At 68.5% G+C, this 114,098-nt stretch carries 100 protein-coding genes, 2 tRNA genes, 1 other RNA gene, 1 pseudogene and 1 riboswitch (2 of these 105 running past the window's edge); of the genes and pseudogenes, 81 read left to right on the top strand and 23 right to left on the bottom strand.

Going from position 1 to position 114,098, the window contains the following annotated elements:
• Positions 1-1,260 carry the 3' portion of an ATP-binding protein gene (locus AC3A4E_RS15655; RefSeq protein ID WP_487632403.1) on the top strand. The gene continues 171 nt to the left of window position 1, outside the view, so 1,260 of the gene's 1,431 nt are visible here — the last part of the coding sequence; the start codon falls outside the window, past its left edge; the stop codon is at positions 1,258-1,260.
• Positions 1,261-1,450: 190 nt separating this feature from the next.
• On the opposite strand, the gene AC3A4E_RS15650 is transcribed toward AC3A4E_RS15655, so the two are convergent.
• Together AC3A4E_RS15650 and AC3A4E_RS15645 are read right to left on the bottom strand one after the other, a co-directional pair.
• Positions 1,451-2,095 carry an OmpW/AlkL family protein gene (locus tag AC3A4E_RS15650; protein WP_487632402.1) on the bottom strand — a complete coding sequence of 215 codons (645 nt, stop codon included), beginning with the start codon at positions 2,093-2,095 and terminating at the stop codon, positions 1,451-1,453.
• Positions 2,096-2,262: 167 nt separating this feature from the next.
• A complete protein-coding gene (locus tag AC3A4E_RS15645) occupies positions 2,263-2,499 on the bottom strand; it encodes a hypothetical protein (protein ID WP_487632401.1) in 237 nt (78 codons plus the stop codon).
• 72 nt (positions 2,500-2,571) lie between these two features.
• On the opposite strand from AC3A4E_RS15645, the gene aceF reads away from it, so the two are divergent.
• Genes aceF through lpdA form a run of 3 tightly spaced genes read left to right on the top strand, consistent with a single transcriptional unit; the run spans position 2,572 to position 7,764 of the window.
• A complete protein-coding gene (gene aceF, locus AC3A4E_RS15640) occupies positions 2,572-4,302 on the top strand; it encodes a dihydrolipoyllysine-residue acetyltransferase (RefSeq protein ID WP_487632400.1) in 1,731 nt (576 codons plus the stop codon).
• 16 nt (positions 4,303-4,318) lie between these two features.
• Positions 4,319-5,938, top strand: a complete 1,620-nt coding sequence (locus AC3A4E_RS15635; RefSeq protein ID WP_487632399.1) for a GNAT family N-acetyltransferase — start codon at positions 4,319-4,321, stop codon at positions 5,936-5,938.
• Positions 5,938-7,764, top strand: coding sequence for a dihydrolipoyl dehydrogenase (lpdA, locus tag AC3A4E_RS15630; RefSeq protein ID WP_487632398.1), 1,827 nt, complete (start codon positions 5,938-5,940; stop codon positions 7,762-7,764). The genes AC3A4E_RS15635 and lpdA overlap by 1 nt, the downstream gene beginning before the upstream one ends.
• A 101-nt stretch (positions 7,765-7,865) precedes the next feature.
• Here the strand turns inward: lpdA and AC3A4E_RS15625 are convergent, their stop codons facing one another.
• Positions 7,866-8,780, bottom strand: coding sequence for a TonB-dependent receptor (locus tag AC3A4E_RS15625; RefSeq protein WP_487632397.1), 915 nt, complete (start codon positions 8,778-8,780; stop codon positions 7,866-7,868).
• A gap of 451 nt (positions 8,781-9,231) precedes the next feature.
• Here AC3A4E_RS15625 and AC3A4E_RS15620 point away from each other — a divergent pair, with 451 nt between their 5' ends.
• From AC3A4E_RS15620 to AC3A4E_RS15580, 9 genes are all read left to right on the top strand, one after another.
• Positions 9,232-9,609 carry a hypothetical protein gene (locus AC3A4E_RS15620; protein ID WP_487632396.1) on the top strand — a complete coding sequence of 126 codons (378 nt, stop codon included), beginning with the start codon at positions 9,232-9,234 and terminating at the stop codon, positions 9,607-9,609.
• A gap of 28 nt (positions 9,610-9,637) precedes the next feature.
• The gene (gene atpB, locus AC3A4E_RS15615; RefSeq protein WP_465075578.1) at positions 9,638-10,435 is read left to right on the top strand and encodes a F0F1 ATP synthase subunit A; all 798 of its coding nucleotides are present in this window, start codon (positions 9,638-9,640) and stop codon (positions 10,433-10,435) included.
• Positions 10,436-10,518: 83 nt separating this feature from the next.
• Positions 10,519-10,809 (top strand): F0F1 ATP synthase subunit C, encoded by a 291-nt coding sequence (gene atpE / locus AC3A4E_RS15610; RefSeq protein WP_159681455.1) that lies wholly within the window; start codon positions 10,519-10,521, stop codon positions 10,807-10,809.
• A gap of 108 nt (positions 10,810-10,917) precedes the next feature.
• On the top strand, positions 10,918-11,388 hold the full coding sequence (locus tag AC3A4E_RS15605; RefSeq protein ID WP_232137414.1) for a F0F1 ATP synthase subunit B: 471 nt from the start codon (positions 10,918-10,920) through the stop codon (positions 11,386-11,388).
• 5 nt (positions 11,389-11,393) lie between these two features.
• Complete coding sequence (locus tag AC3A4E_RS15600; RefSeq protein WP_232116622.1) at positions 11,394-11,921, top strand: F0F1 ATP synthase subunit delta; 528 nt, start codon at positions 11,394-11,396, stop codon at positions 11,919-11,921.
• A 52-nt stretch (positions 11,922-11,973) separates the two neighbouring features.
• Positions 11,974-13,539 carry a F0F1 ATP synthase subunit alpha gene (gene atpA, locus AC3A4E_RS15595; protein WP_487632395.1) on the top strand — a complete coding sequence of 522 codons (1,566 nt, stop codon included), beginning with the start codon at positions 11,974-11,976 and terminating at the stop codon, positions 13,537-13,539.
• Positions 13,540-13,627: 88 nt separating this feature from the next.
• Positions 13,628-14,488 (top strand): F0F1 ATP synthase subunit gamma, encoded by an 861-nt coding sequence (atpG, locus tag AC3A4E_RS15590; RefSeq protein WP_159681459.1) that lies wholly within the window; start codon positions 13,628-13,630, stop codon positions 14,486-14,488.
• 39 nt (positions 14,489-14,527) lie between these two features.
• The gene (gene atpD, locus AC3A4E_RS15585; protein ID WP_232137408.1) at positions 14,528-15,928 is read left to right on the top strand and encodes a F0F1 ATP synthase subunit beta; all 1,401 of its coding nucleotides are present in this window, start codon (positions 14,528-14,530) and stop codon (positions 15,926-15,928) included.
• A gap of 125 nt (positions 15,929-16,053) precedes the next feature.
• A complete protein-coding gene (locus AC3A4E_RS15580) occupies positions 16,054-16,479 on the top strand; it encodes a F0F1 ATP synthase subunit epsilon (protein WP_232137407.1) in 426 nt (141 codons plus the stop codon).
• A 218-nt stretch (positions 16,480-16,697) separates the two neighbouring features.
• Here the strand turns inward: AC3A4E_RS15580 and AC3A4E_RS15575 are convergent, their stop codons facing one another.
• Together AC3A4E_RS15575 and AC3A4E_RS15570 are read right to left on the bottom strand one after the other, a co-directional pair.
• Complete coding sequence (locus AC3A4E_RS15575; protein WP_487632394.1) at positions 16,698-17,081, bottom strand: GtrA family protein; 384 nt, start codon at positions 17,079-17,081, stop codon at positions 16,698-16,700.
• The gene (locus AC3A4E_RS15570) at positions 17,078-19,090 is read right to left on the bottom strand and encodes a DUF2339 domain-containing protein (protein WP_487632393.1); all 2,013 of its coding nucleotides are present in this window, start codon (positions 19,088-19,090) and stop codon (positions 17,078-17,080) included. Before AC3A4E_RS15570 ends, AC3A4E_RS15575 begins: the two co-directional genes overlap by 4 nt.
• Before the next feature lie 61 nt (positions 19,091-19,151).
• On the opposite strand from AC3A4E_RS15570, the gene glmU reads away from it, so the two are divergent.
• Positions 19,152-20,516 carry a bifunctional UDP-N-acetylglucosamine diphosphorylase/glucosamine-1-phosphate N-acetyltransferase GlmU gene (glmU, locus tag AC3A4E_RS15565; RefSeq protein WP_487632392.1) on the top strand — a complete coding sequence of 455 codons (1,365 nt, stop codon included), beginning with the start codon at positions 19,152-19,154 and terminating at the stop codon, positions 20,514-20,516.
• On the opposite strand, the gene AC3A4E_RS15560 is transcribed toward glmU, so the two are convergent.
• The 8 genes from AC3A4E_RS15560 to AC3A4E_RS15525 form a co-directional block, all read right to left on the bottom strand.
• Positions 20,482-21,417, bottom strand: coding sequence for a hypothetical protein (locus tag AC3A4E_RS15560; RefSeq protein WP_487632391.1), 936 nt, complete (start codon positions 21,415-21,417; stop codon positions 20,482-20,484). The genes glmU and AC3A4E_RS15560 overlap by 35 nt on opposite strands.
• A 65-nt stretch (positions 21,418-21,482) precedes the next feature.
• Positions 21,483-22,796 (bottom strand): sensor histidine kinase, encoded by a 1,314-nt coding sequence (locus AC3A4E_RS15555; RefSeq protein ID WP_487632390.1) that lies wholly within the window; start codon positions 22,794-22,796, stop codon positions 21,483-21,485.
• Between the two features lies 1 nt (position 22,797).
• Positions 22,798-24,138, bottom strand: coding sequence for a sigma-54-dependent transcriptional regulator (locus AC3A4E_RS15550; protein ID WP_487632389.1), 1,341 nt, complete (start codon positions 24,136-24,138; stop codon positions 22,798-22,800).
• Positions 24,139-24,233: 95 nt separating this feature from the next.
• The gene (locus AC3A4E_RS15545; RefSeq protein ID WP_487632388.1) at positions 24,234-25,457 is read right to left on the bottom strand and encodes an ABC transporter permease; all 1,224 of its coding nucleotides are present in this window, start codon (positions 25,455-25,457) and stop codon (positions 24,234-24,236) included.
• An 86-nt stretch (positions 25,458-25,543) separates the two neighbouring features.
• Positions 25,544-26,845 carry an ABC transporter permease gene (locus tag AC3A4E_RS15540; RefSeq protein WP_487632387.1) on the bottom strand — a complete coding sequence of 434 codons (1,302 nt, stop codon included), beginning with the start codon at positions 26,843-26,845 and terminating at the stop codon, positions 25,544-25,546.
• 11 nt (positions 26,846-26,856) lie between these two features.
• Positions 26,857-27,579, bottom strand: coding sequence for an ABC transporter ATP-binding protein (locus AC3A4E_RS15535; protein ID WP_487632386.1), 723 nt, complete (start codon positions 27,577-27,579; stop codon positions 26,857-26,859).
• 49 nt (positions 27,580-27,628) lie between these two features.
• Positions 27,629-27,829: a hypothetical protein gene (locus AC3A4E_RS15530; protein WP_487632385.1), complete on the bottom strand. Its 201-nt coding sequence runs from the start codon at positions 27,827-27,829 to the stop codon at positions 27,629-27,631.
• Positions 27,830-27,831: 2 nt separating this feature from the next.
• Positions 27,832-29,145 (bottom strand): efflux RND transporter periplasmic adaptor subunit, encoded by a 1,314-nt coding sequence (locus tag AC3A4E_RS15525; protein ID WP_487632384.1) that lies wholly within the window; start codon positions 29,143-29,145, stop codon positions 27,832-27,834.
• Positions 29,146-29,538: 393 nt separating this feature from the next.
• On the opposite strand from AC3A4E_RS15525, the gene glmS reads away from it, so the two are divergent.
• The 7 genes from glmS (at position 29,539) to hemC (ending at position 37,652) form a co-directional block, all read left to right on the top strand.
• Complete coding sequence (gene glmS, locus AC3A4E_RS15520; RefSeq protein WP_487632383.1) at positions 29,539-31,371, top strand: glutamine--fructose-6-phosphate transaminase (isomerizing); 1,833 nt, start codon at positions 29,539-29,541, stop codon at positions 31,369-31,371.
• Between the two features lie 49 nt (positions 31,372-31,420).
• Positions 31,421-31,496 (top strand) — tRNA-Ile (locus tag AC3A4E_RS15515).
• A 170-nt stretch (positions 31,497-31,666) separates the two neighbouring features.
• Positions 31,667-33,166 carry an OpgD/OpgG family glucan biosynthesis protein gene (locus tag AC3A4E_RS15510; RefSeq protein ID WP_487632382.1) on the top strand — a complete coding sequence of 500 codons (1,500 nt, stop codon included), beginning with the start codon at positions 31,667-31,669 and terminating at the stop codon, positions 33,164-33,166.
• Positions 33,163-35,052, top strand: coding sequence for a glucans biosynthesis glucosyltransferase MdoH (gene mdoH, locus AC3A4E_RS15505; RefSeq protein ID WP_487632381.1), 1,890 nt, complete (start codon positions 33,163-33,165; stop codon positions 35,050-35,052). Before AC3A4E_RS15510 ends, mdoH begins: the two co-directional genes overlap by 4 nt.
• A 52-nt stretch (positions 35,053-35,104) precedes the next feature.
• Positions 35,105-35,791 carry an alpha/beta hydrolase gene (locus AC3A4E_RS15500; RefSeq protein WP_487632380.1) on the top strand — a complete coding sequence of 229 codons (687 nt, stop codon included), beginning with the start codon at positions 35,105-35,107 and terminating at the stop codon, positions 35,789-35,791.
• A 176-nt stretch (positions 35,792-35,967) separates the two neighbouring features.
• Complete coding sequence (locus AC3A4E_RS15495) at positions 35,968-36,696, top strand: LytR/AlgR family response regulator transcription factor (RefSeq protein WP_487632379.1); 729 nt, start codon at positions 35,968-35,970, stop codon at positions 36,694-36,696.
• Positions 36,697-36,740: 44 nt separating this feature from the next.
• Positions 36,741-37,652 (top strand): hydroxymethylbilane synthase, encoded by a 912-nt coding sequence (gene hemC / locus AC3A4E_RS15490; protein ID WP_487632378.1) that lies wholly within the window; start codon positions 36,741-36,743, stop codon positions 37,650-37,652.
• Between the two features lie 88 nt (positions 37,653-37,740).
• Here hemC and AC3A4E_RS15485 read toward each other — a convergent pair whose 3' ends face one another.
• Together AC3A4E_RS15485 and AC3A4E_RS15480 are read right to left on the bottom strand one after the other, a co-directional pair.
• The gene (locus AC3A4E_RS15485) at positions 37,741-38,433 is read right to left on the bottom strand and encodes a DUF481 domain-containing protein (RefSeq protein ID WP_487632377.1); all 693 of its coding nucleotides are present in this window, start codon (positions 38,431-38,433) and stop codon (positions 37,741-37,743) included.
• A 119-nt stretch (positions 38,434-38,552) separates the two neighbouring features.
• Positions 38,553-40,307, bottom strand: coding sequence for an SLC13 family permease (locus tag AC3A4E_RS15480; protein WP_487632376.1), 1,755 nt, complete (start codon positions 40,305-40,307; stop codon positions 38,553-38,555).
• Between the two features lie 165 nt (positions 40,308-40,472).
• Here AC3A4E_RS15480 and AC3A4E_RS15475 point away from each other — a divergent pair, with 165 nt between their 5' ends.
• Positions 40,473-41,858 (top strand): FAD/NAD(P)-binding protein, encoded by a 1,386-nt coding sequence (locus AC3A4E_RS15475; protein WP_487632375.1) that lies wholly within the window; start codon positions 40,473-40,475, stop codon positions 41,856-41,858.
• 3 nt (positions 41,859-41,861) lie between these two features.
• Here AC3A4E_RS15475 and AC3A4E_RS15470 read toward each other — a convergent pair whose 3' ends face one another.
• Entirely contained in the window at positions 41,862-42,458 is a 597-nt protein-coding gene (locus tag AC3A4E_RS15470; RefSeq protein WP_487632374.1) for a hypothetical protein, read from the bottom strand.
• A 121-nt stretch (positions 42,459-42,579) separates the two neighbouring features.
• Between AC3A4E_RS15470 and AC3A4E_RS15465 the strand changes: the two genes are divergently transcribed.
• From AC3A4E_RS15465 to AC3A4E_RS15335, 27 genes and pseudogenes are all read left to right on the top strand, one after another.
• The gene (locus AC3A4E_RS15465) at positions 42,580-43,548 is read left to right on the top strand and encodes a helix-turn-helix transcriptional regulator (RefSeq protein WP_487632373.1); all 969 of its coding nucleotides are present in this window, start codon (positions 42,580-42,582) and stop codon (positions 43,546-43,548) included.
• Positions 43,549-43,558: 10 nt separating this feature from the next.
• Complete coding sequence (locus tag AC3A4E_RS15460; RefSeq protein ID WP_487632372.1) at positions 43,559-44,380, top strand: patatin-like phospholipase family protein; 822 nt, start codon at positions 43,559-43,561, stop codon at positions 44,378-44,380.
• 236 nt (positions 44,381-44,616) lie between these two features.
• Positions 44,617-44,979 (top strand): hypothetical protein, encoded by a 363-nt coding sequence (locus AC3A4E_RS15455; RefSeq protein ID WP_487632371.1) that lies wholly within the window; start codon positions 44,617-44,619, stop codon positions 44,977-44,979.
• A 110-nt stretch (positions 44,980-45,089) separates the two neighbouring features.
• A complete protein-coding gene (locus AC3A4E_RS15450; RefSeq protein WP_487632370.1) occupies positions 45,090-47,198 on the top strand; it encodes a prolyl oligopeptidase family serine peptidase in 2,109 nt (702 codons plus the stop codon).
• Positions 47,199-47,271: 73 nt separating this feature from the next.
• Entirely contained in the window at positions 47,272-49,476 is a 2,205-nt protein-coding gene (locus tag AC3A4E_RS15445; protein WP_487632369.1) for a S9 family peptidase, read from the top strand.
• Positions 49,477-49,578: 102 nt separating this feature from the next.
• A tRNA-Met gene (locus tag AC3A4E_RS15440) sits at positions 49,579-49,655 on the top strand.
• A 212-nt stretch (positions 49,656-49,867) separates the two neighbouring features.
• Positions 49,868-50,509, top strand: coding sequence for a DUF2242 domain-containing protein (locus AC3A4E_RS15435; RefSeq protein ID WP_487632368.1), 642 nt, complete (start codon positions 49,868-49,870; stop codon positions 50,507-50,509).
• Positions 50,510-50,579: 70 nt separating this feature from the next.
• The gene (gene gspE / locus AC3A4E_RS15430) at positions 50,580-52,313 is read left to right on the top strand and encodes a type II secretion system ATPase GspE (RefSeq protein WP_487632367.1); all 1,734 of its coding nucleotides are present in this window, start codon (positions 50,580-50,582) and stop codon (positions 52,311-52,313) included.
• Positions 52,314-52,344: 31 nt separating this feature from the next.
• Positions 52,345-53,562, top strand: a complete 1,218-nt coding sequence (xpsF, locus tag AC3A4E_RS15425; protein WP_487632366.1) for a type II secretion system protein XpsF — start codon at positions 52,345-52,347, stop codon at positions 53,560-53,562.
• Positions 53,563-53,618: 56 nt separating this feature from the next.
• A complete protein-coding gene (gene gspG / locus AC3A4E_RS15420) occupies positions 53,619-54,056 on the top strand; it encodes a type II secretion system major pseudopilin GspG (RefSeq protein ID WP_487632365.1) in 438 nt (145 codons plus the stop codon).
• Between the two features lie 80 nt (positions 54,057-54,136).
• Positions 54,137-54,601, top strand: coding sequence for a type II secretion system protein XpsH (gene xpsH / locus AC3A4E_RS15415; RefSeq protein WP_487632364.1), 465 nt, complete (start codon positions 54,137-54,139; stop codon positions 54,599-54,601).
• Positions 54,598-55,023 carry a type II secretion system protein XpsI gene (xpsI, locus tag AC3A4E_RS15410; protein ID WP_487632363.1) on the top strand — a complete coding sequence of 142 codons (426 nt, stop codon included), beginning with the start codon at positions 54,598-54,600 and terminating at the stop codon, positions 55,021-55,023. Before xpsH ends, xpsI begins: the two co-directional genes overlap by 4 nt.
• Positions 55,020-55,655, top strand: coding sequence for a type II secretion system protein GspJ (locus AC3A4E_RS15405; protein WP_487632362.1), 636 nt, complete (start codon positions 55,020-55,022; stop codon positions 55,653-55,655). The genes xpsI and AC3A4E_RS15405 overlap by 4 nt, the downstream gene beginning before the upstream one ends.
• A complete protein-coding gene (locus tag AC3A4E_RS15400) occupies positions 55,652-56,509 on the top strand; it encodes a type II secretion system minor pseudopilin (RefSeq protein ID WP_487632361.1) in 858 nt (285 codons plus the stop codon). Before AC3A4E_RS15405 ends, AC3A4E_RS15400 begins: the two co-directional genes overlap by 4 nt.
• Entirely contained in the window at positions 56,509-57,696 is a 1,188-nt protein-coding gene (locus AC3A4E_RS15395; RefSeq protein ID WP_487632360.1) for a PilN domain-containing protein, read from the top strand. Before AC3A4E_RS15400 ends, AC3A4E_RS15395 begins: the two co-directional genes overlap by 1 nt.
• Complete coding sequence (gene gspM / locus AC3A4E_RS15390; protein WP_487632359.1) at positions 57,686-58,342, top strand: type II secretion system protein GspM; 657 nt, start codon at positions 57,686-57,688, stop codon at positions 58,340-58,342. The genes AC3A4E_RS15395 and gspM overlap by 11 nt, the downstream gene beginning before the upstream one ends.
• Positions 58,332-59,225: a hypothetical protein gene (locus tag AC3A4E_RS15385; protein WP_487632358.1), complete on the top strand. Its 894-nt coding sequence runs from the start codon at positions 58,332-58,334 to the stop codon at positions 59,223-59,225. The genes gspM and AC3A4E_RS15385 overlap by 11 nt, the downstream gene beginning before the upstream one ends.
• A gap of 10 nt (positions 59,226-59,235) precedes the next feature.
• On the top strand, positions 59,236-61,497 hold the full coding sequence (gene gspD, locus AC3A4E_RS15380) for a type II secretion system secretin GspD (protein ID WP_487632357.1): 2,262 nt from the start codon (positions 59,236-59,238) through the stop codon (positions 61,495-61,497).
• 27 nt (positions 61,498-61,524) lie between these two features.
• A pseudogene (locus tag AC3A4E_RS15375) lies at positions 61,525-62,358 on the top strand (glycosyltransferase family 2 protein); the annotation flags it as partial.
• Between the two features lie 128 nt (positions 62,359-62,486).
• Positions 62,487-63,347: a glycosyltransferase family 2 protein gene (locus AC3A4E_RS15370; protein WP_487632356.1), complete on the top strand. Its 861-nt coding sequence runs from the start codon at positions 62,487-62,489 to the stop codon at positions 63,345-63,347.
• Between the two features lie 3 nt (positions 63,348-63,350).
• Positions 63,351-64,538 (top strand): nicotinate phosphoribosyltransferase, encoded by a 1,188-nt coding sequence (gene pncB / locus AC3A4E_RS15365; RefSeq protein WP_487632355.1) that lies wholly within the window; start codon positions 63,351-63,353, stop codon positions 64,536-64,538.
• Positions 64,539-64,645: 107 nt separating this feature from the next.
• Complete coding sequence (locus tag AC3A4E_RS15360; RefSeq protein ID WP_487632354.1) at positions 64,646-66,046, top strand: CehA/McbA family metallohydrolase domain-containing protein; 1,401 nt, start codon at positions 64,646-64,648, stop codon at positions 66,044-66,046.
• Between the two features lie 275 nt (positions 66,047-66,321).
• Positions 66,322-69,327 carry a TonB-dependent receptor domain-containing protein gene (locus tag AC3A4E_RS15355; RefSeq protein WP_487632353.1) on the top strand — a complete coding sequence of 1,002 codons (3,006 nt, stop codon included), beginning with the start codon at positions 66,322-66,324 and terminating at the stop codon, positions 69,325-69,327.
• 95 nt (positions 69,328-69,422) lie between these two features.
• Complete coding sequence (locus AC3A4E_RS15350; protein WP_487632352.1) at positions 69,423-71,459, top strand: amidohydrolase family protein; 2,037 nt, start codon at positions 69,423-69,425, stop codon at positions 71,457-71,459.
• The gene (locus AC3A4E_RS15345) at positions 71,456-72,682 is read left to right on the top strand and encodes an amidohydrolase family protein (RefSeq protein WP_487632351.1); all 1,227 of its coding nucleotides are present in this window, start codon (positions 71,456-71,458) and stop codon (positions 72,680-72,682) included. Before AC3A4E_RS15350 ends, AC3A4E_RS15345 begins: the two co-directional genes overlap by 4 nt.
• Positions 72,679-73,965 (top strand): amidohydrolase family protein, encoded by a 1,287-nt coding sequence (locus AC3A4E_RS15340; protein ID WP_487632350.1) that lies wholly within the window; start codon positions 72,679-72,681, stop codon positions 73,963-73,965. Before AC3A4E_RS15345 ends, AC3A4E_RS15340 begins: the two co-directional genes overlap by 4 nt.
• Positions 73,965-75,458, top strand: coding sequence for a S10 family serine carboxypeptidase-like protein (locus AC3A4E_RS15335; RefSeq protein ID WP_487632349.1), 1,494 nt, complete (start codon positions 73,965-73,967; stop codon positions 75,456-75,458). The genes AC3A4E_RS15340 and AC3A4E_RS15335 overlap by 1 nt, the downstream gene beginning before the upstream one ends.
• A 20-nt stretch (positions 75,459-75,478) precedes the next feature.
• Here AC3A4E_RS15335 and AC3A4E_RS15330 read toward each other — a convergent pair whose 3' ends face one another.
• Positions 75,479-75,967 (bottom strand): Lrp/AsnC family transcriptional regulator, encoded by a 489-nt coding sequence (locus AC3A4E_RS15330; protein ID WP_487632348.1) that lies wholly within the window; start codon positions 75,965-75,967, stop codon positions 75,479-75,481.
• Between the two features lie 62 nt (positions 75,968-76,029).
• Between AC3A4E_RS15330 and AC3A4E_RS15325 the strand changes: the two genes are divergently transcribed.
• From AC3A4E_RS15325 to AC3A4E_RS15300, 6 genes are read left to right on the top strand one after another with little or no spacing between them, the layout of a single operon-like run.
• On the top strand, positions 76,030-77,166 hold the full coding sequence (locus tag AC3A4E_RS15325; RefSeq protein WP_487632347.1) for a pyridoxal phosphate-dependent aminotransferase: 1,137 nt from the start codon (positions 76,030-76,032) through the stop codon (positions 77,164-77,166).
• Positions 77,163-78,554 (top strand): MFS transporter, encoded by a 1,392-nt coding sequence (locus AC3A4E_RS15320; protein WP_487632346.1) that lies wholly within the window; start codon positions 77,163-77,165, stop codon positions 78,552-78,554. The genes AC3A4E_RS15325 and AC3A4E_RS15320 overlap by 4 nt, the downstream gene beginning before the upstream one ends.
• On the top strand, positions 78,551-80,005 hold the full coding sequence (locus AC3A4E_RS15315) for a S10 family peptidase (RefSeq protein ID WP_487632345.1): 1,455 nt from the start codon (positions 78,551-78,553) through the stop codon (positions 80,003-80,005). Before AC3A4E_RS15320 ends, AC3A4E_RS15315 begins: the two co-directional genes overlap by 4 nt.
• Positions 80,005-81,576, top strand: a complete 1,572-nt coding sequence (locus AC3A4E_RS15310) for a S10 family peptidase (protein ID WP_487632344.1) — start codon at positions 80,005-80,007, stop codon at positions 81,574-81,576. The genes AC3A4E_RS15315 and AC3A4E_RS15310 overlap by 1 nt, the downstream gene beginning before the upstream one ends.
• Before the next feature lie 24 nt (positions 81,577-81,600).
• A complete protein-coding gene (locus AC3A4E_RS15305; RefSeq protein WP_487632343.1) occupies positions 81,601-82,095 on the top strand; it encodes a RidA family protein in 495 nt (164 codons plus the stop codon).
• Positions 82,092-83,873 carry a M61 metallopeptidase family protein gene (locus AC3A4E_RS15300; protein WP_487632342.1) on the top strand — a complete coding sequence of 594 codons (1,782 nt, stop codon included), beginning with the start codon at positions 82,092-82,094 and terminating at the stop codon, positions 83,871-83,873. The genes AC3A4E_RS15305 and AC3A4E_RS15300 overlap by 4 nt, the downstream gene beginning before the upstream one ends.
• Positions 83,874-83,960: 87 nt before the next feature.
• Here AC3A4E_RS15300 and pyrF read toward each other — a convergent pair whose 3' ends face one another.
• The 3 genes from pyrF to ettA all read right to left on the bottom strand — a co-directional run bounded on the left by pyrF (position 83,961) and on the right by ettA (position 87,334).
• Positions 83,961-84,791, bottom strand: a complete 831-nt coding sequence (gene pyrF, locus AC3A4E_RS15295; protein ID WP_487632341.1) for an orotidine-5'-phosphate decarboxylase — start codon at positions 84,789-84,791, stop codon at positions 83,961-83,963.
• A 10-nt stretch (positions 84,792-84,801) separates the two neighbouring features.
• Positions 84,802-85,539 (bottom strand): type I methionyl aminopeptidase, encoded by a 738-nt coding sequence (gene map, locus AC3A4E_RS15290; protein ID WP_487632340.1) that lies wholly within the window; start codon positions 85,537-85,539, stop codon positions 84,802-84,804.
• Between the two features lie 133 nt (positions 85,540-85,672).
• Positions 85,673-87,334, bottom strand: coding sequence for an energy-dependent translational throttle protein EttA (gene ettA / locus AC3A4E_RS15285; protein ID WP_487632339.1), 1,662 nt, complete (start codon positions 87,332-87,334; stop codon positions 85,673-85,675).
• 161 nt (positions 87,335-87,495) lie between these two features.
• On the opposite strand from ettA, the gene glyA reads away from it, so the two are divergent.
• From glyA to thiL, 10 genes are all read left to right on the top strand, one after another.
• On the top strand, positions 87,496-88,764 hold the full coding sequence (gene glyA, locus AC3A4E_RS15280; protein ID WP_487632338.1) for a serine hydroxymethyltransferase: 1,269 nt from the start codon (positions 87,496-87,498) through the stop codon (positions 88,762-88,764).
• A complete protein-coding gene (locus tag AC3A4E_RS15275; RefSeq protein ID WP_487632337.1) occupies positions 88,737-89,261 on the top strand; it encodes an energy transducer TonB in 525 nt (174 codons plus the stop codon). The genes glyA and AC3A4E_RS15275 overlap by 28 nt, the downstream gene beginning before the upstream one ends.
• A gap of 18 nt (positions 89,262-89,279) precedes the next feature.
• A complete protein-coding gene (nrdR, locus tag AC3A4E_RS15270) occupies positions 89,280-89,801 on the top strand; it encodes a transcriptional regulator NrdR (protein ID WP_487632336.1) in 522 nt (173 codons plus the stop codon).
• A 34-nt stretch (positions 89,802-89,835) separates the two neighbouring features.
• Complete coding sequence (gene ribD, locus AC3A4E_RS15265; RefSeq protein ID WP_487632335.1) at positions 89,836-90,936, top strand: bifunctional diaminohydroxyphosphoribosylaminopyrimidine deaminase/5-amino-6-(5-phosphoribosylamino)uracil reductase RibD; 1,101 nt, start codon at positions 89,836-89,838, stop codon at positions 90,934-90,936.
• A 142-nt stretch (positions 90,937-91,078) separates the two neighbouring features.
• Positions 91,079-91,227: riboswitch (FMN riboswitch) on the top strand.
• Positions 91,228-91,325: 98 nt separating this feature from the next.
• A complete protein-coding gene (locus AC3A4E_RS15260) occupies positions 91,326-91,943 on the top strand; it encodes a riboflavin synthase (protein WP_487632334.1) in 618 nt (205 codons plus the stop codon).
• A complete protein-coding gene (gene ribB, locus AC3A4E_RS15255) occupies positions 91,940-93,052 on the top strand; it encodes a 3,4-dihydroxy-2-butanone-4-phosphate synthase (protein ID WP_487632333.1) in 1,113 nt (370 codons plus the stop codon). Before AC3A4E_RS15260 ends, ribB begins: the two co-directional genes overlap by 4 nt.
• Before the next feature lie 32 nt (positions 93,053-93,084).
• A complete protein-coding gene (locus tag AC3A4E_RS15250; protein WP_487632332.1) occupies positions 93,085-94,032 on the top strand; it encodes a phytanoyl-CoA dioxygenase family protein in 948 nt (315 codons plus the stop codon).
• Positions 94,029-94,496: a 6,7-dimethyl-8-ribityllumazine synthase gene (ribH, locus tag AC3A4E_RS15245; protein WP_232134287.1), complete on the top strand. Its 468-nt coding sequence runs from the start codon at positions 94,029-94,031 to the stop codon at positions 94,494-94,496. The genes AC3A4E_RS15250 and ribH overlap by 4 nt, the downstream gene beginning before the upstream one ends.
• The gene (nusB, locus tag AC3A4E_RS15240) at positions 94,493-94,957 is read left to right on the top strand and encodes a transcription antitermination factor NusB (protein WP_487632331.1); all 465 of its coding nucleotides are present in this window, start codon (positions 94,493-94,495) and stop codon (positions 94,955-94,957) included. The genes ribH and nusB overlap by 4 nt, the downstream gene beginning before the upstream one ends.
• A 16-nt stretch (positions 94,958-94,973) precedes the next feature.
• Positions 94,974-95,927, top strand: a complete 954-nt coding sequence (gene thiL, locus AC3A4E_RS15235) for a thiamine-phosphate kinase (protein WP_487632330.1) — start codon at positions 94,974-94,976, stop codon at positions 95,925-95,927.
• Positions 95,928-95,929: 2 nt separating this feature from the next.
• Here the strand turns inward: thiL and AC3A4E_RS15230 are convergent, their stop codons facing one another.
• Genes AC3A4E_RS15230 through AC3A4E_RS15220 form a run of 3 tightly spaced genes read right to left on the bottom strand, consistent with a single transcriptional unit; the run spans position 95,930 to position 98,162 of the window.
• Positions 95,930-96,487, bottom strand: coding sequence for a TlpA disulfide reductase family protein (locus AC3A4E_RS15230; RefSeq protein WP_487632329.1), 558 nt, complete (start codon positions 96,485-96,487; stop codon positions 95,930-95,932).
• A 59-nt stretch (positions 96,488-96,546) separates the two neighbouring features.
• Positions 96,547-96,927: a YraN family protein gene (locus AC3A4E_RS15225; RefSeq protein ID WP_487632328.1), complete on the bottom strand. Its 381-nt coding sequence runs from the start codon at positions 96,925-96,927 to the stop codon at positions 96,547-96,549.
• Positions 96,924-98,162 carry a penicillin-binding protein activator gene (locus AC3A4E_RS15220; protein ID WP_487632327.1) on the bottom strand — a complete coding sequence of 413 codons (1,239 nt, stop codon included), beginning with the start codon at positions 98,160-98,162 and terminating at the stop codon, positions 96,924-96,926. Before AC3A4E_RS15220 ends, AC3A4E_RS15225 begins: the two co-directional genes overlap by 4 nt.
• Before the next feature lie 56 nt (positions 98,163-98,218).
• On the opposite strand from AC3A4E_RS15220, the gene rsmI reads away from it, so the two are divergent.
• The 16 genes from rsmI to ftsA all read left to right on the top strand — a co-directional run.
• Positions 98,219-99,067: a 16S rRNA (cytidine(1402)-2'-O)-methyltransferase gene (rsmI, locus tag AC3A4E_RS15215; protein ID WP_487632326.1), complete on the top strand. Its 849-nt coding sequence runs from the start codon at positions 98,219-98,221 to the stop codon at positions 99,065-99,067.
• A gap of 38 nt (positions 99,068-99,105) precedes the next feature.
• Positions 99,106-99,972 (top strand): alpha/beta hydrolase, encoded by an 867-nt coding sequence (locus AC3A4E_RS15210; RefSeq protein ID WP_487632325.1) that lies wholly within the window; start codon positions 99,106-99,108, stop codon positions 99,970-99,972.
• Positions 99,973-100,022: 50 nt separating this feature from the next.
• Positions 100,023-100,386: RNase P RNA component class A (gene rnpB / locus AC3A4E_RS15205), an RNA gene on the top strand.
• Between the two features lie 61 nt (positions 100,387-100,447).
• Positions 100,448-100,855 (top strand): hypothetical protein, encoded by a 408-nt coding sequence (locus tag AC3A4E_RS15200; protein WP_487632324.1) that lies wholly within the window; start codon positions 100,448-100,450, stop codon positions 100,853-100,855.
• 536 nt (positions 100,856-101,391) lie between these two features.
• Positions 101,392-101,841 (top strand): division/cell wall cluster transcriptional repressor MraZ, encoded by a 450-nt coding sequence (mraZ, locus tag AC3A4E_RS15195; RefSeq protein ID WP_310150322.1) that lies wholly within the window; start codon positions 101,392-101,394, stop codon positions 101,839-101,841.
• Complete coding sequence (rsmH, locus tag AC3A4E_RS15190) at positions 101,838-102,887, top strand: 16S rRNA (cytosine(1402)-N(4))-methyltransferase RsmH (protein WP_487632323.1); 1,050 nt, start codon at positions 101,838-101,840, stop codon at positions 102,885-102,887. Before mraZ ends, rsmH begins: the two co-directional genes overlap by 4 nt.
• Positions 102,884-103,153, top strand: a complete 270-nt coding sequence (gene ftsL / locus AC3A4E_RS15185) for a cell division protein FtsL (RefSeq protein WP_487632322.1) — start codon at positions 102,884-102,886, stop codon at positions 103,151-103,153. Before rsmH ends, ftsL begins: the two co-directional genes overlap by 4 nt.
• A complete protein-coding gene (locus AC3A4E_RS15180; RefSeq protein WP_487632321.1) occupies positions 103,150-105,042 on the top strand; it encodes a peptidoglycan D,D-transpeptidase FtsI family protein in 1,893 nt (630 codons plus the stop codon). Before ftsL ends, AC3A4E_RS15180 begins: the two co-directional genes overlap by 4 nt.
• Positions 105,039-106,529, top strand: a complete 1,491-nt coding sequence (locus AC3A4E_RS15175) for a UDP-N-acetylmuramoyl-L-alanyl-D-glutamate--2,6-diaminopimelate ligase (RefSeq protein ID WP_487632320.1) — start codon at positions 105,039-105,041, stop codon at positions 106,527-106,529. Before AC3A4E_RS15180 ends, AC3A4E_RS15175 begins: the two co-directional genes overlap by 4 nt.
• Positions 106,526-107,908 carry a UDP-N-acetylmuramoyl-tripeptide--D-alanyl-D-alanine ligase gene (locus tag AC3A4E_RS15170; RefSeq protein ID WP_487632319.1) on the top strand — a complete coding sequence of 461 codons (1,383 nt, stop codon included), beginning with the start codon at positions 106,526-106,528 and terminating at the stop codon, positions 107,906-107,908. Before AC3A4E_RS15175 ends, AC3A4E_RS15170 begins: the two co-directional genes overlap by 4 nt.
• Positions 107,898-108,983, top strand: coding sequence for a phospho-N-acetylmuramoyl-pentapeptide-transferase (gene mraY, locus AC3A4E_RS15165; protein ID WP_487632318.1), 1,086 nt, complete (start codon positions 107,898-107,900; stop codon positions 108,981-108,983). Before AC3A4E_RS15170 ends, mraY begins: the two co-directional genes overlap by 11 nt.
• Complete coding sequence (gene ftsW / locus AC3A4E_RS15160; protein WP_487632317.1) at positions 108,983-110,317, top strand: putative lipid II flippase FtsW; 1,335 nt, start codon at positions 108,983-108,985, stop codon at positions 110,315-110,317. The genes mraY and ftsW overlap by 1 nt, the downstream gene beginning before the upstream one ends.
• The gene (murC, locus tag AC3A4E_RS15155; RefSeq protein WP_232134300.1) at positions 110,314-111,768 is read left to right on the top strand and encodes a UDP-N-acetylmuramate--L-alanine ligase; all 1,455 of its coding nucleotides are present in this window, start codon (positions 110,314-110,316) and stop codon (positions 111,766-111,768) included. The genes ftsW and murC overlap by 4 nt, the downstream gene beginning before the upstream one ends.
• A complete protein-coding gene (locus AC3A4E_RS15150; RefSeq protein WP_487632316.1) occupies positions 111,765-112,739 on the top strand; it encodes a D-alanine--D-alanine ligase in 975 nt (324 codons plus the stop codon). The genes murC and AC3A4E_RS15150 overlap by 4 nt, the downstream gene beginning before the upstream one ends.
• Positions 112,736-113,563 (top strand): cell division protein FtsQ/DivIB, encoded by an 828-nt coding sequence (locus AC3A4E_RS15145; RefSeq protein WP_487632315.1) that lies wholly within the window; start codon positions 112,736-112,738, stop codon positions 113,561-113,563. The genes AC3A4E_RS15150 and AC3A4E_RS15145 overlap by 4 nt, the downstream gene beginning before the upstream one ends.
• Positions 113,560-114,098, top strand: the 5' portion of a protein-coding gene (gene ftsA, locus AC3A4E_RS15140) for a cell division protein FtsA (protein WP_487632314.1). It continues 697 nt past the right edge of the window; only the first 539 of its 1,236 coding nucleotides appear in the window; the start codon lies at positions 113,560-113,562; the stop codon falls past the right edge of the window. Before AC3A4E_RS15145 ends, ftsA begins: the two co-directional genes overlap by 4 nt.

Below are 114,098 nucleotides of genomic sequence, written 5' to 3'. Positions count from 1 at the left end.
CTGGCTGGCGCGGAGATCGGGCGATGGCTGGCGGATGTCGAACGCGACGGCGCCGATGCCGCCATCGCGCGCGCCTCGCGCAACGGCTTCGAAGCCCGGGCGATCCCGGCGCCCGCGTCGAAACCGCTGGCCTTCCGTGACGCCACGATCGAGCGTCTGATCGCCGAAGGCGTGGTCGTGCACGTGGGCGAGGTCCGGCCTTTGCACCTGCTCGACGTCACGCTCTACGACGACCGCGGCCGTGCGGCGACCGGCACTGCGGTGCTGGGCGCGCGCACGCCGGAAGCGCGGTATCGCATCCAGGTGCCGGACGCGCAGGGGCGCTGGTGGCAGGCGTCGGTGCGCGCCGGGCAGGCCGGCATGACCCTGCAATCCACCCGGGCCACGTTCGAATACGTGCTGCGCATCTACGGCCTGCGCACCGGCTTGATCCTGCTGCTGTCGCTGCTGGTGGTGCACTGGCTGGTCCGGCCGCTCGGCCGGCTCTCGGAGGCGGCCGAGGCCCTGGGGCGCGACGTCAACAGCCCGCCGCTGGACATCGACGGCCCGCGCGAAGTCCAGCGCGCCGCCGATGCGTTCAACGGCATGCAGGCCCGAGTGCTGGCGGAATTCGAAAGCCGGGAGCAACTGCTGGCGGCGGTCTCGCACGATCTGCGCTCGCCACTGACGCGCCTGCGGCTGCGCGCCGAACGGATCGGGGACCCCGGATTGCGCAGCCGGTTCCAGGGCGACATCGCGCAGATGCAGGCGATCACCGATTCGATCCTCGACTACTTCCAGGGACGGGCGGGCGCGCCGCCGCTGGAGGCGCTCGATCTCGACGCGTTGATGTCGGCGATCGCGGCGGACCTGGCCGAGACCGGCGCCGAGGTGGTCGTGGCCGGCCATGTCGGCGCCCCTGTGCCGGCATGGCCGGCCAGCCTGCGGCGGGCGATGACCAATCTGGTCGAGAACGCGGTGCGGTATGGCCATCGGGCGCGGATCGAGCTGACCGCGGCGCGCACCGGCGTGCGGATCGACATCGACGACGATGGTCCCGGCATCCCCGCCGGGATGCTGACGCGCGTGCGCCAGCCCTTCGTGCGTCTGGATCCCGCCCGTGGGGGCAGTCACAGCATCGGCATGGGGCTGAGCATCGCCGACGCGGTGGTGCAGGCCCACGGCGGGCGGCTCGCACTTGAGAACCGGATCGACGCGACGGGTGCGATCGTCGGTCTGCGCGTGTCGATCGAACTGCCGACGGGCGCGCCGGCGTCCTGACGACGACGGTGGCGCGTGTTGTACGGTCGCCGGCACGGCGCATGCCGCGGGCGGCATGCAGTCGGCGCGCCGTGGTCGGCCCATCGCAGCCGCAACTGCGACATCGGCGGTGATGCCCCATACGAAAACGCCCGGCTGCCTGTGCGGGCAACCGGGCGTCGTCACGACTGGATGTCGCGGTGGCGCTGGATCAGAAGCGCGCGCCGATACCGAAACCGACGGTCCACGGGTCGAGCTTGAGCTCCTGCCCGGTGTTGACGCCGGCCTCGCGCACATCCGCGCGGCTGCGCAGGTAGCGTGCATCGGCGCGGGCGAACCAGGTCGGGGTGATGTTCATGTCCACACCCACCGTACCGATCGCGCCCTTGGGCGTGGTCAGCGAGATGTGGTTGCCACCCGGGTTCAGATCTTCATTGCTGATGTTGGAGTGGTGGTAACCCAGGCCCAGGAACGGGCGGAAGGTGTTGTCCACATCACCGAAGTGGTACTGGCCGCTCAGCGCGATGGGCTGCTGCTCGACCGTGCCGATCTTCGGGCCGTCCTGACGGACGCGGTGATCGAACGAATCCAGCGCACCCCACAGCTCGGCGCTGATGTTGTCGGTGAAGTTGTACGAGAACGACGCGGTCGGCGCCGGGCCACCATCGACCTTGATGCCGTCATTGCGGCTGGTGTCGTTGTTCGGCTGCAGCAGCGTGGCGCCGCCGACGACCGAGAAGCGCTTGCCGGCCGCCGTGTCGCTCTGGCCGAACGAATCCTGCGCGAACGCTGCCGGCGCGGCCGCAACGGCGGCGAGGGTGGCGAGGGCCAGGGCATGGGTACGGAACTTCAGCATGGGGGAACTCCTCTTTTTTGATCGTCACCCGCCACCTGATTGCGGCGGGTCTCTCTGTCGCGGGCCGGTGGACCGGTTCCACGACCTCCCTCTTCGGGAAGGCGGAGCCATGCTGACGATCAGGAACTGAATGCGCGATTGGCGAAATCTGAAGGGATCGCAACCCTTCACTGCACGTTCGGATCTCCATCCAGAGCGTTCAGTGCGAAGCCCTTGGTGATGCGATCGGTGGTGATCTGATCGCGGTTTCTTTCGTGAATCCCGATCGAATCGCGGCTGTGCGAAACAGCGTTCCACTGCCGCCGGTGGGCGCCGCGCGTCACGTTCGACGGTTGTCGCGGGCGACGCGATCCATGACCGATTCGCGCCACGAAGATGACACCGGGCGCAATCCCGCCCGCCATACGCCACACGACAGTTGGCGGGAAGCAAGGCTGGGGCCACAATAGTCGGTCACGACTTGCCCGGAGGGCCGCATGGCCGACCTGAAAGAAGCACGCGTTCCCGACATTGGCGGGTTTGACGATGTCCCGGTGATCGAGGTGCTGGTCGCCGTCGGCGATACGGTGTCGGTCGACCAGGGGCTGGTCACGCTCGAATCGGACAAGGCCACGATGGAAGTGCCGGCGCCGTTCGCGGGCGTGATCAAGGAACTGAAGGTCAAGGTCGGCGACACCCTGTCGGAAGGCGGCGTGGTCGCGATCATCGAAGCCGAGGGCGGTGACGCCCAGGCGGAGGCACCGGCGAAGGCCGAAGCGCCCGCGAAGACCGAAGCCCCGAAGGCTGCCGGCACGCCTGCCGCCGAGAAAGCCGCACCGGCCGCGAAGGCCGAGGCGCCGAAGGCGCAGTCCGGCGGTGGCGGGACGCAGGAATCCAAGGTGCCCGACATCGGCGGCTACGACGACGTGCCGGTGATCGAAGTGCTGGTCGCGGTCGGCGACACGGTCGAGAAGGACCAGGGCCTGATCACGCTGGAATCCGACAAGGCCACGATGGAAGTCCCGGCCGCGGTCGCCGGCGTCATCAAGGAGCTGAAGGTCAAGGTCGGCGACTCGCTGTCGGAAGGCGCCGTGGTCGCGATCATCGAAGCCGCGGGCGATGCACCTGCCGCGGCGTCCGAGCCGGCCGCCGCGCCGGCCAAGGGCACCGATGACAACAAGGTCGAGCCGGTCGCGACGCAGAGCAAACCCGACAAGATTGCCGAAGCTTCGATCGAACATCGCGCGCCGGGCGGCGGCAATCCGCCGGTGCGGTTCGACGCCGATGCGATCTTCCCCGACAAGGTGCCGTATGCCAGTCCCGCGGTGCGTCTGTTCGCACGCGAGCTCGGCGTCGATCTGACCCAGCTCAAGGGCAGCGCCAAGGGCGGCCGCATCATCCGCGAGGATGTGCAGTCCTTCGTCAAGAGTGCATTGCAGGGTGGCGGCGCGAAGGCCGCGTCCGGTGCGCCGGCAGCGGCGGGCGGCGGTCTCAACCTGCTTCCGTGGCCGAAGGTCGACTTCGCCAAGTTCGGCGAGATCGAGGTCCAGGAACTGGGCCGCATCCAGAAGATCTCGGCGGCCAACCTCGCGCGCAACTGGGCGATGATCCCGCACGTCACGCAGCACGACGATGCCGACATCACCGACCTCGAAGCGTTGCGCGTGCAGCTCAACAAGGAGAATGAGAAGGCGGGCGTCAAGCTGACCATGCTCGCGTTCCTGATCAAGGCCTCGGTTGCGGTGCTCAAGCAGTACCCGCGCTTCAACAGCTCGCTCGACGCGTCGGGCGAAAACCTGACGCTCAAGAAGTACTTCCATATCGGCTTCGCCGCCGACACCCCGAATGGTCTGGTCGTCCCGGTGATCCGCGACGCCGACAAGAAGGGCGTCATGGAGATCTCGCAGGAGATGTCCGCGCTGGCGAAGAAGGCGCGTGACGGCAAGCTCGGCCCGGCCGACATGCAGGGCGGCTGCTTCTCGATCAGCTCGCTCGGCGGCATCGGCGGCACCAGCTTCACCCCGATCGTCAACGCACCGGAAGTCGCGATCCTCGGCGTGTCGAAGTCGGCGATGAAGCCGGTCTGGGACGGCAAGGCCTTCCAGCCGCGCCTGACCCTGCCGCTGTCGCTGTCCTACGACCACCGCGTCATCGACGGCGCCGCGGCCGCGCGCTTCACCGCGACGCTGGCGCAGCTGCTCGGCGACATGCGCCGGGTGCTGCTGTAACCGGCCCGGGCCCGGCATGAGCGACACGTCCACGCGCGAGCGGGCGCGACTGACGTTGCGCCATGCCGGCATCGCCGACATCCCGGCGATCGTCGCGCTCAGCGAGCGCATCTACGGTCACGAGAACGGCTACACGGCCGAGATGCTCAACGGCCAGATCGCCCAGTTCCCGCAGGGCGTGTTCGTCGCGTACTACGACGATGTGGCGGTCGGCTATTGCGCGACCTTCCGCATCGACGAGCGCGCGGCGATGGCGCCGCATCGCTGGCAGGAGATTTCCGGCGGCGGCTACGCGTCGCGGCATCTGTCGACGGGCGACTGGCTCTACGGCATGGAGGTCTGCGTCGATCCGGCGCATCGCGGCCTGCGCATTGGCCGACGCATGTACGAACTGCGCAAGCGCCTGTGCCAGGACCTCGGTCTGAAGGGCATCGTGTTCGGCGGACGTCTGCCGGGCTTCTCGCGTCGCTCGCGCCGGTATCAGGGCGATGTGCGCGCCTACGTCGCCGACGTGGTCGCCGGCCGGGTGCGCGATCGCGCGCTGAGCTTCCAGTTGCGCAACGGCTTCGAACTGATCGGCGTGCTGCCCGGCTACCTGCCGCAGGATCTCGAATCGGCGGGCTATGCCGCGCATCTGCTCTGGCGCAATCCCAAGATCGATGCGAACGCGCCGACGCGCGGCACGCAGCGCCCGCTGCCGGATTCGGTGCGCGTGGCGACCGTGCAGTACCAGCAGCGCCGCGTCGCGTCGTTCGAGGAATTCGCCACGCAGGTGGAGTACTTCGTCGACATCGCCGCCGACTACCGCGCCGATTTCGTCGTGTTCCCCGAACTGTTCACGCTGCAGCTGCTGTCGGTCGAGAACAAGCCGCTGTCGCCGGTCGATTCGCTGCTGGCGCTGACCGGCTACACCGAACGGTTCGCGCAGCTGCTGTGCGAACTGGCGGTGCGCCACAACATCAACATCATCGGCGGCTCGCATCCCACGCGGACCAGCGACGGTGAAGACGGCAAGGTGCGCAACATCTGCTACGTCGCGCTGCGCGACGGCTCGCTGCACACGCGCGACAAGCTGCATCCCACGCCCAACGAGCGCACCTGGTGGGGCATCGGCGGCGGCGACAGCGCGCAGGCGATCATGACCGACTGCGGTCCGATCGGCGTCATGATCTGCTACGACAGCGAGTTCCCCGAACTCGGCCGCCACCTGGTCGACCAGGGCGCGATGATCCTGTTCGTGCCGTTCTGCACCGACACCCGCGAAGGCTATCTGCGCGTGCGCTACTGCTCGCAGGCGCGCGCGGTGGAGAACCAGTGCTACGTCGTGCTGTCGGGCAACGTCGGCAACCTGCCGGGCGTCAACAACTTCGACATCCAGTACGCGCAGAGCTGCATCCTGACGCCCTGCGATTTCCCGTTCGCGCGTGACGGCATCGCCGCCGACACCACGCCGAACGTCGAGCAGGTGGCCTTCGCCGACCTGCGCCTCAACGATCTCACCGTGGCCCGCAACGACGGCACGGTGCAGAACCTCAACGACCGCCGCCATGACCTGTACTCGCTGACCTGGGCACGACGCCCGGCGTCGCGCATGGCGCTGTCCGACCCCACGCAACAGACCCCGGAGAATTCCTGATGGCCAATACCCTCGAAGTGAAAGTGCCCGACATCGGTGGCTTCGACGATGTGCCGGTGATCGAGGTGCTGGTCGCGGTCGGCGAAACGGTCGCCAAGGACCAGAGCCTGGTCACGCTGGAATCGGACAAGGCGACGATGGAAGTGCCGTCCTCGCATGCCGGCGTGGTCAAGGAGCTGAAGGTCAAGGTCGGTGACACGCTGTCGGAAGGCAGTGTGGTCGCGGTGATCGAGGCCGAAGGCGAAGGCGATGCGCCTGCGGCCGAGGCCAAGCCTGCCGAGACCGAAAAAACGGCCGACGCGCCGGCGAAGAAGAGTGAAGCGCCCGGCAGCAATCCGCCGGTCGCGCGCTCGCATCGCGCGCCGGCCGAGCCGGAGGCGGTCAAGGCTGCGCCGTCGTCGGGCCGCACCGCGGATGTCGAATGCCGCGTCGTCGTGCTCGGCTCCGGTCCCGGTGGTTACACCGCCGCATTCCGCGCGGCCGATCTCGGCCTCGACACGGTGCTGATCGAGCGTTACGAGACACTCGGCGGCGTTTGCCTCAATGTCGGCTGCATTCCGTCGAAGGCGCTGCTGCACGCGGCCGAGGTCATCGACCAGGCCAAGCACGCCAGCGATTACGGCGTCGACTTCGGCGCACCGACGATCGCCCTCGACAAGCTGCGCGGCTACAAGGAAAAGGTCGTCGGTCAGCTGACCAAGGGCCTGACCGGCATGGCCAAGCAGCGCAAGGTGCGCGTGGTCACCGGCGAAGGCCTGTTCGTGTCGTCGAACGAGATCGAAGTCACCGGCAGCGACGGCAAGACCCAGCTCGTGCGCTTCGAGCAGTGCATCATCGCCGCCGGCTCGCAGGCGTTGAAATTGCCCGGTTTCCCGTGGGACGACCCGCGCGTCATGGATTCGACCGACGCACTGGAACTTGCGGAAACGCCGAAGAAGCTGCTCGTCGTCGGCGGCGGCATCATCGGCCTGGAGATGGCGACGGTCTATCACGCGCTCGGCTCGGAGGTGACCGTCGTCGAACTCGCCGATCAGCTGATGCCCGGCGCCGACAAGGATCTGGTCAAGCCGCTCGCCGATCGTCTGAAGAAGCAGGGCGTGTCCGCGCATCTCAAGACCAAGGTCGTCGAGGCGAAAGCCGCGAAGACCGGCATCGATGTCGTGTTCGAAGGCGAGAGCATTCCGGACACGAAGACCTTCGACCGCGTGCTGGTGGCCGTGGGTCGCACGCCGAACGGCGGCAAGATCGCCGCCGACAAGGCCGGCGTGCGCGTATCGGATCGCGGCTTCATCGCCGTCGATGCGCAGATGCGCACCAACGTGCCGCACATCTTCGCGATCGGCGATCTGGTCGGTCAGCCGATGCTGGCGCACAAGGCCACGCACGAAGGCAAGCTCGCGGCCGAAGTCGCCGCCGGCGAGAAGAAGGAATGGGTGGCGCGGGTGATTCCGTCGGTCGCCTACACCGATCCGGAAATCGCGTGGGTCGGCATCACCGAAACCGAAGCCAAGGCCAAGGGTCTCAAGGTCGGCGTCGGCAAGTTCCCGTGGGCGGCCAGCGGTCGCGCGATCGGCATCGGCCGCACCGAGGGCTTCACCAAGCTGATCTTCGACGAGGCCACGCATCGCATCGTCGGCGCCGGCATCGTCGGCGTACATGCGGGCGATCTGATCGCCGAAGCCGGTCTTGCGATCGAGATGGGCGCCGAAGTTGCCGACATCGGCCACACCATCCATCCGCATCCCACGCTCAGCGAATCGGTGGCGATGGCGGCGGAAGTGTTCGATGGCACGATCACCGATCTCTACATTCCGAAGAAGAAGTAAGCGCGCGGGACAGCACGTCCGCGCCCACGAAAAAGCCCCGGCATGCCGGGGCTTTTTCATTTCCGCGCGCCTGTCTCAGGCGCGCGGATCGATGTCTCGAATCAGAAGCGGAACGTCACACCGGCCATCGGGCCGTGGACCTTCAGGTCGCCGGTGACCTCGCCCGAGTACGGGAACGGACCCGCATCGATACCCGACGGCGCACGCGCGGTGCCACGGTACTGGTCCTTGAGCTTCAGACGGAACCAGTCGTAGCCGACGTGCAGGCCGACGCGCTCGCTGACCATGTACTCGACCAGCAGGCCGCCGCGCTCGAAGTGACCTTCCTCGTCGAGGATGTTGCCCCAGGTCGTATCGAGGTACTGCGCTTCCAGGCCCACGGTCCAGCGCTCGGCCGGGGTCCAGGTCAGGCGGGTGTGCAGGCCGGGGGAGAAGCCGTCGCGCTCCCAGCCGACGCTCTCGAACTCCGGATCCAGCAGGTCGGTACCGGTCGAGGCGCCGTTGGCGGTGGCTTCGAGCTTGGCGTAGGTCACGCCCAGGCCCAGGCCCCATTCGAAGCTGTCGTTCTTGACGACCGCGTACTCGTAGTTGAGGTTCGCCAGGCGGAACGACAGGCGTCCGTCGATGCGGGCGCCCGGAATCTCGATGGCGTCGCCGCCGGGGATGATCGTGCCGGTATCGAGCACGTTGCCGCCGTACTCCCAGGTCTCGTCGCGACGGTAGTCGTAGAAGTTGCCGACCAGTGCCTGGCGGTCACTGATGCGGAAGCCGATCGCGCCACGCGGACGCCATTCACGGCCGGTGTCGAAGCTTTCGTCGAAGCCGAAGGTCGCGGTGTCGCTGCCGTCGGTCACCACGCCGGTGCCGGAGAAGCCCAGTTCGGCCTCCGGATTGAACGCGCTGAGACGCAGGACGAAGCGGTCATCGCGGCTCTGCGCCTGCGCTGCGGTGGCAAGCGTGGCGAGGATGGCGGTCGAGAGCAGGGCAAGGGCGAAACGGGACGCGGGTCGTGACATCGGGGGAGTCTTCCTGAGGGAGGCGTGCGATGTTCGTTAACCGGCAGTCTTTCCGACGTGAAGTCGTCATGTGACCGACGTTCGCTTCTGTTGCCTGCGGAAGCCGCCCAGGCCGTGTCGATGATCCGGAGACGCGCCCAAAAAAAGAGCCCCGGCGGGCGGGCCGGGGCTCGGGGTGACGATCTGCAGACGGGACCGACGAGGAAGGACGGCAGATCGGACACATGCATAGGACTGGTCCGGCGCGCCGAAGTTCCGGGTGGACGCGACGAAATCCGCATAAAATTGTGAATACGCGGCTTCGGACAGTCTGACCCGCACGCCATGTGTCGATTGTTCCGAAACAGGACCTCCGCCGGTTGTGGGGGAAATGACGCCGCTGCTATACTTTTGCGGCTCGACGGGGCCGATTGCTGCGCCCCGTGTCCTCCAGACAGTGGAATCCTTTGAAGTGTTGACGTCCGTCGCAGTGGGTCGGCGGCTGGCACAGCGCGCAATCGCCTGGCAGGCGGTCGCAGTCGCGGTGACAGCGCTCGCCTTCCTCGCAAAGGGAGCCGACTGGGCGCTGGCGGCGGGTCTCGGCGGTGCGGCGATCGCACTCGGGGGCTGGCTGTCGAGCGTCATCGCGCTGGGGGGTGGGGTCAATCCGTCGACAGGTGCGCTTGCGCGGCTGTTGGCAGGGGTGGCGTTGAAGTGGGTCGTGGTGGTGGCGGTTCTGCTGCTGGGCGTGGGAATGGCGGGTTTGCCGCCGGTTCCGATGCTCGCCGGGGTCATCGTCGCGCTCTTCGCGCAGTTGCTCGCAATGGCCCGGCCTCTGGCCAGGCACTGAACCAATCACAGGCAGGGTTTTCGATCTTATGGCAGCTGATGCGGAACTGACCCCAACCAGCTACATCCAGCACCATCTGCAGAACCTGACCGCGTCGACCGGCGAAGGCGGCTTCTGGACGTTGCACGTGGACACGCTGATCACCGCCCTGCTGATGGGCGGCCTGATGGTGTTCGCATTCTGGATGGCGACCCGCAAGGCGACGGCCGGCGTGCCGGGCAAGTGGCAGGCGTTCGTCGAGATCTGCCTGGAGTTCGTCGACAAGCAGGCCCGCGACACGTACCACGGTTCCAGCAAGCTGGTGACGCCGATCGCGATCACGCTGTTCTTCTGGATCCTGCTGATGAATCTGCTGAAGATGATTCCGGCGGACTTCATCGCCAAGCCGCTCGAGCTGATGGGCGTGGCGTACTGGAAGCCGGTGCCGACCGCCGACGTCAACGCGACGCTGGGCCTGTCGATCAGCGTGTTCTTCCTGACGGTCTTCTTCGCCCTGCGCGCCAAGGGCGTCGGCGGCATGACCAAGGAATTCCTGTTCGCACCGTTCGGCAAGTGGATGGTGCCGTTCAACCTGATCCTCAACATCGTCGAGTGGCTGAGCAAGCCGATTTCGCTGGCGATGCGACTGTTCGGCAACATGTTCGGCGGCGAGATCGTGTTCCTGCTGATCTGGGTCCTCGGCGGCGCGAGCCTGCTGGGTGTGCTCGGCGGCGGCGTGCTCGGCCTGGGCTGGATGCTGTTCCACCTGCTGGTCATTCCGCTGCAGGCCTTCATTTTCATGATGTTGTCGATCGTCTACCTCAGCCTGGCCGAGGACGACCACTGATCGGCAGCGTCACGTGACACCGCTTTCGTAACACCCCAATCCCTGGTTCCACCCTTACCAAGCAATCCGCTCCGGAGAAAACAATGGAAATCGCACTGACCTCGTTCGCCCAGATCCAGGCTTCGACCGTTCTGGCCATCGGCATCATGATCGGCCTGGCTGCGCTGGGTGCGGGTCTGGGCCTGGCCATCATGGCCGGCAAGTTCCTCGAGTCGGCCGCGCGCCAGCCCGAGCTGATCCCGGTGCTGCAGGTCCGCATGTTCATCACCGCCGGCCTGATCGACGCCGCGTTCATCATCTCGGTCGCCGTCGGCCTGCTGTTCGCGTTCGCTTCGCCGTTCATCGGCCCGGTCGCCGCGCAGCTCGCGGGCTGATCCAGCTGACGCTTCCAGTGCGGTGCATGCCTCGCGCATGACCGCACCGGTGGATGACAGGGGGCGCGTCCGCGCGCCCAACCCTTCACGACAGGCAGTCACAAGCCCATGAATATCGGTCTGACCCTAATTGCCCAGGCACTGGCGTTCGCCGGTCTGATCTGGATCATCGCGACCAAGATCTGGCCGCCGCTGCTCAGTGCCATCGAGGAGCGCCAGAAGAAGATCGCCGAAGGTCTGGCCGCGGCGGACAACAGCCAGCGCGCCCTCGCGCAGGCCCAGGAAACCGCCAACGAAGAACTCAAGGCCGCGCGTGCGAAGGCCAACGAGATCATCGAGCAGGCCCACCAGCGTGGCACCCAGATCGTCGAGGCCGCCAAGGCCGAAGCGGTCACAGAGGGCCTGCGCCAGAAGGCGATGTTCGACGCCGAACTCCAGGCCTCGGCCACCCGTGCACGCGAAGAGCTGCGTCGTCAGGTCTCCAGCCTGGCGGTGACCGGCGCCGAGCGTCTGCTCAAGCGTGAGATCGACGCCAACGCCCACAAGGCGCTGCTCGACGAACTCGCCGCGGAGATCTGAGCCCGATGAGCCAGGCCATGACGATCGCCCGTCCGTATGCCCGCGCCGCGTTCGCGATCGCGCGTGACGGCGGCCAGTTCGCGCCGTGGTCGGACGCGCTCGCGTTCTCGGCCCGCGTCGCTGCCGATCCGCAGGCGGCCGCGCTGCTCGGCCACCCGGCGCTGTCGCACGACGATGCCGTCGCGCTGCTCGCACCGGAGGGCGCCGACGAGAAGTTCGCCGGCTTCCTCACGCTGCTGGCCAGCAACGGCCGTCTCGCACAGCTGCCGGAGATTGCCGGCCAGTACGAGGAGCTGCGCGCCGAAGCCGAGCACATCGTGCTGGCGACGGTGACGTCGGCAGCCGAACTGCCGGACGCAGAAGTGGAGCAGATCCGCGCCGCGCTCAAGCGTCGTTTCGGTCGCGAGGTCCAGGTCGAAACGGCCGTGGACGCATCGCTGATCGGCGGCGCGGTGATCTCGGCCGGTGACGTGGTGATCGACGGCTCGCTCAAGGGCAAGCTGGCGCGCCTGCAGTCCGCTCTGACGCACTGACACGATTTTCAATTGCAACGTCGGCGGCAACGCCGGCTCAAGGGAACCCCCGATGGCTACCACGCAACTCAATCCTTCCGAAATCAGCGAGCTGATCAAGTCCCGCATCGAGAAGGTCAAGCTGAGCGCCGAATCGCGCAACGAAGGCACCGTGACCTCGGTCGCCGACGGCATCGTGCGTCTGCACGGCCTGGCCGACGTGATGCAGGGCGAAATGATCGAACTGCCGAACGCGGCAGACGGTTCCGCCACGTACGCACTCGCCCTGAACCTGGAGCGCGACTCGGTCGGCGCCGTGGTGCTGGGTGACTACGAGCACCTGCGCGAAGGCGACGTGGCCAAGACCACCGGTCGCATCCTCGAAGTGCCGGTCGGTCCGGAAATGCTGGGCCGCGTCGTCAACGCGCTCGGCGAGCCGATCGACGGCAAGGGTCCGATCGACGCCAAGCTCAGCGCGCCGGTCGAGCGCGTCGCGCCGGGCGTGATCTGGCGCAAGTCGGTCGACCAGCCGGTGCAGACCGGCTACAAGTCGGTCGACTCGATGATCCCGATCGGCCGCGGCCAGCGCGAGCTGCTCATCGGCGACCGCCAGACCGGCAAGACCGCGATGGCGATCGACGCCGTGATCAACCAGAAGACCACCGGCATCAAGTGCGTCTACGTGGCGATCGGCCAGAAGGCCTCGACCGTCGCCAACATCGTGCGCAAGCTCGAAGAGAACGGCGCGCTCGCGCACACCGTCGTCGTTGCCGCCACCGCGTCCGAATCGGCCGCGATGCAGTACATCAGCGCCTACTCGGGCTGCACGATGGGTGAGTACTTCATGGACCGCGGCGAAGACGCGCTGATCGTGTACGACGATCTGTCCAAGCAGGCCGTCGCCTACCGCCAGATCTCGCTGCTGCTCAAGCGCCCGCCGGGCCGCGAAGCCTATCCGGGCGACGTGTTCTATCTGCACTCCCGTCTGCTCGAGCGCGCCGCGCGCGTGTCCGAGGAGTACGTCGAGAAGTTCACCGACGGCGCCGTGACCGGCAAGACCGGTTCGCTGACCGCACTGCCGATCATCGAAACGCAGGCCGGTGACGTCTCGGCGTTCGTGCCGACCAACGTGATCTCGATCACCGACGGCCAGATCTTCCTGGAAACCGACCTGTTCAATGCCGGCATCCGCCCGGCCGTGAACGCCGGTATTTCGGTGTCGCGCGTCGGTGGTTCGGCGCAGACCAAGATCATCAAGAAGCTCTCGGGCGGCATCCGCATCTCGCTCGCCCAGTACCGTGAGCTGGCCGCGTTCGCGCAGTTCGCCTCGGATCTCGACGAAGCCACCCGCAAGCAGCTCGAGCGCGGTCAGCGCGTCACCGAGCTGATGAAGCAGAAGCAGTACAAGCCGATGTCGATCGCGCACCAGGCGCTGACGATCTACGCCGTCAACGAGGGTTACCTCGACGACGTGCCGGTCGCCAAGCTGCTCGCGTTCGAAGAAGGCCTGCACGCGCACTTCGACAACACCGCAGGCGAACTGGTCGGCAAGATCAACCAGACCGGCGGCTGGAACGACGAGATCGAAGGCGCCTTCAAGCAGGGCATCTCCGACTTCAAGACCACCGGCAGCTGGTAAGCGATCGCGGCGGACGTTTCGTCCGCCCGATGCGGTGAGCACAGGTAAGCCAAGGCGGGTGCACACCCGCCCCAAGCAGGGATAAGAGATGGCCGGCGGCAGAGAAATCAAGACGAAGATCAAGAGCGTGCAGAACACCCGCAAGGTGACGCGCGCGCTCGAGATGGTCTCCGCGTCGAAGATCCGCAAGGCGCAGGATCGGATGAAGGCATCGCGCCCGTATGCGAACGCGATGAAGCAGCTGATCGGGCATCTCGCCCAGGCCAGCTCCGAGTTCCAGCATCCGTACCTGGTCGAGCGTGAGGTCAAGCGCGTCGGTTACATCGTCGCGTCCTCGGATCGCGGCCTGGCCGGCGGTCTGAACAACAACATGTTCCGCAAGCTGCTGGGCGAGATCCGCGCCTGGCAGGACAAGGGCGTGCAGGTCGACGTGGTGACCATCGGCACGAAGGCGACGGTGTTCTTCCGCCGCCTGAAGGTGGACATGGTCGGCAGCGTCACCCACATCGGCGACACGCCGGAAGTCGAGCAGCTGGTCGGCATCATCAAGGTGATGCTCGACGGCTACACCGACGGCCGCGTCGACCGTGTGTTCCTGGCCTACAACCACTTCGTCAACACGATGACCCAGAAGGCCAGCTTCGATCAGCTGCTGCCGCTGCCGGCCGCCGAGACGCAGGTGGTCAAGCACGACTGGGACTACATCTACGAGCCGGACGCCGAATCGGTGCTCGGCCACGTGCTGACGCGTTACATCGAATCGCTCGTGTACCAGGCGGTGATGGAGAACGTGGCTTCCGAACATGCCGCACGCATGGTCGCGATGAAGTCCGCGAGCGACAACGCCACCAAGCTGATCGACACGCTCAAGCTGGTCTACAACAAGGCCCGCCAGGCAGCGATCACCCAGGAAATCTCCGAGATCGTCGGCGGCGCCGCAGCGGTCTGATCCGTACGCGCACCAGAATTCTTCTAGAGGAATGCAGCAATGAGTCAGGGCAAGATCGTTCAGATCATCGGCGCGGTCGTCGACATCGAGTTCGCGCGCAACGAAGTACCGAGGGTCTACGACGCACTGAAGGTCGAAGGCACGGAGATCACGCTGGAAGTGCAGCAGCAGCTCGGTGACGGCATCGTGCGCGCGATCGCGCTCGGTTCCACCGACGGCCTGAAGCGCAACCTGATCGCGACCAACACCGACCGCGGCATCTCGGTGCCGGTCGGCCCGGGCACGCTCGGCCGCATCATGGACGTGCTGGGTCGCCCGATCGACGAAGCCGGTCCGGTCGAAGCCACCGACCACTGGGAAATCCACCGTGCGGCACCGTCGTACGAAGACCAGTCGTCGTCCACCGAGCTGCTGGAAACCGGCATCAAGGTCATCGATCTGATGTGTCCCTTCGCCAAGGGCGGCAAGGTCGGCCTGTTCGGCGGCGCCGGCGTCGGCAAGACCGTCAACATGATGGAACTGATCAACAACATCGCCAAGGCGCACGAAGGCCTGTCGGTGTTCGCCGGCGTGGGCGAGCGTACCCGTGAGGGCAACGACTTCTACCACGAGATGAAGGACTCCAACGTCCTCGACAAGGTGGCCATGGTCTACGGCCAGATGAACGAGCCGCCGGGCAACCGCCTGCGCGTCGCGCTGACCGGCCTGACGATGGCCGAGTACTTCCGCGACGAGAAGGACGCATCGGGTCGCGGCAAGGACGTGCTGCTGTTCGTCGACAACATCTACCGCTACACGCTGGCCGGTACCGAAGTGTCGGCGCTGCTCGGCCGCATGCCGTCGGCCGTGGGCTACCAGCCGACGCTCGCCGAGGAAATGGGCGTGCTGCAGGAGCGCATCACCTCGACGAAGTCCGGCTCGATCACCTCGATCCAGGCCGTCTACGTACCCGCGGACGACCTGACCGACCCGTCGCCGGCGACGACCTTCGCCCATCTCGACTCCACGGTGACGCTGAGCCGCAACATCGCCTCGCTCGGCATCTACCCGGCCGTCGATCCGCTGGACTCGACCAGCCGCCAGATGGACCCGAACGTCATCGGCAACGAACACTACGACACCGCCCAGCGCGTGCAGTCGACGCTGCAGAAGTACAAGGAGCTCAAGGACATCATCGCGATCCTGGGCATGGACGAGCTGTCGGAAGAAGACAAGCAGGCCGTGTCGCGCGCGCGCAAGATCGAGCGCTTCTTCTCGCAGCCGTTCCACGTGGCCGAAGTCTTCACCGGTTCGCCGGGCAAGTACGTCGCGCTGAAGGAAACGATCCGCGGCTTCAAGGGCATCGTCGACGGCGAATACGACCACCTGCCCGAGCAGGCGTTCTACATGGTCGGCGGCATCGACGAAGCGGTCGAGAAGGCGAAGAAGATCGCGGCGTAAATGCCGTGAGGTCGTGAGGAGGCGAGGGCGTCAGTGTTGCCCCGCTTCCCTCACCACCTGAGCGTGCGCCGCACGCGCCCGTTCTAACGCTTCACCCCTTACACGTCGAGCAGAGCGAGACCGCCATGACCACCACCATCCGTTGCGACATCGTCAGCGCAGAAGCCGAGATCTTCCACGGCGAAGCGACCATGGTCGTGGCCACCGGCGAGCTCGGCGAGCTCGGCATCGCGCCGCGCCACGCACCGCTGATCACGCGTCTGAAGCCGGGCAAGGTCGTCGTGACCCAGGCCAATGGCGAAGTGCTCGATTTCGCGATCGGCGGCGGCATTCTCGAAGTGCAGCCGCAGGTCGTGACGATCCTGGCCGACACCGCGATCCGCGCCGACGACATCGACGAGGCCGCAGTGAAGGCGGTCAAGGACGAGGCCGAGCGCATCCTGGCCGGCCGCGGCGAGGCGATGGACATCGCCGAAGCCCAGCAGAAGCTGGCCGAGGCCGTGGTCCAGCTGCAGGCGCTCGAGCGTCTGCGCAAGACCCTCAAGCACTGATCCATCGCGCCATGCTGCATCTGGAACGCCGGCCTTGCGCCGGCGTTTCCGCGTCTGCGTACACCATTCCGAATTCAGCGACGGGCGTTGTTTCAACCATCGCGGATGTAATGCGATCCAATGACAGCATTCGGGCATCGACGCTGGCACACGGCGCGCCGCGTTTCCGTGTTGCGACTGCCGCGTCGTGAAACCAGATCGCAGATCCGCGCGACGCCTCAGCGCTTGTAGATCCAGTACCGCGACAGCACGAATCCCACCGCGCCGAGCGCCAGTTCGATCGCAGGCTTCGCCAGCCAGACCCACTTCAGCCCGAACACGTCGTCGACCTGCGTCATCGCCCAGGTGCTGACCAGCGTGGTGGTGAGCCACATCAGCATGAAGCGGCGTAGCTGGATCACGCCCAGGGCCGTATCGTCGCCCGCGAACGTCAGTTTGCCATTGAGCCAGTAGCCCATCATTGCGCCGGTGACACGCCCCGCCACATTCGCCGGTGCCACCGGCATTCCGAAGTGGGTCAGGGCCACGACCATGCCCCAGTCCACCAGCCACTGCAGCAGGCCGATCGCGATGTAACGGCGACCTTGGCGGGTCAGGCTCAACGGGGCGTCCGCCGCCACAGGGCGATGCCGTTCAACGTGTCGACGTGCTCGATGCCCGGGTCCCCGGTCAACGCGCGCACCAGTGCCGGCGAAGCCGTGTCTTCGGTCACCAGAATCCATCGCGCATCGAGTTGCTCGAACAACGCGCGCCAGGCGTCGCCACTGCCGTCGAGGTCGGCCGCCTCACGCGCTGCAGCGAGCGTGGGCGCATGGATCGACATCTGCCGCCCGCGCCCGGCGAGTTCGGCGACATGCCCGCGCTGCGGATCGGTCGCCAGCACCACGCCGGTGTCGTCCGCAGGCAGTCTCGCGATCAACGTCCGTTCGGCGACGTAGTAGGGCAACACCGCGTCCGGTACACCCGGCGCGCGGATCGCGCGCTTGAGTGCAGCGGAGTGGTGGGTCCAGCCGGCATTGGCCTGATAGGCAAGGCTGAGCACGCATAGAAGGATGACCGGCCATCGCCACACACGCGGCCCGACCTCCGCCCGGCTGCCGCTCAGTGCGGGCAGCAACAGCAGGAGCAGACCGGGGAAGGCGTAGCGCGCGTACTGCATCGGCACCAGCGGCAGCAGCGCGATGCAGAGCGCCACGCCTGCGAATGCACGCGTGGGACGGCGGCGCAGGGCAAGCAGCCAGGCGCCCGCGAGACCGACCCAGAGAAACCCGATGCCGCCGTCCCAGGCCTCGACGAACCGGCTGCTCTCGAAGGTCATGGACCACGGCAGCGACGGCCCGAAGCCGCTGAGCCAGCGTGTATCGGACATGTTCTCGAGCGGGTAGTGCGGTGACTGGAACACCGCATTGAACAACGGAAAGAACGGGTTGCCGGTATGCCACCACGCGTGTGCGTAACTCGAACCTGCGATCAGGATGGCCAGTGCCGCCAGCATCGGCAGCTTTCGCAGCAAGCGACCGGGCGCATAGCGTGCGGCATAGATCAGCAGAGGCACTGCAGCGAGTGCGTGCATCGGCTTGAGCGCTGCCAGCGCCGCCATCAGCAGCGTCATCGCCGCCAGATGCCGGCCGCTGCGGTCGTGCAGCACCAGCGCGACCAGCGAGAACAGGACGGCCATTGCGGGGAGTTCGGTCTGCATGCCGGCCATCAGCCAGACCAGTGGCGGAAAGCTTGCGAACAGTGCGACGACGGCAATGCGCTCGGCAGGCACCGCCCCCAGCGCCCGTGCACAGCCGGCCAGTGCGATCGCGGCGCTCACCAGCCAGAAGGCATTCACCGCACCGCGCGCTTCGCGCCCGGCCAGCAGCCACGCCAGGCCCTGTCCGACATCCCCCATCCACGGCGCGTAGACCCATGCGCTGTGCGCAGGATCCCCAAGGTAGCGCGCGTGCTGCGCAAGCTGCGCCGGCAGATTGAGGTGGTAGGTCAGATCGTCCATCTGCATGGTGGGCAGCCATGCTCCGGTGGAGGCCAGTCCAAGCAACATCACCGCTGCAGCGGCGCCCCCTGGTGATGCGGCGACGAACGCGCGCCAGTCGACGCGCGTGGCCTGCCACTGGGCACGCAACGCGTGCCTGTTCAGGGCGATCGGGGTTGCGAGAACAAGCAGCCAGACGAGCGGAACATGAAGCGGCAGCGAGACCAGCCAGCCCGCGATCCCGGTGATCACCGCGTAGCCGGACACGGCTGCGATCGCGAGGCGGCCCGGCACGTCGGCGGGTATCCAGCGCAAGCCCAGGGCCAGCCCGGCAACGGCGATCAGGGTGGTCGCCAGTACGGGCAGGGGGCCGGCATACAGCACCAGCGCCGCACACCAGACCACGCCCAGTGCAGAGGCCCAGCGCCAACGCGCGAAACGCGCGAGCGGCCATGCGACCAGGGTCGCGACCACCGCGAGCACGAGCGAGAGCGCGAAGCGCTCCCAGGGCAGTTCGTGCCAGACCCCGTGTACCGTCAGGCCGATCAGCACGAGAGCGGGACCGAGCAGCCACAGCGCGGTCTTCCAGTGCGATCCGCCCGGCGGAGGCATGTTCGCTTCGATGCGGGACATCGTCGATCCTGACGTACAAGGGGTGCATTATCATCGATGCCCCTCCCGCTTTTCGAATGCCATGACCGCACCGCTGCACGTCGTCATCCTCGCCGCAGGCGAGGGCAAGCGCATGAAGTCATCGCTGCCCAAGGTGCTGCAGAAGATCGCCGGGCGACCGATGCTGTGGCATGTCATCGAGGCGGCGCGCGCGCTCGAGCCGGCCGGCATCCATGTCGTCTACGGCCATCGCGGCGAGCAGGTCCAGGCCGCGTTCGCCGACCAGCCCGATCTGCACTGGTCCGAGCAGCGCGAGCAGCTCGGCACCGGTCACGCGGTGCGCCAGGCGATGCCCGAGGTGCCCGATGGCGCGCAGGTGCTGGTGCTGTACGGCGATGTGCCGCTGCTGCGTGCCGAGACCCTGCGCGGTCTGCTCCGGTTCGAGGGCCGCCTTGCGGTGCTGGCGGCCGAACTCGAGGATCCCACCGGGTACGGCCGCATCGTGCGTGATCCGGAAGGCCACGTGGGTGCGATCGTCGAGCACAAGGATGCCGACGAGGCGCAGCGTCGTATCGCCCTGGTCAACACCGGCATCCTGGCGGCCGAGGCAACCGCGTTGAAGGCGTGGCTGACCCGCCTGTCGTCCGACAACGCGCAGGGCGAGTACTACCTGACCGATGTGTTCGCGATGGCTGCCGACGAGTACAGCGCCGCGCAGATCTTCATGGTCGACGACCCGCTGGAGGCGGAAGGCGCGAACGATCCCTGGCAGCTTTCGCAGCTCGAACGTGCATGGCAACTGCGCGCGGTACGCGCCCTGTGCGTGGCCGGCGCGCGCTTCGCCGATCCAGCGCGCATCGACATCCGCGGCGAGGTCATCGTCGGCAACGATGTCGAGATCGATGTCGACGTGATCTTCGAAGGGCGCGTCGAACTCGGTGACGGCGTCCGCGTGGGTCCGTTCTGCCGCCTGAGAAACGCGGGTCTGGGCGCGGGCACCGAGGTGCGTGCGCATTGCGACCTCGAAGGCGTGCGCGCGGAAGGCGCGGTGACGATCGGTCCGTTCGCGCGCCTGCGTCCCGGCACGGTCCTCGCCGATGGCGTGCACATCGGCAACTTCGTCGAGACCAAGAACACCACGATCGGTGTCGGCAGCAAGGCCAACCACCTCACCTATCTGGGGGATGCGGAGGTCGGCGCCGGCAGCAACATCGGCGCCGGCACGATCACCTGCAACTACGACGGGGTGAACAAGTCGAAGACGGTGATCGGCGACCGGGCGTTCATCGGCTCGAATGCTGCACTGGTTGCACCGGTGCGCATCGGCCATGACGCGATGACGGGGGCCGGCTCGGTCATCGTCAGCGACGTGCCGGACGGCAAACTGGCGGTTGCACGCGGCCGACAGACGGTCATCGAAGGCTGGCAGCGGCCGAAGAAGCGCTGATGCTCACTCCACGCGGCGGTAGCCATCTGCTGCAGGCGACCAGCGGTACAGGTCGCCACCCGCGACCGTCGCGCTCGCGCAGGCGCAGATCCTGGCGACCCTGGTGCGCGCGCGACTCGACAATGAGAACGCCTGCCCACTCCTCGATGTGGTGTTCGCGGGTGCCGTCGTCGTTCCAGTTGCCCGCGATGTCGCGATACATCGACATCTCCGCGCCGAACACCTGCTTCAACGTGTCGCTGCGCAGCTCGAACAGATACAGCGCCGAGTAGAACGCGCCGCCGCCGGCGTAACCTTCCGACCAGCCGCCCCGCAGGCCCAGCGCGGGCGGACCGTCCGACAGGCGATAGGCGGCGAGGTCGAAGCGCTCCCAGCGTTCGGGGATCGCGGCCGTGCCGGCCTCTTCCAGCCGCAGCGGTTGAGTGCCGTCCCAGGAGAGCAGCGGCCACGCAATACCTTCGTCGAGTCGCAGGCGCGCGACCAGGTGTGCATTGCCCGCATCATCGACACGCAACACACCGAGGACCTGTGCGGTGTCCCCGGTTTCGCAGCCCGGTTCCGTGGGCGCGTTGCAGGCGACCTCATCGCGATAGCAGACGAGTGCGACGACGTGACCGGGATGCTGCGCCCAGCGTCGCGCGCCGAGCTGCACGATGCGGTTGGCCGCGACATCGGGTACCAGCAGCCGACGCAGCGTTCCGGCATCGAGACCGGCGAGGTCGCGGTTGCCTAGATGATCGGGCGCCGGGCGACCTTCCATCTGCTCGGCCCAGACGGCTTTTGCCTCCGCACTCTTCAGCAGGCCGGGCACTGCGTCCAGACTCTTCGCGCGTTGCGCCACTGTGGGGGCGGTCCCCAGACACAGCACAAGCAACGCGAGCGTGCGGAATCGGAATCGCATCTGGAATCGCCGTGGACCAGGCCTTCGATTCTGCCCGATCGTCGCGCCTTCGGCCGGGGCGCGGCTCAGTCCGGCAACACCAGCGACACGCAGAGGCCGCCATCTTCGCGGTTGAGCAGGGCGATGCGACCACCGTGCGCTTCGGCGATCTCGCGTGCGAGCGCCAGGCCGAGCCCCGTGCCGTTGCGCTTGGTCGAATAGAACGGCAGCAGCGCATTCGCCAGCACCGCCTCGTTCATGCCCGGTCCGCGATCGAGCACGTCGATCCGCCACCCGTCCGCCGCGCGGCGCAGTCCGACGGCGACCGCCGCGGGATCGCCATCGGCCTCGTGCGCATTGCGCAGCAGATTCAACAGCGCCTGTTCGACCTGGGCGGCGTCGAACGACGCGGTGAATGCATCGTCGATGGGACCGGCATCCACGAACGGCACCTGCGAACGCAGCTGGTCGAGAAACGCGCGCCAGCGGATCGGCTCGCGCCGCGGCGACGGGAGCTTGGCGAAATGCGCATATCCGCGGATGAAACCTTCCAGATGCCGCGCGCGTTCCTCGATCGTGCGCAGCGCATCCGGCAGTCGCGCGGTCTGGCCACGACGCAGCAGTTCTGCGCCGGAGTGCGCGAGCGAGGCGATCGGCGCCAGCGAGTTGTTGAGTTCGTGGCTGATCACGCGGATGACCTTCTTCCAGGTCTGCACTTCCTGGCGCCGCAGCTCGGTGGTCATCTGTCGCAGCAGCAGCAGTTCATGGCGTCGGCCGTTCAATCGGAAATGCCGGCGCGACAGGTGATGGATCTCTTCGGTCTCGCCATCGCCGATGGTGAACAGCCCATCGCCGCCGCGCGCGAACGCATCCGCGAGCGCGGGTGGCGCATCGGCGAGCAGCGCGGAGAACGCCTGGCCTTCCAGCTTGCGACCGCCACCGAGCGCACGACGCGCGGCGAGATTCGCGTGCACCACGCGATCGGCCGGATCGAGCAGCAGCATCGCGACTGGCGTGTTCTGCACCATCGTGTCGAGCAGCAGTTCGCGTTGCACCAGCGACAGACGCTGCGCGCGCAGGGTCTCGCCCAGCTCGTTGTGCGCGGCGACCAGTTCGCCGAGTGCGCCGCCGCCCTGCCACGACACGCCGAAGCCGTAGTCGCTGTCGCGATAGCTGGCCACGGTGCCGGCGAGCGCGCGGAACAGCGCACGTGACGGCGCGAACGCGCGCTGCAGTGACCAGACCAGCGATGGCAGTGCACACAGCGTGGCGCCGGCGACCGCGACCCATGGCGACCACCAGCGCAGCAGAAAGACGGCGAAACCCGCGCCCAGCGCGACGTGCGCCAGCGCGATCGCGATGACCACAGCCGTCAACGGCAGTCGCTGTTGCCAGCGCATGTCAGTCGCGACGGATGCCGAGGCGGTCGAGACGCCGGTACAGCGCCTGGCGCGACAGTCCGAGTTCAGTCGCGGCCTGTGCGAGCACGCCGCCGCTGCGCGCGAGTGCGGCTTCGATCTCCGCACGATCCGGTTCGTAGGCATCGACGTCGACTGCGACGACGGCTGCGGCCGGCAGCGCAAGATCACGGGCATCGATCTGCCCCTCGCGTGCCAGCAGTTCGGCACGCTGGATCACATTGCGCAGTTCGCGCACGTTGCCCGGCCAGCCGTGCTGCAGCAGCGCGCGCTCCGCGCCTGCCGACAATGGCTTGCGTCCATCGAGGAAGTGTCTGGCCAAAGGCAGGATGTCGCGTGGACGTTGCGCCAGTGGCGGCAGTCGCAGCTCGATGCCGTTGAGGCGGTAGTAGAGATCCTCGCGGAACCGGCCATCGGCGATCATCGCCGGCAGGTCGGCATTGGTCGCGCTGAGCACGCGTACCGACACACTGCGTTCGCGATTGCCGCCCAGGCGCTCGAAACGCCCGGTCTCGAGCACGCGCAGCAGCTTCACCTGCCCGGCGGGCGGGAGGGTGCCGACCTCGTCGAGAAACAGCGTGCCGCCATCGGCCGCTTCGAACTTGCCTTCGCGTGCCCGCGTCGCACCGGTGTAGGCGCCGGCCTCGGCGCCGAACAGTTCCGCTTCGACCAGATCATTGGGCAGCGCGCCGCAGTTGACCGCGACGAACGGACCGCCGCGCACATTCGAATTCGCGTGCAGGATCTCGGCGTACTTTTCCTTGCCGCTGCCGTTGGGACCGGTGATCAGCACCGGCAGCATCGAGGCGCTGATCTGCAGGGCCAGCGACAGCGTGGTTTCGCTGGCAGGGTCGTCCCAGACCAGACCACGCAGGTCGCGACCCTGCGCGAGTGCGTCGCGGCGGCGACGGTCATCGCGCGTGCGCGCATCCAGGGCCCGGCGCGTCGACGACAGTTCCAGCAGCGTGTTGACCGTCGCCAGCAGCTTGCCGTCGTCCCAGGGCTTGCCGAGGTAATCGGCGGCGCCGGAGCGGATCAGTTCGACCGCCGATTCCAGGCGCGTCCACGCGGTCAGCAGCACCACCGGCAGATCGGGATCGAAGCGACGGATCGCATGGAACAGGGCGATGCCCTCGTCGCCGGAGGTGGTGTCGGCGTGGAAGTTCATGTCCTGCACGACCAGATCGATGCCGCCCGCCTGCAGCCGGGCGATGCCGGCATCGGGTGTCGCCGCATGTTCGCAGGCGATGTCGTGCAGCGAGAACAGCATCTCCAGCGCGATGGCGACCGCGGGGTTGTCGTCGATGACGAGGATCGTGGGCATCAGGCGCTGGACATCCGGTGGGAACGTGCGTGATCGACAGACATGGTCGTCGCCGGCTGCACTGGACGCAACCGGCGACACGGGAGCGTGCGCAATCAGATGCTGCGCGTCGCGACGGCCGGCGGCACCGATGCCGCGCGCCTGGCCGGCCAGTACACCGCGATCTGCCCGAGCAGCCACAACGCCACAGCGCCGATCGGCAGATACATGAGCGGCAGACGGCCCAGCTCGTAGCGCGACATCAGCAACTGGTTGAGGCCGTAGGCCAGCAGCATGCCGAGCACGATGCCGATGGTCGCGAGCAGGAAGTTCTCGACCTGGAAGTAGCGCAGGATCTGCCCGCGCGTCGCACCGAGCGCGCGGCGGATGCCGATCTGCTTGTTGCGCTGCTGCACCCAGAAGCTGGCCAGGCCCACGATGCCGAGCGCGGTGACCACCAGCAGCGCGACGCACACCACGATCAGCAGCATCGCCATCGCGCGGTCCTCGCGGTAGTACTTCTCGCGCAGTTCGCTGAGCAGGTTGCTGTTGACGGTGACGCGATTGGGATCGATCTGCTTCAGCGCCGCTTCGGCGGCCGCCAGCACCTCACGTCGCTGCGACGGATCGGTACGCAGCAGATAATTCAGATTGGGCGATGCAACGCGCACCGGCATCAGCATCGTCGCGTTGCCCGGCCCCGAACTGTCGTTGGGCCGTGCCAGCGTCTCCACCACGCCCACGATCGGCATCGGCGCGTTGCCCCAGCTGTAGATGTGCTGGCCGACGGCGTCCTGGCCTGGAAACAGAGACGTTGCCATCGCCTGGTTGATGATCACTGCCGGCACCTTCGCGTCGTCGCCTCCGGCGTCGAGTGTGGTCATGTCCACGTACTCGTCGGCGTTGAACTTGCGCCCCGCCACCAGACGCAGCCCCATGGTGTCGAACAGGTCCTCGCTGCCCATGTAGGGCGACGAGACGAGGGTGTTGTCCACCTGGTCCGCCTTGAGCCGCACGCCGCTGGTCGAGCTGCTGTTGCCGTAAGGAATCTGCGTGGCGCTGGCCACGTGCTTCACGCCGGGAATCGCACGCAGCGCGGCCAGGTCCCGCGCTACGAAAGCGTCGAGGTCGGTGCTGCCATCGGTGTTCACGGTCGGCATCTGGAGATGCACGATCTCGTCCTCGGCTGCACCGCTGGGCCGGGACATGTGGTCGATACGGCGATCGATGAGGTAGATCGCATTGCAGATGATCGCGCAGGCCAGCGCGATCTCGACAACGATCAGCGTTGCCGCGGTCTTGTGCCGGCGCAGCGTCGAGAGAATGGGGCGGATGTCCATGGGGTCTCCGGTGTCTGCCGTCATGTCCGCGCAGGCGGGGATGACGGTGACGGGGTGTGGGATTCAGATCGGTTCGACGACGCGGGTCACTGCGACTTGAGCTGGATTGCCGGCGTGACCTGCATGGCGCGCCAGGCAGGCAGCAGGCCGGCGAGCAGGCTGGCGGTGACCGACAGGCCGAACGTCAGCAGCAGCATCGAGGCGTCGAGCCGCGCAAGTTCCGCGTAGGTGCTCGGGTTCTGGCGCACGGCCCACAGGCCGAGCAGTGCCAGCCCCAGCCCGCAGATGCCGCCCGCCACACCGATCGCACCCGCCTCGACCAGGACCTGAGCGAAGATCGCCCGGCGGGATGCGCCCAGCGCCCGGCGGACACCGATCTCCGACGCGCGCCGCAGGCTCTTGGCCAGCAGCAGACCGACGGTATTGACCAGACAGACCAGCAGGAATCCCAGTGCCAACCACACCTGCAGGCGCACGTCGCTCGGCACGACCTGGGCATGCTCCAGATGCGCGCGCACGTCGCGCAGGCGCACGTTGACCGGGCGCTCGAAGCGACCCGCTGTGCGCTGCTGCTCCGAGTAGGACTCCAGATAGTCGCGGTAGGCGGCTGCATCGCCGGGCGACTCCAGTTCCACCCAGTACTGCAGCCATGAGCAGGGTGCATTGAGCGCATTGGAATCGATGCCGCCCGATTCGCCCCAGCAGCTCATGCTGCCCATGCGCGCGAGCTTGGTGTCCATCGCCGCCGAGAAGGGCACGAACACCGATTCCAGCGACTCGAAACCGTCGAGGTTCAGGTCCCAGAACCGCGGTGTCGGCCGCCATGGTGCGAGCACGCCGATCACGCGGAATGCGCTGCCGCTCATGCGTAACGTTTTACCGGTGCTGTCGCCACCGCCGAACACGGTCTGGTTGGTCTCCTCGGAGATCACCACCACGCGCGCGCCCGCGGCGTCGTCTTCTTTCGTCCAGCCGCGTCCATAGGCCATCGGCGCGTCGAACATGTCGAAGAATTCCGACGAGCTGTAGCGCGCATCGGTGAAGAACGGGGCACGCGCGCCGTCCGGCTCGATCGCGACGAAGCCGCCGGTCATGAACGCCTGGCGCTTGCCGCGTGCCTCGCGCAGCAGGGTCTCCGAATCGAAGCGCGTCATGTTGCGGCTCGGCTCGCTGTCGGCGACGTAGCCATGCATGCTTTCGGGGTCGAGTTGCACGTTGAACAGACGATCGCTCTTCTCGGGAATCGGATCGCCCGACAGCACATGGAACACCGTCAGCGTGGTCATGCTGGCGCCGATACCCAGCGCGATTGCCAGCACCATCAGTGCGGTGAGCACCTTGCTGTTGCGGAAGCTGCGCAGCGCGAGCTGCAGGTAGTAACCGAACATGCCGGATCTCCTCAGGCGTCTGCGGGAACGCGCGATGCGGCCGCGGACGATGGCGACGCGTGCAGCGCCTGCAGATCGGTCGCCATGCCGTCGACGATGTGCACGTTGCGATGTGCGCGCGCCGCGAGCTCGGGATCGTGCGTGACCATCACGATCGTGGTGCCGCGTGCGTTGATGTCCTCCAGCAGCTCCAGCACGCTGCGCGCCATCTGCGAATCGAGGTTGCCCGTCGGTTCGTCGGCGAGCAGCAGGCGCGGGCTGCCGGCGAGTGCGCGTGCGATCGCCACGCGCTGCTGCTGACCGCCAGAGAGTTCGGCCGGAAAGTGCTTCATGCGCGAGCCCAGGCCGACCAGCGACAGCGATTCCTCGATGCGCAGGCGGCGATCAGCCGCGGCCATGCCGCGATAGCGCAGCGGCACGTCGACGTTGTCGAACAGGTTGAGATCGGGAATCAGGTTGAAGCCCTGGAAGATGAAACCGATCTTCTCGTTGCGCAGCTTCGAGCGCGCATCGTCATTGAGTCCGCGCACCTCGACCCCATCGATCCGGTACTCGCCGCCGGTGAAGGTTTCCAGCAGGCCGGCGATGTTGAGGAAGGTCGTCTTGCCCGAACCCGACGGTCCGGTGACGGCGACGAACTCGCCCTCGGCGACATGCAGATCGAGCGAGCGCAACGCGTGGGTTTCGACGAGTTCGGTGCGGTAGACCTTGGCGACCTGGCGCATGTCGAGCATGGGAATGTGTCCTGTGACGTGAACTGGAAAGAAGGAAGACGCGTCGCGATCAGCGGACGCGGAACAGGGTGGGCAGGCCGTGGTCGACGGTGCGCCGGCGTGCGCGTGCGAACGCAGGCATGCGCGTGCCGGTCGGGATGTCGGTGGGAATGCCGGCCTCGAACGCGGACGACAGCCGGCGCGGTACGGCGCTGGCGAGTTCGTCGGCGGTCCAGGCGACGGGAAACGGGCAATCGATGCGTGTGTGCATGATCAGAGTCCGGAGATGCGGATACGGTCCGCGTTGTCGAAGAGATCGGTGCCGGCGACGACGACGCGTTCGCCCGGCTGCAGGCCCTCGACGATTTCCACCGCCGACAGGCTGCTGGCGCCGGCCGTGATCGGCCTGCGCACCGCCGTGTTGCCATCCATCACGTACGCCGCGCTGCCGCCTTCCTGATCGAGGAAGGGCCCGCGCGCGACCATCAGCACGTCCTTGCGGGTGTCGAGCAGGATGCGCGCGGTCAGGCGCTGGCTCTGGCGCAGGCCCGGCGGCTGGCTGTTCTCGTCGAAGCGCAGGCGCGCGACGACTTCGCCATTGACGACCTCGGGCGAGACCGCGGAGACCTTCGCCGGATACGTCGTGCCGACGCTGCGCAGTTCGGCCGGCATGCCGATTTCGAGATCGCGCGCGAAGCTTTCCGGCACCCTGATCTCGACCTCGAAGACCGACAGATCGACGACCGACAGCACCGGCGCGTTCGCGGCGACGTTGCTGCTCTGCACGGCCTGCACCTGGCCGACGATGCCGTCGAACGGCGCGCGCAGCGTCAGCGCGTCGACCTGGCGACGCACTTCCGTCACCACACTGCGCTGGCGGTCGGCGACGAGTTGCTTGTTGCGCGTGTCCAGCCCCGCACCGCGGCCCTGCAGGCCGAGATCCTCGGTGGCCGATGCCACACCGATTTCGGTCTTCTGCAGCGTGTCCTGCGCGCGTGCCAGATCGACCTGCGCCACCGCGCCACCTTCATAGGCGCGCTGGTAGCGCTGCAGATCGCGCTCCGCCGCGGTGCGGTCGATCTGCGCCTGGTCGAGGACCTTGCGCGCTTCGGCCTGTCGCAGTTGCGCATCGAGCCCGGCGCGGCTGGCTTCGGCCTCGTAGCCCGCCAGCGTGGCCTCCTCCTGCGCCAGCTTGCTGCGCAGCTCCGGGCTGTCGATCTCGGCGAGCGCCTGGCCTTTCTCGACGCGATCGCCAGCAACGACTTTCAGGGTGAGCATGCCGCCGGAGATCGCATACAGGGTGGGACTGTTGGCGGCGATGACCCGGCCCTCGGCCGCGATGTCGCGGACCAGATCGCCGCGGGTGACTTCAGCGAAGCGCAGACGCTGCGCATCGACGGACTGGGCGCCGGACGCCCAGCCGCTGAGCAACCACGCGACGGCGCCGATCAACAGCACACCCGCGATGCCACCGATCAGCCACGGGCGGCGGCGCGATGTGTTCGAGCGCGTGTGGACGGTGTCCTGCCCGGTGGTGTCGCGGATGCCGGCGGGGCGGGGCGTTGGACGGGGAGCGGTGTCGGACATGCGGTTGATCTCGTGCGGATACGGCAGTTAAAGCAGGCTTCGTGCCAACTTCAGGCCATTGATTTTCAACGGGATTTATCACTGCCGCTGGCGTCCGCGCGCTGTCCGGACGTCCGGCGCCGGACGGCCGTGCGCGCAGAATGGCTGCGGAGACCCGGGCTCCCATGGCATCGATTGCCGGGGCTCGCTTTCGCCAGAGGTCCTGTTCTGCCGGCAGGCAGTCAGCCGGATTCCTCCCTGCACAGCCACATGAGCGGGCACTGCAGGGGGCGCTTCCGGAACGGCGGTATTACCGGCTCGATGCGTCATGCGCTGAACGCCCTGAGGATCGCCACGGGGCGACGGCCGGCAGCGCCGCTAGAATGGCGATCCCAACAGACAGGAGCAGGCCGGATGTGCGGAATCGTCGGTGCGATCGCGGACCGTGATGTGGTGCCCGTGCTCGTCGAGGGTCTCAAGCGGCTGGAGTATCGCGGCTACGATTCGGCCGGCATTGCGGTCGTGGTCGATGGCACGGTCCGCCGCGTGCGTCGCACGGGCCGAGTCGCTGAAATGGAAGGCGCTGCGCGTGCCGACGGCCTGCAGGCCCGTCTGGGCATCGGTCATACGCGCTGGGCCACGCACGGCGGGGTGACCGAAACCAATGCCCATCCGCACATCAGCCACGACAGTCTGGCGCTGGTGCACAACGGCATCATCGAGAACCACGAGGCCCAGCGCGAGCGGCTGACGCAGCTGGGCTACGTGTTCGAGTCGCAGACCGATACCGAAGTCATCGCGCATCTGATCCACCATCACCAGTCGCAGGGTCTCGACCTGCTGGCGGCGCTGCAGGCGGCGGTCACCGAGCTCGAAGGCGCGTACGCACTGGCGGTGATCGACAAGGGCGATCCCGACCGCATGGTCGTCGCGCGGATGGGTTGTCCGCTGCTGGTAGGCCTGGGCGAGGGCGAGAACTTCGTTGCATCCGATGTGTCCGCGATCCTGCAGGCGACGCGCCGCGTGATCTTCCTCGAGGAAGGCGACACCGCGGTGCTGACCCGTGACGGCGTCCAGGTCTTCGACGGCGCAGGCGCCCCCATCGTGCGCGACGAGCATCTGTCCGATGTGTCGTTGGCGTCACTGGAGCTCGGCCCGTACCGGCACTTCATGCAGAAGGAGATCCACGAGCAGCCGCGCGCGCTGGCCGACACCGTCGAGGCGATCATCGACGCGGCAGCGTTCGAGCCGACGCTGTTCGGCAAGGACGCCGGCGATGTGCTGCGCGAAGTCGAAGGCGTGCAGATCCTCGCCTGCGGCACCAGCTTCTATGCGGGTTCCGTCGCGCGTTACTGGATCGAAGCGATCAGCGGCCTGCCGTGTTCGGTCGAGATCGCCAGCGAATACCGCTATCGCAGCGCGGTCGCCAATCCAAAACATCTGATCGTCACGATTTCCCAGTCGGGCGAAACGCTCGACACGATGGAAGCGCTCAAGTACGCCAAGTCACTCGGGCATACGCGCACGCTGTCGATCTGCAACGTGCCCGAGAGCGCGATCCCGCGTGCCAGCGGTCTGGTGTTCTATACCCGCGCCGGTGCCGAGATCGGCGTGGCGTCGACGAAGGCGTTCACCACGCAGCTCGTCGGCCTGTTCGCGCTTGCGGTCACGCTGGCCAAGCTCAATGGTCGCCTGGGTGCAGAGCAGGAGGCCGCCTACATCGAGGATCTGCGCCAGCTGCCGGGCAGCGTGCAGCACGCGCTGAATCTCGAGCCGCAGATCACCTCCTGGGCCGAGAAGTTCACGCCCAAGCACCATGCGCTGTTCCTGGGGCGGGGCGTGCATTACCCGATCGCGCTGGAGGGTGCGCTCAAGCTCAAGGAGATCTCCTACATCCACGCCGAGGCGTATCCGGCCGGTGAGCTCAAGCACGGCCCGCTGGCGCTGGTGGATGCGGAGATGCCCGTGGTCGTGATCGCGCCGAAGGACGCACTGCTGGAGAAGGTGAAGTCGAACATGCAGGAAGTGCGCGCACGCGGCGGCGAGCTGTTCGTGTTCACCGATGCCGACAGCAACTTCGGTCCGTCCGAAGGCGTGCATGTCATCCGCACATCGCGTCACGTGGGGGTGCTGAGCCCCATCGTGCACACGATTCCGGTGCAGCTGCTCGCCTACCACACGGCGCTGGCGCGAGGCACCGATGTCGACAAGCCACGCAACCTCGCCAAGTCGGTGACGGTCGAATAGTCGCCGGGCCGATTCCTCCCGACGAATTGATACGATTGCCGCCCCGCGCGGGCCTATAGCTCAATGGTTAGAGCAGAGGACTCATAATCCTTTGGTTCCAGGTTCGAGTCCTGGTGGGCCCACCAGCCGGGTGATGTGTGCGTTCCGCCTGCTGCGCGATGCACCCGCGCAATGCGCCGCGTGGCGGCTTGAACGGTGCGCGCGGCTACGGGTTTCGCAGGAACCTTACAACTCGCCCGTTACATTGTTTCGGACCTGAATACGATCCGGTGGGTTCTCGGTGCGACGACGCGACATGCTGGCAACCGCTCTGGCGGTGCCGTTGCTGGGGGGCCTCTGGCCGCGGCTGGCGGCTGCCGCCGCCGGTGCCGACGGCACGGTTTTCGACGATGACACGGTGCCGCGCCTGGCGCGTGCGCTGTCGGCGCGGGCCTACGGTGCGCCGTCCACAGCGCTGCCTGCCGTGCTGGCCGGCGCGGATTACGACCAGTACCGCGACCTGCGCTATCGCACCGACCAGGCGCTGTGGCGTGATCTGCCGGACGTGGGGTTCCAGGCCCAGTTCTTCCACCGCGGCTTCCTGTTCAAGCCGCGCGTGGACATCCATGTCGTGGACGACGGGCAGGCGCGCGCCGTGCCGTTCTCGACCGCGCTGTTCGACTACAGCCCCAATCGCGCGCCCGAGCTGGATGCGGACACCGGTTTCGCCGGCTTCCGCCTGCATGCGCCGTTGAACGGCCCCGATTACTTCGACGAGCTGTGCGTCTTCCTGGGCGCAAGCTATTTCCGCGCCGTCGCCCGCGGGCTTGCCTACGGCCTGTCAGCGCGCGGTCTGGCGCTGGGCAGTGGCGATCCGGCTCCCGAGGAGTTTCCGGTGTTCCGCGCGTTCTGGCTGCACCAGCCGGCGCCGGGCGCCGATTCGATCGTGGTCGACGCATTGCTGGACGGCCCCAGCGTCGCAGGCGCGTACCGGTTCCGGATCCGTCCGGGCGACGACACGGTGTTCGAGGTCGACGCCCGGCTGTTCCCGCGCGTGGCGATCGACAATGCAGGCATCGCGCCGTTGACGAGCATGTACCAGTTCGATTCCGCCGACCGCACCGGCATCGACGATTACCGCCCGGCGGTGCACGACTCCGACGGTCTGGGCATGCTGACCGGCGTCGGCGAGCAGGTCTGGCGGCCGCTGCACAATCCGGGTGCGATCCAGCACAGCGGCTTCCAGGACCAGTCCCCCAAGGGATTCGGACTGATGCAGCGCAAGCGTGCATTCGAGGACTTCCAGGATGCGGAGGCCGCGTACGAGCGGCGGCCGTCCGCCTGGATCGAGCCGCTCGACGATTGGGGCGCGGGCGAAGTGCATCTGGTCGAGATTCCGACCGGTGACGAATACCACGACAACATCGTCGCCTTCTGGCGGCCGGCCGAGCCGCTGCAGGCAGGCCGCGAAAGCCGCTGGCGCTATCGCCTGCACTGGACTGCGACCCATCTGTGGACGCCCACGCTGGCCCACGTGGTGGCGACGCGGATGGGGGCGAAGCCGGGTGAGGATGATCCGGTGCGCCTGCTGGTCGTCGATTTCGACGGCGGCCCTGCAGTGGACGCGCCGGGTGTCGAGGTCGTCTCGACCACCGGGACGGTCGAGCACGCCGTCGTGCACGCACGTCCTGACGGGGGCTGGCGTGCCGGCTTCGAATTCACGCCCGACGGGCGCACCAGCAGCGAATTGCGGTTGCGCCTGGTCGACCGGGGTGCAGCGGTGTCGGAAACCTGGGTCTACCGGTGGAGCGCATGAGCGTCGTCGATCGCCCGGCCATGCCCGCGACATCGCTGCTGCAGATGCCGATCCAGTCGCTGCGCGAAGGGCAACTGACCAGGCGCCCGCTGCCCAGCGCACCGACCGGCATGGCCTGGCGGCGCGCTTTCATCGTGACGACCGCAGCGGTGCTGACGATCTTCGCGACCTACCAGATCTGGTGGCTGCTGCGCATCGGCGGCATCGATCTGCTCGAGGGCCTGCTGCTGCTGGTCTTCATTCCGCTGTTCGCGTGGATCGTGCAGTCGTTCGCAAGCTCGCTCGCCGGCTTCGTGCTCGTGCTGATGAAGCGGCCGGCGCGGCTCGGCATCGACCCGCAGGCGCCGCTGCCGACGCTTTCGGTGCGCACCGCGCTGTTGATGCCGACCTACAACGAGGATCCCGAGCGTCTGCTTGCCGGACTGCAGGCGATCATCGAATCGTTGCAGGCGACCGGGCGCGGCGATCATTTCGATCTGTTCGTGCTCAGCGATACGCGTGACGCGGACATCCAGCGGCGCGAAGTGGTCGCCTTCGAGCGTCTCTGTGCGGCGATGCCACAGGCGCGGCTCTACTACCGGTTGCGCGAGGACAATCACGAGCGCAAGGCCGGCAACATCGCCGACTGGGTGCGACGCTGGGGTGGCGCGTATCCGCAGTTCCTGATCCTCGATGCCGACAGCCTGATGACCGGCGACACGCTGGTGCGGCTGGCGGCGGCGATGGAAGCCAACGACGACGTCGCCCTCGTGCAGACGCTGCCGGTGATCGTCAACGGCGCGACGGTGTTCGCGCGCATGCAGGAATTTTCCGGCCGCATGTACGGGCCGGTGATCGCCCACGGCGTGGCCTGGTGGCACGGCGCGGAGAGCAACTACTGGGGCCACAACGCGCTGATCCGCACCGCCGCGTTCGCCGCGCATGGCGGACTGCCCGAGCTGCAGGGCACCACGCCGTTCCGCGGCGCTGTGCTGAGCCACGACTTCGTCGAAGCCGCGCTGATCCGGCGCGGCGGCTGGGCGCTGCACATGGTGCCGACGCTGGAAGGCAGCTACGAAGAAGGTCCGCCGACGCTGACCGACATGCTGGTGCGCGACCGCCGCTGGTGCCAGGGCAATCTGCAGCATGGCGGCGTGCTGCCGGCGCGCGGCCTGCATTGGGTCAGCCGCTGGCATCTGCTGATCGGCATCGGTCATTACCTCACCGCGCCGCTGTGGGCGATGCTTGTGCTGATCGGTCTGGCCGTGCCGCTGCAGCACGGTGCGTTCACCGAAGGCATGTCACCGGCGCAGTACTGGATGGCGATCGACGACGGACGCTTCCTCGGCGTGTTCGTGCTGACGATGTCGATGCTGTTCGCGCCCAAGATCCTGGGCTACATCGCGACCATGGTCGATGCGCGCATGCGACGCGGCGCGGGCGGCGCGTTGCGCGGCTTCGTCAGCCTGTTGATCGAGAACGTGCTCGCCGCACTGATGGCGCCGATCACGATGTACGTGCAGTCGCGCGGCGTGGCCGAAGTGCTGGCGGGCCGCGACTCGGGCTGGGATGCGCAGCGTCGCGACGACGGTCGTCAGACCTGGGGCGATCTGTGGCGCAACTATCGCGGCACCACGTTGCTGGGGGTGCTCATGGGCGTGGGGGCGTGGATGATGTCGCCGGGCCTCGCCCTGTGGATGTCGCCGATGATCATCGGCCTGGTCGGTTCGATTCCGATCGTACGGCTCACGTCGTCGCGTCGCGTCGGCCTGGCGCTGCGTCGCGCAGGCCTGTTCTCCACGCCCGAAGAGCATGCGCCGCCCGACGTGCTCGTGCGCGCGGCAGCGTTGCGCATCGAGGCGCATCCACCTGAAAGTGCGACGTCTTCGCCAGTGGCGCACGGCTAGGGCCCAGGACGGAGCGCTTACACTGGCGGCTCCGACCATTTCCAGATGCCGCATGGATTCCAAGACGCCCGCACTGCTCGACTGCATCGAACGCGAAACCGGCCCCGCGCCGGCCTGGAGTGTGATCTGGCTGCACGGCCTGGGTGCCGACGCCAACGATTTCGTGCCGCTGGTCCCCGAGCTCCTGCGCAGGCACTGGCCGGCGATCCGCTTCGTGTTTCCGAATGCGCCGGTGCGCGCGGTGACGATCAACAACGGCGTGCGCATGCGCGCCTGGTACGACATCGTCGACTTCGATCTGGCCAACCGCGCCGATGAAACCGGCGTGCTCGAATCGGTGGCGCAGATCGACGCGCTGATCGATCGCGAAGCGGCGCGTGGCATTCCGGCATCGCGGGTGATCCTTGCGGGCTTCTCGCAGGGCGGCGCGGTGACGCTGGCCGCGGGGCTGCGGCGTCATCAGCCGTTGGCTGGCCTGGTCGCGCTGTCGACCTATCTGCCTGCGGCACGCAATGCGCATGCCGCGCTCGTCGATGGCGCCGCACGCCAGCCGGTCTTCATGGCGCACGGCACGCAGGATCCAGTGGTGCCGCTGTCGGCAGGCACGCAGAGCGCGGAGTGGCTGCGACGCAGCGGTTTCGACGTGGAGTGGCATACGTATCCGATGCCGCATTCGGTATGCGCCGAAGAGATCACGGCGCTCGGCGACTGGCTCGAAGGCCGGTTCAAGACCGGCTGAGGCGCTCACGCCCGCAGTGCCGCTTGGCGTGGGCGGACTGTCCCGCGCGGGCGCTGCAGGCGACGCCCCGGCATTGACGCCGCCGCCGCGGCTGGCCTCATGGTCGCCATGCGTGCACCATCGGGGCTGCCGGTGCCGATGGACGGCGCCGTACCGGTCACGGGAGGATGCACGCCATGAAGGTGGTGATCGCCGACGACGAACCCCTGGCGCGCGAGCGTCTGCGCGCGCTGCTGTCGCATCACGCGGATGTCGAAGTGGTGGCCGAGGCCGGCGACGGGCGGGCGGCGCTCGAAGCCTGCGCCGTACACGATCCCGCGCTGGTGCTGCTCGACATCGCGATGCCGGGCATGGACGGGCTCGAAGTTGCGCGCCATCTCAGTGCATTCGAGCCACGACCGGCCCTGGTGTTCTGTACCGCCTACGACGCGCATGCGCTGAAGGCCTTCGAGGCTGCGGCAGTCGACTATCTGGTGAAGCCCGTGCGGCCCGAGCGGCTGCAGGTGGCGATCGATCGCGCGCGTGCCTTCACCGCCGGCCGCCACATCGCCGGAGAGACGGGCAACGACAAGCGACGCACGCACCTGTGTGCGCGCTTGCGCGGCAGCCTGCGCCTGATTCCGATCGAGGACATCCGCTACCTCCAGGCCGACGAGAAATACGTGGTCGTGCACCACGCGCGGGGCGAGGATCTGCTGGAGGAATCGCTGAAGGCGCTGGAGGACGAATTCGGCGATCGCTTCCTGCGCATCCACCGCAACTGTCTGGTGGCGCGTCACGAACTGCTCGAGCTGCGGCGTGATCCCGACGGCCATGTCCACGCCGTGCTCCGCCATGGCGACCGTCCGCTGGAGGTCAGCCGCCGCTGCGCCCCGCAGTTGCGTGACGCGGTGCGCCAGCTCTGAGGGCGGTGCGAGCGGCAACTGCTGTGATCGCCGATAATGTTCGGATGGATCGACTGCGTATCGCCACCCGCAAGAGCCCGCTTGCGCTGTGGCAGAGCGAACACGTGGCCGCCGCGCTGCGCACGCGCAACCCGGGACTGGAGGTCGTGCTGGTGCCGCTGAGCACGCGCGGCGACGAAGTCCTGGACCGGTCGCTGGCCGCGATCGGCGGCAAAGGCCTGTTCCTCAAGGAACTTGAAATCGCGATGCAGGCCGGTGAGGCCGACTGCGCCGTGCACTCGCTCAAGGACGTGCCGATGGCGCTGGAACCGGGTTTTGCGTTGCCTGCGATCCTGGCCCGCGCGGACCACGCCGACGGCTTCGTCAGCAACCACTTCGAGGACATCGGCGCGCTGCCTGCGGGCGCCTGCGTGGGGACGTCGTCGTTGCGGCGCCAGGCGCAATTGCGTGCGCAGCGGCCGGACCTCGAGCTCCGCGATTTGCGCGGCAACGTCAACACGCGACTGGCGAAGCTGGATGCCGGCGAGTACGACGCCATCGTGCTGGCATGTGCGGGGCTGGAGCGGCTCGGACTGGGCACGCGCATCCGCGCCCGGCTCGATGCCCCGCAGTGGTTGCCTGCGCCGGCCCAGGGGGCGATCGCGGTCGAATGCCGTGACGACGCGCCGCAACTGCAGGCCCTGCTCGCCACGCTCGACGACGTGCCGACGCGATGGTGTGTGGAGGCCGAGCGTGCGATGAACCGGGCGCTGCATGGGAGTTGCCATGTGCCGGTGGCGGCCTACGCCTGGCTCGAAGGCGACCGGCTGCGGCTGGAAGGCCTGGTGGGCTCGGCGCAGGACGGGCGCAGCGTGCGTGCCGGCGGTGAATCGGCGCACGCGGAAGGAGATGCGCTGGGTGCGCGGGTCGCCGCACTGCTGCTCGAAGCCGGCGCGGGTGCGTTTCTGCCCGGGTGATCCGGATGCGCGTATCGCGTCGCTGCACACATCGCGCGATGCGTCGATGCGGCCTTCGTGGACCCGCGTGTGCCCGGGTCCGATGGGGTCAGAACGACCTGCGCAGCTTGACCGAGCCTTCGGTATCGGTACTGCCGCGGCCCCCGTTGCCCAGGGTGTCGTGACGCAGCTCGAAATCCGAGCGCAGCGTCCATTGCGGGAACAGCTCGTAGTCGAAGGCCAGGGTCTGGCGCACGAAGGTGTTCTCGCGCCCCGTCTCCACCTGGACCTGCTGGGTGAAGGAGGCATGCTTGCCCAGTTCCTGCGACAGCTGCAGCTGTCCGCGTGCGATCGGTCCGATCGAGGCGGTGCCGAAGTCCGTATAGGGCTCGATCCGCACGCCCGTGCCGAATTCCAGGCGCAGCGTGGTCTCGCGGCTGCGGATGGCTTCCAGGCCGTAGCTGGTGTCCCACTTCACGTGGTTGCCGCCCGAGCGGATGGTCTCGCGGCTCGAGTAGGGCGAATGCAGCGAGGCGTGGCGGCGATCCGGCAGCTTGACCAGCGCCGGGGCGACCGTGCGGGGACGCACGCCCGGCACCTTGGGTGCCCAGATCCGCTGGCGCGCAGCGCTGGCCGTCCACTCCGCGTCACGGCACGACAACCGGAGGCAGGGACGTCGCAGCGGCACCTGCCGCGCGGCAACCGCCACGATGGCCGGTTGCTCGGGCGCAGCCGGCAGCGGTTGGGTGTAGAGGGGCAGGCCCGCCACGGCGAGCCACCAGCCAGCAAGCATTTCGGCCATTCATGTAAGCGGTTCCAGCCATTATGCCGAAGCCGGCGCGTCAATGGCCATCGCCGCCGCAGCGCTGTCGAAGCGGGCTTCAGGATCGCGCCCGGTCGTGAGGCCACCGGCGCACCGGCTCAGAACGGGAAGAAACGCGGAATCAGCAGGGTGGCCGTGACCAGAAAGATGATGTTGAGCGGCATGCCGATCTTCACGAAATCGCTGAACCGGTAGTTGCCGGCGGTGTAGACCATCGTGTTGGTCTGGTAGCTGATCGGCGTGGCGAAACTGGTGGACGCGGCGAAGGCGACCGCGATGAGAAACGGTTTGGGATCGACGCCCAGCGAGTCCGCCGTGGCGATGGCGATCGGCACCACCAGCACGGCAGAGGCGTTGTTGCTCATGAACTCGGTCAAGGTTGAGGTCATCAGATAGACCGCCGCCAGGGTCGCCGTCGGGCCGTAATGCCCGACGAGGTTGATCAGGTGGTTCGCCGCGAGCGCCGCGCCGCCGGTCTTCTGCAACGCGATGCCGAGCGGAATGATGCCGGCGAGCAGCAGGATCACGCGCCAGTCGATCGCCTCGTAGGCTTCATCCGGATCGAGCAGACGCAGCACCACCAGTGCGACGCAGCCGAGCAGGGCGGAGGCCACGATCGAGGTCCAGCCAAGTGCGGCGGCGGCAATCGCGGCCGCCATGACGATCGCCGACAGCGTCGCCTTGGTCGTATCGACCTTGCGCTGCGCACGCGCGCCCAACACGATCAGGCCCCGGTCCACCCGCAGGTCGTCGATCGACTTCGCCGGTGCATCGAGCAGCAGCACGTCGCCGACGTGCAGCGGCACCTGGTCGAGTGGTTTGTGGATCCCGAGCTGGCGTCGATGCAAGCCATGCACGCGTGCGCGGTAGGTGTGGCCGAAACGCATGCCCGACAGCGTGTGGCCGATCAGGTGCGAGCCCGGCGAGACCATCGCCTCGACGTGCAGTCGTTCCGCGTTGAGGTCGCCGTCGAGATCGCGGGCCACGTGGTCGAATTTCAGCTTCAGGGACTTTCGCGCCGCGTCGATGTCCTGCCACAGGCCGCGCAACAGGAGGCGATCGCCGGCCTCGACGCGTACATCCGGTCCACGCACGGCCGCGCCGTTGCGCAGCACTTCGAGCACGGTGACATCGGTGTTGTGATCGGACAGCACCTCATCGCGCCGGCGACCGATCACCGCGGCGCCGTCGGCCACCAGTAGTTCGGCGACGTAGCGGCCGATGTGGTCGGCCGTATCGCTGCCGGGCACGCCGCGGTCGGGCAGCAGCAGGCGGCCCACCGTCATCAGGTACAGCACGCAGATGCCGACGAACACGATGCCGAGCGGGGCGAACTCGAACAGGGTGAAGCCGACGCCGGCGGTCTCGCGCGCCATCGAATCGACCAGCAGGTTGGTCGAGGTGCCGATCAGGGTGCACACGCCGGCGGTCTGCGACATGTAGGACAGCGGGATCAGGAATTTCGACGGCGCCCAGCGGTTGGCCGTCGTCGCCGCGAGCACCAGTGGCAGGAAGACCGCCACCGTCGCGGTGTTGTTGACGAACGCAGCCACGCAGGTGACCAGCGCCATCATCACCAGCAGGAACAGCCACGGCCAGCGGATGCGTGCGAGCAGGTCGCCCACCGCGATCAGCGCGCCGTTGCGCTGCAGGGCGCCGCTGAGCACGAACATCGCCGCGACCATCACCGTCGCCTGGTTGCTGAAACCCGACAGCGCCTCGGGCAGGGTGACCACGCCCAGCACCAGCAGCGACGTGGCCACCAGCAGTGCGACCACGTCGACGCGCAGCTTCTCGGTCACGAACAGGAACACCGCGCCGGCCATCACCGCCAGCGTCAACCACAGATCCACGCTGCCTCCTTCGTCATCGAGTGTCCCGGCTGCCGCGCGCCGGCAGTCCGGCCAGCCTGCCTGCGCCGCTGCGGACACCGGGTGAGCCGCCTTGCGGCCACCCGCGGCGCGCCATGGTACGGAAGCGGATGGGATACTGCGCATCCCGATGTGCCAGGACCGTCCATGACCGCAGCCGTACCCGCACCCGACACGCCCGGATCCGTCGACGTGCTCGTGATCGGTGGTGGCGCCTGCGGTGCGCTGGTGGCGCTGCATCTGCTGGACCAGGACGGCGTGCGTGTCGCGCTGGCCGAACCGCGTCACGCACCCGCGCGCGGCGCGGCGTATTCGACACCGCGCGCGGAGCATGTACTCAACGTCAACGCCGCGCGCATGAGCGCCTTCGATGCCGTGCCGGACGACTTCGTCGCCTGGTTGCGCACGCAGCCCGAGTCGGTCGGCCTCGACGACGCGACGCTGGCCGCGCAGTTCGCGCCGCGGCGCATGTACGGGCGCTACCTGCAGGCGCGGCTCGACGCGCATCCCGCGCGTGCCTCGCTTGTCCTGCACGCAGAAGCGGTCGTGGACCTCGAGCGCCAGGACACCGGCTTCATCGCGACGTTCGCGTCCGGCGCGCAGTTGCACGCGCGCGCCGTGGTACTCGCCACCGGCAATCTGCCGGCGGCGCTGCCCGGCGGTGTGCCGGTCGGCGTTGCGGTCGATGCCTGGGATTACGAGGCCGTCGCCGCGATCGCGCCTGACGCCGACGTCGGCATCGTCGGCGCGGGCCTGAGCATGGTCGACGTGCTGCTGACGCTGCAGGCGAACGGGCATCGCGGGCGCGTGCTCGCGATCTCGCGCAATGGCCTGATGCCGCTGGCGCACGCGCCGGGCACCGTGCCACAGGCCGGTGGCGTCGATGCGCTGATGCCGCTCGGCGTGCGCGCCCGCATGCGGATGCTGCGGCAATGGGCGGCCGAGGCGGTCGCGCAGGGCCGGCCCTGGCAGGGCGCGGTCGAGCGTCTGCGCCCGCATGTGCGCGCGCTGTGGCAGGCGTGGCCCGAGGCCGAATGCCGCCGCTTCCTGCGTCACGTGGTACGGCAGTGGGACATCCATCGCCATCGCATCGCACCCGGCGTCGGGGCGATCGTCGACGACATGGCCGCGACCGGTCGCTTCTCGCTGCAGGCCGGGCGCCTGTCTCGGATCGAAGCGCGGGACGGTCGCGTGTGCATCGACTGGACACCACGGGGCGGCGCGCCGACGACGTCCGTGGTCGATGTCGTGGTCAACGCGACCGGCATGGAGAAGCGCCTGTCACGTGCGCCCGGCCGGCTGCTGCCTGCCCTGCATGCCCGTGGGCTGGTTGCGCCCGGGCCGCTCGATCTGGGGCTGGCGACGTGTGGCGAGGGGGAAGTGCTCGATGCGAACGGCGATGTCGTGCCGGGCCTGTGGACGCTCGGTGCGACGCGCATCGGCGATCTGTGGGAAACCGTCGCGATGCCCGAACTGCGCGGACAGGCGGCGCGCGTCGCGGCCGGTGTGCGGCAGGCATTCGCCGGCCGCTGAGTGCTACAGGCAGTACTGCTGCAGGCGACGGATCTCCTCGTGCCTGAGTTCCGCATCGCCGCCGGTGCCGAGGTTGGCGATGTTGCGACGGATCTGCGGGCAGGGGTTCTGCGTGTAGCCGGCGCCGCCGAACAGCTGGCCGATGCCCCTGGCAATGTCCTCGGGCGAGAGCGAACGCCGCATCGCGAAGCGGCCGTCGGCTGCAGGCGGATCGCGATGCTGCAGCGGGTCGTGCGAGAAATCCGCAGCAGGCGCCTGCTGACGCGCCCATGCGCCGGCCTGTTCCAGCAACGCGTCGGCCGTCGGCAGCGCTGTGGCGACATCGCTCGACACCGGTGCCACATCGACCGCCTGCATTGCATGCCTCGTCGCGCGCGTGGGCGGCGCGGTGTCAGAGGGAACGGGGGCGGGTGCGGGCGTCGCGGGTGGCGGGGGGATCACCGGTGCCGGTCGATCGATCCAGGTGACCGCCAGCGCGGTCGGCGCCGGGGGCATGGTCGTCTGCCGCAGGCCCATCAGCCACCAGGCGACGCAGGCATGCACCAGCACCGTTGCGCCCAGTGCGATGCCGGCAGTCCTTCGCCGCGTTCCCTGCGTCATGTCGTCCAAGCCTGAACCCCGATGGCGGAGTCTAGGGTCGCGGGCTGGCCGGCTGCGTTAACCGCCGGTTATCCGCAGGGCGGTCACGCCGCCGCCGCCGACTGGCGCCATAATCGGCCGCATGGACCGATATGAACGCATTCTCTCGCTGCATCGCATCCTCAAGACCTCGCGCTATCCGGTGACGGTGGCCAAGCTGCAGGACGAGCTGGAATGCTCGCGTGCAACGGTCTATCGCGATCTGGCCTTCCTGCGCGACGCGTTGATGGCGCCGATCGTCGGCGATGGCGACGCGGGCTTCCGCTACGACAACGACGAGGGCGGGCGCTTCGAACTGCCGGGCCTGTGGCTCAGTTCCGAAGAACTGCATGCACTGCTCGCGGCGCAGCAGCTGATGTCGCGCAGCAGCGGCGGCGTGCTGTCGAGCGCACTGGCACCGTTGCAGTCACGCATCGAAAAGCTGCTCGACGAACATTCCGCCGGCAAGCAGTGGCCCGTGCAGCGCGTTCGGGTGATTCCGCATCGTGGACGGCGCATGGACGAGCACGCGTTCCGCAACGTCTGTTCGGCGGTGCTGCAACGCAAGCAGCTCTCGTTCGAGTACCGCGCACGCTCGACCGACGAGCGCACCAAGCGCACCGTGTCGCCACAGCGCATCACCCACTATCGCGACAACTGGTATCTCGATGCCTGGGACCAGGACCGCGATGCGCTGCGCAGCTTTTCGGTCGACCGCATCACCAATGCGCGCGTGCTCGCTGCCGACGCCCGCGATATCGAGGATGCCGAGCTCGATACACATCTGGCCGGCAGCTACGGCATCTTTTCCGGTCCGCCGAAGGGCATCGCGACGATCCTCTTCAGCGCCAAGGCCGCGCGCTGGGTCGCCGACGAGCACTGGCATTCGCAGCAGCAGGGCCGGTTCCTGCCCGACGGCCGCTTCGAGTTGAAGGTGCCCTACAGCGGCGCGCGCGAACTGTTGATGGACGTGCTGCATTACGGCGCCGATGCCGAGGTGATCGAGCCGGTCGCGCTGCGCGAACAGGCGCGTTCGCTGCTGATGATGGCGCTGCAGAAGTACGAAGGCTGAGGTCGTCACGATGACAATGCGTGAGCCCGTCGCCCTGGCGCTGGGCGCCGGCGGTGCGCGTGGTCTGGCGCAGATCGGCGTCATCGAAGTGCTGGAAGAGCGCGGCTTTCCGATCGTCACGATCTCGGGCGCGTCCAGCGGTGCGCTGGTCGGCGGCGTCTATGCGGCCGGGCGCCTGCGCGAGTTCGATGCACGCATCCGCGCGATGTCGCGGCGGGATTTCATCCGCCTGCTCGATCCCGGCTTCCGTCGTGCGGGCGTGCTCGCCGGCAAGCGGCTGGTCGAAACGATGCGTGAGGTGGTCGGCGATCCGCTGATCGAAACGTTGCCGATCGAGTTCACCGCGGTCGCGGTCGATCTGCAGCGGCAGCGCGAAGTCTGGATCCAGGACGGTCCGCTCTGGGATGCGTTGCGCGCCTCGTTCGCGATCCCCGGCGTGTTCACCCCGCATGTCGTCAACGGACGGCCGCTGGTCGATGGCGGTCTGCTGGCACCGCTGCCGATCGCCGCGACGCGACTCTCGGACGCGACGCGCCTGATCGCGGTCGACATGCACGGCTGGCCGACGCAGCCGCCCGGCACACCGGCACGGCAGGGCGAAGCGCAGCTCGACACCGACGCCGCGCCGCGTGGCCTGATCGAAGTCATGTCGCGCTCGCTCGACACCATGCAGGCGCAGATCTCACGCGTGCAGCTGGCGCTGGATCCGCCCGAGCTGGTGATCCGCATTCCGCGCGACGTCTGCCAGTTCTACGAATTCTGGCGCGCCGCCGAACTGATCGATATCGGCCGCTATCAGGCGACGCGCGCGCTGGACGAAGCCGGTTACTGAGAGCCGCGCGGTCGGCTTTGTTGTGAACATATCCCTCGGGAGAGTGCCCGCCTCGAACTCGAACAAGGGTCGACGGGCACGCGCTTCGGGTGAGGGCCCGGCTATCAGGCCCTGAGCGGGTGACTCCCTTTTTTCCTGGACAGCTTCAAGGGTCGCAGCCCATGAGATGCGCGCCGCACAGACTGCGGCCATGCCCAGCCGGGCCATCGATCACCGCGTCCACAGGAGCTGCGCAGATGTCCCGTATCGCCCAAGCCTCACCCGATGCCGATGTCCCCGCCGACGCCGCCCTGCGCACGCTGCTGGTCGGCGCGCTGTTTCTCGGCGCGGTCGCGCTGCTGTCGTTCCCCGGTCTGCGGACCGGTGTCACCGCGGTCGGCTGGCCGCCGCTGTGGCTGATCGGCATGCCGGCGATTGCCTGGCTCACCCTGTTCCTGCGTCGCCTGCCGCGCCGCCGCAAGCTGGCCTCGTCAGCGGTCTTGCGGCGGCGTCGGCCAGGCCTTGCCCAGGCCCGGCGCCGGCCGGTGCCGCGTCGTCGCGGGCGGATTTCGGTGCGTGCGGCTCTGGTCGCGGCCGGGCTGCTGCCGCTGCTGCGCTGATCCCGCCGGCGGCCTGCGGCGCCGCCGGATCGTGACTTTGGTCATGCGGCCTGCGGCCATGCTGCGTGCTAGCGTTGGCGGTTATCCGTCCATGCGCCACCGGAGTCGCCATGTCCCAACTGTCCAAGCTCTGCCTCGCCGCCGGTATTGCCGCCGGCCTGTCGATGGGCGCCGCATCTGCCCAGGAGGCCACCGTGTCCGATCCCCACCAGTGGCTCGAAGCCGTCACCGACGAGAAGGCGCTGGACTGGGTCCGCGCACAGAACGCCCAGTCGGAAGCCGAACTGGCCGCCACCCCGGAGTTCAAGCAGCTCGAATCCGATCTGCTGGGCATCTACGACTCCGACGACAAGATTCCCGCCGTCTACAAGCAGGGCGAGTGGTACTACAACTTCTGGCGCGACCGGAACCACGAGCGCGGCATCTGGCGCCGCACCACGCTCGAGGAATACCGCAAGCCGCAGCCGCAGTGGGAGACCGTGCTCGACCTCGACGCGCTCAATAAGGCCGAAGGCGAGAACTGGGTGTGGCATGGCGCCAGCTGTCTGCGTCCGGCGTACACGCGCTGCCTGATCGCGCTGTCGCGCGGCGGCGCCGATGCCGATGTCACCCGCGAGTTCGACGTCGCATCCAAGTCCTGGGTCGACGGCGGTTTTTTCCGCGAAGAAGCCAAGGGCGCGCTGGGCTGGATCGACCAGGACAACGTCTACGTCTACACCGATTTCGGCGATGGCTCGCTGACCTCGTCGGGCTACCCGCGCATCGTCAAGCAGCTCGCGCGCGGCCAGTCGATGGACCAGGCCACGCTGGTCTACGAAGGCAAGCCGGACGACATGTACATCGCTGCGATGCACGACGACACGCCGGGCTTCGAGCGTGACTACGTCAGCCGCACGCTGGCCTTCTACAACGACGAGCTCTACCTGCGCGGCGCCGATGGCCAGTTGACCAAGATCGACGCGCCGAACTCGGCCAACAAGTCCGTCCACCACGACTGGCTGATGCTGGAACTGCGCGAAGCCTGGGAAGTGGGCGGCCGCACGTATCCGGCCGGCTCGCTGCTCGCGACGAACTTCGACGCCTTCATGGGCGGCAAGCGCGAGTTCGACGTGCTGTTCGAGCCCACCGATACAACCTCGCTCGCCGGCGCGACATGGACCAAGAACCACCTCGTCCTCAACGTGCTCGAGGACGTCAAGAACAAGCTCACCGTGCTGACGCCGGGCGCCGATGGCTGGGCGCGCAGTGCCCTGACCGGCGTGCCGGAACTCGGCACCGTCGCGGTCAGCGCCGTCGACAGCGACGAGTCCGACGCGGTGTGGATGACGGTCACCGACTACCTGACGCCGAGCACGCTGATGCTGGCCGAGGTCGGCGGCAACACCGCGCCGGAAACGCTCAAGACCATGCCGGCGTTCTTCGACGCCAGCACGCATGAAGTCGAGCAGCACTTCGCCACGTCCAAGGACGGCACGCGCGTGCCGTACTTCCTCGTGCGTCCGAAGGACATGCAGCTCGATGGCAGCAATCCGACGCTGCTCTACGGCTACGGCGGCTTCGAGATCTCGCTGACCCCCGGCTACTCAGGCGGTGTCGGCAAGGGCTGGCTGGAGAAGGGCGGCGTGTACGCGGTCGCCAACATCCGCGGCGGTGGCGAGTACGGCCCGCGCTGGCACCAGGCGGCGCTCAAGCAGAACCGCCACAAGGCCTACGAGGACTTCGCCGCGGTCGCGCAGGACATGATCCAGCGCAAGATCACCTCGCCTGCGCATCTGGGCATCCGCGGCGGCAGCAACGGCGGTCTGCTGACCGGCAACATGCTCACGCAGTATCCGGAGCTGTTCGGCGCGGTCGTGATTCAGGTGCCGTTGCTCGACATGCAGCGCTATCACCAGTTGCTGGCGGGTGCGTCGTGGATGGCCGAGTACGGCAATCCGGACAAGCCGGAGGAGTGGGAATTCATCCGCACCTTCTCGCCCTATCACCTGTTCGATGCCTCGAAGGACTATCCGCCGACGCTGATCCTGACCTCGACCCGCGATGATCGCGTCCACCCCGGCCACGCCCGCAAGATGATGGCAAAGATGTCCGAAGCCGGTAAGGACGTGCGCTATTACGAGAACATCGAGGGTGGCCACGGCGGCGCTGCGAACAACCGGCAGCAGGCGCACATGGACGCGCTCTATCTGACGTTCCTGTGGCAGCAACTGGGCAAGTGATTCGATCCTGCACCGGCCGCTTTCGCGGCCGGTGTTCTTTTCAGCGTTGCATCGGCAGCGAGTGGACCCACCTATGAAGACATCTTTCCCCCGCGCGGCCCTGTTTCTGGCCGCGCCGTTCCTGACGAGCCTGAGCCTGATGAGTGTTTCTCCTGCTGCACACGCCGCCGCGCCGGTCCCGCCCGACGCCGAACAGCGCCCGCACACCGTCACTGCGCCGCACGGCGCGTCGCGCGAGGACGTCTACTACTGGCTGCGCGACGACAAGCGCGAAGACCCGGCGATGCTGGCGTATCTCAATGCCGAGAACGCCTACGCCGATGCGATGCTCGCGTCGCTCAAGCCGGTCGAGAACACGCTGTACGACGAGATCGTCGGCCGCATCCAGCAGGACGACAGCTCGGTGCCGTACCGCGACCGCGGCTTCTGGTACTACTCGCGCTTCGAGACCGGCAAGGACTACCCTGTGCACGCGCGCCGCGCCGATGGCGCGGGTGTCGATGCGCTGTCGATCCAGGCCGCGAACGCGAAAGGCGACTTCAGTGGCGAGCAGGTCATGCTCGACGTCAACCAGCTCGCCGATGGCAAGGATTACTACGCGGTCGGCGACTGGGACGTGACCCGTGACAACCGCATCCTCGCCTACGCCGACGACACCAACGGCCGTCGCCAGTACACGGTGCGCTTCAAGAATCTCGAAACCGGTGAGATCTATCCGGACGTCATCACCGGCGTGTCGGCGAACCTGGTCTGGGCCGACGACAACAAGACCCTGTTCTACGTCGAGAACGATCCCGAAACCCTGCTGACCGTGCGCGTGAAGAAGCACGTGCTCGGTACGCCGGTCGCCGATGACGTGCTGGTCTACGAAGAGAAGGACGACAGCTTCTACATGGGCATCGACCGCACGCGCGACGACAAGTACATCGTCATCGGCGTCGGCAGCACGGTGTCGAGCGAAACGCGCTACGCGCCGGCCGACAATCCCGAGACCTTCGCCGTGCTCGCGCCGCGCGCGCGCGATGTCGAATACGACGCCGATCATTACGGCGGTCGCTGGGTGATCCGCACCAACGCCGACAAGGCGACGAACTTCAAGCTCGTCACTGCGCCCAGTGATGCGACCTCGCGCCGTCAGTGGACCGACTTCGTGCCGCATCGCGACGACGTCTACATCGAAGGCTACGAACTGTTCGACGGTTTCACCGCGATCGAGGAACGCGCCGAAGCGCTGACCCGCGTGCGTGTGCTCAAGACCGACGGCAGCGACGAATTCGTGCAGGCCGACGAACCGGCGTATGCGATGGGTCTGGCGGTGAACTCCGAGCCCGACACCGACTGGCTGCGCTACGGCTACACCTCGCTGACCACGCCGGCGACGACCTTCGAGGTCAACACGCAGACCGGCGAGCGTCGCCAGCTCAAGCAGCAGGCGGTGATCGGCTACGAGCCGTCGAACTACGTCACCGAGCGCGTGTGGACGACGGCGCGCGACGGCAAGCGCATTCCGGTGTCGCTGGTCTACCGCAAGGGCTTCGAGAAGAACGGCACCGCGGCGCTGCTGCAGTACGGCTACGGCAGCTACGGCGCGTCGATGGATCCGGGTTTCTCGGTCACCAATGTCAGCCTGCTCGACCGCGGCATGGTCTATGCCATCGCGCACATCCGCGGCGGCGAAGAGATGGGCCGCGCCTGGTACGACGACGGCAAGCTGCTCAACAAGATCAACACCTTCACCGACTTCATCGACGTCACCGACGATCTGGTCAAGCAGGGTTATGCGGCGCCCGATCGCGTCGCGGCCTACGGCGGCAGCGCCGGCGGTCTGCTGATGGGCGCGATCTCGAACATGGCGCCGGAGAAGTACCGCGCGATCCTGTCGCAGGTGCCGTTCGTCGACGTGGTCACGACGATGCTCGATCCGAGCATCCCGCTGACCACCAACGAGTACGACGAGTGGGGCAACCCGGAAGAGAAGCGCTACTACGACTACATCCTCGGCTACTCGCCGTACGACAACCTCGAAGCCAAGGCCTATCCGGCGATGTTCGTCGGCACCGGCCTGTGGGATTCGCAGGTCCAGTACTGGGAGCCGGCGAAGTACGTGGCGAAGCTGCGCGACCTCAACACCGGCACGCATCCGGTCGTGTTCCGCACCAACATGGAAGCGGGTCACGGCGGCAAGTCGGGTCGCTTCAGGCGCTACCGCGAGTCGGCGGAGATGTACGCGTTCATGCTCGAGCAGCTGGGTCTGGGCGCGGCGCAAGTCCAGCAGTGACCCGGTGCGGCGCGATCGGCCGGTCCGGTCGCGCCGATTGACGCAGGCCTGCGGCTTGGGCAGAATGCGCGGCTCGTCGCGGGAACATCCGCACGAACCGATGGCTATGTAGCTCAGCCGGTTAGAGCACGTCACTCATAATGACGGGGTCGGTGGTTCGAGTCCACCCATAGCCACCACTACGCGACAGGCACGACCGGAGAGGCTGGAACTCCCTTGAGACACGGGATTCCGGCCTTTTTCATGCCTGCTCGATAGCCGGAGCCGGTTGCTGCCAGGCGCCGCTGGGACCCGCTGCGACCCGCCCCATCATGAACCGCGCTGTCTGCAGGACGGCCGCGCCACGGCGCCACCGGTATCATGCCGCGTCCATCGTCCATGATCTCCCGCGATGCGCCACGCCAACGCCCTGCCACGCCTGACCGTCATCGCGATCGCTGCCCTCGTGATGCTCGGCTGCGGGCGCAATGCACGCGAGGACACACCCTTCATGGGCGAGTCCTTCGATTCGGACGAGACCTATTCGCGCACGTACGCGCTGCCCTCCGCACAGGTCTGCGGCGCCGCGCGCTTGGCGTTGCTGGGTCAGGGGTACGCGGTCGGCAAGGCCAGCGACGACGCGGTCGAAGCGACCAAGAATTTCCAGCCCGAGGACGACGTGCACACGCAGCTCTCGGTACGCGTCTCGTGCGTGCCGCGGGGCAACGACCGCTCGCTGCTGTTCGTCAGCGCGCTGCTCGACCGCTACGTGATGCGCAAGAGTTCCAATTCGGCGAGCGTCGGCGTGGGTGGCATCGGCTCGCTGTCGCTGCCGGTCGGCAGCCGCGAGGATTCGCTGGTGCGCACCGCCAGCAGCACCGTGCAGGACACCGGCTTCTATCGCCGCTTCTTCGAACGCGTCGGCTTCTACGTGCCCGCGCCGGGCAACCGCGACCGCAAGCCGAGCGCCGACGAGATGCGTCGCGAGGACCCGCCGCCGGCGGACCTCACGCGCGGCGCCGATGCCACGGCTGACGACCTGCCGCAGCACTGATCGGGGCCGTCGCCGGGCGTTGGCGAACTGCTAAAGTCGGCCGATCCGTAACCGATGGGATGGCCGTGCAGTGAATGCGGTGCTCGAGGATTCCACAGCGACGCCCGACACGCCCGAGGCGCGGATCGTCGCGCGCCTGCGTGCCAGTGGCCGGCTCAAGGATGTCGACCTGTCCCGCGCGCAGCGACTGCATGCCGAGGCCGGCGGCAGTCTGCTGACCCTGCTGGGGCGCCTGGGTCTGGTGTCCGAACGCGACCACGCCGACGCCTGCGCCACGGAACTCGGCCTGCCACTGCTCGCCGCGAAATCCATTCCCGAAGAACCACCGGAACTCGTCGACGGTGCGCAGCCCCTGTCGGTGCGGTTCCTGCGCCAGTTCCATGTGTTGCCGATCGGCGAGAGCCGGGGGCGCGTGCGGGTCTGGATGTCGGACCCGCATGACACCTACGCGCTGGACGCGGTGCAGCTGGCGACCGGCTGCGAGATCGCGCCGGCCGTCGGTCTGCGTTCGGAAATCGACGATCTGATCGAGCGCTGGTACGGCCAGGGCCGCAGCGCGATGGGCACGATCATTGAGTCGGCCGACGGCGAAGGCGGCGGCGATGTCGACGACGTCGAACACCTGCGCGACCTCGCGTCCGAGGCGCCGGTGATCCGGCTGGTGAACCTGGTGATCCAGCGTGCGGTCGAACTGCGCGCGTCCGACATCCACATCGAACCGTTCGAGAGCCGGCTGAAAGTCCGCTACCGCGTCGATGGCGTGCTGATCGACGGCGAAAGTCCGCCGGTGAATCTGACCGCGGCGGTGATCAGCCGCATCAAGATCATGGCGCGGCTCAACATCGCCGAACGCCGCCTGCCGCAGGACGGTCGCATCATGCTGCGCGTGCAGGGCAAGGAACTCGACCTGCGCGTATCGACGATGCCGACCGCGCACGGCGAGAGCGTGGTGATGCGTCTGCTCGACCGCGAGACGGTGGTCTTCGATTTCTACCGGCTCGGCTTCACCGACGAATTCCTGCCACAGTTCAACAAGGTGCTCGACCAGCCGCACGGCATCCTGCTGGTGACGGGTCCGACCGGTTCGGGCAAGACGACCACGCTCTACACCGCGCTGTCGCAGCTCAATACGCCGGACGTCAAGATCATCACCGTCGAGGATCCGGTCGAGTACCAGATCGAAGGCATCAACCAGATCCAGGCCAAGCCGCAGATCGGCCTCGATTTCGCGCATGCGCTGCGCTCGATCGTCCGCCAGGATCCGGACATCATCATGATCGGCGAAATGCGCGATCTGGAAACCGCGCGCATCGCGATCCAGTCCGCGCTGACCGGCCATCTGGTGCTCAGCACGCTGCACACCAACAACGCCGCCGGCGGCATCACCCGCATGCTCGACATGGGCGTCGAGGATTACCTGCTGACCTCCACCGTCAACGGCATCCTCGCCCAGCGCCTGGTGCGCAAGCTGGAGCCGACGCATCGCGTGCGTTATGCCGCATCGCCCGAGGAGATCGAACGCTTCGAACTGCGCCGCTTCCAGCCGGACGGCGAGATCGTGCTGTATCGCCCGGGCCCGTCGGCAGGCGCGCCCACGGGGTATCTGGGCCGCACCACGATCGTCGAATTCCTGGTCATGAACGACACCCTGCGCCGCGCGGTGATGCGTCACGCCGGCATGGGTGAACTCGAGCAGCTCGCCCGCGAATCGGGCATGCGCACGATGTACGAGGACGGCATCCTCAAGGCGCTGGCCGGCGAAACGACGATCGAGGAAGTGCTGCGGGTGACCGAGGACGCGTGATGGCCATTCCGCTCCGGACCACACGCGTCCCATGACCCTTTACCGCTACAAGGCCCTCAACACCCGCGGCGAAACGCTCGACGGCACGATGGACGCCGCCAGCGAAGCCGAGGTCGCGTTGCGGCTGCAGGAGCAGGGGCACCTGCCCATCGAGGCGCGGCCGGCCAGCGAGGTGCGGGCGGTCGACGACTGGAAGGCGTTGTTCAAACCGCGGCCGTTTTCGGGCGCGCGCCTGGTGCAGTTCACCCAGCAGCTCGCGACGCTGCTCAATGCAGGCCAGCCGCTCGATCGTGCGTTGACGATCCTGCTCGACCTGCCCGAAGAGCCCGAGGCCAAACGCACGATCACCGAACTGCGTGATGCGGTGCGCGGCGGCGTGTCGCTGTCGACCGCGCTCGAGCGCCAGCACGGTACGTTCTCCCGGCTGTACGTGAACATGGTCCGTGCAGGCGAGGCCGGCGGCAGTCTCGAGGACACGCTGCAGCGTCTGGCCGACTATCTGGAAAGCACGCGCACGCTGCGCGGTCGCGTCGTCAATGCGCTGATCTATCCCGCGATCCTGATCGTCATGGTCGGCGCATCGCTGATGTTCCTGCTCGGTTACGTAGTGCCGCAGTTCGCGGCGATGTACGAGAGCTTGGATGCGGAACTGCCGGTGTTCACCCGGATCGTGCTCGGCCTGGGCGAGTTCGTCCGTGACTGGTGGATCGTGCTGCTGGTGGTGCCGGTGCTGGCGGCCTACGCCTTCGTGCTGAAGCTGCGCGACGCGCGGTTCCGGTTGCGCTTCGATGGCTGGCTGCTGCAGCGGAGGATCTTCGGTCCGCTGGTCGCGCGCATCGAGACTGCGCGGCTCGCACGCACGCTCGGCACCTTGCTGCGCAACGGCGTGCCGCTGATCGCGGCGCTGGGCATCGGCCGCAAGGTGCTGGGCAACCTCGCGCTGTCGGCGGATGTGGAAGCGGCGGAGGGCGAGGTCAAGAACGGCGTGGGCCTGTCGACCGCACTGGGCCGCGGCAAACGCTTTCCGAAGCTCGCGATCCAGATGATCCAGGTGGGCGAGGAGTCCGGCGCGCTCGACGCGATGCTGCTGCGTACCGCCGACACCTTCGACCAGCAGACCGGCACGTCGCTCGACCGCATGCTCGCCGCGCTGGTGCCGGCGATCACGATGCTGCTCGCGCTGGTGGTGATGGTGGTGATCCTCGCGGTGCTGGTGCCGATCTACGACCTGACCAGCGTCATCGGCTAGGTTCAGTCGTGCCGGGGCATACAATGCGATCCAGACTTCAGAGCGAGGCATTTCCGATGCAGCACATCCGCAGGTCGCGTCCCTCCGGCAGCCCGCGCAGCGCGCAGGGCGGCTTCAGCCTGATCGAAATCATCCTGGTCGTCGTGCTGATCGGCGGCATCGTCGCGTTCGCCGCGACACGCATCCTCGGCGGCGGCGACCGCGCCCGCGTGAATCTCGCCAAGGCGCAGGTGCAGACGCTGGCCGAGAAGGTGCACCAGTACGAGATGGACACCGGCAGCCTGCCGAACGGGCTCAACGACTTGGTCGTCAATCCCGGTAATGCCGGTGGCTGGCTCGGCCCCTACGCCCGCGACGCGGAGTTGCGCGATCCGTGGAATACGCCGTTCTCGTACACCGTGCCGGGCAACAGCCAGCCGTTCGAGATCGTCAGCTACGGCGCGGACCGCAAGCCGGGCGGCGACAGCGTCAACGCCGATATCCGCTACGAGTAAACCGCGCGGCGGGTGCGGAAACCGCGCGCGATGATGCTAGATTCCGGGGCTCTCCCCGTCCCGGAACCGCGCCGCACCCGATGTCGCACCGCCTCGCCAGGGTTCGCGGCTTTTCGCTGCTCGAAGTGCTGCTGGTGGTCGGACTGATCGCCATCGGCGGGGTGCTGGCGGCTGCGGCGATGAGTGGTGGTTTCGAGCGCATCGCGCTGCAGTCCACCAGCAAGACCATCGCCGCGCAGCTGCGCTACACGCGCGTGCAGGCCATCGCGACCGGCCAGCCGCAGCGCTTCGTACTCGATCCCGTCGCGCGCACCTGGCGCGCACCCAACGACCGTCACGGCACGATCCCCGAGTCGCTCGAGGTCGAGTTCACCGGTGCGCGCGAACTCCAGAGCGGTGACGGCGAAGGGGTGATCGTGTTCTTCGCCGACGGGGCCGCGACCGGCGGCCGCGTGCGCGTGCTGCTGCGCGATGCGGCCTGGCAGGTCGACGTGGCCTGGCTGACCGGCGAGGTGCGGCTCTCGCGCGGTGCCGCGCAGCCATGAACGTACGCGGGCAGCGCGGTTACACCCTGATCGAGGTCATCGTGGCCTTCGCGGTCCTCGGCGTTGCGCTGGTGCTGCTGCTGGGCACGCTGTCCAACGGATCGCAACAGGTGCGCTGGGCGGCCGACTCCGGGCGTGCGGCGTTGCATGCGCGTTCGCTGCTCGACGGCATCGGCATCGATGTGCCGGTCGAGCCGGGCCGCACCACCGGCGACTTCGAGGATGGACGCTACCGCTGGACGCTGGAGATCACGCCCTTCGTCGATCCCGATCTGCCCGGGGTGATCGTCGATCCGTCGGGCCAGCAGATGTTCGAGATCGCGCTGGACGTCGAATGGGGCGAGCGGGGACCGCGCGAGCGGCTGCAGGCGCAGACGCTGCGGCTGCGCGAGCCCGGCGCGCTGGGACCGCCGACGCCATGAAGCGCGCCCGCGGTTTCACCCTGATCGAAGTGCTGCTGGCGACCGTGCTGCTGGCCGCCGGACTCGCACTGGCGCTGACCACACTGCGCGCCGCGACGGCCACCGTCGACCGCGGCGAGACGCTGTCGCAGCGCAGCGAACGCATGCGCGCGGTCGAAGGCTTCCTGCGCCGGCGGATCGCCTCCGCGCAGCAGATCGCCTTCCTCACCGACGCGAGTACCGGCGAGATCTCGCAGTTCATTGGCGAGCCGCAGCGGCTGCGGTTCGTCGCCGACCTGCCGAACTATCTCGGCCAGGGCGGGCCGCACCTGCACGACATCGCGGTCGACGATGCGGGCGACGCGCAGCGGCTGACCGTTGCCTTCGGCATGGTGCTGGCGGGGCGCACGATCGAGCCCGATGTGCCGCGGCCGCCGGAACCGCTGGTGGACGACCTGGCCGAACTGCGCCTGCGCTATCGCGGTTTCGACGAGACCGGCGCGCTTGGCGGGTGGCAGGAACGCTGGGGGCCGGCGAGCCTCCCGCTGCAGGTCGAGTTGACGATCCGGAGCGAACGCGACGGCGTTTGGCCCGTGCTCGTGGTCACCCTCCCGCAGGGCACCGGCCGTCCCGCCGCGGTGGCGTACCCGTGACCGAGTCCTTGCAACGCGGCGCCGCACTGCTGCTGGTGCTGTGGCTGATCACCCTGCTCGCGGCGCTGGTCGGCGCGTTTGCACTGACCGCGCGCATCGAGCAGCAGCAGGGGCGGGTGCTGAGTCGCGGCCTGGCCGGCGACCAGGCCGCACGCGCCGGTCTGGAGTACGCGCTGTCGCGGCTTGCGGCGTCCGACCCGATGCTGCAGTGGCAGCCCGACGGTCGCCCCTACGCGTGGCGCTTCCACGGTGTGGACGTCGAACTGCGGATCGTCGACGAGACCGGCAAGGTCGATCTCAACGCTGCCGACGGCACGCTGCTGGCGGCACTGCTGCAGGCCACCGGCGCCGAACAGGCGGTCGCGCTGCAGGTCGCCGGTGCGATCGTCGACTGGCGCGATGAAGACGACTTCGTGCAGATCACCGGGGGCGCGGAATCCGCGGACTACGCAGCGATGGGGCGTCCCTACGGCGCGAAGAACGCGCCCTTCGAAACCGTGGCCGAGGTCGAGCAGGTGCTGGGCATGACGCCGGCGCTGTACGAGGCGGTCGCGCCCTACCTGACGATCCACAGTCGCCTGCCCACGCCCGCCCCGCAGTTCGCGCAGGCGCCGGTGCTGCAGGCGATGGGTGTGGAGGCCGATCCGATCCTCGCTGCCCGTGCCGCGACGGGTGCGCAGCTCGCGGGGGCGCTGCTGGGCGGCGGCAGCGGCACGTATAGTATCGAGAGCCGGGCGCGGCTTCCTGAGGGGCGGACCGCGCGGTTACAGGCAGTGGTCAGGACCGGCGGTGGCGCCGTACCGGGCACGGCATACAGCGTGCTGCGTTGGGAGGAGGGAGCGTCACCACGATGATGTCCGCAACACCCGCATCCCCGGCCGGGGTCGTACCCGGCCGACGTCGCTGGCGTCTCGACGGCCGCACGGCCGCGCGCGCCCGTGGCTTCCTGTCGTGGTGGGGCACCGCGCTCGCCGCGTGGCTGCCACGTCGTACGCACGAAGTGTTCGGCCTCGCCAGTCGCCGCCTGCTGCTGGCCGGCGACGGCCCCGACATCGCATTGCGCCTGCAGGATGCCGACGGCACGCGCGATCTGGCCCGCGTGCCGCGCGCATCGCTGGACCAGGCCGCGGGCGATCCCCTGGCCGCCCTGCTGGCGTCGCGCACGGTGGACCTGCCGCGCTGGCTGCTGCTGCCGGCGCGCAGCGGCCTGCGGCGCCACATGACCCTGCCCGAAGCGGCCGGCGACCGGCTGCATGACGTGCTCGGCTTCGAGATCGACCGGCAGACGCCGTTCTCGGCAGCCGACGTGCGTTACGACCATCGCGTGCTGGGGCGTCGCGACGACGGCCAGATCGAGGTGGAACTGGTGGTGGTGCCCCGTGCGGCGATCGACGCGCAGCTTGCCGCGCTCGGCCCGGTGGCACCGACCCTGACCGGCATCGATCTCGCCGGTGACGCCGGTCCGCTGGGCGTCAACCTGATCGACGACGCACGCCGTGGCCGGCGCGAGGATCCGCAGCGCCGCCTGCAGGTCTGGATCCTGGTGATCGCGGTGCTGCTGACCGCGTTCGGCCTGTGGCAGATGCGCGACAACCGCGCCGCCGCAGCCGATGCGCTCGAAGCGCGGGTCGCCTCCGAGGCGGCACGCGCGCGCACCGCGTCCGTGCAACGCCAGCAGTTGACCGACCTGCGCGAAGGCATGGTGTTCCTGCAGGCGCAGCGTGCCGCACGCCCGCTTGCGGTCGAGGTGCTCGACGAACTCGCACGCCGCCTGCCCGACAGCACGTCGCTGGAGAAGGCCGCGATCGAAGGCGACCGCGTGCTGCTGATCGGACTGAGTACCGAAGCCTCGGCGCTGGTCGGACAGCTTTCCGGATCATCGCTGTGGCGCGCACCTGCGCTGGCCGGTGCGTTGCAGAACGATCCACGCACACGCTCGGACCGCTTCACCTTGACCGCCGAACTCGTGCCGCCGCCCAGGGCCGCCGCGGCGCCCGCATCGACGCCACAGGAGCCCGTACGTGCGGACGATGCCCGATAGGCCCGTGACCGCCCGCGATCGCTGGTTGGCACTCGGCCTGCTGTCCGGCGTGCTGCTGATCGCCTACCTGCTGTTGATCCATCCATGGTGGACGCAGCCGATGCGCGAACTCGGCCTGCGCATCGATGCGCTGCAGGAACGCGAGCTGCGGATCCGGCGCGAACTGGAACAGGCACCGCAGGTCCGCGCCGAACTCGAACGCGCCCGCGCGGCGATGGCCGATGGTCCCGGCTTCATGCCGCAGCCGGGGGTCGAACTCGCGACCGCGGCGCTGGTGCAGCGGCTGGAAAACGCGGTGCTCGATGCCAGCCCCGGCAATCGCAGTTGCGCGATCAGCAACCGCTCGCCGATCACCGGCCAGCGCAGCGACAAGTACCCGCGCGCAACCGTGCAGGTGCGCCTGCGCTGCGGCAACCCGGAACTGGCCGCGGTGCTGCATTCGCTGGAAACCGGCACGCCGCGGTTGTTCATCGACAACCTCAACATCCTCAGCCAGCGGCACACGCTCGCCGCAGGCGCCGCCAGCGGCGGTGTCGACGTGAGCTTCGACCTGTCGGGTTACGTGCTGCCGGCCGCGGGCACGACGGCGACGGTCACGCCAGCGGCGCGCACTGCGGATGCCGTGGGGGACGTCGATGCGGATTGATGCCACCAACGCGCGCACCTGGCTGGTCGCGGCCGTCGGCGGCTGGGCACTGCTGTTCGCGGTGCTGACACTGGCCGGACTGGGCAGCCGCATCGGCACGCTCGACGACGACGGCACTGCGGACGCACCGGTGGCCGCTGCACCTGCCGACCCGGCACCGGCGCCGCCACTGTCGGCGTTCGACACCGTTGCGGCGCGCCCGCTGTTCAGCGGTGACCGCCGGCCGCACCCGTTCTTCATCGATCCGCAGGACGAGGGTGCGGGCGAGGGCACCGGTTTCGACTACGTGTTGACCAGTGTGATGCGCACACCCGATTTCGCGCTCGCGATCCTGCAGCCGAACGCGGGCGGCGATTCGGTGCGGCTGAAGATCGGCGAGGCGCCTCCGGACGCGTCGAGCTGGCTGCTCGATTCGGTCGATGTGCGCAGCGTGGTGTTCACCACGCCCGAAGGCCCGCGCACGCTGGAACTGCGCGTGTTCGACGGCACGGGCGGTCAGCCGCCGACACCGATGACGCCGGTCGCGACACCCGACGGCCGTCCGTCGCAGGCCGCGTCGCGCGCACCGGCCTCGCCCGAGCAGGTCAACCGGGCCGCGGAGCAGGCGGCCGAAGCTGCAGCCCGCGCGGCGAATGCCAACGCCAACGCCAACGCAGGTGCGGCCGCGCAGTCCGCGGGCAACGCGCAGGCCCGGGGATCCACTGCGCCGCAGCAGGCGACACCGCTGCCGGAAGGTGGAAGCAGCAGCGCGATTCCTGAAACGGCGCCCGCATCCGGGCCGTCCGAAGCGCAGGTGGAGTCGATCCGCCGTCGCATCGAAGAGCGGCGCGCGCGCCTGCTCCAGCAGCAACAGCAACAGCAATCCAATTCCGCCCAGGACTAGACTCCCGTCGATGAAGCCTTCCAAGACGCCAGCCTTCCACCTCCGGGCGATCGCCCTCGGGACCGGTCTCGCACTGCTCGCAGGTTGCGCCACCGCGCCGACCGCCTCGATGCGCCGGGATGCCGATCTGCGGCAGGCGCCCGAGGCCGGTGTCTCTTCTGCCGAGGATGCGTCCGCGTCCGGCGCACGCCCCCAGTCGCTGCTGGCTGACGACGAGCGACCGCAGCCGCAGATCCGTCGCGGCAGCGGCACCGTGCTCAACCAGCGCGCCGCAGCTGCGGCGCCGCCGTCGCTGGGCGCGACCAGCGGGCAGGCGTCGTTCAATTTCGAGGGCGAATCGGTGCACGCGGTCGCCAAGGCGATCCTCGGCGACATGCTCGGCCAGAACTACGTCATCGCGCCGGAAGTGCAGGGCACGGTGACGCTGGCGACGCCGCAGCCGGTCAGTGCGGCACAGGCGCTGAGCCTGCTGGAGATGGTGCTGGGCTGGAACAACGCGCGGATGATCTACAGCGACGGCCGCTACAACATCGTGCCGGCCGATACCGCGCTGGCGACCGGTACCGTCGCGCCGCGCACCGGTGGCACCAACGTCGCCCGCGGCTTCGAGGTGCGCACCGTGCCGCTGCGTTACATCTCGGCGACCGAGATGGAAAAGGTGCTCGAGCCCTACGCGCGGCCGAACGCGATCGTCAGCGCCGACAACGCGCGCAATGTCATCACCATCTCGGGCAGCCGCCCCGAGCTGGAGAACTACCTGCGCACGATCGAGATCTTCGACGTCGACTGGCTCTCGGGCATGTCGGTCGGCGTGTTCCCGCTGCAGTCGGGCAAGGCCACCCAGGTCGTCGCCGATCTGGAGAAGGTGTTCGGCCAGGACAGCGAATCGCCGGTGTCGGGCATGTTCCGCTTCATGCCGCTGGAAGGCGCGAACGCGGTGCTGGTGATCACGCCGCAGGCCGATTACCTCGGCGAGATCCAGCAGTGGCTCGAGCGCATCGACAACGCCGGCCAGGAGCCGCGCCTGTTCTCCTACGAACTGAAGTACATCAAGGCGCGCGAACTCGCGCAGCGGCTGTCCGAGGTGTTCGGCGGCGGCAGTAGCAGCAGTGCCGGCCAGGACGGCGCCTCGCTGATGCCCGGGCTGACCGGCAACACGCTGCGCAGTGGCGGCATCGACGGCCAGTCCAGTCTCGACAGTGGCAGCGGAATGGGCAGCAACAATCGCGGTGGCGGCGGGTCGGGCATGGGCCGCGGCGGCAGCCGGGGCGGCGGCGACATCGGGCAGATGCAGCTCAGCGAGCAGCAGGAAGGCCCGAGCAGCGTCACGCTGGAAGTCGAAGGCGCCCGGGTGGGTGTTTCGGCCGTCGACGAAACCAACACCCTGCTGGTGCGGACCTCGCCGGCCGCCTGGGCTTCGATCCGCGATGTCGTCGAGCGCCTGGACGTGATGCCGGCGCAGGTGCACATCGAGGCGCAGGTGGTCGAAGTCCGCCTCACCGGTGTGCTCGAGTACGGCGTCAACTGGTTCATCGAAAAGGGCATGACCGACAACCAGATCGGGCCGTTCCCGTTGCCAGCCGATGGTGGCCCCAGCCGCTGGAGCACGCTGGGTGCCAGCATCGGTGGCGTGTCCGGACCGGGCGTGGCCTGGTCGCTGGTCAAGAACGATGCCGCGGCGATCATCAACGCGCTCGACCAGGTCACCGATGTGCAGGTACTGCAGTCGCCGTCGGTGTTCGTGCGCAACAACGCGATGGCCGAATTCAATGTCGGCGCGAGCATCCCGGTCGCGTCGAGCAGCGTGAACCCGATCCTCGGCGACAGCCAGTTCACCCAGGTCCAGTACATCGAGACCGGCACGATCCTCAAGGTGCGGCCGCGCGTGACCCGCGACGGCATGGTGTTCCTCGACATCGTCCAGGAGGTCAGCACGCCGGGCGCGCAGAGCACTGCCGATTCGCAGGGCAACGTGCGCATCGATACGCGCCGGCTCAAGACCGAGGCCGCGGTGCAGGCCGGTGACACGGTGATGCTCGCCGGCCTGATCCGTGACGAAGTGGGACGCTCGTCGGGCGGACTGCCGGGCCTGAGCCGTATCCCCGTCTTCGGCGGCCTGTTCGGCACCCAGCGTTCGAACACCGAGCGCAGCGAGGTCATCGTGCTGCTGACGCCCACCATCGTGCGCAATCCGCTCGAGGCACGGCAGCTGACCGACGAGTACGGTCGCCGGTTCCGCGCGCTGCAGCCGTTGCAGAGTCCGCAGGACTGAGCCCGGCAACGCGCGGAGACGCTGTGCATGGCTGAGCTGCCGGTCATCCTGCTGCCGGTCGGTCACGACGACGACGCGCTCGACGCCTGCCTGGCCGCGCTCGACGCGGGTACGCCGGCGGGCACGCGGATCTGGCTGGCCGACGATGCGCGCGTCGGCCCACGCGGCGCGGCGATCGTGCAGCGCTGGCTGGCCGGCACGCCGCTGCAGGCCGATTACACATGCCGCCAGCGTTCGATCGGCGAGGTCGCGCATCTCGACGACGTGCTGCGTGCCTGCGGCGATGCCGATGTCATCGTGCTGGCCCCCGATGCGATTCCGCTGCCCGGCTGGGCGAATGCGCTGGCGGCCTGCTTCGCACGCGATGCGTCGATCGCCACCGCGACGCCGTGGTGCAACGCCGGCGAGTCCGCGGCCTGGCCGCGGATTGGCGAGATCAACCCGGTACCCGATGACCCGTCACGGCTTGCGCGCGCCTGTCGCACGCTGCCGCCGCTGTATCCGGAACTGCCGGCCGCGATCGGCCACGCGGTGCTGCTGCGCGGCAACGCGCGGCGCAAGGCCGGTGGTCTGGATGCGTCGAGCTATCACTCCTGGTATGCCGCGCTGATCGACCTGTCGCTGCGCATGGCCGGTCTGGGCTGGCGCAACGCGCTGTGCGAGACCGCATTCGTCGCACGCGGCGGCGAGGGCGGACCGGCCGAGGGCGACATGGACGCACTGGCGGTGCGCTGGCCGGCTTGGCATTCGCGACTCGCGACCTTCCTGATGCAGGACCCGCTGTACGCGACACGACTGGCGCTGCAGCAGGGTTTCGACGCGCTGGAGAACGCGCCGGCGCAGCAGCAGCTGTTCGACGCGGACGACGATGGCGGGCCGGTGGATGCCGCGTCGCCGGTCGCCGCATCGGCACCGGGCGACGACGGCGCGACACACGCTGCACCCGTCACGACGGACAATGTCGCGTCCACCGAAGACATGTCGCAAAAGTGACCGCCGCAGATTCCGCCACGCCCGACATCGTCGCCGTCGTCGTCACCCACCAGAGCGGCAGCACGATCGACGCCTGTCTGACACGCCTGCGGGCCGCCGCGGGCGTCGCGCAGATCCGCGTGGTCGACAACGCCTCGGTCGACATGACGCTGGCCATCGTGCAGCGACACGCCTCGCTCGATCCGCGCGTGCATTTCATCGGCAATCCCGACAATCCCGGCTTCGCGGTCGCCTGCAACCAGGGTGCGCGCGATGGCGACGCGCCGTGGATCGCATTCGTCAATCCGGATTGCCTCGTCGATGGCGACACGCTCGTGCGCCTGCGTGCGCACGCCCACACGTTGGCCGTGCCGTGCCTGCTGGGCACCGAGCTCGTCGGCGAGGATGGCGCGCGCGATCCCGCCGCACGTCGCCGTGATCCCGACTTCGCCGCGATGCTGCGCAATCCGCAGGCCCGCGTGCTCGCGGTGCCGCGTGACATGACGCAGTCGTTGCAGCATGTGCAGGCGATCTCCGGCGCGCTGATGCTGCTGCCGCGCACATTGTTCGACCGCATCGACGGTTTCGATACCGGCTACCGGCTGCATGCCGAAGACCTGGATCTGTGCCGGCGCGCGCGCGACGCCGGCGCGGTGATCGCGGTCGCCAATGACATCGCCGTGCTGCACGTGCGCGGTGTCTCCAGCCGGGCTCGCCCGGTGTTCGTCGAATGGCACAAGCATCGCGGGCTGTGGCGTTACTTCCGGCGTTTCGAAGCGGCGCACCGCAGCTGGCCGCAACGCGTCGCGGTGTGGACGATGATCTGGGCGCGGTTTCCGCTCGCGGTGTTGCGCCGCGCGTCGCAGGCGGCGGGCTGACCGATGACCACGATCGCCTCCCTGCTCGATACCGACCTGTACAAGTTCACGATGATGCAGGCGGTGCTGCACCAGCATCCCGGTGCGGTCGTGCAGTACCGCTTCAAGTGCCGCACGCCCGGCATCGATCTGGCGCAGTTCATCGACGAGATCGATGCGGAGATCGATGCCCTGTGCGCGCTGCGCTTCAGCGCGGACGAACTGGCCTACGTGCGCGCGCTCCGATTCGTGAAGCCGGATTTCGCCGACTTCCTCGGCCTGTTCCATCTCGATCGCAAGTACATCGAGCTGCACGCGTCGACGGATGTGCCGGGCGAGATCGAGCTCGGGATCACCGGGCCGTGGCTGCATACGATCCTGTTCGAAGTGCCGCTGCTGGCGATCATCAACGAGGTCTGGTTCCGCAACACCACGCAGGCCGATTTCGCCGAGGGCGAACGGCGCCTGCAGGCCAAGGCAGCATTGCTGCGCGACGTCGCCGGTTACGAGGATTGCCGGATCGCCGACTACGGCACGCGTCGCCGCTATTCGCAGCACTGGCACGGACACATGCTGCCGCTGCTGCGCGATGCGTTGGGCGACCAGTTCGTCGGCACCAGCAACGTCCACTTCGCGCGCATCCATGGCATGACGCCGCACGGCACGATGGCGCACGAGTATCTGCAGGCGTTCCAGGCGCTCGGCCCACGGCTGCGCGATTCGCAGGTCGTGGCACTGGATTCGTGGGCGCACGAGTACCGCGGCGATCTCGGGATCGCGTTGTCGGATGTCGTCGGGCTGGATGCGTTCCTGCGCGATTTCGACATGTACTTCTGCAAGCTCTTCGACGGCGTGCGCCACGATTCGGGCGATCCCTTCGTCTGGGGCGACCGGATGCTCGCGCACTTCGCCGACAACCGGGTCGATCCCTCGAGCAAGATCCTGGTCTTCAGCGATGGCCTCGACATCGACAAGGTCAAACGCCTGCACGCCTACTTCCGCGGCCGCTGCAAACTGGCCTTCGGCGTCGGCACGCATCTGACCAACGATCTCGGGCCGACGCCGCTGAACATCGTGATCAAGATGGTCCGCTGCAACGGCCAGCCGGTGGCCAAGCTCAGCGATTCGCCGGGCAAGAGCATGTGCGACGACCCGGGCTATCTGACCTATCTGCGCCAGGTGTTCGGACTGCCGGCCGACACCGCGGCCTGATCACCGCACACGAAACCCGCGCGGGTTTCATCGGGATGACATGGGGCTGCGGTGGAATACGCGGTTGCGGCGTACCGCGCCGTGTTCCTCCATCGTCCGGATTCCGCATGACCCTCCACGTTGCTTCTTCCCGGCACGCGCGCCGCGCGTCCTTCTCCGTCCTGCTGCTGGCCCTGATGGGCAGCGCATCTGCCACCGATCGCGATGACGGCCGCGCCTGGCGCGCCGGCGACCACCACGTGCACAGCGAATGGAGTGTCGACTGGGATACGTCCACTTCACCGCCGACGCCGATCCGCGGCGGCGATTCGCCGTACTCGCGCACGCGCAATGCGCAGGAAGCACGACGCCACGGTCTGGTGTGGATGGTGCATACCGACCACGGCGGCCCGAACCATTCGGCGGTGACGCACGATTCGGCTTGGCCAGCGCTGCAGCAGGCGCGCACCGATGTGCCGGATGTGCTGCAGTTCCACGGCATGGAATTCGACGTGCCGGCCGGCGAACACGCTTCGCTGATCATGGCGCCGGGCGCGCACGAGAACACGATGCTGGTCGATCTGGAGCGGCGTTTCAGCCGCCGCGAAGTGGACGACGACGCGCGCGACACGCCGGAGGCGATGCTCGCCGCGCTGCGCCACATGCAGGCGCAGCAACCGCAGCCGCTGATGTTCGTCAATCATCCGGCGCGCACCGCGACCGGGATCGGCGTCTGGGGCAAGGTCGATCCGCAGGAACTGCGCAACTGGCAGGACGCCGCGCCGGACGTGCTCGTCGGTATGGAAGGCGCGCCGGGCCATCAGGCCGACCGCCGCCATCGCGGGCTGTACCGCAACGATGCGGCGAAGACCTGGGGCGGCTTCGACCAGATGACCGCGCAGCTCGGCGGCGTGTGGGACACGCTGCTCGCCGAGGGCCGACGTTTCTGGATCACCTCGACGTCGGATTCGCATCGCAACATCGACATGGGGGGCGCGGACTTCTGGCCGGGGCAGTACAGCAAGACCTATGTGCTGGCGCGCCACGAGAGTGCGGACATCTTCGACGGCCTGCGCCAGGGCCGCATGTTCGCGGTGACCGGCGACCTGATCGACACGCTCGATCTGCAGGTCGAAGCCAAAGGCGCGGCGCCGGCCACGATGGGCGGCACGCTGCAGGCCACGGCCGGTGCGCAGTTGACGGTGCGCGTGTCGGTTACGGTGCCCGACGGCGCCAATTTCAACGGCGACCGCAATGCGATCGACCACATCGACGTGATCGCCGGGCAGGCGTCCGCCGACGGCACGCCGGACATGACCGTCCACACCGTGCGCGCTGCGCAATGGCAGCAGACCGGCAACCGCATCGCATTCGACCTCACGCTGCCGGCGCCGGAGACCCGCGGTTTCGTGCGCGTGCGCGGCACGTCGAACACGCAGATCGAGCCGACCCCGGACGCTGCCGGTGAGGATCCGTGGCAGGACCTGTGGTTCTACTCGAACCCGGTCTTCGTCGAAGTCGCGCGCTAGCCCCTGTACCCGGCCGGTCGGGTCTCCGCCCGGTCCTGTGACGACGGCATCCGGCGACGCCCTGTCGCCGGATGCCGTTGCGTGCGTGCGTCCGTCGGGCGGCGCCGGCCTGCGATACGCCGAATGTGAAGAATTTGTCGATTCCGGTCTGAAACGCAAAAAAAGCGTCGCCGGAGGCGGCTGGCTGCCCGAAATTCGCAACCAATCGCCTTCCGATGCTCAATAACATGCTTGTGCACACCCCCGCTTGTCATCTTGAGCCAGGAGTTCACCGCATGCCGCCCACCCCGCAGTCCGCTCTGTCCCGTCCGGCCACCAGCCGTCTCGCCGGCTCGATCCACACCGCGCTCGTGCTCGGTGTCGCGGCATTCGCACTGCCCGTCATGGCGCAGACATCACCCGAAGCCGACGTGGCCCACACCCTCGATGCGGTCCAGGTCACCGGCTCGCGCATCCAGCGGCAGAGCAGCAACACCGAAACCGCCCAGCCGATCAGCGTGATCGCCGGCGAGGTGTTCGTCGAACGTGGCTTCACCAATGCCGCCGAAGCGGTGAACCAGCTGCCGCAGGTGATCGGCTCGTTGACCGACGCGGGCGACCAGGAAGGCGGGCAGACCGGCAAGCAGTTCATCAACCTGTTCAACCTGGGGTCCGAGCGCACGCTGACCCTGGTCAACGGGCGCCGGTTCGTCAGCTCCAACGCCGCGGGTGGCGGGCAGGGCGGCAACCAGGTCGACCTCAACAACATTCCGGCCAGCCTGATCGACCGGATCGAAGTGGTGCAGGCGACCGGTTCGGCGGTGTACGGCTCCGATGCGGTTGCCGGTGTGGTCAACATCATCCTCAAGAGCCGGTTCGAGGGTGCGGAGTTCGATGCGCAGACGGGACTGTCGGAGCGCGGCGACTACGAGCGTCATGCCTTCAGCCTGACCGGCGGTACCGGCTTCGCCGATGGCCGCGGCAGCCTCATCGTCAACGTCGACTGGTCGAAGTCCGGCGCGCTGGTGGCGACCGACCGGCCCTGGACCTCGCGCGGCTTCACGTTCGCGCCCAACCCCGCGAACACCTCGGGCAGCGACGGGATTCCGGCCTCGATCGGCCGCGAGGATCACCGCATGTCCGAGCATCCGGAAGGCGGCACGCTCTACATCGCGCCGGCGCCGCTGGCGCAGTTCCGGCTCAACATCGGCGGCGGCCCGGTGCGTTTCGACAACACCGGCAGCCTGGTGCCCTACGACGTCGGCGACTACATCCAGCCCGCGTACGCGTTCGGTGGCGACGGCCTGAAGATCTCCGAGTTCACCGCGGTGCGCACGCCGGTCGAGCGCCACGTGATGACCGCGCTGGGCCATTACGACCTGACCGACCGCATGCGCCTGAGCGCCGAGGTCATGAGCGCCGAAATGCGCGCGTTCGAACCGATCAACCAGGGCGCCTACAACTCCACGCTGCTGACCACCCAGCCCAGCGGCGCGCTGCGGTTCACCACCGACAATCCCTTCCTGAGCGACCAGGCGCGCGGCGTGCTGACCGGCGCCGGCGTCAGCAGCTTCTGGCTGTCGCGCTTCCACACCGACATCCTCCCCGACTCCGGTGTCAGCAGCCGCAGCAAAACGCAGCGCGGCGTGCTCGCCCTGGACGGCAACTTCGAGGCCGCCGGGCGTTACTTCCACTGGAACACCTCGGCCAACTTCGGCCGCAGCGAAGGCAGCTTCAGCAGCTACGGCATCCTGCAGCAGAACTGGCTGCAGGCGATCGACGCGGTGCGCGACGGCAGCGGCAACATCGTGTGCCGGGTCGCACTGACCAACCCCGGCACCGCCTGTGCGCCGCTGAACCTGTTCGGCATCGGCCAGGCCAGCCAGGCCGCGCGCGACTACGTCACCGGCGTATTCGGTGCGCAGTACGAAACCCGCCAGAACAACTACCAGGTCAACATCGGCGGCGAACTCGCCGAGCTGCCGGCCGGTGCACTCAACTTCGTCGCCGGCTGGGAGTACCGCAAGGAATTCTCCGACTACCGGCCGTACGAAACCTCTGCACGTGGCCTGGGACGCAGCACCCCGGTGGCGTCGATGCGCGGCGAGTACGACACCAACGAGTTCTACGGCGAGCTGCTGGTGCCGGTGCTCGGCAACGGCGTGACCCTGGGGCCGGTGACCGGGCTGGAGTTCGACGCGTCCTACCGCACCGTCGACAACTCGCTGGCCGGCGACAACGAAGCGGTTTCGGCCGGCATGCGTCTGACCTTCCTCGAGGACCTCACCCTGCGCGGCACCTGGAACAAGACCTTCCGTGCGCCGAGCCTGTACGAACTGTTCCAGCCGCGTTCGATGATCACCGATACCGGCGTCGATCCCTGCGACAGCCGCTACATCAACACCGGCGCGAACGCCGCGCTGCGTTCGGCGAACTGCCGCGCCGAACTGGCAGCGCTGGGCCTGGACCCCAACGCGCCGTTGAACTCGCTGATCACCAACGTGCCCACCGAGATGTTCAGCGGCGGCAACACCGCACTGCGCAACGAGCTGGCGGAGTCGTGGACGGCCGGCATCGTCTACGCCCCGCAGCAGGTCCCCGGCCTGTCGCTGGAACTCGACTACGTCGAACTGAAGATCAAGGACGCGATCTCGTCCTTCAACGCCGCCTCGACGATGCAGGCCTGCTACGACCAGCCGGTGCCGAACATGTACTGCGACAACTTCGCGCGCGGCGCGGACGGCCAGATCGTGCAGGGCTCGATGCAGGTCGGCTTCACCAATGCCGGTTACGTCGATTTCGGCGCGACAAGCTTCGCCGCCAACTACCGGCTGCCCCTGGGTGACCGTTTCGGCAGCCTGGATCTCGGGCTGAACGTCATGAAGATGCGCAAGCTGCTGGTCTCGGTGTCGGGCCTGGGCTTCGACGAGTACGACGCGGTGGGCACAGGCCTGCTGGCGAGCTCGCTGGTCGGCCCCACACCGGAGTACCAGGCACGGTTCAACGCGCGCTGGGAAAAGGGCCCGGTGACGGTCAACTGGAACACGCAGTGGTACGACTCGGTGGTCTACGACCACAGCTACACCATCGAGACGCGCGACATCCTGGGCGTGCCGAGCACGATCAAGCACGACGCATCGGTGCAGTACGCACTCACCGACCGGCTGTCGCTGCGCTTCATCGTCAACAACGTGTTCGACCGTGAGCCGCCGATCAACATCGCGGTCGGTGCCGGTGCCTACAACGATCTGTCGGACGTGATCGGCCGCTACTACTTCGCCGGCGTGAACTACCGCTTCTGAACCGCATGCGCTGATCCATGCGTGCGCCGTCATCGCGCATTTCGCCCGGGCCGCGACGTCGCGGCCCGGGCCGACACGACACTCTGGAGACATCGATGCGACTGTTCGCCACCGCCGGCCGCCTGGCCGCCACCGGTCTGATGCTGACCCTGCTCGCGGCATGCGCGTCCGAACGCGCTGCCACGGTACCGGGCGACGCGCGCTACACGATGGTCGCCAACGGCGAGACGGTCGGCCACCTGCGCGGTGCGCTGGAGGACGGCACGCTGCACGTCGACTTCCACGTCGACAACAACGGCCGGGGGCCGAAGCACCGCGAGACGCTCACGCTGTCGGAGACCGGTGTGCCGCTGACGTGGCAGATCGAGGGCACCTCGCTGATGGGCGGGCCGGTGCAGGAGCGGTACCACTACGCGGATGGCGTGGCCCGCTGGCAGAGCCAGGCCGACAGCGGCGAAACACCGGCGGCGGATGCACCGCTGTACGTGGTCAACGATGCCAGTCCGTGGGCGCTGATCGTCTATGAGCGGCTGCTGCGCGAGGCGCCCGACCAGCGTCTGGACGTGGTGCCCGGCGGCACCCTGCGGCGCGAAGAAGTCACCACCTTGCCCGACACCGGCGGCGGTCTGTCGCTGGTGCGCATCGTCGGTCTCGACCTGGCACCCGAATACCTGGCGCTCGATCGCGACGGCGCGGTGTTCGCGCTGCTCGGCAGTGCCGGCACCGCGATCCGCGAGGGCGAAGAAGCCGCGGCGGAAGCACTGCACGCGGCCGTCAGCGATGCCGAGACCGCGCGCAATGTCGATCTGCAGCAGCGCCTGTCCACCGTGCACGACGCGGGATTCGCGGTGCGCAATGTGCGCGTGCTCGACCCCGTGTCGGCGGCGCTGTCCGCGCCCGCCACGGTGGTGGTGCGCGATGGGCGGATCGACAGCGTGGTCGCCGTCGATGCCACGCTCGATGACGCGATTGCGGTCTACGAAGGCGATGGCGGCGTGCTGCTGCCGGGCCTGCACGACATGCATGCGCATACCTCGATCGACACCGGCTGGTGGTACCTCGCCGCCGGCGTGACCACGATCCGCGACATGGGCAACGACAACCAGCGCCTGGCCGATCTGATGCGCCGGATCGAGGCCGGCGAACTGGCCGGCCCGCGCATCGTGCGCAACGGATTCCTGGAAGGCCGCAGCCCGTATTCGGCGCGCACTGGCGTCGTCGCCGACACGCTCGACGAAGCCTTGCAGGCGGTGCGCGACTACGCGCGCGACGGCTTCTGGCAGATCAAGATCTACAACTCGATGAATCCCGAGTGGATCGCGCCGATCGCCGACGAAGCGCATCGCCTCGGGCTGGGCGTGACCGGACACGTGCCGGCGTTCACCACGCCCGACGCGATGATCGAAGCGGGCTATGACGAGATCGCACACTTCAACCAGCTCGCGCTGGGCTGGGTGCTGGAGGATGGCGAGGACACGCGCACGCCGCTGCGCCTGACCGCGATGGCACGTCTGGCCGGGTTCGACCTGCAGGCCTCGCCGCGCGTGGCGCATTCGCTGGCGCTGATGCGCGAGCGCGGCATCGCGCTCGATACCACCGCAGTGATCCTTGAGCGGCTGATGCTCAGCCGTGCGGGCGGCATCTCCCCGGGCGGCGAGCATTTCCTCGACCACATGCCGGTCAGCTACCGCCGGTTCCGCTATCGCACCTACGTGCCGGACCTCACGCCCGAACTCGACCGCGACTACCACGCCGGGGTTACGAAGATGCTCGAAGCGATGAAGCTGCTGCACGACAACGGGGTGCCGCTGCTGCCGGGCACCGATGACGGCACCGGCTTCACCGTGCATCGCGAGATCGAGCTGTACGCGCGTGCGCTCGGCAACGCCGATGCGCTGCGTGCCGGCACCGTGGGCGCGGCGACCTACCTCGGTCTGGCCGATACCTACGGCACGCTGGCCCCCGGCCAGGCGGCCGACTTCTTCCTGGTGCCGGGCGATCCGCTGCAGGACATCAACGCGATCCGCAAGGTGCGTCTGGTCTCGCGCGCCGGCCGCGTCTACCAGCCGGCGGCGATCTACGAGGCGCTGGGCGTGGTTCCGTTCGTCGATGCGGCGGAGCGCGTGCATTGAGGCGTCCTTGGCACGCAGCCGCTGCGCTGTGCCTGCTGGCGGGTCTGACGCCGGTGGCGGCGCAGGACCTGGTGGTGCGCGGCGCGACCGTCATGACCGCGTCGGACGCCGGCACGCTCGATGCGGCGGATGTGTGGGTACGGGACGGGCGCATCGCCGGTGTCGGCGCGGATCTCGCGGTGCCGGCAGGCACGCCGGAAGTGGACGGCCGCGGACGGCATCTGACACCGGGCATCGTCGATCCGCATTCGCACATCGCGACCGGCGGCCACAACAACGAGATGACCGCGCCGTTCACGCCCGAAGTGCGGATCGTCGACGTCATCGATCCGCGCCATCACGAATTCCTGCTCGCCATCGCCGGCGGCACGACGACACAGCTCATCCTGCCCGGCTCGGCGAATCTGATCGGCGGGCAGGGCGCGGTGGTCAAGAACCGCATCGGTGAACCGCTGGACCGCATGCTCGTCACGGACGCACCGATGGCGATCAAGTTCGCCATCGGCGAGAACCCGATCCGCACCTACGGCGCAAAGGGCCGCACGCCCGCGTCGCGCATGGGTTCGGTCGCCGCATTGCGCGAGCGCTTCGCCGCGGTGCGCGCCGCCGATGCGCGCGGCAGCGCGGCGGGCAAGGACAGCAGCAGGACCAGCGAATCGGACCGCATCCTGCGCGAGCTGACCGCCGGTCGTGCGTATGCGCACATCCATGCCTACCGCGCCGGCGAAATGGAAACCCTGATCGCGATCGCGCGCGAGGCCGGCTTCACCATCCGCGCGTTCCACCACGCGACCGAGGCCTACAAGATCGGTCCGCAGCTGGCGCAGGCCGGTATCGCCGCCGTGGTCTGGAGTGACTGGTTCGGCGTCAAGGCCGAAGCCTGGGACGCGATTCCGTGGAATGCCTCGATGCTGCTGGAGCAGGGCACGCACGTGGCCCTGCACAGCGATTCGGTCGACATCACCCGTCGCATGCACCAGGAGGCGGCCAAGGTCGTGCGCTACGGCGCGACGCGCGAGCAGGCGCTGCGCATGATCACGCGCGATGCGGCCTGGGTGCTGGGTCTGGAAGACCGCATCGGCTCGATCGAGACCGGCAAGGATGCGGATCTCGTGCTGTGGGACGCCGACCCGTTCAGCGCCGCCGCGCGCGTGCAGCAGGTCTACATCGACGGACAGCGCTATTTCGATCGTGCGACCGCGGATGCGGAGATCGCGCCATGAGTGGCCTGCACCGGACCGCGGCCTGTGTGCTCGCCGCACTCGCGATGGCGTGCACCGCGTCGGCCAATGCTGCGTCGACCGCGATCATCGGCGCACGCCTGCTGCCGGTGGCCGCGCCGGTCATCGAGGCCGGCACGCTGGTGATCGGAGACGATGGCCGCATCACCGCACTGGGGCCGGTCGGGACGGTCGAGGTGCCTGCCGGCGCGCGCCGCATCGATGCGACCGGCATGACGGTGTATCCGGGCCTGATCGATTCGGAGACCAGCCTCGGCCTGGCCGAGCGCGACATGGAGTTCGCCGCGCACGACGTGCTGGAAGCATCGACGCCGATGTTTCCGCAAGGCCGCGTGGCCGATGCCTTCAATCCCGACTCCGCGCATCTGGAAGTCGTGCGCGCCAACGGCATCACCCACGCCGTGGTCGCGCCGGGCGACAGCCTGCCGGTGACGGGGCAGGGCGCGCTGGTGCAACTGGCGGCCGGTCCGCAGGGGCATGTCGTGCGGTCACCGCTGGCGCTGTACGTCAACGTCAGCGAGCGGGTGTCCGGCGAAGGCGCACCCGGGACGCGCATGGGTGTGGCCGCGCAGCTGCGGCAACTGCTGACCGATGCGCGTGCACGCCTGGCGGACGCGTCGGCGCGGGCGAAGCCGGACCCGCGTCTCGACGCACTGGCGCCGGTCCTGCGCCGCGAGCAGCCGGTGGTGATCTCGGCGACCTCTTCGCAGGACGTCCGCCTGGCGCTGTCACTGGCGCGCGAGTTCGATCTGGATCTGATCCTGTCCGACGTCATCGATGCCGAAGACCAGTTCGATGCGATCGCCGCGGCCGGCGTGCCGGTGATCCTCGGGCCCATCCAGTTGCTGCCGCGTGCGACCCAGCGTTACGACGCGCACTACCGCGTGCCGGCGCAACTCGCGGCGCGCGGCATCCGCTTCGCGTTCTCGTCCGGCGGCGTCGCGCAGATCCGGCGCTTCGGCTATCCGCGCATGGCGCAGATGCGCAGCCTGCCGTATCTCGCCGGCCTGGCCACCGGTTACGGACTCGACGCCGATGTCGCACTGGAGGCAATGACCCTGGCGCCGGCCCGTATCTGGGGCGTGGATGATGCGATGGGCAGCCTGACGGTCGGCAAGCATGCGCATCTCGTCATCGCCACCGGCAGCCCGCTCGAACCGGTCAGCGATGTCCGCCATGTGTTCATCGATGGTCGCGAAGTGCCGCTCGACAGCTACCAGAGCCGCCTGCGCGACCGCTATCGCACGCCGGGTGCGCCGCGATGATGTTCCGCACCGCCAACCTGCATCGACGTCACCGTGCATCTGCGTGGCTGATGGTGGCCGGACTCGCCATCGCGGGCGCCACGGCTCCGGTAGTCGACGCACGCGCCGATGCCGCGTTGCCTGCGCCCGCACAGGTGCAGTGGGCGTGGTCGGACGAGGCTTCGACCACGTCGCGCGCGATCACCGTGATCGCCGAGGAACTGCCGCTGTCCGCTGCGGATGGCACCGCAGAGGCGACGGTGTTCTCGACGAGCTACCTCGCCGCCGGCGACGAAAACGCGAAACGTCCGGTGGTGTTCTTCTGGAACGGCGGACCGGGCAGTGCCGCGGTCGGCATGCACGCGACGTTCGCGCCGCGCACGCCCGGCGCCGCGCCTGACGACGCCGGTGCGCGTGGCAGCCGCGACAATCCGCACAGCCCGATCGACATCGCCGACCTGGTATTCGTCGATCCGGTGGGCACCGGCTACAGCCGTGTGCTGCATGACGGTGCGGGCGCGCAGCACTGGGGCGTCGTCCAGGATGCCGGTTCGGCGGCGCGCTTCGTCGCGGCCTGGCTGCGGCGGCACGGCCGCGAATCGTATCCGGTGATCCTGGTCGGACAGAGCTACGCCGGGATCCGCGTGCCGCTGGCCGCGCAGGCCCTGCGTGATGCGATGCCGGCACTGGATCTGCGCGGCCTGCTGCTGGTCTCGCCCTCGACCGGTGGCGTGCGTGCCGATGCGGCGGATGCCGACGCGCAGGCGCAGCGCGCACGCACACGCTGTCACGGACACCTCGCGGTCTATGCGCAGACGGCGGCCTTCCATGGCGTCGGTGCACAGGCGGGTCGCGCCCCGGCGGACATCGCCGCCGATGTCGAAGCCTTCCTGGGCACGCGCGACACCTTCGATGCCGACGACCGCGCACGCATCGTGGCCGACACCGGCATGCCGCTGCACGACGTGACCGCGGCCGAGGGCTGCGTGCCGCCGCTCGCGTTCCAGACCGGCCTGCTCGCCGCGCGTGGCGATCGCATCGGCACGGCTGACACGCGGCGCCACGCGCCACTCGCGCTGACCCGCACGCGTCAGCCGCCCTATGACGACCCGTCCACGTCGCCTTACACGCTCGACTACGACCTCGACGCGGCCTGGCAGCACTACCTGCGCCACGAGGTCGGCTATCGCACCGATGCGCCGTATGTGCGGCTGTCACTGGAGGCGCACGGCGCCTGGGACTGGTCGTGGCCGGCGCAGGCCGGCGCGTCCACCGCAGCGGTACTCGGCAGCCTGCTCGAGCAGGTGCCGGCGCTGCAGGTGCGGGTCGCCGTGGGCTATTACGACCTGTCGGTCGCGTATCTGGAGCCGGTGCGCGTGTTCGAGGCGGCCGGGCTGCCCGGCCCGCGGTTCACGATCACGCGTTACCCCGCCGGACATGCGGTGCATTCGGATGCGGACGCGCGTGCGCGTTCGTTCGCCGATCTGCGGGCACTGGTCGGAGGCGCGCCATGAGCGCGCCGGTCCATGCCTGCTCAGCCGGCGCGATACGCCGACAGCGGCAGCGCCGTGCTGGCCTTCAGGTCCTCGACGACGATCGAGCTGCGCATGTCGGAAATCTCGCTGCACGCGGCAACGCGCCCGAGGATCTCGCGGAAATGGTCGAGGTCGCGGGTGACCGTCTTGATCAGGAAGTCGCCGTCGCCGGTGACCATCGCGCAATCCAGGATCTCGGGGCACTCATCCACCAGTTCGCGGAAGGCCGAGGCCGGATCCGCGTTGTGACGCAGACGGACATGCACGTAACACTTCAATCCCAGACCGAGCCGCACCGGCTCCAGCAGCGCGGCGTAGCCGCGGATCAGACCCGCGCCACGCAGATGCTTGATGCGCCGCGAGCACTGCGAGTGCGACAGATGCACCACTTCGGCCAGCTCCATCATCGTGATGTCGCCCTGGCGCTGCAGCGTGTCGAGGATGCGCAGGTCGTGCTGGTCGAGGCGGACGTCGGCGGGTGGGGACATCTGGGCGTGGCTCCTGTCGGTGTCGACGGTACGGTCCGATCATACGAGCGTGGAGCAGGCGCATGAACGTGCCATCAGTTGCCTCGTACGCACTGTGGGTCCGGGATAAGGTCGCCGCCTGCCAGGCACGTCCGGGAAGCAACCAGTTGTTCGACAGTTCCATCGAAGAGCCCACGGCGTTGCTGCAGGGGCTGACCGCGTCGCTGGATCTCTCCGCTTCGGGGCACTACCGCAGCACGTTTCCCAACGGCAATCCGTTGATGCTCGACGCGCTGTCGCGGCGTTACGGGGTGGAGGTCGATCGCCTGTTCGCCACCGCCGGTGCATCGGCGGGCGTGCAGATCGTCTGCGCCGCATTGCTCGAGCCCGGCGCGCGGATCCTCGTCGAGCGTCCGTGCTTCGACATGCTCGTCGACCTCGCGCGCAGCATGGGCGCGGGCGTGGACCATCTCGATCGCGACCCGGTCACCGGCGCGATCACGCCCGGGGCCCTCGATGCGGCGATCGGGCCGGACACGCGCCTGGTGCTGCTGACCAATCCGAACAATCCGACCGGCTTCGTGCTCGATCGCGAGGCGCGTCGTGCGCTGGCCGTGGTCGCCGAGGCGCGGCAGGTGCCGATCGTGTTCGACGAGGTCTATGGCGGCTTCACCGACGACACGCCTGCACGCACGCTCGCAGCGCATGACTCGCCGTGGTTCGTCAGCGTCGGCAGCCTCAGCAAGCTCTACGGGCTGTACGCACTCAAGTGTGGCTGGATCGTCACCGGCGAGCAGACGCATGCACGCATCGGCCAGGCGTACCGGCGTCTGGAGAGCAGCGCGTCGCGACTGGCCCATGCGATCGGTGCGCGTGTGCTCGAAGCACCCGAACCGTTCGAGGCGCACTGGCGTGGCGTGCTGGCGGCGACGCGCCCGCTGGTCGAAACGCGGCTCGCCGCGCTCGAACACGCAGGCCTGATCCGCGGGCAACTGCCTGCAAGCGGCTGCATCTGTTTTCCCGCACTGCCGACCGGCTGGTGCGATGCGGCCTTCAGCGACTTCGTGTGGCACACGCAGGCACTGGCGGTGGCGCCGGGCCATCTGTTCGGCCGACCGGGCCATCTGCGGATCGGCTTCGGACGCGCGGCTGCGGACGTGGCCGAGGGCTTCGACCGTCTTGAAACGGGTCTGCGGACTTTCGAGGAGCAATCGCGATGACACAGGCGTCCACTCTGGGTGCGGTACCCAAGTTCGGCTGGTCGTTCGGACAGTTCGCGCTGGCCTCGCACATGGCCATCATCAGCATCTACCTGATGTACTACCTGACCGAGGGCCACGGCATCTCGGCGGGCCTGGCCGGACTGGTGCTGCTGCTGCCACGGGTCTGGAACGTGATCACCGATCCCCTGATGGGCGCGATCTCCGACCGCACGCAGTCGCGCTGGGGCCGGCGTCGCCCGTACCTGCTGATCGGTGCGCTGGTGTGGGGCGTGGCGTTCGCGGCGATGTTCGCGCTGCCGGTGCGCAGCGATCCGGTGGTGACCGCGGTGTGGTTCGTGGCGATCTACCTGGTGGTCAACACCGGCGTCACCCTGTACCACGTGCCGTATTCGGCGATGGCGCCGGAGATGACCCGCGACTACGACGAACGCCTGAAGCTGATCGGCTACAAGGAAATGGCCGCGCGCATCGCGGTGCTGCTGGCCATCGCCGGCGCGCCGTTGTTGCTGGAAGCGGCCGCCACGCCGGCGCAGGGCTACCGCTGGATCGGTCTCGCGTTCGGTGGACTGATCATGGTCTCGGGCGTGGTCGCGTTCTTCACTACCGCACGCGCACCCGCCGTGGATTTCCAGCCGCAGAAGATGAGCCTGCGCGAGCAGTGGGACACGCTCAAGCAGAACCGCCCGCTGGGCATCCTGTCGCTGGCCTACCTGTTCGGCAACATGGCCAGCGTGGCCTTCAGCGCGCTGCTGATCTACTTCATCACCGTGGTGCACGGACAGTCGCCGGCGCTGATGGGCGTGCTGTATCCGGTGGGCGCATTGACCAGCGTGTTCCTGACACCGGTGTGGGCGCGGATCGGTGCGCGCATCGGCAAGCGCGAAGCCTGCCGCATCGCCTACCTCGGCCTGATCGTGTGCTGGCTGTGTCCGGGCCTGGTGCCGCAGGGCGCGGTGTGGGCGCTGTACATCCTGATGTTCGTGCACGGCGCGTTCAACGCGGCAGCCGAACTGCTGCCCAACGCGATGGTCCCCGACACCGTGGAGTACGACGAACTCAACAGCGGTGCGCGTCGCGAAGGCACGATCTACGGCGCCTGGATCTTCGTGCAACAGACCGGCATGGCGCTGGGCGGTTTCGTCGCCAGCATGGCGCTCGTGCTGCTGGGCTACCAGGCCGGTGTGGAGCAGCACCCCGACTCGGTCGTCAACGGTCTGCGCTGGGGCTTCGCCGTGGTACCGGCCGCCGCGTTGATGGTGGCGTGGTGGCTGGTCGGCCGCTACGACCTCGATGCCTGGCGCTTCGCGCAGATCCAGCACGCACTGGCCGCGCGCCGCGCCGCCGCCGACACCCCGTCCAATGACACGGAGCACCCCGCACGATGAAGACGTCCGCCCGCATCTGCCTGTTCGCACTGTCGCTCTGCCTGCCGTTCGCCGCATATGCCGCGCCGGTACCTGATGCGGCACGCGAGCACACCGGCACCTTCGGCGGCACGGACGTGCGCTACACCTCGCGCATCGAGACCTACCGGGTCCGCGATGGCGAGGGCGCGGCCGATGTCGTGGTGATGAGCCACATCGCTGCCGGCGACGACGCCACGCGTCCGGTGCTGTTCGCCTTCAACGGCGGGCCGATCTCCGCATCGCTCTATCTGCACGCCGGTGCACTCGGCCCGCTGCGGGTGGCGTTCCCCGATGATCTCGATGCCGACCCGGCAGGCTTCGGCACGGTGCCCAACACCTACGCGATCCTCGATGTCGCCGACATCGTGCTGTTCGATCCGGCCGGCACCGGTTTCAGCCGGATCGTCGACGGCACACCGCCGGCACACTTCCATTCGGTGGACGCCGATGCACGCCAGCTGGTGGCGATGATCGAAGCCTGGTCGCAGCGGCACGGACGTCTCGACTCGCCCAAGTACCTGCTGGGCGAGAGCTACGGCACGCTGCGCGCCGCGGCTGCGGCGCACCAGATGCAGATGCGTGACACGCCGCTGCGCATCGACGGCGTGTTCCTGCTCGGCCAGGCGCTGAACATCATCGAGTACGCGCAGCGCGAGCAGAACATCATCAGCTACGTCGTCTCGCTGCCGACGGTGGCCGCGACGGCCTGGCATCACGGCCGAGTGGATCGCGACGGCCGTGAACTCGAAGCGTGGCTCGCCGAGGTGCGGCTGTGGGCGCGCACCGAGTACCTGACTGCGCTGTTCCAGGGCCAGTTCCTGCCCGCAGCGGAGCGGCTGGAGATCGCCCGGCAGCTGCAGGCCTACACCGGCGTCGATGCACAGGTGCTGCTGCGCGAAGAGCTCAAGCTGACCAAGGACGAGCACCGTGTCGAGCTGCTGAAGGACGAAGGCCTGGTGCTGGGCGTCTACGACACCCGCTATGCGGGCGCACCGGATCCGACGCGGACGTCCCCGGGCGCGACCGACCCCTCCGCCATCACCCTGCCGGCATTCCGCCACGGTATGGACGCACTGCTGCGTACCCAGTTCGGTGTCCAGGACACGTCCGACTACCGCGGCTCTGCGGACATCGGCGGCATCAATGCGTGGACCTGGGGCCGCAACACCACGCCGTTCGGCGACTGGCCCTACATGGTCTGGATCCGCGAGGTGATGGACGCCAATCCGGACTTCCGTGTCGTGATGGGCCATGGCCACCACGACACCGCGACGACCACCGGCGCGTCCGAATACGCGGTCGCGCATTCGGGCTGGCCGCTGGACCGGGTGCGCTCGGTGAACTACATCGGCGGGCACATGCCGTACACGATCGAAAGCAGCCTGGCGCAGTTCGCCGACGACCTGCGCAGCTTCGTGGCGGCGCCGTGATGCGCCCGCGGACTGCCGGCGTACGCGCCTGGGGCGTCGGCGCGTTGCTGGTGCTGGCCGGCGCTGCAGCGGGCGCGTCCGACGCACCGCCCGCGACGCCGGCCATCGCATCCGACGCCGTGGTCGTGCCTGCCGGCACACCGTTGCTGGCGCGCGTCGAACGCCAGCACCGGGGGCGATTCAACGGCCGTGCGCTGCGCTACCGCAGCGTCGTGGAGGAATGGCCGCTGCGCGATGCCGGCGGCGCGACGATCGCGTCGATCGTCTCCACCAGCTATCTCGCCGAAGGCACCGATGCGGCGCGTCCGGTGATCTTCGCGTTCAACGGCGGTCCGGGTTCGGCATCGGTCTGGCTGCACATGGGCTTCCTCGGGCCGAAGCGCCCGGACTACGGCACGCAGGCGGGCGGTGCGGAAAGCCGGCCACCGACCGCGCCGCCATTCGTGCTGGTCGACAATCCGGAGTCGCCGCTCGACGTGGCCGACGTGGTGCTGATCGATCCACCGGGCACGGGCTACGCGCGCGTGTTCGGCGAGGCCAATGCCGAGCGCGTGTTCGGTGTCCGCGAGGATGCGGACGCGGTCGCGCGTTTCATCGGCGACTGGCTGCGGCATCACGGCCGCGAAGGCAGCCCGCGTTACCTGATGGGCGAAAGCTACGGCACCGTGCGCGCGGCCGAACTGGCCCGCCTGCTGGCCGGTGGTCCGACCGGTAGCGGTCGCATGGACGGCATCACCCTCAACGGTGTGATGCTGCTGGGCCAGTCGATGGACGGCAGCCGCCGTGGCCCGGAACTCGCTTCGGCCACCGGTCTGCCGAGCTGGGCCGCCACCGCGTGGTACCACCGCGCCGTGCCACAGGACGTCGCCCTCGAGGCGCATGTCGCCCGCGCCCGTACGTTCGCCGAAGGACCGTATCTGCAGGCGCTGTTCGCGGGCTCGCGACTGCCGGCCGACACGCGTGCTGCCGTCGCCGCCGAACTCGAAGCGCTGACCGGCATCGATGCCGCGCGCTGGCTCGCACTTGATCTGCGCATGGACGCGTCGACGTTCGGACGCGAGGTGCTGCGTGATGCCGGCCTGCAGGTCGGCGCCTACGACGCGCGTTTCACCCTGCCGCTGGCCGCCTCCGGTGGCGATCCTGTCGCCGACGATCCCGCGATGGGCCAGTACGTGCCGCTGTACGTCGCCACGCTGCAGACACATCTGCGCGACGCGCTGGGCGTGCAGACCGCTCGCGCCTACAACGCGATCGAGTTCCGCCACATCAACGCCCGCTTCTGGAAGGGCCAGCCGCCGTTGCAGGAGAACCACGCGCTGTCGCTCGCCATCGCGATGCGGCGCAATCCGGCGCTGCGCGTGCTGGTCGCCACCGGCCACTACGATCTGGTGACCACGGTCGGCGCCGCCGACCAGGCCGTCGCGCTGTCGGGCATGGATCCGGCCCGCGTCGTCATGCGCACCTATGCCTCCGGGCACATGCCGTACATCGGCGTAGACAGCCGCGCCGCACTCGCGGCGGATGTCCGCGCATTCGTCACAGGAGCTTCTTCCGATGCCGTTGCACCCTGATTGCAGCACTGCGAGCGCGGCTCGATGAGCCGTGTGCTCGCGCGTCTGGCCGATCTTGGCCTGCAGTTGCCACCACCGCTGGTGCCGCCGCCGGGCGTGGTGCTGCCGTTCGCGTTCGCCCAGTGCATGGGCACGCGTGTGCTGATCGCGGGGCACGGGCCGCAAGGTCCCGATGGCCGTCTGACAGGCCCGTTCGGAAAGGTCGGGGCCGAAGTCGACGTGGCGGCCGCCCGCCATGCCGCCCAGCTGACCGGCCTGTCGATGCTGGCGAGCGTGCAGGCCTGCATCGGCGACCTGGACAGGATCAGCGGCTGGGGACGTGTGTTCGGCATGGTCGCCTCGGCGCCGGGATTCCAGGAGCAGCCCAGCGTGATCAACGGCTTTTCCGACCTGATCCACACGGTCTTCGGGCCTGTCGTCGGGCGCCATGTGCGCAGCGCGGTCGGCATGGCCGAATTGCCCTGGAACATTCCGGTGGAGATCGAGGGCGAACTGGAAATCGACGGAGGCACCGCATGACCGCGCTGCGCGACGGCTGCAACCGGAACCGGAGAGACCACGTGATGTCGAAGATGCAACGGGTCGCGACCGCCGCCGTGCTTGCGCTGGCCGCGTGGTCGGCATCGGCGCAGGAAGCCTCGCTGGTCTACGTGCTGACGCCGGCACCGTCGGCCGACGGCACACGCGTCGAGGCGGTCGACGTGCGCCTGACCATGACCGGCGTGCAGGTCGCGGAAGATGTGCCGCTGCTGCAGATGCCGCTGGTGTCGAGCAACGTGCCGACGGTCGCCGCATCGCTGTCGGGACTCGCAGCGCGCGACGCGCGTGGCCCGCTGCCGCTGGAAGTTCGCGACAGTGGCGAGGACCCTGCCACGCAGCGGAAGTGGTTCGCGGCGCGTGCGCCCGAAGGGGCGATCGAGCTGCACTACCGCGCCGCGACCGTCGATACGCTCGCCGCCCGCGGCGCAGCGCCGCCGATCGAACTGCGCGGCGACAGCCAGGCGGTCTCCGGCGGCGGTGCGACGTTCCTGGTGCGCCCGACCGGGGGCGATTTCCGCATGCGCGCCGAATGGGATCTGGCGGCCCTGCCGGCCGGCGCGGTCGGACTGAGCAGCCTCGACACGCTGGCCGATGACGAGGTCGCACCAGCCGGCCTGATCGACAGCGCGTACTTCATGGCCGGCATGATCCAGCGCTATCCGGAAGACGGTGCCACCGACCGCTTCTTCTCCGCGTGGCAGGGCAACCCGCCGTTCGACACCCGCGACATCATGGTCTGGGGCGACGCGCTGTACGCGCATTACCTGCGCCTGTTCGACGCGCCGCCGACGCCCTACGGCGTGTTCCTGCGCCGCAACCAGGTCAATCCCGGCGGCGGCATCGGCATGCACCGCTCGTTCGTGCTGACCTACGACACCGACCGCGGCAACGATCCCGAAGCGCTGCGCTTCACGCTCGCGCACGAGATGTTCCACACCTTCCAGCCGCTGATGGCGCGCGGGCGCGGCATGGACGACAGCCTGGGCGCGGCATGGTTCAACGAGGGCCTGGCGGTGTTCTACCAGGGCACGCTGCCGTTCCGCTTCGGCATGGTCACGCCGGAGGCCTATCTGCGCGATCTCAACTTCACGATGGCGCGCTTCTACACCAACCTGTTCGGCGCAACGCCCAACCGCGAGGTCGCCGGGCGCTTCTGGGAAGACACCCGCATCCGCACGCTGCCCTACGACCGCGGCTACGTGTACTTCGTCAACGTCGACGCGGCGATCCGCAAGGCCTCCGACGGCGCACGCTCGCTAGACGACCTGATGCTGGCGCTGCAGCAACGCCGCGCGCAGGATCTGCCGATCGAACAGGCGGACTGGGAAGCGCTGATCGACGCCGAACTCGGACAGCCGGGTGTGGACGCATTCCACGCGATGCTGGACGGCCAGGTGCAGGTGCCGGACGCGGACGTGTTCGGCCCGTGCTTCACCCGCGTGCAGCGGCCGATGCGCCGCTACGAACTGGGCTTCGAGCCGAAGGTGCTGGTGGAGGCGACGCGCATCGTGCGTGGTCTCGTCGCCGGCTCCGCGGCAGAGGCGGCCGGTCTGCGTGACGGCGACGAGATCCTGCAGCCGGTCGGCCAGGACGCGATCCAGGGCGAGCAGGACGGCGTGCTGGAACTGCAGATCCGGCGCGATGGCCGGGACAGCGTCATCCGCTACCAGCCGCGCGGCGAGACGGTGGACACCTGGCAGTGGACGCGCGTGGCCGACGTGCCCGACACGGCGTGCCGCGTCGACACGGCGCATTGAATCCGCCCGCGGACCGCGGGCGCACCGGGTCTGAGGTGCCGGCCTGATCCGCGCCACGTGGCGGATCAGGCGACGGAGCGTGCGCCCTCAGCGATGCCGGTTGATCGCATCCCGCAACGTGCGCGCCTCGCGCGCCGCGGCGTCCGCGTAGTCGTCGCCGTTCGATGCGTAGAGGATCGCGCGTGACGAACTGACCATCAAACCGGTGCCGTCAGCGGTCTTCGCATGCGTGACCACCGCTTCGACATCGCCGCCCTGCGCGCCGACACCCGGCACCAGGAACGGCATGTCCCCGACGATCGCGCGGACTTCGCGCAACTGTTCGGGCCAGGTCGCGCCGACGACCAGCGACACGTTGCCGTGGCCGTTCCAGTCACGCGCGATGGTCTCGGCGACGTGCTGGTACAGCGGACGTGTGGCGTCGCCGTGCGCGACCGGCAGGTCCTGCAGATCGGCCGCGCCCGGATTCGAGGTGCGGCACAGGATCACGACGCCCTTGTCGCTGCGGTCGAGGAACGGCTGCACCGAATCACGACCGAGGTAGGGATTCACCGTCACCGCATCGGCCTCGAAACGCTCGAAGGCCTCGGCGACGTAGCGCTGCGCGGTGCTGCCGATGTCGCCGCGCTTGGCATCGAGGATCACCGGCACGCCCGGGTGCACGGCATGCAGATGCGCGATCAGCCGTTGCAGCGCGTCCTCCGCACCGAGCGCGGCGAAGTGCGCGATCTGCGGCTTGAACGCGCAGGCGTATTCGGCGGTCGCATCGGCGATGTCGCGGCAGAACGCGAACACCGCATCGGGGTCGTTGGCGAAACGTGCGGGGAACTTCGCCGGTTCGGGGTCGAGACCGACGCAGACGAGCGTGTCGGCGGACTGCCAGCGCGCACGCAGCGCCTGCATAAAGGTGTGCGTCATGGAACGGCTCTCAGGTGACGATGATCGGCGCGCCGTGGGTGACGACGACCGTGTGTTCGAACTGCGCCCCAAAGCCCTTGGGGCAGATCAGCGACCAGCCGTCGTCCAGGTCTTCGGTGCGCGTGGCGTGGGTCGCGAGGAACGGCTCGACCGTGATGACCATTCCGTCGTGCAGACGGCGGGTGTCGCGGGGATCGAAGTAGCCGGGAATCGAACCGGGCGCTTCGTGCAGTGCACGGCCGATGCCATGGCTCTGCAGATTGCGGATGATGCGCAAACCGCGGCGTGCGGCGACAGTTTCGATGGTGCGGCCGATACTGCTGAGCAGTTCGCCCGCACGCAGCTGGGCGATGGCGGCGTCACGTGCTTCGCGCGTCGCATCCAGCAGGCGCTGCTGCGCGGCGCTCGCGGTGCCGACGACGAAGCTCGCGCCGGTGTCGGCGAAGAAGCCGTCGAGTTCGGCGGAGACGTCGATGTTGACCAGATCGCCATCCTGCAGCGGCGTCGCGTTGGGGATGCCGTGGGCGACGACGCGGTTGACGCTGATGCAGGTCGCGGCGGGGAAGCCGTAGGTCAGCACCGGCGCGGATTGCGCGCCGGCGTCGTGCAGCATGTCGGCGCCGATGGCGTCGAGTTCGCGCGGCGTCGTGCCGGCCAGCGCCTGTTCGCGCATCGTCGACAGGATGCGCGCGACAAGTGCGCCGGCGCGCTTGAGGCCTTCGAGTTCTTCGAGGGTCTGGATGGTCATGTGGCGCTCCCGGTGGTCTGTCTCACCCCGACCCCTCTACCACGGCGGGCACGTCGTCCCGGAGGGAGAGGGGTTCGACGCTCTTCGGCTGCCGGTCCGCGCAGGCATCCGCGCGGACCGGTTGCCGGATCGCTTACTTCAGCGCCTTGAACCGCAGACGCTTCGGACCCGCGTCGTCGCCCATGCGGCGGCGCTTGTCTTCTTCGTACTCGCGGTAGTTGCCCTGGAAGAACTCGACGTGGCTGTCGCCTTCGAACGCGATGATGTGCGTGGCGATGCGGTCGAGGAACCAGCGGTCATGCGAGATCACGAACGTGTTGCCGGGGAACTCCAGCAGCGCGTCTTCGAGCGAGCGCAGGGTTTCGATGTCGAGATCGTTCGACGGTTCGTCGAGCAGCAGCACGTTGCCGCCCTGCAGCAGGGTCTTGGCCATGTGCAGACGACCGCGCTCACCACCCGACAGCGAGCCCACCAGCTTCTGCTGGTCCTGGCCCTTGAAGTTGAAGCGGCCGATGTAGGCGCGCGACTGGATCTCGACGCCGTTGATGTTGAGGATGTCGAGGCCGCCGGCGATCTCCTGAAAGACGTTGTGGTTGCCCTCCAGCGCATCGCGGCTCTGGTCGACGTAGGACAGCTGCACGGTCGGGCCGACGACGATCTCGCCGGAATCCGGCTTCTCCTGCCCGGTGATCATCTTGAACAGCGTGGATTTACCCGCGCCGTTCGGGCCGATGATGCCGACGATGGCGCCCGGCGGAATGATCATCGACAGGTCGTCGATCAGCAGGCGGTCGCCGAACTTCTTGGTAACGCCCTTGAACTCCATCACCGCATTGCCCAGACGCTCGCCCGGCGGAATGAAGAGTTCGTTGGTCTCGTTGCGCTTCTGGTAGTCCACCGACTGCAGTTCTTCCAGTCGGGCCAGACGCGCCTTGCCCTTGGTGCGGCCGCCCTTGGCGTTCTGGCGCGACCATTCCAGTTCCTTCTGGATCGCCCTCTGGCGGGACTTTTCCTGGTTGTCTTCCTGCTTCAGGCGCTCGTCTTTCTGGGTCAGCCAGTCGGTGTAGTTGCCCTTCCACGGAATGCCGCGGCCGCGATCGAGTTCGAGGATCCACTCGGCGGCGTTGTCGAGGAAGTAACGGTCATGGGTGACCGCCACGACGGTGCCGGTGTAGCGCGCGAGGAACTGCTCCAGCCACTCCACCGACTCGGCGTCGAGATGGTTGGTCGGTTCGTCGAGCAGCAGCATGTCCGGCTTCTGCAGCAGCAGACGGCACAGCGCGACGCGGCGCTTCTCGCCACCCGACAGGTTGCCGACCTTGGCCTCCCACGGCGGCAGGCGCAGCGCATCGGCGGCCACGTCGAGCTGGTTTTCCAGCGTGTGCGCATCGCCGGCGGCGAGGATCGCCTCAAGGCGCTCCTGTTCCTTGGCCAGCGCATCGAAATCGGCGCCTTCCTCGGCGTAGGCGTCATAGACCTTGTCCAGCGTGGCCTGGGCCTGCAGCACTTCTCCCACGCCTTCTTCCACAGCTTCGCGCACCGTCATCTCGGGATCGAGCTGCGGTTCCTGCGCCAGATAGCCGACCTTGGTCCCGGCTTGCGCACGCGCCTCGCCTTCGAAATCGGTGTCGACGCCGGCCATGATCTTGAGCACCGTCGACTTGCCGGCGCCGTTGAGGCCCAGCAGGCCGATCTTCGCGCCCGGGAAGAACGACAGCGAGATGTCCTTGATGATCTGCCGCTTCGGCGGGACCACCTTGGACACGCGGTTCATGGTGTAGATGTATTGCGACATGGGGGCTCCGGTTGTGCCGGCCCGCGCCGGGGCCCGGTCGGGCGGCGTCGGGGGAGGAAGGGATGGCGCCGATTATAGCGGCTCGCGCCCGGCGGGGCCGCGCGCCGGGCGGGCCGGCGCTACAATGGCCGGCCTCGCCGTTCACTGTTCCGGAGCCCTCGATGTTCCAGCGCGACGCCCGTCTCGAAAGCTACGATCCCGAACTCGCCCAGGCCATCGCGAACGAGGTCCGCCGCCAGGAAGACCACGTCGAGCTGATCGCCTCGGAGAACTACTGCAGCGCGCTGGTGATGGAGGCGCAGGGCAGCCAGCTGACCAACAAGTACGCCGAAGGCTATCCGGGCAAGCGCTATTACGGTGGTTGCGAGTACGTCGATATCGCCGAGCAGCTCGCGATCGACCGTCTCAAGCAGCTGTTCGATGCCGACTACGCGAACGTGCAGCCGCATTCGGGCTCGCAGGCCAACCAGGCCGTCTACTTCGCGCTGCTGCAGCCGGGCGACACCATCCTCGGCATGTCGCTGGCGCACGGCGGTCATCTGACCCACGGCGCCAAGGTCAACGCATCGGGCAAGCTGTTCAATGCGATCCAGTACGGCGTCGACGATGCCGGCCTGATCGATTACGACGAAGTCGAGCGCCTCGCGGTCGAGCACAAGCCGAAGATGGTCGTCGCCGGGTTCTCCGCGTATTCGCAGATCGTCGACTGGGCGCGCTTCCGCGCGATCGCCGACAAGGTGGGCGCGTACCTGTTCGTCGACATGGCGCACGTCGCGGGCCTCGTCGCCGCGGGCGTGTACCCGACGCCGGTGCCGCACGCGCACGTCGTCACCTCGACCACGCACAAGACGCTGCGCGGTCCGCGCGGCGGCATCATCGTCGCGAGCCAGACCGGTGCCGGCGAGCAGTTCGACGAGATCGCCAAGAAGCTGCAGTCGATCGTGTTCCCCGGCATCCAGGGCGGCCCGCTGATGCACGTGATCGCCGGCAAGGCGGTCGCGTTCAAGGAAGCGCTGGAGCCCGCGTTCAAGACCTACCAGCAGCAGGTGGTCAAGAACGCGCAGGCGATGGCCAAGGTCATCATCGAGCGCGGTTACAAGATCGTCTCTGGCGGCACCGAGAACCATCTGATGCTGGTCGACATGATCGGCAAGGACGTCAGCGGCAAGGACGCGGAAGAAGCCCTCGGCCGCGCCCACATCACCGTCAACAAGAACTCGGTACCCAACGATCCGCGCAAGCCCTTCGTGACCTCGGGCCTGCGTCTGGGCACGCCGGCGGTGACCACGCGTGGTTACGTCGAGCAGGATTGCACCGATCTCGCCCACTGGATCTGCGACGTGCTCGATGCACCGAAGGACGAGGGCGTCATCGCCACCGTGCGCGACAAGGTCGCCGCGCAGTGCGCGCGGTATCCGGTGTACGGCTGATGTGGGCCGGATCGCTGCTCGCCCTGCTGGCAGCCACTTCGGCGCAGGAGTACAACGCCAAGGCCATCCATGATCGCCACGTCGATCCTGTGTACGCCGAAGCCGATCCCGAAGAGTTGCTGCTCTGCCCGCCCGGTACCACGCCGCGGATGACCGAAGCGCAGCTGCGGGATCGTCTCGAAACCTGGTACGGCGATCTTGTCGACCAGGACATATCCGCTGCCTCTGATCCCACCGTGCGCGAGGCGCCGCAGCAACTGCGTTATCCGCGAAGGGCGCTTCGCGCTTATGGTGCGGGGCAGGTGGTGCTGATGATCCTGATTGAGAAGGACGGCTCGGTACCCGAGGCGCTGGTGAGTTGCAGTTCCGATCCGCTCTATGAGGCCAGCGCTGTGGAGTTTGCGCTGGGGTATCGTTTCGCCCCAGCCATGTTGCACGGCCAGCCAGTCCGCTCACTGGTCCGCCAGCCGGTCGAGTTCGACGGCCCCGAACGCTGAATTCCCCTCAGAGCGCCCATGTACTGCCCCTTCTGCCAAGGCACCGACACGCGCGTGATCGATTCGCGCGTGTCCGAGGACGGCGCCACGATCCGTCGTCGTCGCGAATGCGAGGCCTGCGGCGAGCGGTTCAGCACGCTGGAATCCATCGAGCTCAAGCTGCCGGCGATCATCAAGGGCGATGGCCGCCGCGAGCCGTTCGACGCGCGCAAGCTGCGCCTGAGCATGGACCGCGCGCTGCACAAGCGCCCGGTGTCGGAAGAGCAGATCGAAACCACGGTGCGTGCGGTCGTGCACCAGCTGCGCATGACCGCCGAGCGCGAAGTCTCCTCGCGCCGGGTCGGCGAGTTCGTGATCGCCGAACTGCGCAAGCTCGACCATGTCGGCTTCGTGCGGTTCGCGTCGGTCTACCGGTCGTTCGAGGACGTGGCCGATTTCCGCGAGGAGCTCGACCGGCTCGAACGCGATCTCCCGGGCGAGGGCCAGTTGCCCTTGCTCGACGGCGGGGCCGCGCCGGTGAAGGGGCCACGCAAACGTTGACTGTCGCGGCAGAGCACCGCGTCCGGGGAGTTCCATGACCGATTTCACTGCCGACGACCACCGCCACATGACGCAGGCCCTGCGCCTGGCCGAGCGCGGCGCCTGGACCACGCGTCCCAACCCGATGGTCGGCTGCGTGATCGTCGCCGCGGGCGAGGTCGTCGGCGAAGGCTGGCACCAGCAGAAGGGCGGCCCGCACGCGGAAGTGTTCGCGCTCCAGGCGGCCGGCGCGCGTGCGCGCGGCGCGACCGCCTACGTGACCCTGGAACCCTGCGCGCACACCGGCAGCACCGGGCCGTGTGCCGATGCGCTGATCGCGGCCGGCGTCTCGCGCGTGGTCGCGGCGATGCGCGACCCGTTCCCGCAGGTCGACGGCGCCGGCTTCGAGCGGCTGCGTGCGGCCGGCATCGCGGTCGAATCCGGCCTGATGGAAGCGCAGGCGCGTGCGCTCAATCGCGGCTTCCTGTCCCGCGTCGAGCGTGGACGGCCGTGGCTGCGGGTCAAGCTCGCCTGCAGCCTCGACGGGCGCACGGCGATGGCCAACGGCGATTCGAAATGGATCAGCGGCGAGGCTTCGCGCGCGGACGTCATGCGCTGGCGTGCACGCGCCGGCGCGCTGCTGACCGGCAGCGGCACGGTCCTGGCCGACGACCCGCAGCTGACCGTGCGTCTCGATGCGGACGCGCCGTTCGCGGTGCCGCTGCGCGTGGTGCTGGACGCAGGCCTGGCGACGATCGCGCGCGGCAACGTGCGCGATGGCGCGGCGCCCACGCTGTACGTGCATGCCCCCGACACCAAGGTGCCGCACGGCTTCGATGCGCCGCGCGTGGCGATCGCCCGCGCGGCCGACGGCCAGCTCGACCTGCACGCGGTGCTGGCGGCGCTGGGCGAAGGCGGCATCAACGAGGTCCAGGTCGAAGCGGGCGCGACGCTATCGGGCGCGTTCCTGCGTGCGGGTCTGGTCGACGAACTGCTGCTCTATGTCGCGCCGGTGCTGCTGGGCGAACGCGGCCGGCCACTGTTCGACGGCCTCGGCATCGACACGATGGCGCAGCGCCTGCATCTGCGGACGGTCGAGACGCGCCAGGTGGGCGACGACCTGCGCCTGCTGCTGCAGCCGAAGCCGGCTGCCTGACGGGTGCGGGTGGCGCCCGGCGCTGAGCGGACGTCGTCGACATTCAGCTGTCCGCGCAATGAAGCGTCCCGCCACAGCGCCAGAGGCCCCAGGACGGGCGCTGCTAGAATGCGCGGGCCGGCCCTGCCGGCAACACACAATCGAATGTCTTCGGGGCGGGGTGGAAGTCCCCACCGGCGGTAGGCGCGGCGACGCGCGAGCCCGCGAGCGCTGCCGGCAACCGCCGGCGGGTCAGCAGATCCGGTCGAATTCCGGAGCCGACGGTCAGAGTCCGGATGCGAGAAGACGACCTCATGCGTGGCCTTCCGGCCGTGCACGCTGTCGCGTCCCGGACCGTTCCCTTTCGGCTTGACCGTGCGGGCGTGCCCTGTGCGGACGGAGGCAGCGACATGTTCACCGGACTGATCGAGGGCGTCGGACGCCTGGTTTCCACCGAGTCGCGTGGCGGCGACGCGCGGCTGCGCATCGCGGTCGGCACGCTGCCCTTCGACGGCGTGGCGATGGGCGAGAGCATCGCGGTCAATGGCGTCTGCCTGACCGTGGTGGCATTCGACGACGCGCATTTCGAGGCGGATGCGTCGACCGAAACCCTGTCGCTGACCACGCTCGGCGTGCTCGCGCCCGGCCGCGCAGTGAATCTGGAGCGCGCGATGCGCCCGACCGATCGCATCGGCGGCCACATGGTCAGCGGCCACGTCGACGGCGTCGGCAGCGTCGCGTCGGTGCACGACGATGCACGCGCGCAGCGCTGGCGCTTCGACGCGCCGGCCGCGCTGCTGAAGTACATCGCGCACAAGGGCTCGATTTGCGTCGACGGCGTCAGCCTGACGGTCAACGTCGTCGATGCGAGCGGCTTCGAGGTCGCGCTGGTGCCGCACACCGTCGCGCATACCGCGTTCGGCAGCACGCCCGTCGGCGAGGCGGTGAACCTGGAAGTGGATCTGGTCGCGCGCTATGTCGAGCGCCTGCTGAGCGCGGGCGTCGTCCCGGCGGGAGCGGCGGCATGAATTTCGCACCGGTACCCGAACTGCTGGAAGAGATCCGCCAGGGCCGCATGGTGGTCATCGTCGACGACGAGGACCGCGAAAATGAAGGTGACCTGATCATGGCCGCCGAGCTGGTCAAGCCGTCGGACATCAACTTCATGGTCACCCACGGCCGCGGCCTGGTGTGCCTGCCGGTGACGCCCAGCCGCGCCGCGCAGCTGGGTCTGGCGCCGATGGTCCGCGCGAACACCGCGCAGTTCCAGACCAACTTCACCGTCAGCATCGAAGCCGCCGAAGGCGTGACCACCGGCATCTCGGCGCACGACCGCGCGCACACGATCCGCACCGCGGTGAAGGCGAACGCGAAGCCCGAGGATCTGCACCAGCCCGGCCACATCTTCCCGCTGGTCGCCCAGCCCGGCGGCGTGCTGACCCGCGCCGGTCACACCGAGGCCGGCGTGGATCTGGCGATGCTCGCGGGCCTGGAGCCGGCCGGTGTGCTGGTCGAGATCCTCAATCCCGACGGCAGCATGGCGCGCCGCCCGGAGCTGGAGGTCTTCGCCCGCGAACACGGCCTGAAGATGGGCTCGATCGCCGATCTCATCGCCCACCGCCTCGCCACCGAGCACACCGTCGAGCGCATCGACGAGCGCGAGATCGACACCGAGTTCGGCGCCTTCCATCTGGTGACGTATCGCGACCGCATCGCTCACGAGCTGCATTTCGCGCTGGTGCGCGGCACGCCCGACGCCGACACGCCGACGCTGGTGCGCGTGCAGGTGGAGAACCCGCTCGCCGATCTGCTGCACTGGCGCCGCGACGATTTCGGCGTCGCCGGCAGCGATGCGCTGCGCGCGATTGCGGAAGCAGGGCAGGGCGTGATGGTGGTGCTGTCGGCGCCGCGCGACTCCGACGCCCTGCTGGCACGCCTGCGCAAGGAAACCGTGGTCCGGCCGCCCGGCAAGGACAAGGACGTAGGCCAGTGGCGCCGCAACGGCGCCGGCGCGCAGATCCTCGCCGATCTGGGCCTCGGCCGGCTGCGCGTGCTCGGCACGCCACGCAAGCAGGTGGGCCTCGCCGGCTACGGCCTCGAAGTCGTCGAATACGTACTGGCGTCGGCGGACCAGTAGAATGGCGCTGTAATCAACGAATGGAAGGCGGAATGGGCATTTTCTCCAGATGGTTCGGGAAGGAATCGGCGGCTGACGAAGCTGCGGCCAGTGCGCGCGCAACCACTCAGGAGAATGCGGTCGATCTTGCGACTCTGCGCGCCCATTGGGACGCCAACGGCTTCGCCGTTCTTCCTGGCTTCTACAGCGACGACGAGCTCGACCGCGCGGAGCTTCGCGTACGACGTGCCTGGGATGAGGGAGAGTCGCGGATCGTAGTTGATGACATGGTGACCGGGCGCCGTTCGCGTCTGGTGGATGTGGACGCCGATGCGCGACGCGACCACCGGTTCAAGACGAACGACCTCTACCTCGAGCACGAGGAGGTCAGGTATCTCGCGTTGAACGCCCGCATCACCCCGATCCTTCGCGAGCTGCTGGGGCATGTGCCGGTATTGTGCAACTCGCTGAGCTTCCAGCAGGGGAGTACGCAGGCCGACCACGTCGATGCGCTCTTCATGACGCCGCGCAGTCAGCATCATCTGATTGCGATCTGGGTTGCGCTCGAGGATTGCCATGCCGATGCCGGCCCCCTCCGCTATTACCCGGGTAGCCATCGCATCCCCCCGTATGCGTTCAGCAACGGCAGCAACCACGTGGTCGATGTCGAGATGCCTGCCTGGCAGGCCTACATGGACCGCGAAGTGGCTGAGCGAGGCCTCGAGCCCCTGACGTTTCCCGCGCGCAAGGGCGACGTGTTCATCTGGAGCGCGTACCTGCTCCACGGTGGCTCTCCGATCGTCGATGCCAGCAAAACCCGCAATAGCGCTGTGTTCCACTATTACTCCGAGTCGGACAGCATTGCGCACGGTTGCACGCTGGTGCCGTGCGAGGGCGGATTCTGGATGCATCGCGAGCATCAGCCCGTGCCCGGTCTGGGGCCCTCGCAGGCGCCGCCGCTGCCGGCGACTGCACGCGTGACCGCGGGTGCCGCGCAGTGAGCTACATCGAAGGCGACCTGCGCGCCCCGGCCGGTGCGCGTTACGCGATCGTCGCCAGCCGCTGGAACCCCAAGATCACCGACGCCCTGATCGCCGGTGCGCGCAAGGCGTTCGCCGATCACGGCGTCGCCGAGGACGCGGTCGACGTGATCCGCGTGCCCGGTGCCTGGGAGATCCCGGTGGTCTGCGCGCGGCTCGCTGCCGCCGGCGCACACGCCGCGCTGCTGGGCCTGGGCTGCGTGGTGCGCGGTGACACGCGTCATTACGAGCAGGTGGCCGACGGCTGCAGCGACGCGCTGATGCGCGTGGCGCTCGACAGCCGGGTGCCGGTTGCCAATGGCGTGCTCGCGGTCGAGGACTACGTCGACGCCGAGAAGCGCGCCGGCGGCAGCCACGGCAACAAGGGCGAAGAAGCGGCGCTGGTCGCCATCGAAATGAGCAACCTGTTGGACAAGATCGGATGAACCAGACCCGCAAACCCCATGGTGTCGACCCGGTGCTGCGCTCGCGCGCGCGCCGTCGCGCGCTGCAGGCCATCTACGCGATGCAGATGTCGGGCACCGAGCCGCGCGAGATCGTCGCCCAGTTCGCGCACGAGCAGGCCAAGGAGATCGCCGATCTCGCGTACTTCGAGGATCTGGTCCACGGCGTGGGCACGCGCTATCGCGAGCTCGATGCGGCACTGGCACCGTTCCTCGACCGCACGATCGAAGAGGTCGATCCGATCGAGCGCGCGATGCTGCGCATCGCAGCCTACGAACTGCAGCACCGCGTCGACGTGCCGTACCGCGTCGTCATCGACGAGGCCCTGAAGACGGTCAAGCGTTTCGGCTCCGAACACGGCCACACCTACGTCAACGGCGTACTCGACCGCGCCGCGGCGGAATGGCGCGCGCCGGAAGTCGGCGCGCTGCGCGGGCGTTGAGCCCCGCACGGCTGCAATGGCCGGCGAGTTCGACCTGATCGACCGCATCCGCGCGCGCATCGTCGCGCGCGATGACGTGGTGCTGGGCATCGGCGACGATGCCGCGCTGCTGCAGCCGCCCGCCGGCATGCAGCTCGTCGTGGCGATGGACACGCTCAATGCCGGCATCCATTTCCCGCATGACACCGCTCCGGCCGACATCGGCTGGAAAGCGCTGGCGGTGAACCTGTCCGACCTCGCCGCGATGGGCGCCACGCCGGCGTGGTGCACATTGTCTTTGTCTCTGCCCGAACCCGATGCGGCGTGGGTGGATGCGTTTCTGGATGGTTTCGACGCACTCGCGCGTCAGCACACTGTGGCGCTGGTCGGCGGCGACACCACGCGCGGGCCGCTGTCGGTCTGCGTGACCGTGTTCGGCTTTGTTTCCCCTGACCGCGCGCTGCGGCGCGACGGCTCGCGTGTCGGTGACGATGTCTGGATCAGCGGCACACCGGGCGACGCCGCAGCGGCGCTCGCGCAATGGTCGTCAGGGCGCGCGCGTGATCCGGCGTTGCGCGCCCGGCTCGACCGGCCGGAACCGCGGGTCGCGCTCGGTCTGCGTCTCTCCGGCTTCGCGAATGCCGCGATCGATATCTCCGACGGTCTGCTGGCCGATCTCGCCCACGTCTGCCGCGCCAGCGCCCTGTGCGCCGAGATCGACATCGATGCGTTGCCGGTGTCGGATGCGCTGCGCGCCGCTGCGTCCGAACCGGACACGCGTCGCACGCTGCAGGCGAGTGGTGGCGACGATTACGAGCTCTGCTTCACCGCGCCGGTCGGCGCTCGTGACGCGATCGTGGCCGCTGGGCTGGAGGCAGGTGTGCCGGTGACCCGGATCGGGTGGATCGTGGAAGGGCAGGGTGTCGTCGCGACTGCGAACGGCGCGCCCTGGATGCCGGTGCGCGCTGGTTGGGATCACTTCGACGTCTGAGGTCAGTGTGCGCCTGCGCTCCCTGCCGGGCGGGATTTCACGTCCTCTGGCAGCAGGCTGAGGACCTCGTCGATGATGCCCGGCAGTGCCGTTTCGCTGTAGCCACGATGGGTAAAGGCCACTCGCCCGTCGCGGTCCAGCATGAACATGTGCGGCAGTGTGCGTACGCCATAGAGATCGCTGACGGCGCCGCGTGCATCGTGGACCCAGGTCAGATCCATATCGCGATTCCGCCGGACCACCTCGACGAAGTCGCGTCGGGGCTCCTTGTAGTTGATCGCGACGACTTCCAGCGCCTCGCGCCCCACGACCCGCTGGAAGTGTCCGAGAACCGGTAACTCCTTGCGGCACGGCGGACACCACGAAGCCCAGAACGTCACGATCACGACCTTGCCGCGCAGCGCTGCAAGGTCCACCTCGTTGCCGGCCCGGTCCTTGCCGAGCAGGGGCGGCGGCAGGCTGCCGACTGCGGGCGGTGCAGTACCGTTCGCGAGTGCAGATGCCGTTGACACACACAACAGCAGGCACGCGAGTACGCGTGCGGCGATCGAAGTCTTCATCCCTGATTTCCAGTAGTAGTCCCCGGGCGGATCTTCGCATGCCCGGCGTACTGTTCAAATCAGTCATCCGCGCGGAACGCATCCTCGATCCAGCGCAGTGCCGGCGCATCGGTATCGCCGCTCGCTTCAACGACATCGAACCGGCAGGGCAGATCACGCAATCCACGTTCGCGCAGCAGGAACTGCTGCGCAGCCAGCACCAGTCGTCGGCGCTTGCCGGCATCGATCGAGGCCGCGCCGCCGCCGAAGGCCGCGGTGCGGCGATGGCGGACTTCGACGAACACGACGACACGCGAGGTGCCGCGTGTGTCGAGCATCACCAGATCGAGTTCGCCGCCGCGGAATCCGACATTCGCGGCGACGGGATACAGGCCGGCGGCCTGCAGGTGCGCAGCCGCGGCGCGCTCGACGGCAGCGCCATCGCGCCGCCGGTCGTTCAACCGCCGGCGTCCGCCTGCGGCACCACGTGGCCGTTGCGCCAGGTCGCCCAGGCGGGCTGGCGCATGACATTGCCGTCCGCAGCGATGCGCAGCATGCCGGTCGCGCCACCGATGGCGGCATCGGGCGTGCGGGCCAGGTGTTCGAGGTAGCCGCTCAGCAGCCAGGCGTCGAAGCCGAACGCGAACAGACGCGCGGCCCCGCCGCGTGCGGTGGGCAGATCGCGCGACACCGTCGTCAGCGGCGGCAGCGAACGCGCGCTGGCACCGGTCGACCAGCTTTCGGTCGGGAACGCGATGCCGTCGAGGATCTGGTCCTCTTCCGGCTTGCCCGTGCCCTGGACGAGCAGCGAGCTGCCGACGCGCGGACGCGTGGCGAGTCCGGCGACCGACAGTTGCGGCGCGATCACCCGCGCCTGGTTGCCCCGGATCGCGAGGTACACCGCGTCGACGCCGGTGCCGCTGGCGAGTGCGTTCTGCAGCGCGGCGGTCTGGTCGACCGGCTGGTCGCCGACGACCGCGAGCGTGCCCACCACGCTGCCGCCAGCCTGCAGCAGACGTGCGGTCAGTGCATCGACGCTGCGACGCGCGGCGTCCTCGCCGTTGCTCAGCACCAGCACGTTGCGTGCGTTGCGCTTGAGCAGGTACTGCGCGGCGGCGTCGCCTTCGTCTTCCGGTGCCAGCGAGAAGGCTGCGGCATTGTCCGGCGCGCCGGCCGAGCCGCGGTTGAGGGCGATCACGGGCACCTGCGCCGGGCTGCGGAACAGGGCATCGACCTCTTCCCGGCCCAGCGGACCGACCACCTGGTCGGCCCCTTCGGAGATCGCACGCGCGTAGGCGCTGGCGGTGCCCGCCGCGGTGCCGGTGGTGTCGTAGAACGCGAGTTCGGGTCGATCACGGCGCTCGCCGTAGTAGCCGGCCAGCAGGCCGTCGCGCACCGGCGCGGCCGCGGTCGCGAGGGATCCGCTCATCGGCAGCAGCACCGCGAGCTTGCGCGGCGGGCGGTAGCCGTCGCTCTGCGCGGCAGGACGTGTGTCGTCGAAGGTCCAGCGACCCGGCGCAGCCGGCGCTTCCGACGGCACATCGACAGTGCCGGTCCCCGTGGTCTGCACGGTCGCGCAGCTGGCGAGCATCGCCGCCATTGCAGCGCCGGCGAGCAGGCGCAGAGCGCGGGGCGGCGCACCGGCGGCGCGCGTCGTGCGCGTGCGGGCGTTCGAAGGCTGGGCCGTTGCTGCCATGTCGCGGTTCCGCTGCGGGATAATGGGCGCATTCTAGCGTTCCCGGTGTGCAGACGATGAGCGACCCCTCCCGCGCCTCCGGCGTCCTCCACGTCGTGGCGACGCCGATCGGCAATCTGGGCGATCTGTCGCCGCGCGCGCAGGCGGTGCTGCGCAGTGTCGACGCGATCTGCGCCGAGGACACCCGGCACACGCGCCAGCTGCTGGGCCACTTCGGTATCGAGCGCCCGCAGATCGCCCTGCACGAGCACAACGAGGACGGCGTGGCCGCGCGTCTGGTCGAGCGGCTGCAGTCCGGCGAATCGCTGGCGCTGGTCAGCGATGCCGGCACGCCGCTGGTCAGTGATCCCGGATTCCGGCTGGTGCGCGCCGCCCGCGAGGCGGGGCTTCGCGTCTCGCCGGTGCCGGGACCGAGCGCGCTGATCGCCGCGCTGAGTGTCGCGGGTCTGCCGAGCGACCGCTTCGTGTTCGAAGGCTTCCTGCCGGCCAAGGCCGGTGCCCGCCGCGAACGCCTGCAGACGCTCGCGTCCGAGCCGCGCACTGTGCTGTTCTACGAGTCCTCGCACCGCATCGAGGAGATGCTCGCAGATGCCGTGCAGGCGTTCGGTGGCGCGCGTCCGGCGGTGGTCGCGCGCGAACTCACCAAGCTGTTCGAGACCGTGCTCGACGGCCCGCTGGAAGTGCTGGCGGCGCGCGTCGCGGGCGAGGCCGACCAGCGCAAGGGCGAGTTCGTCGTGCTGATCGAAGGCGCGGGCGACGATGTCGACGCGCGACTGGCCGAGGGGCGCCGCGTCTACGCACTGCTGGCGCGCGAGATGAAGCCCTCGCTGGCGGCCAAGCTCGCCGCCGACATCACCGGCGCGCCGCGCAAGTCGCTGTACGGGCAGGGAACTCCGGACGCCTGATCGCGTCGAACGGTGTCCCACGGAAAGGAATCCACCGCATGCAGTCCCGATCCGCCCGCGGCCTGATGGCCGTCGTGTTGTGCGTCGTCATGGCCGGTTGCACGTATCCGCTCAAGGAGTCGCATCTGGTCCGGCCGATGCCCGCACCGCCGCCCGATCTCGCCGTGCTGGCCGCCACGCATGCCGGCTACACCGCCACCGAATCGCGGATCGACACGCCGGACGACGTGTCGATCTACCGCATCGACCTGAAGCGCGACGACGCCCGCGCGACGGTGCTGTACTTCGGCGGCAACGGGTTCCGCACCGGCCTGCACGCCCGCCGCGTCTTCGACGCCTACGCCGGGCAGCCGGTGGACCTGGTGCTGGTCGACCATCGCGGTTATGGCGCCAGCACCGGCACGCCGACCATCGAGGGCCTGCGCGCGGACGCGCTGCAGATCTACGACCAGGTGCGCACCGAAACGGTCGGCCGGCCGCTCATCGTGCACGGCCAGTCGCTGGGCAGCTTCTTCGCCGGGCACGTGGCCGACACGCGGCAGCTCGATGGCCTGGTGCTGGAAAGCTCGATGACCACCGCAGAGGACTGGACCCGGGCGATGCGTGCGCGGGCCGGCTTCTGGACCCGGGTCGCGGTGCGCCGCTTCGACATCGCGCCGGCCCTGCAGAAGGCGGGCAATCTCGAGGTCGCGCGTCGGCTGGACGAGCCGGTGCTCTACGTCGTCGGCGAACTCGACGTCACCACCGCGCCGGAGTTCTCGCAGGCCCTGTTCGACGCGACGCCGCTGCCGGCCACCGACAGGCAACTGGTCGTCGTGCCCGGTCGCGGCCACAACGACGCCACGCTGTCGCCGGAATTCGGCGTCGCCTTCACCACGTTGCTGGAACGGGCATCCGCCGACTGAGCGCATGGCGCCGGTGTGCGGCGTCACCGGCGTGCGACAATGCGCGCGGCGGAGTCGGCCAGACAGTCGCGTCATCCCGGGTGCTCGCATCCGGCGATGCCGAGGAAAGTCCGGGCTCCACAGGGCAAGGTGCCAGGTAACGCCTGGGCGGCGCGAGCCGACGGAAAGTGCAACAGAAAGATACCGCCGAACGATTCTTCGGGATGCGTGGCAAGGGTGAAATGGTGCGGTAAGAGCGCACCGCGAGCCTGGTAACAGGCCGGCACGGCAAACCCCACCTGGAGCAAGACCAAATAGGGACCTCATGACGTTGCCCGCGTCGGGTCCGGGTAGGTTGCTCGAGCGTACCGGTGACGGTGCGCCTAGAGGAATGACTGTCCACGACAGAACCCGGCTTATCGGCCGGCTCCGCCACCTTTCCGATGTCGTTCCTCATGAATGGGGACACCGTCCTGTACGTGTTGGCGGGCGGTTCATGGCGGCGCGCTTCGGCCAGACGGACGCCTCCGGCGAGCTCCAGAACGCCCATGTGCTGGGCTACTTCATGGGCGCGACGGAGGCCGGTGTCCAGAACGCCACTGCAGACCGGGTGGCGCAGGCGGAATCCATCCGGGAGATCTTCTCGGGCGGCGTGAGCCTGGTCGCGATTGCCGGCGGCGGCCCGGCAGGCTCCGCCGGGCGGACCGGCGCGACCTTCCTGACCGACGCCATCATCGACAGTGTCGTGGCGGGGTATCAGGAGGATGGGGGCAACCTCAGCGACGTGATGCTCGAACTGGGCTATCCGCGCGACGCCGATGGCGTGCCCTACGAGGGGGCTGCGGCCGAACCCGTGTACGACGCCGCCAGGAGTCGCGTCATCGAACGACAGGCTTCCGGTTGACCGAACGGGTCGACATCCGCGATGACCAACGGCCGCTTCGCGGCCGTTGTCGTGACTGGGGTCCGCAGGCGCGGATGGTCCCGCACCCCGGCGACAGGCTCTGGCTGTGTCCGTTGGACGGGCACGTGGTCTGCGCAGGACCGCCGGCGGGCGTCCCGCGGCCGGGCCCGGGGTTCTCTTTCAGGTGCGTCCGCCACGGCGATGAGACGGGGCAGCTGCGCATGACCGCCGCAACCCACCCGTTTGCTGCGTTGCAACATCAAGGTTTCGTGAAGCCCGTGTGAGCTGGGCGTTCATCCCCGAAACCCCCCAAATCTCAAAATTTGAGACGAAACAGAAGCTTGTGGATAAAGCTTGAACAAGTCTCTGAAGAGTGCTGCAAGTCATTGACCAGACAGGTGAAAAGTTCTCCACAAAGCTGTTGACAACCCAAATGGCGGGTCCTAAGGTGGCGACTCGTGGGGAAACCGGGAATTTCGTGGTTTTCCGAACGCCAAAGCCCGCTCCAGACGGGCACTCAACGGGCAGGAACGGACGTGTTGCAGGGCGAGACCGCCATCACCATCGACGAGAAAGGCCGACTGGCGATTCCAACCGCCTATCGGGACTTCGTCGCGCGTGAATGCGACAACCGCCTGGTCCTGACCTACAACCCGTTCGATGCCGGCGGGCTGTACCTCTATCCGTTCAAGGCCTGGGAAACGCTTCGCGACCAGGTCAACGCGCTGCCACGCACGCTGGCGCGCAACCGCACCCTGCAGCTCAAGCTGGTCGGCGCCGCCACCGTGCTCGAGCCCGACGCCAGTGGCCGCATCGGCATTCCGTCCAGCCAGCGCAATACGGTCGGCATCGATCGCCGTGCGGTGCTGGTGGGCATGGGGGACAAGTTCGAACTCTGGAGCGAGCAGGCGCATCAGGCGCAGATCCGCCAGACCCTGACCGACGAGGACATGGCCGGCGACGATCTCGAAGGGTTGCCGTTGTGACCGCCGGTGGTGCGGATGTCACATCCGGCCACCTTCCGGTGTTGTACGCCCAGGTGCTCGACGGCCTGCACGTGCGCCCGGATGGCCGTTACCTCGATGGCACCTTCGGCCGCGGGGGCCATGCCGCAGGCGTGCTGGACCAGTTGGGTCCGGACGGGCGCCTGCTGGTGATGGACAAGGATCCCGATGCGATCGCGGTCGCCGAAGCGCGTTTCGGCGACGACCCGCGCGTGTCGATCTTCCGTGGCAGCTTCATCGGACTCGCCGGCTGGACTGCCGTCGCCGAAGCACAGCTCGATGGCGTGCTGTTCGACCTGGGCGTGTCCTCGCCGCAGCTCGATGTCGCCGAGCGCGGTTTCAGCTTCGGCAGGGATGGTCCGCTCGACATGCGCATGGATCCGGACGCCGACGAAAGCGCGGCCGAATGGATCGCGCGCGCCGATGAAGCCGCGATCGCCGACGTGCTGTGGACCTACGGCGAGGAGCGCATGAGTCGCCGCATCGCGCGTGCGATCGTCGCGCGCCGCGCCGAGGCGCCGTTCCTGCGTACGGCCGACCTGGCTGCGGTGATCGGCGCCAACGTGCCGCGCGGCAAGTCCAGGCCGGGCCAGAAGGAAACGAATCCGGCGACGCGCTCGTTCCAGGCGATCCGCATCCACATCAACCGCGAACTGGCCGATCTCGAAACCGGTCTCGATGCCGCGCTCGCGGCGCTGCGTCCCGGTGGCCGTCTGGCAGTGATCAGCTTCCACTCGCTGGAAGACCGCATCGTCAAGCGCTTCATCGCCGGCCATGCGAAGGCGCCGGCCGGCAACCGCCGTCTGCCCGAAGCCGCGCCGTTCGTGCCGCGGCTGCGCATCGTCGCCGATGCGACCAAGGCCGACGAGGCCGAACTGCGCGACAACCCGCGCGCCCGCAGCGCGGTGCTGCGCGTGGCCGAAAAGCTGGAGGGTGAGCCGACGCGTTTGCGAGCCACTGGCTCGCGCGGCGGCGAACGCCCGAGCGCTGTGCGCGAGGGCCGGGGCGACGAAGGAGCCGTGGCATGAAGCTGCGCCATCTCCTCGTTGCGATCCTGCTGGCCGCCAACGTGATCACCGCGATCGGTGTGGTGCACGCGCGCCACGACTACCGCCAGCTCTATATCGACCTGACCCGTCTGGAGCGCGCGCGCGACGAACTCAACATCGACTTCGGCCGCCTGCAGCTCGAGCAGGCGACGTGGGCGATGAGCAACCGTGTCGACCAGGTCGCGCGCGAGCGTCTGGGCATGCGCTTCCCCGAGACGGCCGAAATCGTCGTGGTGCGCCCATGAACTTCCGCAAGTTCATCAAGGCCGGCGACGGCCACGCCAAGAAGCCGCGCAAGCGCGCGCAGTTCGATCTGCGCCTGCGCCTGACCCTGGTGGCCGGCGCGCTGGGCCTGGGCGCGGTGGCGCTGGTCGGTCGCGCGGTGGATCTGCAGCTGATCGACAACGCGTTCTACCAGCAGAAGGCCGATGCGCGCTTCCGCCGCGAAGTGCCCATTCCGGCCTCGCGCGGCATGATCACCGACCGCAATGGCGAGCCGCTGGCGATCTCCTCGCCGGTCGAATCGCTGTGGGCGAATCCGCAGGAACTGAGCAAGCATCCCGATCGTCTGCCCGAGCTGGCCCAGGCCACCGGCCTGCCGCTCGAGGAACTGTCGCGCGCGGTGTCGCAGCGCGCCGACAAGGAATTCATGTACATCCCGCGCCACCGCCGGATCAGTCCGGTGGCGGCCAAGCGCGTGCTCGATCTCGGCGTGCCGGGCGTGTTCTCGCAGCGCGAGTACCGCCGCTTCTACCCGCAGGGCGAAGCGGTCTCGCACGTGCTGGGCTTCACCAATATCGACGACAACGGCCAGGAAGGCGTGGAACTCGCGTTCGACGAATGGCTGGCCGGCGTGCCGGGCGCACAGAACGTGATCCGCGACCGCCACGGCCGCATCGTCGAGCACGTGAGCCTGGTGCGCGCTGCCGAGCCGGGCAAGGATCTGGTGCTCAGCATCGATCGCCGCATCCAGTTCCTCGCGCATCGCGAACTGCGCCGCGCGCTGGAAGAAACCGGCGCGAGCGCGGGCTCGATCGTCGTGCTGGAAGTGGCCACCGGCGAAGTGCTGGCGATGGCCAACCTGCCGACCTACAACAACAACCGCGTCACCGGCGAGAACCGCGACGCGCACCGCAACCGCGCGGTCACCGATCTGCTCGAGCCGGGCTCGACGATGAAGCCGATCACGGTCGCGGCGGCGCTGGAGAAGGGCGTCATCACGCCGGCCAGCACGTTCAACACCAGCCCGGGCTGGATCCCGAACGGCCGCTTCCGCACCACCGACTTCCGCAACTACGGCGTACTCGACACGACCGGCATCATCACCAAGAGCTCGAACGTCGGCTCGTCGATGATCGTGCACAGGCTCGAGGACCGGTACTTCTACGAGTTCATCCGCAACATGGGCTACGGCCGCAGCACCGGCAGCGGCTTCCCGGGCGAGGCCGCCGGTCTGCTTGCGGATCCCTCGCGCTGGTCGGGCACCGACAAGCAGGTGATGTCCTACGGCTACAACATGGCGGTGACGCCGCTGCAGATCGCGCATGCCTACGCGATCTTCGGCAACCACGGTCGCGCGTTGCCGCCAACCTTCGTCAAGGGCCATGTCGGTGAATCGCGCCAGGTGGTGTCGGCCGAGGTCGCCGACGAAGTGGTGCGGATGATGCAGACCGTCACCGAACCCGGCGGCACCGGCACGCGCGCGGCGATCCTTGGCTATCACGTCGCCGGCAAGTCCGGCACGGCGCGCAAGGCCAGCGGCGGCGGGTATGCGCGTCGTTACCTCGCGTTCTTCGCCGGCCTGGTGCCGGTCGAGAATCCGCGCTTCGCGATGGCCGTGGTCATCGACGATCCGGATACGTCCAAGGGCGGTTCCACCTACGGCGGCGGCTACGTGTCCGCGCCGGTGTTCCAGCGGGTCATGGACGGCGCGCTGCGCCTGATGGACGTGCCGCCGGACGATATCGATACCTGGCTGGCTGCGCAGGCCACGGCCGATGCCAGGCGTGCGCGCGAGCAGGGCCGTGCCGTGCCCGCGCCGTCGACGCCTGCGGTCGCGCCCGCCGCGCCGGTCGTCTCCGCCGTGCCGAGCACGCCGGTCGCCGCGACGCACGTCGCCGGAGGCCAGCGATGAGCCGCGCGATGGCCCTGAATGCATTGCTGCCCGACGTGGCCGCGGTGCCGGCCGACACGGTGATCACCGGTCTGGTGCAGGACAGCCGCGCGATCCGTCCGGGCGACGCCTTCGTCGCGATCGGCGGCTTCGGCACGCACGGCCTGCACTTCACCGACACCGCGCGCGCCGCCGGCGCCAGCGCGATCCTGTTCGAACCGCCGGTGCCCGCGGAGATTCCATCTCTGCCGGCCGATGCGATCGCCGTCGCGGGTCTGCGTGCGCGCATGGGCGCGATGGCCGATGCCTTCCATGGCCAGCCTTCGCACGCGATGACGATGGTCGGCGTGACCGGCACCAGCGGCAAGACCTCGACGGTGCAGCTGCTCGCGCAGGCCTTCGAGGCCATCGGCACGCGCGCCGGCACCATCGGCACGCTCGGCGCCGGCCTGCATGGCGCGGTCGAGCCGACCGGCTTCACCACGCCGCTGGTGCTGCAGACGCATGCGCTGCTCGCGCAGCTGCGCGACGCCGGCGCAGCTGCAGTGGCGATGGAAGTCAGCTCGCACGCGCTCGACCAGGGCCGCGTCGACGCCGTGCATTACGACGTCGCGGTGTTCACCAATCTCACCCGCGACCATCTCGACTACCACGGCGACATGGCCGGCTACGGCGCGGCGAAGGCAAAGCTGTTCGTGCGCGAGGGCCTCAAGGCCGCCGTGATCAATATCGACGATGCCTTCGGCGCGACGCTGCCCGCGCAGCTTGCCGACAGCGTCCGCGCGATTACGATCAGCGCCGCCGGCAATGCCGGCGCCGACATCGCCGCGCACGACATCGCGCTCGACGATCGCGGCATCGCGTTCACGCTGCGTGTCGACGGCCAGTCACTGCCGGTGCGCGCGGCGCTGCTCGGCCGCTTCAATGTCGACAACCTGCTGGTCGTCGCCGGCGTGCTGCGCGCGCTGGGGTACGCACCTTCGGACATCGTGCGCGTGCTCGCCGGTTTGCAGCCGATTGCCGGCCGCATGAACCGCCTCGGTGGCGGCGACACGCAGCCGCTGGTCGTCGTCGACTACTCGCACAAGCCCGATCCGCTGCAGCAGGCGCTGCAGTCGCTGCGCGGCCATCTGCGCGGCGAACTGGTCTGCGTGTTCGGCTGCGGCGGCGATCGCGACACCGGCAAGCGTCCGCAGATGGCGGCGATCGCCGAAGCGTATGCCGATCGCGTCATCGTCACCGACGACAACCCGCGAAGCGAAAACGGTGATGTGATCGTCGCCGGCATCATGGCCGGCTTCGTGAGTCCCGACGCCGTCACGATCGAACGCGACCGTCGTCGCGCGATCGAACGTGCGATCGGCGAATCGAAGCCCGGCGACATCGTGCTGATCGCCGGCAAGGGGCACGAGCCCTACCAGGAAATCGACGGCGTGCAGCATGCGTTCGACGACCGCGTCGTCGCGCAGGCCGCGCTGGATGCACGTGATGTGGGAGACGCGCGATGAATCCGCTGTCGCTCGCCCGCATCGCACAGCTGGTCAACGGACGCCTGCACGGCGTCGACAGCGATTTTCCGATCGATGCCGTCGCCACCGATACCCGCAAGCTCGACGCGGCCGAGGTGCACGCACTGCTGTTCGTCGCGCTGAAAGGCGACAACTTCGACGGGCACGATCATGTCGCCGATGCCGCCGCCCGCGGTGCACGCGCGGCACTGGTCGCGCGTCCGCTCGAAATCGCGCTGCCGCAGATCGTCGTCGGCGATCCGCAGCTCGCGCTTGGTGCGCTGGCGACCGCGGTGCAGCGTGCGCGCGCCGCGACGGTGGTGGCGATCACCGGCAGCAACGGCAAGACCAGCGTCAAGCAGCTGGTCGCCGCGATCCTGTCGCGTCACGCGCCCACCAGCTTCAACCCCGGCAATTTCAACAACGAGATCGGCCTGCCGCTGGCGGTGCTCGATGCGCCGGAAGACGCAGTGTTCGCGGTCTACGAGATGGGCGCCGGCAAGCCGGGCGACATCGCGTATCTGACCGCGATCGCGCAGCCGCGCATCGCACTGGTCAACAACATCGCGCCGGCGCACATGGAACGCATGGGCAACCTGCTCGGCATCGCCGACACCAAGGCCGCGATCTACGACGCGCTGCCGGCCGACGGCACGGCCGTGATCAATGCCGACGACGCGTTCGCCCCGTTCTTCGCGCAGCGCGCGCACGGCCGTCGCCTGCTGCGCTTCGGCATCGAGGCGACCGCCGACGTGTCCGCGCGCGACGTGCGTCTCGACGATGCCGGTGCGCGTTTCCGTCTGCTCACGCCCGCGGGCAAGGCCGACGTCACGCTGCCGCTGCCTGGTCGCCACAACGTGCGCAACGCGCTCGCGGCGACCGCCATCGCGCTCGCCGCCGGCGTGCCGCTGGCCACGATCGTCGCCGCGCTCGACAGCGCCGAAGCAGTCGCTGGCCGTCTGGTCCGCTACACGCTGGCCGAAGGCGCGGTGCTGATCGACGACAGCTACAACGCCAATCCCGGCTCGCTCAATGCCGCCATCGACACCCTCGCCGCCGGCGGCGGTGACCGCTGGCTGGTGCTCGGCGACATGCGCGAACTCGGCAACGACGGCGCGGCGATGCACGCCCAGGCCGGTGTGCGCGCGAAGTCCGCCGGCATCGCGCGGCTGTACGCGCTCGGCGCACTGAGTGCGGCCGCGGCCGATGCCTTCGGCGACGGTGCGCGCCGATTCGATACCCACGAAGCGCTGATCGAAGCGCTGCGGGCCGACCTGCACGCCGATGCGCGCGTGCTGGTGAAGGGCTCGCGCGGCAGTGCGATGGACCGTGTGGTCACCGCGCTGCGTACCACTGAAGGAACCGGACATGCTGCTTGAACTCGCCCGCTGGCTGCAGGGTCTGGAAGACTTCTTCAAGCTGTTCGAGTACCTGACGTTCCGCGGCATTCTCGCGGCGCTGACCTCGCTGATGCTGTCGCTGTGGCTGGGCCCGGCGGTGATCCGCAAGCTCGCCCAGTTCAAGGGTGGCCAGCCGATCCGCCAGGACGGACCGCAGACACATTTCTCCAAGGCCGGCACGCCGACCATGGGTGGCGCGCTGATCCTGCTGACGATCTTCCTGTCGGTACTGATGTGGGGCGACCTGCGCAACAGGTATGTCTGGGTGGTGATGGGCGTGATGGTCGCCTTCGGCGCGATCGGCTGGTACGACGACTGGATCAAGATCGTCAAGCGCGATCCGAACGGCCTGAAGTCGCGCTGGAAGTACCTGCTGCAGTCGATCTTCGGCCTCGCCGCCGGCCTGTATCTCTATCTGTATGCCGACGTCGCCGCGGCCACGACGTTCTACGTGCCGCTGTTCAAGTCGATCGCCCTGCCGCTGGCCGGCATCAGCTTCGTCGCGATCGCCTACTTCTGGATCGTCGGCTTTTCGAACGCGGTGAACCTGACCGACGGCCTCGACGGTCTGGCGATCATGCCGACCGTGCTGGTGGCTTGCGGTCTGGGCGTGTTCGCCTACGCCTCGGGCAACGCGGTGTTCTCGAACTATCTGCAGATCCCGCAGGTGCCGGGCGCGGGTGAACTGGTGATCATCTGCGCGGCGATCGCCGGGGCCGGGCTTGGCTTCCTGTGGTTCAACACGTACCCGGCCATGGTCTTCATGGGCGACATCGGTGCGCTGGCGCTCGGCGCCGTGCTCGGCACGATGGCGGTGATCGTGCGCCAGGAGCTGGTGCTGGTGATCATGGGCGGCATCTTCGTCATCGAAACGCTCTCGGTGATGATCCAGGTCGCCAGCTTCAAGCTGACCGGCAAGCGCGTGTTCCGCATGGCGCCGATCCACCATCACTTCGAACTCAAGGGCTGGCCCGAGCCGCGCGTGATCGTGCGCTTCTGGATCATCTCGGTGATCCTGGTGCTGGTCGGCCTCGCCACGTTGAAGGTGCGCTGATGGCCCGCACCCACGACCAGATCGACCACGACAGCGCCCGCCAGGCGACGCGCATCGACGACATCGTCGGCCGCTTCGATCCGTGGCTGGTCGGCATCATCGTGTCGATCGCCACGCTCGGCGTGATCATGGTCGCGTCGAGTTCGATCGCGATCGGCGAAGACATGCGCGTCGGCCGCTACTACTTCCTGACGCGTCATCTGATGTTCCTCGCGCTGGGCGTCGTGCTCGCGTTCGCGGTGATGCGCACCGAACTCAAGACGATCGAGAAGTACGACCGCTTCGTGCTGCTGGCCTGTTTCGGCCTGCTGGCGCTGGTGTTCGTGCCCGGCCTCGGCCGTTCGGTCAACGGCGCGCACCGCTGGATCAACCTGGGCATCTCGAACTTCCAGGTGGTCGAGGCGGTCAAGGTCATCTACATCGTGTGGCTGGCGAGCTATCTGGTGCGCTTCCGCGACGAGGTCAATGCGACCTGGCCGGCGATGCTCAAGCCGCTGGGCGTCGCCGTGGCGCTGGTCGGCCTGCTGCTGCTGCAGCCCGACTTCGGCCACGCGTCGCTGCTGCTCGCGGTGACCGCCGGCATGCTGGTACTCGGTGGCGTGCACATGCCGCGCATGGCCGCGCCGGTCATCATCGGCCTGCCGATCTTCGCCTTCATCGCGATTCTCGAACCCTATCGCGTGCGCCGCCTGACCTCGTTTCTGGATCCGTGGGAAGACCAGCTCGGCGCCGGCTACCAGCTCAGCAATGCGCTGATGGCGGTGGGCCGCGGCGAGTTCGCCGGCGTGGGCCTGGGCGCGTCGGTGCAGAAGCTGTCGTACCTGCCCGAAGCGCATACCGACTTCATCTTCTCCGTGCTGGCCGAAGAACTCGGTTTCATCGGCGTGTGTCTGGTGATCGGCCTGTTCGTCGCGCTGGTCGGCCGCGCGTTGTGGGTCGGACTGAAGTGCGTCGAGATGCGCCGCCACTTCGCCGGCTACTGCGCGTTCGGCGTGGCGCTGATGATCGGCCTGCAGAGCATGGTGTCGATCGGCGTGAATCTCGGTCTGCTGCCGACCAAGGGCCTGACGCTGCCGCTGGTGTCCTCGGGCGGTTCCAGCGTGATGATGACCTGCGTCGCGCTCGGCCTTCTGCTGCGCGTCTCCTTCGAGCTCGACCGCGCCCAGCGCCAGGTCGCCCGGTTGCGCGGCGATGCCGCGGCGCCGACACCGGCCGGTCCGATGCCCCCCACCACCCAGCCGCCGCTGCCCGTGCAGTCGGCGTCTCTGTCGCGCGGCACCAGCCGCCTGCAGCAGCGCGTCGAGCCGAGCTTCGGCGGCAGGAGCCAAGCATGATCCGTCGTCTCCACCAGACCCGCGGCCTGTCGAAGGAAGACTTCGCCAAGGTGTTCTCGCGCGTGCATTTCGTCGGCATCGGCGGCATCGGCATGAGCGGCATCGCCGAAGTGCTGTGCACGCTGGGCTACAAGGTGTCGGGTTCCGACACCGCAGACAGCGCGACCACGCGTCGTCTCACGCGCCTCGGCGCGACGGTGCATCGCGGTCACGCCGCGGCCAACGTGCTGGGCACCGATTGCGTGGTCGTGTCGAGCGCGATCCGCCACGACAATCCCGAACTGATGGAAGCGCGCGCGCAGCGCATTCCGGTGGTGCCGCGCGCCGAGATGCTCGCCGAGCTGATGCGCTTCCGCCGCAGCATCGCGGTGGCCGGTACGCACGGCAAGACCACGACGACCTCGCTGACCGCGAGCGTGCTCGCCGAAGGCGGCCTCGATCCGACCTTCGTCGTCGGTGGCCAGCTGCTGGCTGCAGGCGCGAACGCACGGCTGGGCAGCGGCGACTGGCTGGTGGCCGAGGCCGACGAGAGCGACGGCAGCTTCCTGCGTCTGAATCCGCTGATCGCGATCGTCACCAACATCGACGCCGATCACCTGGAAAACTACGGCGGCGACTTTGCCCGTGTGCAGGCCGCGTTCCACGAATTCCTGCACCGCCTGCCGTTCTACGGCCTTGCGGTGCTGTGCATCGATGACGCCGAAGTCGCGCGCCTCGCGTCCGAGACGCCGCGTCACGTGATGACCTACGGCCTGTCGGAAGACGCCGACGTGCGCGCCGAGGACATCGGCCAGGACGGCGCGGCGATGACGTTCACGCTGTGCCTGCCCGAGAACACCCGCGTCCGCGCGCGCCTCGCGCTGCCGGGCCGCCACAACGTCCTCAACGCACTCGCCGCGGCTGCGGTGGGCTGGCAGCTCGGTGTCGCGCCGGAGGCGATCGTCGCTGCGCTCGGCCGCTTCGAAGGCATCGGCCGCCGCTTCAATCTGCTCGGCGAACTGGTCACGCCGACCGGCGCACGCGTGCAGCTGGTCGACGACTACGGCCATCACCCCAAGGAACTCGCTGCGGTGTTCGAAGCCGCGCGTGGTGGCTGGAGCGATCGTCGCCTCGTCGTCGCGTTCCAGCCGCACCGTTACAGCCGCACGCGTGACCTGTTCGATGATTTCGCCGGCGTGCTGTCGGATGTCGACGCGCTGGTGCTGACCGAGGTCTATCCGGCCGGCGAAGCGCCGATCGCCGGCGCGGATGCGAAAGCACTGGCGCGCGCGATCCGTGCGCGTGGCCGCATCGATCCCGTCGTCGTCAACGGCGCCGACGAACTCGCCGGCGTGCTGCCGGACATCCTGCAGGACGGCGATCTGCTGCTGATGATGGGCGCCGGTGATATCGGCGCGGCCGTGCAGCAGCTGGCGCAGTCCGGTTTCCAGGTGACGGAGGCCGCGCGATGAGCCTGACGCTGTCGCCGCCGCGTTTCACCGATCCAGCCGTGTTCGGCCGCGTCGCCGTGCTGCTCGGCGGCCCGGGTTCCGAGCGCGAAGTCTCGCTGCAGTCGGGGCAGGGCGTGCTCGATGCGCTGCGCTCGCGCGGGGTGGATGCGCATGCCGTCGACGGCGTGCCCGCGTTGGCCAAGGCGATCGTCGCCGGTGAATTCGATCGCGTCTTCAACATCCTGCACGGCGGCGATGGCGAGAACGGCGTGGTGCAGGGTCTGTGTGATGCCTTCGCGATTCCCTATACGGGTTCGCGCGTGCTGGGTTCGGCGCTGACCATGGACAAGATCCGCACCAAGCAGGTGTGGATGAGCCTCGATCTGCCGACGCCGCGCTACCGTCGCCTGCAGCCCGGCGACGACGTGCACGCCGCCGCGCGCGAGATCGGTCTGCCGGTCATCATCAAGCCGTCGAAGGAAGGCTCGAGCGTCGGCATCAGCCGCGTGTTCGAGGACGCCGACCTGGACGCCGCAGTGGAACTCGCCGCGCGCTATCCCGGCGAACTGCTGATGGAGCAGATGGTCGAAGGCGACGAACTGACCGTCGCGGTGATCGAGGAAGCCGAAGGCCCGCGCGCGTTGCCGTCGATCCGCATCGTGCCCAAGGGCGCCTGGTACGACTACGAAGCCAAGTACGTGTCCGACGACACCCAGTACCTGTGTCCGGGCCTGGACGGTGACGACGAGACGCGCATCGGCGCGCTGGCCGTCGACGCGTTCGTGTCGGCCGGCTGCAGCGGCTGGGGCCGTGTCGACGTGATGCGTGATCGCCGCACCGGCGCGCTGCTGCTGCTCGAAGTGAATACCGCGCCGGGCATGACCAGCCACTCGCTGGTGCCCAAGGCCGCGGCGAAGATCGGCATCGACTATCCGGCGCTGTGCTGGCGCGTACTCGAAGCGACCATTCCCTCGGAGGTGGCGCCGCGATGAACCAGGCGTTCGGCACGATGGCGCGGGTCCTGGCCTGGGCACTGGCGATTGCGCTGGTGGCCCTGCCGGTGGTCGCCGTCGTCAACGGCTGGATCGGCGCCGAGCGCTGGCCGCTGCGCGTGCTGCGCGTCAACGACGGCCTGGAACAGGTCGACACCGCACGCGTGCGCGCCGCGGTGCTGCCGCATGCGCAGCGCGGTTTCTTCGCTGTCGATCTCGGTGACGCGCAGCGCGATGTCGCGCGCGTGCCGTGGGTCGCGGGCGTCGAGGTACGCAAGACGTGGCCGGACGTGCTGGAAGTGCGCATCGCCGAACACGTGCCGTTCGCGCACTGGGGCGATGCGCGCCTGCTGTCGACGCGCGGTCGCCTGTTCGCCGCCGAGGGCGTCGAAGCGCCGGCGGAGATGCCGCACTTCGAAGGTCCCGAGAACCGTATCGCCGACATCGTCGCGCTCTACAACGAATCCCGTGATCTGTTCGGCGGCGCTGGCGTGCAGGTCGAGCGTGTCGTGCTCGACGCACGCGGCAGCTGGCAGCTGACGCTGTCGAGCGGCACCGAAGTCATCGTCGGCAGCCAGGAAGCGCGTCTGCGCCTGGCCCGGTTTGCGCGGATGCTGCCGCGCCTGACCACCGGCCGCGCCGAGCCGCTCGCGCGCGCCGACCTCCGCTACACCAACGGCTTCGCCCTCGTCTGGGCGCAGCCCGGCGCGGCCAAAGCCGCTACCGCTGCAGGCGCCGCGGCGCCGGCCGGCGCACCTGCCAACCGCGTCGCGGTGGCTCCGATCTCCCACGCACTCCGCATCCAGAAGCACGGCCTCACATGAACCGCAAAGGCGACAAGACGCTCATCGTCGGACTCGACATCGGCACCTCGAAAGTGGTGGCGCTGGTCGGCGAGTATTCGCCGGGCAACCCGATCGAAGTGATCGGCATCGGCAGCCACGAATCGCGCGGGCTCAAGCGCGGCGTGGTCGTCGACATCGAATCGACGGTCCAGTCGATCCAGCGCGCAGTGGAAGAGGCCGAGCTGATGGCCGGCTGCGAGATCCGATCGGTCTACGCGTCGATCTCCGGCAACCACGTGCAGTGCCGCAACTCGCCGGGCATCGTGCCGATCCGCGACAACGAAGTGACGTGGGCCGATCTCGATCGCGTGCTCGACGCCGCCAAGGCCGTCGCGATTCCGGCCGACCAGAAGATCCTGCATGCGATCCCGCGCGAGTACGTGCTCGACGATTCGCAGGAAGGCATCCGCAATCCGGTCGGCATGACCGGCGTGCGCCTCGAAGTGCATGCGCACCTCGTGGTGTGCGCGCAGTCGGCCGCCGCCAATATCAGCAAGTGCGTGCAGCGCTGCGG

The organism is Luteimonas sp. Soil_N_1, from assembly GCF_057656255.1.
The sequence above is the reverse complement of the archived record's forward strand: the minus strand, read 5'-3'. Positions and strand labels throughout refer to the sequence as shown.

Coding starts and splice junctions, on each gene's coding strand:
- AC3A4E_RS15465 (WP_487632373.1), top strand. CDS start 42,580: ATGGACCGATATGAACGCATTCTCTCGCTGCATCGCATCCTCAAGACC.
- AC3A4E_RS15445 (WP_487632369.1), top strand. CDS start 47,272: ATGAAGACATCTTTCCCCCGCGCGGCCCTGTTTCTGGCCGCGCCGTTC.
- AC3A4E_RS15500 (WP_487632380.1), top strand. CDS start 35,105: ATGGATTCCAAGACGCCCGCACTGCTCGACTGCATCGAACGCGAAACC.
- AC3A4E_RS15335 (WP_487632349.1), top strand. CDS start 73,965: ATGTTCCGCACCGCCAACCTGCATCGACGTCACCGTGCATCTGCGTGG.
- AC3A4E_RS15510 (WP_487632382.1), top strand. CDS start 31,667: ATGCTGGCAACCGCTCTGGCGGTGCCGTTGCTGGGGGGCCTCTGGCCG.
- AC3A4E_RS15260 (WP_487632334.1), top strand. CDS start 91,326: ATGTTCACCGGACTGATCGAGGGCGTCGGACGCCTGGTTTCCACCGAG.
- AC3A4E_RS15550 (WP_487632389.1), bottom strand. CDS start 24,138: ATGCCCACGATCCTCGTCATCGACGACAACCCCGCGGTCGCCATCGCG.
- AC3A4E_RS15625 (WP_487632397.1), bottom strand. CDS start 8,780: ATGTCACGACCCGCGTCCCGTTTCGCCCTTGCCCTGCTCTCGACCGCC.
- AC3A4E_RS15580 (WP_232137407.1), top strand. CDS start 16,054: ATGACCACCACCATCCGTTGCGACATCGTCAGCGCAGAAGCCGAGATC.
- AC3A4E_RS15600 (WP_232116622.1), top strand. CDS start 11,394: ATGAGCCAGGCCATGACGATCGCCCGTCCGTATGCCCGCGCCGCGTTC.
- atpA (WP_487632395.1), top strand. CDS start 11,974: ATGGCTACCACGCAACTCAATCCTTCCGAAATCAGCGAGCTGATCAAG.
- AC3A4E_RS15570 (WP_487632393.1), bottom strand. CDS start 19,090: ATGTCCCGCATCGAAGCGAACATGCCTCCGCCGGGCGGATCGCACTGG.
- AC3A4E_RS15220 (WP_487632327.1), bottom strand. CDS start 98,162: ATGGCAGCAACGGCCCAGCCTTCGAACGCCCGCACGCGCACGACGCGC.
- AC3A4E_RS15395 (WP_487632360.1), top strand. CDS start 56,509: ATGTCCGCAACACCCGCATCCCCGGCCGGGGTCGTACCCGGCCGACGT.
- atpB (WP_465075578.1), top strand. CDS start 9,638: ATGGCAGCTGATGCGGAACTGACCCCAACCAGCTACATCCAGCACCAT.
- AC3A4E_RS15540 (WP_487632387.1), bottom strand. CDS start 26,845: ATGTTCGGTTACTACCTGCAGCTCGCGCTGCGCAGCTTCCGCAACAGC.
- atpD (WP_232137408.1), top strand. CDS start 14,528: ATGAGTCAGGGCAAGATCGTTCAGATCATCGGCGCGGTCGTCGACATC.
- AC3A4E_RS15350 (WP_487632352.1), top strand. CDS start 69,423: ATGCGACTGTTCGCCACCGCCGGCCGCCTGGCCGCCACCGGTCTGATG.
- AC3A4E_RS15535 (WP_487632386.1), bottom strand. CDS start 27,579: ATGCTCGACATGCGCCAGGTCGCCAAGGTCTACCGCACCGAACTCGTC.
- AC3A4E_RS15525 (WP_487632384.1), bottom strand. CDS start 29,145: ATGTCCGACACCGCTCCCCGTCCAACGCCCCGCCCCGCCGGCATCCGC.
- mraY (WP_487632318.1), top strand. CDS start 107,898: ATGCTGCTTGAACTCGCCCGCTGGCTGCAGGGTCTGGAAGACTTCTTC.
- mdoH (WP_487632381.1), top strand. CDS start 33,163: ATGAGCGTCGTCGATCGCCCGGCCATGCCCGCGACATCGCTGCTGCAG.
- AC3A4E_RS15175 (WP_487632320.1), top strand. CDS start 105,039: ATGAGCCGCGCGATGGCCCTGAATGCATTGCTGCCCGACGTGGCCGCG.
- AC3A4E_RS15305 (WP_487632343.1), top strand. CDS start 81,601: ATGAGCCGTGTGCTCGCGCGTCTGGCCGATCTTGGCCTGCAGTTGCCA.
- AC3A4E_RS15310 (WP_487632344.1), top strand. CDS start 80,005: ATGCGCCCGCGGACTGCCGGCGTACGCGCCTGGGGCGTCGGCGCGTTG.
- AC3A4E_RS15330 (WP_487632348.1), bottom strand. CDS start 75,967: ATGTCCCCACCCGCCGACGTCCGCCTCGACCAGCACGACCTGCGCATC.
- AC3A4E_RS15455 (WP_487632371.1), top strand. CDS start 44,617: ATGTCCCGTATCGCCCAAGCCTCACCCGATGCCGATGTCCCCGCCGAC.
- AC3A4E_RS15300 (WP_487632342.1), top strand. CDS start 82,092: ATGACCGCGCTGCGCGACGGCTGCAACCGGAACCGGAGAGACCACGTG.
- AC3A4E_RS15605 (WP_232137414.1), top strand. CDS start 10,918: ATGAATATCGGTCTGACCCTAATTGCCCAGGCACTGGCGTTCGCCGGT.
- xpsI (WP_487632363.1), top strand. CDS start 54,598: ATGAACGTACGCGGGCAGCGCGGTTACACCCTGATCGAGGTCATCGTG.
- nusB (WP_487632331.1), top strand. CDS start 94,493: ATGAACCAGACCCGCAAACCCCATGGTGTCGACCCGGTGCTGCGCTCG.
- AC3A4E_RS15210 (WP_487632325.1), top strand. CDS start 99,106: ATGCAGTCCCGATCCGCCCGCGGCCTGATGGCCGTCGTGTTGTGCGTC.
- AC3A4E_RS15325 (WP_487632347.1), top strand. CDS start 76,030: ATGAACGTGCCATCAGTTGCCTCGTACGCACTGTGGGTCCGGGATAAG.
- ribD (WP_487632335.1), top strand. CDS start 89,836: ATGACCGATTTCACTGCCGACGACCACCGCCACATGACGCAGGCCCTG.
- AC3A4E_RS15355 (WP_487632353.1), top strand. CDS start 66,322: ATGCCGCCCACCCCGCAGTCCGCTCTGTCCCGTCCGGCCACCAGCCGT.
- AC3A4E_RS15530 (WP_487632385.1), bottom strand. CDS start 27,829: ATGCACACACGCATCGATTGCCCGTTTCCCGTCGCCTGGACCGCCGAC.
- glyA (WP_487632338.1), top strand. CDS start 87,496: ATGTTCCAGCGCGACGCCCGTCTCGAAAGCTACGATCCCGAACTCGCC.
- ettA (WP_487632339.1), bottom strand. CDS start 87,334: ATGTCGCAATACATCTACACCATGAACCGCGTGTCCAAGGTGGTCCCG.
- AC3A4E_RS15230 (WP_487632329.1), bottom strand. CDS start 96,487: ATGAAGACTTCGATCGCCGCACGCGTACTCGCGTGCCTGCTGTTGTGT.
- AC3A4E_RS15470 (WP_487632374.1), bottom strand. CDS start 42,458: ATGACGCAGGGAACGCGGCGAAGGACTGCCGGCATCGCACTGGGCGCA.
- murC (WP_232134300.1), top strand. CDS start 110,314: ATGATCCGTCGTCTCCACCAGACCCGCGGCCTGTCGAAGGAAGACTTC.
- gspM (WP_487632359.1), top strand. CDS start 57,686: ATGCCCGATAGGCCCGTGACCGCCCGCGATCGCTGGTTGGCACTCGGC.
- AC3A4E_RS15475 (WP_487632375.1), top strand. CDS start 40,473: ATGACCGCAGCCGTACCCGCACCCGACACGCCCGGATCCGTCGACGTG.
- AC3A4E_RS15645 (WP_487632401.1), bottom strand. CDS start 2,499: ATGGCGGGCGGGATTGCGCCCGGTGTCATCTTCGTGGCGCGAATCGGT.
- glmU (WP_487632392.1), top strand. CDS start 19,152: ATGACCGCACCGCTGCACGTCGTCATCCTCGCCGCAGGCGAGGGCAAG.
- AC3A4E_RS15555 (WP_487632390.1), bottom strand. CDS start 22,796: ATGCGCTGGCAACAGCGACTGCCGTTGACGGCTGTGGTCATCGCGATC.
- pyrF (WP_487632341.1), bottom strand. CDS start 84,791: ATGACGCACACCTTTATGCAGGCGCTGCGTGCGCGCTGGCAGTCCGCC.
- ribB (WP_487632333.1), top strand. CDS start 91,940: ATGAATTTCGCACCGGTACCCGAACTGCTGGAAGAGATCCGCCAGGGC.
- ftsW (WP_487632317.1), top strand. CDS start 108,983: ATGGCCCGCACCCACGACCAGATCGACCACGACAGCGCCCGCCAGGCG.
- AC3A4E_RS15560 (WP_487632391.1), bottom strand. CDS start 21,417: ATGCGATTCCGATTCCGCACGCTCGCGTTGCTTGTGCTGTGTCTGGGG.
- AC3A4E_RS15435 (WP_487632368.1), top strand. CDS start 49,868: ATGCGCCACGCCAACGCCCTGCCACGCCTGACCGTCATCGCGATCGCT.
- AC3A4E_RS15180 (WP_487632321.1), top strand. CDS start 103,150: ATGAACTTCCGCAAGTTCATCAAGGCCGGCGACGGCCACGCCAAGAAG.
- xpsH (WP_487632364.1), top strand. CDS start 54,137: ATGTCGCACCGCCTCGCCAGGGTTCGCGGCTTTTCGCTGCTCGAAGTG.
- AC3A4E_RS15460 (WP_487632372.1), top strand. CDS start 43,559: ATGACAATGCGTGAGCCCGTCGCCCTGGCGCTGGGCGCCGGCGGTGCG.
- map (WP_487632340.1), bottom strand. CDS start 85,539: ATGACCATCCAGACCCTCGAAGAACTCGAAGGCCTCAAGCGCGCCGGC.
- gspD (WP_487632357.1), top strand. CDS start 59,236: ATGAAGCCTTCCAAGACGCCAGCCTTCCACCTCCGGGCGATCGCCCTC.
- AC3A4E_RS15385 (WP_487632358.1), top strand. CDS start 58,332: ATGCGGATTGATGCCACCAACGCGCGCACCTGGCTGGTCGCGGCCGTC.
- AC3A4E_RS15340 (WP_487632350.1), top strand. CDS start 72,679: ATGAGTGGCCTGCACCGGACCGCGGCCTGTGTGCTCGCCGCACTCGCG.
- rsmI (WP_487632326.1), top strand. CDS start 98,219: ATGAGCGACCCCTCCCGCGCCTCCGGCGTCCTCCACGTCGTGGCGACG.
- AC3A4E_RS15145 (WP_487632315.1), top strand. CDS start 112,736: ATGAACCAGGCGTTCGGCACGATGGCGCGGGTCCTGGCCTGGGCACTG.
- glmS (WP_487632383.1), top strand. CDS start 29,539: ATGTGCGGAATCGTCGGTGCGATCGCGGACCGTGATGTGGTGCCCGTG.
- gspG (WP_487632365.1), top strand. CDS start 53,619: ATGCAGCACATCCGCAGGTCGCGTCCCTCCGGCAGCCCGCGCAGCGCG.
- pncB (WP_487632355.1), top strand. CDS start 63,351: ATGACCACGATCGCCTCCCTGCTCGATACCGACCTGTACAAGTTCACG.
- AC3A4E_RS15635 (WP_487632399.1), top strand. CDS start 4,319: ATGAGCGACACGTCCACGCGCGAGCGGGCGCGACTGACGTTGCGCCAT.
- AC3A4E_RS15360 (WP_487632354.1), top strand. CDS start 64,646: ATGACCCTCCACGTTGCTTCTTCCCGGCACGCGCGCCGCGCGTCCTTC.
- aceF (WP_487632400.1), top strand. CDS start 2,572: ATGGCCGACCTGAAAGAAGCACGCGTTCCCGACATTGGCGGGTTTGAC.
- AC3A4E_RS15200 (WP_487632324.1), top strand. CDS start 100,448: ATGGCGGCGCGCTTCGGCCAGACGGACGCCTCCGGCGAGCTCCAGAAC.
- thiL (WP_487632330.1), top strand. CDS start 94,974: ATGGCCGGCGAGTTCGACCTGATCGACCGCATCCGCGCGCGCATCGTC.
- AC3A4E_RS15320 (WP_487632346.1), top strand. CDS start 77,163: ATGACACAGGCGTCCACTCTGGGTGCGGTACCCAAGTTCGGCTGGTCG.
- nrdR (WP_487632336.1), top strand. CDS start 89,280: ATGTACTGCCCCTTCTGCCAAGGCACCGACACGCGCGTGATCGATTCG.
- AC3A4E_RS15315 (WP_487632345.1), top strand. CDS start 78,551: ATGAAGACGTCCGCCCGCATCTGCCTGTTCGCACTGTCGCTCTGCCTG.
- AC3A4E_RS15545 (WP_487632388.1), bottom strand. CDS start 25,457: ATGGACATCCGCCCCATTCTCTCGACGCTGCGCCGGCACAAGACCGCG.
- AC3A4E_RS15650 (WP_487632402.1), bottom strand. CDS start 2,095: ATGCTGAAGTTCCGTACCCATGCCCTGGCCCTCGCCACCCTCGCCGCC.
- atpE (WP_159681455.1), top strand. CDS start 10,519: ATGGAAATCGCACTGACCTCGTTCGCCCAGATCCAGGCTTCGACCGTT.
- hemC (WP_487632378.1), top strand. CDS start 36,741: ATGGATCGACTGCGTATCGCCACCCGCAAGAGCCCGCTTGCGCTGTGG.
- lpdA (WP_487632398.1), top strand. CDS start 5,938: ATGGCCAATACCCTCGAAGTGAAAGTGCCCGACATCGGTGGCTTCGAC.
- atpG (WP_159681459.1), top strand. CDS start 13,628: ATGGCCGGCGGCAGAGAAATCAAGACGAAGATCAAGAGCGTGCAGAAC.
- AC3A4E_RS15495 (WP_487632379.1), top strand. CDS start 35,968: ATGAAGGTGGTGATCGCCGACGACGAACCCCTGGCGCGCGAGCGTCTG.
- AC3A4E_RS15150 (WP_487632316.1), top strand. CDS start 111,765: ATGAGCCTGACGCTGTCGCCGCCGCGTTTCACCGATCCAGCCGTGTTC.
- xpsF (WP_487632366.1), top strand. CDS start 52,345: ATGACCCTTTACCGCTACAAGGCCCTCAACACCCGCGGCGAAACGCTC.
- AC3A4E_RS15405 (WP_487632362.1), top strand. CDS start 55,020: ATGAAGCGCGCCCGCGGTTTCACCCTGATCGAAGTGCTGCTGGCGACC.
- AC3A4E_RS15450 (WP_487632370.1), top strand. CDS start 45,090: ATGTCCCAACTGTCCAAGCTCTGCCTCGCCGCCGGTATTGCCGCCGGC.
- AC3A4E_RS15485 (WP_487632377.1), bottom strand. CDS start 38,433: ATGGCCGAAATGCTTGCTGGCTGGTGGCTCGCCGTGGCGGGCCTGCCC.
- ftsL (WP_487632322.1), top strand. CDS start 102,884: ATGAAGCTGCGCCATCTCCTCGTTGCGATCCTGCTGGCCGCCAACGTG.
- AC3A4E_RS15250 (WP_487632332.1), top strand. CDS start 93,085: ATGGGCATTTTCTCCAGATGGTTCGGGAAGGAATCGGCGGCTGACGAA.
- AC3A4E_RS15170 (WP_487632319.1), top strand. CDS start 106,526: ATGAATCCGCTGTCGCTCGCCCGCATCGCACAGCTGGTCAACGGACGC.